At 37.3% G+C, this 115,343-nt stretch carries 96 protein-coding genes and 5 tRNA genes (1 of these 101 running past the window's edge); 83 read left to right on the top strand and 18 right to left on the bottom strand.

What is annotated here, in order from left to right:
* From ABD000_RS02020 to ABD000_RS01850, 35 genes are all read left to right on the top strand, one after another.
* Positions 1-1,020 carry the 3' portion of an ABC transporter ATP-binding protein gene (locus ABD000_RS02020; protein ID WP_343763165.1) on the top strand. It extends 270 nt beyond the left edge of the window, so 1,020 of the gene's 1,290 nt are visible here — the last part of the coding sequence; the start codon falls outside the window, past its left edge; its stop codon occupies positions 1,018-1,020.
* 12 nt (positions 1,021-1,032) lie between these two features.
* On the top strand, positions 1,033-1,869 hold the full coding sequence (locus tag ABD000_RS02015) for a sulfotransferase (protein ID WP_343763163.1): 837 nt from the start codon (positions 1,033-1,035) through the stop codon (positions 1,867-1,869).
* Positions 1,856-3,454, top strand: coding sequence for a hypothetical protein (locus ABD000_RS02010; RefSeq protein WP_343763161.1), 1,599 nt, complete (start codon positions 1,856-1,858; stop codon positions 3,452-3,454). The genes ABD000_RS02015 and ABD000_RS02010 overlap by 14 nt, the downstream gene beginning before the upstream one ends.
* A gap of 12 nt (positions 3,455-3,466) precedes the next feature.
* The gene (gene asnB / locus ABD000_RS02005; protein WP_343763158.1) at positions 3,467-5,248 is read left to right on the top strand and encodes an asparagine synthase (glutamine-hydrolyzing); all 1,782 of its coding nucleotides are present in this window, start codon (positions 3,467-3,469) and stop codon (positions 5,246-5,248) included.
* An 89-nt stretch (positions 5,249-5,337) separates the two neighbouring features.
* Positions 5,338-6,246, top strand: a complete 909-nt coding sequence (locus tag ABD000_RS02000) for a hypothetical protein (protein WP_343763155.1) — start codon at positions 5,338-5,340, stop codon at positions 6,244-6,246.
* Positions 6,239-7,024 carry an FkbM family methyltransferase gene (locus ABD000_RS01995; RefSeq protein WP_343763153.1) on the top strand — a complete coding sequence of 262 codons (786 nt, stop codon included), beginning with the start codon at positions 6,239-6,241 and terminating at the stop codon, positions 7,022-7,024. Before ABD000_RS02000 ends, ABD000_RS01995 begins: the two co-directional genes overlap by 8 nt.
* On the top strand, positions 7,025-7,978 hold the full coding sequence (locus tag ABD000_RS01990) for a hypothetical protein (protein WP_343763151.1): 954 nt from the start codon (positions 7,025-7,027) through the stop codon (positions 7,976-7,978).
* Between the two features lie 118 nt (positions 7,979-8,096).
* Positions 8,097-9,371 carry an ABC transporter ATP-binding protein gene (locus tag ABD000_RS01985; protein WP_343763149.1) on the top strand — a complete coding sequence of 425 codons (1,275 nt, stop codon included), beginning with the start codon at positions 8,097-8,099 and terminating at the stop codon, positions 9,369-9,371.
* Positions 9,371-9,997, top strand: coding sequence for a sulfotransferase (locus tag ABD000_RS01980; protein WP_343763147.1), 627 nt, complete (start codon positions 9,371-9,373; stop codon positions 9,995-9,997). The genes ABD000_RS01985 and ABD000_RS01980 overlap by 1 nt, the downstream gene beginning before the upstream one ends.
* A complete protein-coding gene (locus ABD000_RS01975; RefSeq protein ID WP_343763145.1) occupies positions 9,997-11,073 on the top strand; it encodes a DegT/DnrJ/EryC1/StrS family aminotransferase in 1,077 nt (358 codons plus the stop codon). The genes ABD000_RS01980 and ABD000_RS01975 overlap by 1 nt, the downstream gene beginning before the upstream one ends.
* A complete protein-coding gene (cysQ, locus tag ABD000_RS01970; protein WP_343763143.1) occupies positions 11,066-11,872 on the top strand; it encodes a 3'(2'),5'-bisphosphate nucleotidase CysQ in 807 nt (268 codons plus the stop codon). The genes ABD000_RS01975 and cysQ overlap by 8 nt, the downstream gene beginning before the upstream one ends.
* 215 nt (positions 11,873-12,087) lie before the next feature.
* Positions 12,088-12,546 carry a DUF2061 domain-containing protein gene (locus ABD000_RS01965; RefSeq protein WP_343763141.1) on the top strand — a complete coding sequence of 153 codons (459 nt, stop codon included), beginning with the start codon at positions 12,088-12,090 and terminating at the stop codon, positions 12,544-12,546.
* Positions 12,546-13,151: an adenylyl-sulfate kinase gene (cysC, locus tag ABD000_RS01960; protein WP_343763139.1), complete on the top strand. Its 606-nt coding sequence runs from the start codon at positions 12,546-12,548 to the stop codon at positions 13,149-13,151. The genes ABD000_RS01965 and cysC overlap by 1 nt, the downstream gene beginning before the upstream one ends.
* A complete protein-coding gene (gene cysD, locus ABD000_RS01955; protein ID WP_343763137.1) occupies positions 13,144-14,049 on the top strand; it encodes a sulfate adenylyltransferase subunit CysD in 906 nt (301 codons plus the stop codon). The genes cysC and cysD overlap by 8 nt, the downstream gene beginning before the upstream one ends.
* Before the next feature lie 90 nt (positions 14,050-14,139).
* Complete coding sequence (locus tag ABD000_RS01950) at positions 14,140-15,396, top strand: sulfate adenylyltransferase subunit 1 (RefSeq protein ID WP_343763134.1); 1,257 nt, start codon at positions 14,140-14,142, stop codon at positions 15,394-15,396.
* Positions 15,397-15,415: 19 nt separating this feature from the next.
* Entirely contained in the window at positions 15,416-16,138 is a 723-nt protein-coding gene (locus tag ABD000_RS01945; protein ID WP_343763132.1) for a WbqC family protein, read from the top strand.
* 6 nt (positions 16,139-16,144) lie between these two features.
* A complete protein-coding gene (locus tag ABD000_RS01940; protein WP_343763130.1) occupies positions 16,145-16,996 on the top strand; it encodes a sulfotransferase family protein in 852 nt (283 codons plus the stop codon).
* Positions 16,983-17,957: a glycosyltransferase family 2 protein gene (locus ABD000_RS01935; RefSeq protein ID WP_343763127.1), complete on the top strand. Its 975-nt coding sequence runs from the start codon at positions 16,983-16,985 to the stop codon at positions 17,955-17,957. The genes ABD000_RS01940 and ABD000_RS01935 overlap by 14 nt, the downstream gene beginning before the upstream one ends.
* A gap of 53 nt (positions 17,958-18,010) precedes the next feature.
* Complete coding sequence (locus tag ABD000_RS01930) at positions 18,011-19,078, top strand: glycosyltransferase family 2 protein (protein WP_343763125.1); 1,068 nt, start codon at positions 18,011-18,013, stop codon at positions 19,076-19,078.
* Between the two features lie 19 nt (positions 19,079-19,097).
* Positions 19,098-20,009 (top strand): glycosyltransferase family 2 protein, encoded by a 912-nt coding sequence (locus tag ABD000_RS01925; RefSeq protein WP_343763123.1) that lies wholly within the window; start codon positions 19,098-19,100, stop codon positions 20,007-20,009.
* A 7-nt stretch (positions 20,010-20,016) separates the two neighbouring features.
* On the top strand, positions 20,017-20,736 hold the full coding sequence (locus ABD000_RS01920; protein WP_343763121.1) for a sulfotransferase family 2 domain-containing protein: 720 nt from the start codon (positions 20,017-20,019) through the stop codon (positions 20,734-20,736).
* Complete coding sequence (locus ABD000_RS01915; protein WP_343763119.1) at positions 20,733-21,656, top strand: DUF6625 family protein; 924 nt, start codon at positions 20,733-20,735, stop codon at positions 21,654-21,656. The genes ABD000_RS01920 and ABD000_RS01915 overlap by 4 nt, the downstream gene beginning before the upstream one ends.
* A gap of 31 nt (positions 21,657-21,687) precedes the next feature.
* Complete coding sequence (locus ABD000_RS01910; RefSeq protein ID WP_343763117.1) at positions 21,688-22,803, top strand: polysaccharide pyruvyl transferase family protein; 1,116 nt, start codon at positions 21,688-21,690, stop codon at positions 22,801-22,803.
* Between the two features lies 1 nt (position 22,804).
* Entirely contained in the window at positions 22,805-23,938 is a 1,134-nt protein-coding gene (locus ABD000_RS01905; protein WP_343763115.1) for a glycosyltransferase family 4 protein, read from the top strand.
* Positions 23,939-24,156: 218 nt separating this feature from the next.
* Positions 24,157-25,086: a glycosyltransferase gene (locus ABD000_RS01900; RefSeq protein ID WP_343763113.1), complete on the top strand. Its 930-nt coding sequence runs from the start codon at positions 24,157-24,159 to the stop codon at positions 25,084-25,086.
* The gene (locus ABD000_RS01895) at positions 25,086-26,108 is read left to right on the top strand and encodes a glycosyltransferase family 4 protein (RefSeq protein WP_343763111.1); all 1,023 of its coding nucleotides are present in this window, start codon (positions 25,086-25,088) and stop codon (positions 26,106-26,108) included. The genes ABD000_RS01900 and ABD000_RS01895 overlap by 1 nt, the downstream gene beginning before the upstream one ends.
* 3 nt (positions 26,109-26,111) lie before the next feature.
* On the top strand, positions 26,112-27,290 hold the full coding sequence (locus tag ABD000_RS01890; RefSeq protein WP_343763109.1) for a glycosyltransferase family 4 protein: 1,179 nt from the start codon (positions 26,112-26,114) through the stop codon (positions 27,288-27,290).
* A gap of 145 nt (positions 27,291-27,435) precedes the next feature.
* Positions 27,436-28,605 carry a glycosyltransferase family 4 protein gene (locus tag ABD000_RS01885; RefSeq protein ID WP_343763105.1) on the top strand — a complete coding sequence of 390 codons (1,170 nt, stop codon included), beginning with the start codon at positions 27,436-27,438 and terminating at the stop codon, positions 28,603-28,605.
* A 5-nt stretch (positions 28,606-28,610) separates the two neighbouring features.
* Complete coding sequence (locus ABD000_RS01880) at positions 28,611-29,123, top strand: LbetaH domain-containing protein (RefSeq protein WP_343763103.1); 513 nt, start codon at positions 28,611-28,613, stop codon at positions 29,121-29,123.
* The gene (locus ABD000_RS01875; RefSeq protein WP_343763101.1) at positions 29,123-30,460 is read left to right on the top strand and encodes a glycosyltransferase family 2 protein; all 1,338 of its coding nucleotides are present in this window, start codon (positions 29,123-29,125) and stop codon (positions 30,458-30,460) included. Before ABD000_RS01880 ends, ABD000_RS01875 begins: the two co-directional genes overlap by 1 nt.
* 11 nt (positions 30,461-30,471) lie before the next feature.
* On the top strand, positions 30,472-31,497 hold the full coding sequence (locus ABD000_RS01870; protein ID WP_343763099.1) for a glycosyltransferase: 1,026 nt from the start codon (positions 30,472-30,474) through the stop codon (positions 31,495-31,497).
* Positions 31,498-31,506: 9 nt separating this feature from the next.
* Entirely contained in the window at positions 31,507-32,649 is a 1,143-nt protein-coding gene (locus ABD000_RS01865) for a glycosyltransferase (RefSeq protein ID WP_343763097.1), read from the top strand.
* Between the two features lie 22 nt (positions 32,650-32,671).
* Complete coding sequence (locus ABD000_RS01860; RefSeq protein ID WP_343763095.1) at positions 32,672-33,991, top strand: O-antigen ligase family protein; 1,320 nt, start codon at positions 32,672-32,674, stop codon at positions 33,989-33,991.
* On the top strand, positions 33,945-34,967 hold the full coding sequence (locus ABD000_RS01855; RefSeq protein ID WP_343763093.1) for a glycosyltransferase family 4 protein: 1,023 nt from the start codon (positions 33,945-33,947) through the stop codon (positions 34,965-34,967). Before ABD000_RS01860 ends, ABD000_RS01855 begins: the two co-directional genes overlap by 47 nt.
* A gap of 30 nt (positions 34,968-34,997) precedes the next feature.
* A complete protein-coding gene (locus tag ABD000_RS01850) occupies positions 34,998-36,389 on the top strand; it encodes a sugar transferase (protein ID WP_343763090.1) in 1,392 nt (463 codons plus the stop codon).
* 127 nt (positions 36,390-36,516) lie between these two features.
* Here ABD000_RS01850 and lnt read toward each other — a convergent pair whose 3' ends face one another.
* Both lnt and ABD000_RS01840 read right to left on the bottom strand, forming a co-directional pair.
* On the bottom strand, positions 36,517-38,118 hold the full coding sequence (gene lnt / locus ABD000_RS01845) for an apolipoprotein N-acyltransferase (protein WP_343763086.1): 1,602 nt from the start codon (positions 38,116-38,118) through the stop codon (positions 36,517-36,519).
* A 72-nt stretch (positions 38,119-38,190) separates the two neighbouring features.
* Positions 38,191-39,291: a putative type IX sorting system protein PorV2 gene (locus tag ABD000_RS01840; RefSeq protein WP_425545342.1), complete on the bottom strand. Its 1,101-nt coding sequence runs from the start codon at positions 39,289-39,291 to the stop codon at positions 38,191-38,193.
* 123 nt (positions 39,292-39,414) lie between these two features.
* Between ABD000_RS01840 and ABD000_RS01835 the strand changes: the two genes are divergently transcribed.
* Complete coding sequence (locus ABD000_RS01835; protein WP_343763083.1) at positions 39,415-40,164, top strand: CDP-alcohol phosphatidyltransferase family protein; 750 nt, start codon at positions 39,415-39,417, stop codon at positions 40,162-40,164.
* Here the strand turns inward: ABD000_RS01835 and lptB are convergent.
* The 4 genes from lptB to ABD000_RS01815 are packed head-to-tail and all read right to left on the bottom strand — an operon-like array spanning position 40,161 to position 43,128.
* Positions 40,161-40,904, bottom strand: a complete 744-nt coding sequence (gene lptB / locus ABD000_RS01830) for an LPS export ABC transporter ATP-binding protein (protein ID WP_343763080.1) — start codon at positions 40,902-40,904, stop codon at positions 40,161-40,163. The two genes, ABD000_RS01835 and lptB, sit on opposite strands and share 4 nt — an antisense overlap.
* 29 nt (positions 40,905-40,933) lie before the next feature.
* On the bottom strand, positions 40,934-41,296 hold the full coding sequence (locus tag ABD000_RS01825) for a carboxymuconolactone decarboxylase family protein (RefSeq protein WP_343763076.1): 363 nt from the start codon (positions 41,294-41,296) through the stop codon (positions 40,934-40,936).
* Positions 41,297-41,335: 39 nt separating this feature from the next.
* Positions 41,336-42,166 carry a twin-arginine translocase subunit TatC gene (tatC, locus tag ABD000_RS01820; RefSeq protein ID WP_343763072.1) on the bottom strand — a complete coding sequence of 277 codons (831 nt, stop codon included), beginning with the start codon at positions 42,164-42,166 and terminating at the stop codon, positions 41,336-41,338.
* Complete coding sequence (locus tag ABD000_RS01815) at positions 42,166-43,128, bottom strand: KpsF/GutQ family sugar-phosphate isomerase (RefSeq protein ID WP_343763069.1); 963 nt, start codon at positions 43,126-43,128, stop codon at positions 42,166-42,168. Before ABD000_RS01815 ends, tatC begins: the two co-directional genes overlap by 1 nt.
* A 90-nt stretch (positions 43,129-43,218) precedes the next feature.
* Between ABD000_RS01815 and recQ the strand changes: the two genes are divergently transcribed.
* Positions 43,219-45,411: a DNA helicase RecQ gene (recQ, locus tag ABD000_RS01810; RefSeq protein ID WP_343763065.1), complete on the top strand. Its 2,193-nt coding sequence runs from the start codon at positions 43,219-43,221 to the stop codon at positions 45,409-45,411.
* Positions 45,412-45,901: 490 nt separating this feature from the next.
* Positions 45,902-46,834: a peptidylprolyl isomerase gene (locus ABD000_RS01805; RefSeq protein WP_343763062.1), complete on the top strand. Its 933-nt coding sequence runs from the start codon at positions 45,902-45,904 to the stop codon at positions 46,832-46,834.
* A 117-nt stretch (positions 46,835-46,951) separates the two neighbouring features.
* On the opposite strand, the gene ABD000_RS01800 is transcribed toward ABD000_RS01805, so the two are convergent.
* Positions 46,952-47,935 (bottom strand): DUF1028 domain-containing protein, encoded by a 984-nt coding sequence (locus ABD000_RS01800; RefSeq protein WP_343763057.1) that lies wholly within the window; start codon positions 47,933-47,935, stop codon positions 46,952-46,954.
* Positions 47,936-47,945: 10 nt separating this feature from the next.
* Entirely contained in the window at positions 47,946-48,506 is a 561-nt protein-coding gene (locus ABD000_RS01795) for a thioredoxin family protein (protein WP_343763053.1), read from the bottom strand.
* A 68-nt stretch (positions 48,507-48,574) separates the two neighbouring features.
* Between ABD000_RS01795 and ABD000_RS01790 the strand changes: the two genes are divergently transcribed.
* Positions 48,575-48,907, top strand: coding sequence for a tRNA-binding protein (locus tag ABD000_RS01790; protein ID WP_343763049.1), 333 nt, complete (start codon positions 48,575-48,577; stop codon positions 48,905-48,907).
* A 2-nt stretch (positions 48,908-48,909) separates the two neighbouring features.
* On the opposite strand, the gene ABD000_RS01785 is transcribed toward ABD000_RS01790, so the two are convergent.
* From ABD000_RS01785 to ABD000_RS01775, 3 genes are all read right to left on the bottom strand, one after another.
* Positions 48,910-51,426, bottom strand: coding sequence for a M14 family zinc carboxypeptidase (locus ABD000_RS01785; protein ID WP_343763045.1), 2,517 nt, complete (start codon positions 51,424-51,426; stop codon positions 48,910-48,912).
* Between the two features lie 87 nt (positions 51,427-51,513).
* Positions 51,514-51,915 carry a PUR family DNA/RNA-binding protein gene (locus ABD000_RS01780; RefSeq protein WP_343763039.1) on the bottom strand — a complete coding sequence of 134 codons (402 nt, stop codon included), beginning with the start codon at positions 51,913-51,915 and terminating at the stop codon, positions 51,514-51,516.
* A 73-nt stretch (positions 51,916-51,988) separates the two neighbouring features.
* Complete coding sequence (locus tag ABD000_RS01775) at positions 51,989-53,746, bottom strand: ABC transporter ATP-binding protein (protein WP_343763033.1); 1,758 nt, start codon at positions 53,744-53,746, stop codon at positions 51,989-51,991.
* 108 nt (positions 53,747-53,854) lie between these two features.
* Between ABD000_RS01775 and ABD000_RS01770 the strand changes: the two genes are divergently transcribed.
* From ABD000_RS01770 to ABD000_RS01750, 5 genes are all read left to right on the top strand, one after another.
* Complete coding sequence (locus tag ABD000_RS01770) at positions 53,855-54,952, top strand: Leu/Phe/Val dehydrogenase (RefSeq protein WP_343763030.1); 1,098 nt, start codon at positions 53,855-53,857, stop codon at positions 54,950-54,952.
* Between the two features lie 69 nt (positions 54,953-55,021).
* Positions 55,022-55,966, top strand: a complete 945-nt coding sequence (locus ABD000_RS01765) for a transcription antitermination protein NusB (protein ID WP_343763023.1) — start codon at positions 55,022-55,024, stop codon at positions 55,964-55,966.
* A 47-nt stretch (positions 55,967-56,013) separates the two neighbouring features.
* The gene (locus ABD000_RS01760; protein ID WP_343763020.1) at positions 56,014-56,508 is read left to right on the top strand and encodes a DUF1573 domain-containing protein; all 495 of its coding nucleotides are present in this window, start codon (positions 56,014-56,016) and stop codon (positions 56,506-56,508) included.
* The gene (gene yajC, locus ABD000_RS01755; RefSeq protein WP_343763017.1) at positions 56,508-56,801 is read left to right on the top strand and encodes a preprotein translocase subunit YajC; all 294 of its coding nucleotides are present in this window, start codon (positions 56,508-56,510) and stop codon (positions 56,799-56,801) included. The genes ABD000_RS01760 and yajC overlap by 1 nt, the downstream gene beginning before the upstream one ends.
* A gap of 113 nt (positions 56,802-56,914) precedes the next feature.
* A complete protein-coding gene (locus tag ABD000_RS01750; RefSeq protein ID WP_343763014.1) occupies positions 56,915-58,201 on the top strand; it encodes an O-antigen translocase in 1,287 nt (428 codons plus the stop codon).
* Positions 58,202-58,306: 105 nt separating this feature from the next.
* Here the strand turns inward: ABD000_RS01750 and ABD000_RS01745 are convergent, their stop codons facing one another.
* Entirely contained in the window at positions 58,307-59,449 is a 1,143-nt protein-coding gene (locus ABD000_RS01745; RefSeq protein WP_343763012.1) for a glycosyltransferase family 4 protein, read from the bottom strand.
* Between the two features lie 18 nt (positions 59,450-59,467).
* On the opposite strand from ABD000_RS01745, the gene ABD000_RS01740 reads away from it, so the two are divergent.
* Both ABD000_RS01740 and ABD000_RS01735 read left to right on the top strand, forming a co-directional pair.
* Entirely contained in the window at positions 59,468-60,295 is an 828-nt protein-coding gene (locus tag ABD000_RS01740) for a glycosyltransferase family 2 protein (RefSeq protein ID WP_343763009.1), read from the top strand.
* Positions 60,292-60,702, top strand: coding sequence for a sugar 3,4-ketoisomerase (locus ABD000_RS01735; protein WP_343763006.1), 411 nt, complete (start codon positions 60,292-60,294; stop codon positions 60,700-60,702). The genes ABD000_RS01740 and ABD000_RS01735 overlap by 4 nt, the downstream gene beginning before the upstream one ends.
* Here the strand turns inward: ABD000_RS01735 and ABD000_RS01730 are convergent.
* Together ABD000_RS01730 and ABD000_RS01725 are read right to left on the bottom strand one after the other, a co-directional pair.
* Positions 60,688-61,629, bottom strand: coding sequence for a glycosyltransferase family 2 protein (locus ABD000_RS01730; protein ID WP_343763003.1), 942 nt, complete (start codon positions 61,627-61,629; stop codon positions 60,688-60,690). The genes ABD000_RS01735 and ABD000_RS01730 overlap by 15 nt on opposite strands.
* Positions 61,622-62,512 (bottom strand): glycosyltransferase family 2 protein, encoded by an 891-nt coding sequence (locus ABD000_RS01725; protein WP_343763000.1) that lies wholly within the window; start codon positions 62,510-62,512, stop codon positions 61,622-61,624. Before ABD000_RS01725 ends, ABD000_RS01730 begins: the two co-directional genes overlap by 8 nt.
* A 60-nt stretch (positions 62,513-62,572) precedes the next feature.
* On the opposite strand from ABD000_RS01725, the gene ABD000_RS01720 reads away from it, so the two are divergent.
* From ABD000_RS01720 to ABD000_RS01705, 4 genes are all read left to right on the top strand, one after another.
* Positions 62,573-63,406, top strand: coding sequence for a 2OG-Fe(II) oxygenase (locus ABD000_RS01720; protein ID WP_343762997.1), 834 nt, complete (start codon positions 62,573-62,575; stop codon positions 63,404-63,406).
* Between the two features lie 2 nt (positions 63,407-63,408).
* Positions 63,409-64,212 (top strand): methyltransferase domain-containing protein, encoded by an 804-nt coding sequence (locus tag ABD000_RS01715; protein ID WP_343762994.1) that lies wholly within the window; start codon positions 63,409-63,411, stop codon positions 64,210-64,212.
* A gap of 233 nt (positions 64,213-64,445) precedes the next feature.
* Positions 64,446-65,333 (top strand): hypothetical protein, encoded by an 888-nt coding sequence (locus ABD000_RS01710; RefSeq protein WP_343762991.1) that lies wholly within the window; start codon positions 64,446-64,448, stop codon positions 65,331-65,333.
* 3 nt (positions 65,334-65,336) lie between these two features.
* Positions 65,337-67,391 (top strand): S8 family serine peptidase, encoded by a 2,055-nt coding sequence (locus ABD000_RS01705; protein ID WP_343762988.1) that lies wholly within the window; start codon positions 65,337-65,339, stop codon positions 67,389-67,391.
* 49 nt (positions 67,392-67,440) lie between these two features.
* Here ABD000_RS01705 and ABD000_RS01700 read toward each other — a convergent pair whose 3' ends face one another.
* Entirely contained in the window at positions 67,441-68,124 is a 684-nt protein-coding gene (locus tag ABD000_RS01700) for a cell division ATP-binding protein FtsE (RefSeq protein ID WP_343762985.1), read from the bottom strand.
* A gap of 350 nt (positions 68,125-68,474) precedes the next feature.
* Here ABD000_RS01700 and ABD000_RS01695 point away from each other — a divergent pair, with 350 nt between their 5' ends.
* The 4 genes from ABD000_RS01695 (at position 68,475) to ABD000_RS01680 (ending at position 77,393) form a co-directional block, all read left to right on the top strand.
* Positions 68,475-71,486: a tetratricopeptide repeat protein gene (locus ABD000_RS01695; RefSeq protein WP_343762981.1), complete on the top strand. Its 3,012-nt coding sequence runs from the start codon at positions 68,475-68,477 to the stop codon at positions 71,484-71,486.
* 488 nt (positions 71,487-71,974) lie between these two features.
* On the top strand, positions 71,975-73,669 hold the full coding sequence (locus ABD000_RS01690; protein ID WP_343762978.1) for a hypothetical protein: 1,695 nt from the start codon (positions 71,975-71,977) through the stop codon (positions 73,667-73,669).
* A gap of 495 nt (positions 73,670-74,164) precedes the next feature.
* Positions 74,165-75,787, top strand: a complete 1,623-nt coding sequence (locus ABD000_RS01685; RefSeq protein WP_343762975.1) for an amidohydrolase — start codon at positions 74,165-74,167, stop codon at positions 75,785-75,787.
* Positions 75,788-75,854: 67 nt separating this feature from the next.
* Positions 75,855-77,393: a glycogen synthase gene (locus ABD000_RS01680; RefSeq protein ID WP_343762972.1), complete on the top strand. Its 1,539-nt coding sequence runs from the start codon at positions 75,855-75,857 to the stop codon at positions 77,391-77,393.
* A gap of 16 nt (positions 77,394-77,409) precedes the next feature.
* Here the strand turns inward: ABD000_RS01680 and ABD000_RS01675 are convergent, their stop codons facing one another.
* A complete protein-coding gene (locus ABD000_RS01675; protein WP_343762967.1) occupies positions 77,410-78,144 on the bottom strand; it encodes a class I SAM-dependent methyltransferase in 735 nt (244 codons plus the stop codon).
* Between the two features lie 20 nt (positions 78,145-78,164).
* Here ABD000_RS01675 and ABD000_RS01670 point away from each other — a divergent pair, with 20 nt between their 5' ends.
* The gene (locus ABD000_RS01670) at positions 78,165-78,662 is read left to right on the top strand and encodes a YkgJ family cysteine cluster protein (protein WP_343762964.1); all 498 of its coding nucleotides are present in this window, start codon (positions 78,165-78,167) and stop codon (positions 78,660-78,662) included.
* Between the two features lie 121 nt (positions 78,663-78,783).
* Here the strand turns inward: ABD000_RS01670 and ABD000_RS01665 are convergent, their stop codons facing one another.
* Complete coding sequence (locus ABD000_RS01665; RefSeq protein ID WP_343762961.1) at positions 78,784-80,139, bottom strand: exo-beta-N-acetylmuramidase NamZ family protein; 1,356 nt, start codon at positions 80,137-80,139, stop codon at positions 78,784-78,786.
* On the opposite strand from ABD000_RS01665, the gene ABD000_RS01660 reads away from it, so the two are divergent.
* The 27 genes from ABD000_RS01660 (at position 80,120) to ABD000_RS01530 (ending at position 106,661) form a co-directional block, all read left to right on the top strand.
* Positions 80,120-81,352 carry an ABC transporter permease gene (locus tag ABD000_RS01660; RefSeq protein WP_343763995.1) on the top strand — a complete coding sequence of 411 codons (1,233 nt, stop codon included), beginning with the start codon at positions 80,120-80,122 and terminating at the stop codon, positions 81,350-81,352. The genes ABD000_RS01665 and ABD000_RS01660 overlap by 20 nt on opposite strands.
* Positions 81,353-81,480: 128 nt before the next feature.
* Positions 81,481-82,464 (top strand): PLP-dependent cysteine synthase family protein, encoded by a 984-nt coding sequence (locus tag ABD000_RS01655; RefSeq protein ID WP_343762959.1) that lies wholly within the window; start codon positions 81,481-81,483, stop codon positions 82,462-82,464.
* A gap of 423 nt (positions 82,465-82,887) precedes the next feature.
* Complete coding sequence (locus tag ABD000_RS01650; protein ID WP_343762957.1) at positions 82,888-84,168, top strand: DUF2851 family protein; 1,281 nt, start codon at positions 82,888-82,890, stop codon at positions 84,166-84,168.
* A 23-nt stretch (positions 84,169-84,191) separates the two neighbouring features.
* Entirely contained in the window at positions 84,192-84,422 is a 231-nt protein-coding gene (locus ABD000_RS01645) for a PspC domain-containing protein (protein ID WP_343762955.1), read from the top strand.
* Positions 84,422-85,429, top strand: a complete 1,008-nt coding sequence (locus ABD000_RS01640; RefSeq protein ID WP_343762953.1) for a potassium channel family protein — start codon at positions 84,422-84,424, stop codon at positions 85,427-85,429. The genes ABD000_RS01645 and ABD000_RS01640 overlap by 1 nt, the downstream gene beginning before the upstream one ends.
* Positions 85,430-85,525: 96 nt before the next feature.
* Positions 85,526-87,220, top strand: a complete 1,695-nt coding sequence (locus ABD000_RS01635) for an alanine/glycine:cation symporter family protein (protein ID WP_343762951.1) — start codon at positions 85,526-85,528, stop codon at positions 87,218-87,220.
* A gap of 30 nt (positions 87,221-87,250) precedes the next feature.
* A complete protein-coding gene (locus ABD000_RS01630) occupies positions 87,251-88,126 on the top strand; it encodes a ComEA family DNA-binding protein (protein WP_343762949.1) in 876 nt (291 codons plus the stop codon).
* 101 nt (positions 88,127-88,227) lie between these two features.
* Positions 88,228-89,394 (top strand): acyl-CoA dehydrogenase family protein, encoded by a 1,167-nt coding sequence (locus tag ABD000_RS01625; RefSeq protein ID WP_343763993.1) that lies wholly within the window; start codon positions 88,228-88,230, stop codon positions 89,392-89,394.
* A 179-nt stretch (positions 89,395-89,573) separates the two neighbouring features.
* Positions 89,574-90,992 carry an alpha-amylase gene (locus ABD000_RS01620; protein WP_425545341.1) on the top strand — a complete coding sequence of 473 codons (1,419 nt, stop codon included), beginning with the start codon at positions 89,574-89,576 and terminating at the stop codon, positions 90,990-90,992.
* A 76-nt stretch (positions 90,993-91,068) separates the two neighbouring features.
* Complete coding sequence (gene rpsU, locus ABD000_RS01615; RefSeq protein ID WP_343762947.1) at positions 91,069-91,263, top strand: 30S ribosomal protein S21; 195 nt, start codon at positions 91,069-91,071, stop codon at positions 91,261-91,263.
* 70 nt (positions 91,264-91,333) lie between these two features.
* Complete coding sequence (locus ABD000_RS01610; RefSeq protein ID WP_343762945.1) at positions 91,334-92,221, top strand: tyrosine-type recombinase/integrase; 888 nt, start codon at positions 91,334-91,336, stop codon at positions 92,219-92,221.
* Between the two features lie 30 nt (positions 92,222-92,251).
* Entirely contained in the window at positions 92,252-92,554 is a 303-nt protein-coding gene (gene hpf / locus ABD000_RS01605) for a ribosome hibernation-promoting factor, HPF/YfiA family (protein WP_343762943.1), read from the top strand.
* Positions 92,555-92,652: 98 nt separating this feature from the next.
* Positions 92,653-92,726 (top strand) — tRNA-Thr (locus tag ABD000_RS01600).
* Between the two features lie 50 nt (positions 92,727-92,776).
* Positions 92,777-92,858, top strand: a tRNA-Tyr gene (locus ABD000_RS01595).
* Positions 92,859-92,940: 82 nt separating this feature from the next.
* Positions 92,941-93,013 (top strand) — tRNA-Gly (locus ABD000_RS01590).
* 177 nt (positions 93,014-93,190) lie between these two features.
* Positions 93,191-93,262: transfer RNA gene (locus ABD000_RS01585), tRNA-Thr, on the top strand.
* Between the two features lie 124 nt (positions 93,263-93,386).
* Positions 93,387-94,574: an elongation factor Tu gene (gene tuf / locus ABD000_RS01580; protein ID WP_343762941.1), complete on the top strand. Its 1,188-nt coding sequence runs from the start codon at positions 93,387-93,389 to the stop codon at positions 94,572-94,574.
* Positions 94,575-94,669: 95 nt separating this feature from the next.
* Positions 94,670-94,742 (top strand) — tRNA-Trp (locus ABD000_RS01575).
* Between the two features lie 204 nt (positions 94,743-94,946).
* Positions 94,947-95,144, top strand: coding sequence for a preprotein translocase subunit SecE (secE, locus tag ABD000_RS01570; protein WP_343762939.1), 198 nt, complete (start codon positions 94,947-94,949; stop codon positions 95,142-95,144).
* A 13-nt stretch (positions 95,145-95,157) separates the two neighbouring features.
* On the top strand, positions 95,158-95,709 hold the full coding sequence (gene nusG / locus ABD000_RS01565) for a transcription termination/antitermination protein NusG (protein ID WP_343763989.1): 552 nt from the start codon (positions 95,158-95,160) through the stop codon (positions 95,707-95,709).
* A gap of 81 nt (positions 95,710-95,790) precedes the next feature.
* Positions 95,791-96,231, top strand: a complete 441-nt coding sequence (rplK, locus tag ABD000_RS01560; protein WP_343762937.1) for a 50S ribosomal protein L11 — start codon at positions 95,791-95,793, stop codon at positions 96,229-96,231.
* Between the two features lie 21 nt (positions 96,232-96,252).
* On the top strand, positions 96,253-96,954 hold the full coding sequence (gene rplA / locus ABD000_RS01555) for a 50S ribosomal protein L1 (protein ID WP_343762934.1): 702 nt from the start codon (positions 96,253-96,255) through the stop codon (positions 96,952-96,954).
* 3 nt (positions 96,955-96,957) lie between these two features.
* Entirely contained in the window at positions 96,958-97,479 is a 522-nt protein-coding gene (gene rplJ, locus ABD000_RS01550; protein WP_343762930.1) for a 50S ribosomal protein L10, read from the top strand.
* A 51-nt stretch (positions 97,480-97,530) separates the two neighbouring features.
* Positions 97,531-97,908 (top strand): 50S ribosomal protein L7/L12, encoded by a 378-nt coding sequence (gene rplL / locus ABD000_RS01545; protein WP_343762927.1) that lies wholly within the window; start codon positions 97,531-97,533, stop codon positions 97,906-97,908.
* 182 nt (positions 97,909-98,090) lie between these two features.
* Positions 98,091-101,903 (top strand): DNA-directed RNA polymerase subunit beta, encoded by a 3,813-nt coding sequence (rpoB, locus tag ABD000_RS01540; RefSeq protein ID WP_343762925.1) that lies wholly within the window; start codon positions 98,091-98,093, stop codon positions 101,901-101,903.
* A gap of 72 nt (positions 101,904-101,975) precedes the next feature.
* Entirely contained in the window at positions 101,976-106,286 is a 4,311-nt protein-coding gene (rpoC, locus tag ABD000_RS01535; RefSeq protein ID WP_343762923.1) for a DNA-directed RNA polymerase subunit beta', read from the top strand.
* 57 nt (positions 106,287-106,343) lie between these two features.
* Complete coding sequence (locus tag ABD000_RS01530) at positions 106,344-106,661, top strand: DUF3467 domain-containing protein (RefSeq protein ID WP_343762921.1); 318 nt, start codon at positions 106,344-106,346, stop codon at positions 106,659-106,661.
* Between the two features lie 179 nt (positions 106,662-106,840).
* Here ABD000_RS01530 and ABD000_RS01525 read toward each other — a convergent pair whose 3' ends face one another.
* Positions 106,841-108,430 carry a peptide chain release factor 3 gene (locus ABD000_RS01525; RefSeq protein WP_343762919.1) on the bottom strand — a complete coding sequence of 530 codons (1,590 nt, stop codon included), beginning with the start codon at positions 108,428-108,430 and terminating at the stop codon, positions 106,841-106,843.
* 390 nt (positions 108,431-108,820) lie between these two features.
* Here ABD000_RS01525 and ABD000_RS01520 point away from each other — a divergent pair.
* The coding region (locus ABD000_RS01520) for a choice-of-anchor Q domain-containing protein (RefSeq protein ID WP_343762917.1) at positions 108,821-115,343 on the top strand (6,523 nt) is incomplete at its 3' end.

Below are 115,343 nucleotides of genomic sequence, written 5' to 3'. Positions count from 1 at the left end.
TTGCTAAAGATACTTTCCAGAGTGACAAGTCCAACTGAAGGTTTCGTTAAATGTGCCGGTAGAGTAGCCTCTTTGCTTGAGGTAGGTACGGGATTTCATAATGAGCTTACCGGGCGAGAAAATATATTCCTCAACGGGGCGATTTTGGGAATGACTAAGGCAGAAATAGAACTCAAATTAGACGAAATCATAGAATTTTCAGGATGTAAATTATACATTGATACTCCGGTAAAGCGATATTCTAGCGGGATGCGTGTAAGATTGGCTTTTGCTGTAGCAGCTCATTTAGAACCTGATATACTGATTATTGATGAGGTTTTAGCCGTTGGAGATGCAGAATTTCAAAAAAAAGCTATAGGAAAAATGCAGGACATCTCAAAGGGAGAGGGTAGAACTGTATTATTTGTAAGTCATAATATGGCAAGCGTAAAATCCCTTTGTACGCGTAGTATAGTTTTACGAAATGGTAAAGTTGCTTTTGAAGGCAATGTAGATGAAGGGGTTCATTTCTATCTATCAGATGGTAATAGTGGTGGATCAATGACCAACAGATTTTTCTCTGATGACCAGAATGCTAATACTGCGGAATTTTCGTTAAATAAAATGTATCTCACAGCAGAAGGAAAGGAGTTATCCGATCCCATTACACGTGAAGATAATATTTTAGTGACAACAATTATAGATAAAAAAGAACCTGGAGAAATCAATGTTATCGTTAGGATGAAAGATGACTCTGGTAATTATATATTTTCTACAAATCAATTTGATGATGCTCCACAAGAATGTGGGATACGGGAACAAACTTTACATCTGCCTAAATACTTTTTTAATGAGGGTACATTTTACTTTGACTTATTATTAACCAGAGGAAAAAATACGCTGTTTTTTGAACCAGATGTTCTTGAAATGGTTATGATACAAGAAAAAAGAAAACTAGGTGATTGGATGGGTAAGTCTAAAGGGATCTTAAAGCCAAAGTTCATTTGGGAAAAGAAAATATTAGAAAAAATTCCGGAATAAACCTTTTATTAAATGATTAACAAAATAGTTGGTAAACTAAGACAAGTTCTTTCAAGCACTACTCACAAGGAGGCGATAAATTTTGCGCTCATTTGCCATCAGCGTAGTGGCAGTAATATGTTAAGCAGTATTCTTAATCAACATCCTAAAGTTGATGTTTTTGGTCAGCTTTTTAAAGATGATGAGAATTTTCAAAAAAAAATAAATGCTATATCTCCCATACCATTCAAGGGTAACTTATTTGATGATGTTATTGAATCTAGAGAACGTTTTGATGAATTAGAAATTTCACCAGAGTTAAGAGAAGAACGCAACACCGATGAATTTCTAGATGTATTTTATAAAAATTACTGCCAAAAAACAGCTTTTACAAGACTGGGAATAAAATTTCATGGAGGAACACTTTATCAAGATGAATTAGAACGCAATTTTTTCAACGCAACGAGAAAAATTATTATACTACATCGCGAAAATCTATTGGCTGCGGCTATATCCTGGTATCAAGCAAGAGAATTGAATCAATGGATGAGACGATCAAATGAAAAAGTAGAAAAGCAGTCTATCTCGATGGATATAGATACCTTAAGCTGGTTTATAGAGAAAACAAAATCAGACGTGGCACTTTGGAAGTCTCTGGCAAAAAAAGATCAAAAAGATATTCTTGAGTTAACGTATGAAGAAATCACCCAATCATCATTCGATCTTAAACGTGTTTGGAATTATTTAGAGGTATCACCTTTAAATCAAAAAAAACCTCAAACCAAAAAGTTAATCAAAGATTATAGTCATATCCCAAATCTTGAAGAGATAAAAAATACCCTTGAGAATGACGAAAATGGCTACTTATAGCGATACAAGTTTAAGAAGCAGTCCCTATTCTTGGTTTAAAGGACTGGGGTTTCAGCTCTTGATTGTATTTTTAATCATTTTGTTTCAATATGCGCTTTATGCATTTTTTCAAATGCCGTTAAAAGAGTCTTATTATTCAAATTCATTTTTAGTTCTTCGTGTCAAAGAGTTCGGCTTAAAATACATTCTAGCTTTTGTACTTCTCTTTACGGGTGCGGTATACTTAGAATTTAGCTCATCAAAACCACGGGAGCACGTTGTTGGACTTTCCAGGTACATATATATAGCGGTAGTGGTAATTCAAACCTATACGATAGCAGTTATGGATTACAATCATTACTTCGATCAATGGTATATGATTGACAGAATCATACTGGTTCTACTAAGTATACTAGCTATTTGGAGGCCGGTATTGTTACCGTTCTATATTCTTCAACTGGTATTACTCACAAGTCAGTTAGAATTTCCAAATATCATTGGTTATGACTCAACTCATAAATCATTAGTCATTCCTTTATTACTGTGTTTTTGGTTGTTCGCCTCTTCTAAAAAAGTATTAACTTACAGGTTACCTTCTTATGTCTATACAATAATTGTGATCTCAATTATATGTACCTGGTATCTACAAGCGGGTATGGCAAAGTTTGAACTTAATTGGCAAAATGATAATGATTTGTATTATTTATTAGCCGCATCTCATGACGCCGGATGGCTTTATACGATACCTACCGAATCATTAATAGCATTAGGTGAATTGGTTACCAAAAATCATATCGTGATCCAATATTTAGGGCTTATCATAGAGTTAATCCTGCCATTGGTTATTTTTCTGAATCGTAGAATAGCGATCGTATGCTTTTTTGCATTTATTTGTTTTCATGGATTAGTTTTCGCTTTAAGCGGGATATTCTTTTGGCAATGGATGGTCATTGAGGGAATTATTATTTACGTACTAGTCAGTAATTCAGCCTTTGCAAAACAGTTTTTTCAACTAAAAAATGCAGTAACTTATTATTTTCTATTACTACTGATCCCCACGTTTGTTTATGTAATAAAACTCGCCTGGTTGGATTGCGGTTACTTAAATGCATATACGTTTTTCGTTAAAAACGCAGAAGGTGAAACAAAAAAATTGGACACCTCCTTCTTCGCTCCTTACGATGTCGGTTTTGCTAAAAATCGATTTACATACACTCTCGATGGAAATTTCATCTCAAATACACTAGGACAATGTAGAGATGCTGAGGTTATCAATATCATTAAAGCCTGGCAAAGCGAAGGAAATGAAAAAAGTACCGCGCAGATTATTGATTACAGAGATCAAAAAGGGCGAAAATATTTTAATGTAGATAAAGCGCAACGTTTTAATTACTTTTTAAAAGAGTTTACTACGAATAAGCTTAGGTATGATCCTAAATTTATAAGCAACGTTGATGTTCCTTTACACATGGCGCAAGGCGAGAATCAACAAAATATATCATTTGACAATGCGACAGAGCTTATGGTGCTTTATCAGGAGAAGGCAATACTTCCTAATTTTGAAGAATATATAGTGTCTTCAGACACGTTGCGCATAAAACTTTAAGACCGTAGGAGTATGTGTGGAATCATAGGACATTATTCAAGTAAAACTAAAATCGACGCAAGTGTTTTCAATCGTATGCGTGATACGATGACACATCGTGGACCAGATGGATGTGGTACAGAGGTGTTTGAAGATAGTCATTTAGCCTTTGGTCACCGCAGATTATCCATTATAGACTTGAGCGAAAAAGGACATCAACCCATGTCTAATGAAGATCAAACGGTATGGTTAACGTTCAATGGAGAAATTTATAATTTTCAGAAACTTAAAAAGGCATTAGAAACATCGCATACATTCTCCTCAGATTCAGATTCTGAAGTATTGATTCATGGATATGAAGAGTGGGGGTTTCAGGAATTGCTGCAAAAGCTAAAGGGGATGTTTTCGTTTGCACTATATGACCAAAAAAAGCACCAGATTTTTGCGGCAAGAGATCGTTTCGGTATAAAACCATTTCATTACTATAAAGATCAGGATCATTTTGTATTTTCTTCTGAAATCAAGGGAATAACCAGCGCACCTTTTATTTCTAAGGAAATTGATACTGATGCACTGGCCGATTATTTTACCTATAGTTACGTACCACACCCTAATACCATTTGGAAAGGAATAAAAAAATTAAAGCCTGCGCATTACTTAATTTTTGATCTTGTGTCCAATGAAATCGAACAAATGCAATATTGGGAGCTAAAGGTTAATAATGAAGTTCTGGATGAAGATATTGCTATTGAGCAAACAGATGTACTGTTGCGCCAAGCAGTAAAAGAACATATGGTAAGTGATGTTCCGGTAGGATTGTTTTTAAGCGGAGGGTACGATTCTTCAAGCGTATTAATGCACATGAAGGATGAGGCGCAAGAGGTAAATACATTTTCACTGGGGTTTAAGAATTCATCCAATAGCGAACATATACAGGCTAGAGCAATCGCGGAACATTTTGGAGTACAAAATCATCTCGAAATGTTGGGAGAAGAAGAAAATTTCATCGCATTTATTGATAATTTACTGGAATATTACGATGAGCCTTATGCAACGTCATCCATGATTCCCTATTTCCATATTTCTAGGTTAGCTGCTAAGAATGGAAAGGTAGCCCTGGCAGGCGATGGAGGAGATGAGGTATTTGCAGGGTATCGCTGGCATTATGAAATTGATGAATTTGAGAAATCCCGATCGTGGAAATACAGATTAAAACGTGTTATTAAAGGAGATCGTCAAAAAATCTTGATTGAAAAATATTATGCTGCGATGACCGGAGTATTTAAGCACATGATGCAGCATAAGGTGATTAATGAGAATTTGCTTACGAAAATGAAGAACCGAAAATTTTGGTACTACGATCAGTTTTATTCTGCCAAATTAGATGCCGTAAAGCAGTTTCAATGGTTGGATACAAAGACCTTTATGCTAGAATCTTGCCTGGTCCGTGCAGATCAAAGCAGCATGGCACATTCATTAGAGGTGCGTGTGCCATTTTTAGATCATGAATTGTTTGAATTTACATTTAATCTTAAACCCTCGGTATACTTAAAAAAAGGAATTAAAAAATTCCTCCTTTTTAAAAATCTTGAAAAGAGAATTCCAAAAGAAGTGTTGGATATGCCTAAACGGGGATTTAGCTGGCAACACTTAACAAAGCTAGAGACAAATTTTTACAGTGATCTCGTCAATCAAGGTCAACTTGTAAAACATGGAATTATAACAAAAAAAGTAGATTTTAAAAAAATGGGAGGAAGATTAGCATTTCATCTGCTCATCTTAGAACGATGGTTTAATAAACACAACCCGCTATAATCAAAAATCATAGTTTACATATTGCAAAGTATGATACGCTGTGGATTGTACGTAGTGCAGGTGAGCGAACCGCCAAACTTTGTGCGCATTTGATCAAAGAGTATTTTAATCCAGATCATCTGGTTACTATTGCAGAACGACCTTTTACAGCCGCAGTAAAAAAGAGTTTTTCGCTTGGCGCTGAAAGTGGTGTAAAGTGGACAATATGTATTGATGCAGACGTACTACTAGAAAAGGAAGGGATTCTTTCATTACTCGAATTTGCCGAAGATACTGATGAGCATATATTTTGTATTCAAGGACAGGTTTATGATAAGCTGATCCCGATAAAACGTGCTGCCGGTAATCATATCTATAGAAATTTACTAATGCTCAAAGCTTTGGAAGTTATTCCCGCAGATGTTACACTTAAACGACCCGAAAGTGAAACTACCCGTGCAATGAAAGCGCTTGGATATTTTACGTATCAAACAAATATTTTAGTTGGTATTCATGATTTTGAGCAGTTTCACAGCGATATTTTTAGAAAGTGTTTTATACATGTGAATAAACATGAGAAAGCACTGGTGCCCTTAATTATAGACCACTGGTACGCAAATCGTGCTGAAGATAATGACTTTGAGTCCGCATGGTTAGGGGGACTGGCAGGGAAGTCACATGAAGGTGATTTAATTATAGATCAAAATTTTCAACGAGAAGCAGCTCAAAAATTATTAAGCTTTAAAGCTATTCAGGAAAAGAAAGCCATTGATATAAGTGTATTTGAATCTCGGCAAGTAGAAATGATTATTAGAAGTTTTGAAATTGATTCTGCTATGCTTAAGTTAAAAAATCCAAGAGTAGAGCAAATTTATTTGAAAGATTTCCCATCCATTAAAAAAGTTAATAGTAGAGAGCGTATAGTAAACTTTATGAAGAGGGTTTTTGGAAAGATTTTAATTGTTCTGGGAAGAAAAATGATTAATTTACAACTTCGCTTAACGAATCCCAATGAATAAACCTACTTCAAAATTTACATCATATATACCAAATTTATTTTCGCATATTACGGTTTTTGGTAAGATTGCCGGGGCACGAATATTTTATGCAATGAAATCAGGAAATACAAAATCTATACGTGTTCCTGGATTTAAGTATCCTATCTCAATTAGGCCTAATTCAACAGATATACCCACATTTTACCAGATATTTTTTGAAAAGCAGTATGAGATTTCTCTTAACTATAAGCCGTTAACAATAATCGATGCTGGTGCGAATACCGGTTTTAGTGCAATATATCTGGCAAATAGATTTAAGAAAGCGCATATAGTAGCAGTTGAAGCTGAATATAACAACTATAATATGCTTAAGACTAATACAGCTTCTTATGAACAAATAAGTTGTCATCATAATGCTTTGGCATACCAAAGTAATAAAGAAATTGCAGTCATAGATAATGGGGCAGGAAGTTGGGGTTTCACAACTTTTTCAAAGCTTAAAAGTTCAAATAAAACTAAAAAAAATAACGTATACACCCTAAGTATTCCTGACATAATGGAAGAGTACGGATGGTCAACCATTGATGTGTTGAAATTAGATATTGAGGGAGCTGAAAAGGAACTTTTTGAAAAAGACTATTTTTTGTGGTTACCAAAAGTAAAATGTTTGGTGATAGAATTGCATGATCTCAAAAATCCGGGCACGTCGAAAATCTTTTTCAATGTGATTAGCTCTTATGATTTCTATTTCTATCCAAAAGGTGAAAATCTTGTGTTCATAAACAAAAAACTTGAATAAGTGATCACCTCTCAAAATATTTTATGGGTAATACGATCGGCCGGTGAACGAACGGTTGATGCATGTAAAGAGCTCATAGAAGCCAGTGTTCCGAGTGATCATGTGGTACTAATTAATGAAAGACCATTTAGTGCAGCTCTTAAAAAGAGTTTTCAGCTATGTACAGACAGTACTTTTGAGTGGTCAATTCATATTGATGCAGATGTTCTTATCTCTATGAAAGGATGCGAGGAACTAATCGCAAAAGTTAATCAGGTAGATACTACTGTATTTTCTGTACAGGGAGTGACTATTGATAAGTTCATACCTATTTATCGAACTGCAGGAAATGGTATGTATCGAAATAAGGTCTTAAAGCAGGCTTTATCTCTTATTCCTAATGACGGCGAGGCATTGCGACCTGAGGGAGAATTAATTGATCGCATGCTTAAAAAGGGGTATCAAAAACTACGCACCAATAATATTGTTGGTGTACATGATTATGAACAGTACTATCGTGATATATACCGTAAAGTTTTTCTGCACTCTAAAAAGCATTTGAATGTACTTGGAATGGCTAGTAATTACTGGTTAGATAATGCGACAATGGACCGGGACTACACGATAGCCTTGCTTGCCAGTCGTGTAGCAAAATACTATGAGGGACCACTATTCCTTACCCCGGGATTTCAAAAAGAAGAAATAGAAGTATTGTTTCATCTCAATGATATTCAGGAGAAAGGCCCACTTCCAAAAAACTCATTTTCCAAAAAAAATGTTTCAACAATTGTTGAGAATTTTACCGCTAATCAGGATCTTCAGCAAAAAAAATATCCCGAATACTATACTGCGGAGTTCTTGATGACATTAAAATCAGCGTCAACTCGTACACGTTCTGCGCTCCTAACATCCATAGGAAGTGAACTCAAACGATCAGGAAAAAAATTAATACATAAAGGTAAACTAGACAATTAAAAGGTCGCCAATATAAATAGCACTTTTTTGAATTAGTATACATCAAGGATACTAATTTGTCTATTCACGAACATTATTTTCAAGAACAAAAGTATATTTGCAAATTAGTAGTTAGGATATGGGAGAAACAATCTTAAAAGTTGATCAGTTATCAAAGCAATATCGTCTAGGGCAAGTAGGAACAGGCTCCTTGAATGATGATGTGAAACGTTTTGTATTTAAAGCGTTAGGTAAGGAAGATCCTTTTTCGAAAGTGGGGGCAGAGAATGACCGCAGTAAATCTGCAGATACTGATTATGTTTGGGCATTAAGAGATATTAATTTTGAAGTAAAAAAAGGCGAGGTACTAGGGATAATTGGACGTAATGGTGCAGGAAAATCGACATTGCTTAAAATACTTTCAAGAGTTACCGGCCCCACAGAAGGAACTGTAAAGTCAAGGGGGCGTATAGCGTCACTTTTAGAAGTAGGAACAGGATTTCATGAGGAACTCACCGGGAGAGAAAACATATTTCTAAATGGGGCTATTTTAGGAATGACAAAGCCAGAAATTGCTTCAAAACTTAACGAAATTATAGAATTCTCAGGATGTCAAATGTTTATTGATACTCCGGTCAAGCGTTATTCAAGCGGGATGAGGGTTCGCCTTGCTTTTGCAGTAGCGGCCCATCTAGAACCAGATATACTGGTAGTCGATGAAGTCTTGGCTGTTGGTGATGCCGAGTTTCAAAAGAAGGCCATCGGTAAAATGCAGGATATCTCTACCGGAGGTGGGCGTACCGTTCTTTTTGTAAGTCATAACATGGCTAGCGTTAAGAGTTTATGTACTCGTGCAATCGTACTTCATAACGGTACTACTGTTTTTGATGGAAACGTAGATCAGGCCGTCAATTACCATCTTAATGGCGGAAATGACACTTCCGGAATTACGAACTATGATTTTGCGCATAATCTATCTGCTAGTAATACGGATTTTGAGCTTAAACATTTTAAAGTTCAGGCAAGAAATAAAGATGTCGGAGATCCAATCAGCAGAGAAGATGATATTGTCTTTACCTGCTCTATGATAAAGAAAACCTCTGATAACATTAACATTGTCCTAAAATTTAAGGATGACAGTGGGAATTTTCTCTTTACGACAAACTTTAGAGAGATCAAAGAGCAAACCGGCCCTTTAGAAACAGAATTGGTTATTCCTAAACTATTTCTAAATGAGGAAACCTTCTACGTTGATTTCCTGCTCACTAATGGACGAAAATCTATTTTTAGTGAAAATGATATTGTTCAATTTGTAGTAATACAAGATTCAAGAGAATTGGGACAATGGATGGGGAAATCTCCCGGGCCTTTAAAACCCAGCTTCAATTGGAAATTAAAACAACTTTCTCAATAATGAAATGGTTCGCACAAAAAGAGAAAGTATTTTGCATTGGTAGGAATAAGACAGGAACGACCAGCCTTGAAGCAGCACTTAAGGATTTCAAATATAGAATGGGTGATCAAAAGCTGGGAGAGCGATTAGTAAATGAGTATGCTAACGGAAATTTCAAACCCGTTTTGAAGCTATGTAAAACTGCTGATGCTTTTCAAGATGCTCCTTTTTCATGGCCATATACTTGGCTGATTTTGTACCATTACTATCCTAATGCAAAATTTATTTTGACCGTTAGGGATGAAGAAAAATGGTATGAATCTGTGGTGTCTTTTCATTCTAAACAATTTAAAAATGCTCAAGGTCCGCTGACCAAGGAGGATATGAAAGAAGTGACCTATATTTACAAGGGTTGGTTGTGGGAGGCAAATCGTGCGATCTGGAAAACTCCAGAGGATGACATTTATAAGAAGGATATGCTGATTGCTAATTATAGAAGGCATAACGAAGACGTTCAGCATTTTTTTAGGGATAAGAATAATTTATTAGTCTTGGATGTATCAAAGGACGATGCTTACAGTAAGCTCTGTAGTTTTTTAGATAAACCTAAGTTACGAGATAAATTTCCTCATAAAAATGCTCGCTAATGATCAATGTAACCCAATCTTTTTTACCCCCGCAACAAGAATACCAGGCTATCTTGAAACGAGCATGGGATAATGCATGGCTTACCAACAGGGGAGAGCTTACAAAAGAACTAGAAGGGAAACTAAAAGAATACCTAAGTGTTAATCATATTTTGTTACTCACCAACGGGACACTTCCTATTCAAATTGCCATTAGAGGATTAGGATTAACCGGTGAGATAATTACCACTCCATTTAGTTATGTAGCTACAACTTCTTCTATCGTTTGGGAACACTGTACACCGGTTTTTGTTGACATTGATCCGGATTATCTTACGATTGATGAGACAAAAATTGAGGCAAAAATCACTTCTAATACTTCGGCGATTATGGCTACTCACGTTTTTGGAAACCCATGTCATGTTGAGGCCATTGAAGAAATTGCAAAAAAGCATAACCTCAAAGTTATTTACGATGCAGCGCATTGCTTTGGGGTAAGATATAAAGGAAACTCTATCTTTAATTATGGTGATGTGAGCACCTGTAGCTTTCATGCTACTAAACTCTTTCATACTGGTGAAGGGGGTGGATTGTTTTGTAACGATAAAGAACTTGAAGGGCATCTTTATTATCATCATAATTTTGGTCATATAGATCCATACACTTTTTATGGATTAGGTATAAATGCGAAGATAAGTGAACTACAAAGTGCTATGGGGCTAGCTGTTTTTCCTTATATGGATGAAATTATCGAAAACAGGACACGTTCTACAAAATTGTACACTAAAGAATTTGAAAACTCATCAATACGAACATTAAAAATCAGGGAAGGCACTACCTGGAATGCAGCTTACTATCCTGTAATTTTAAAAAATGAAGAAACTATGTTGCATTGCCTTAATGAATTACAAAAAAATAATATAAATCCACGGCGGTATTTTTATCCATCCCTCAATACATTAAAATACGTTAAATATCAATCTATGCCTGTTTCTGAAAATATTTCAAAACGAATTTTATGTCTTCCACTTTATTACGATCTGGAACCAGAGGTAGTGCATACTATTTCAACCCTACTTAAACATATTCATGAATAATAATATAAAAATAGCTATTCAAGCTTCACTCAAAGCTGGTGAGATCATCATGAACATCTATGAACGAGACTTTGAAGTAGAAACTAAAAAGGACAATTCGCCCCTCACTGAAGCTGATCAAAAAGCTAATGCAGCAATCATGTCTTTCTTAGAAAAAACTGATTATCCCATCATAAGTGAAGAAAACAAACAAATTGATTACGCTACAAGAAAACAATGGGATACCTGCTGGATTGTTGATCCTCTGGATGGAACCAAAGAATTTATTAAGCGTAACGGTGAATTTACAGTTAACATAGCACTAGTCAAAGATGGCCTGCCAAAACTGGGGGTGATTTATGTTCCTGCTACAAAAGAACTGTATTATGCAGATGTTGATCAGGAAGAAGCCTATCGGGTAAAACTATTAAAACATTCTACCTCTTTGAAAGATATCAATGAGTATAGAAGATCAATTAGGCCTGAAAGAATTGAGGATGTGACCTCTGTTAAGGTAGTAGGAAGCCGCTCTCATATGAGCCAGGCAACCTTAGATTACATGGAAAAACTTAAAGAGAGAGGAAAAGAAGTTGAAGTGGTGTCTAAAGGAAGTTCTTTAAAGTTTTGTCTAGTAGCTCAGGGCGATGCCAACATATATCCTCGATTTGCACCAACCATGGAGTGGGATACTGCCGCGGGGCAAGCTATTTGTAATGCTTTGGGTATAGATGTAATTTCTCAAGAAACTCAGCAGCCTATGTTATACAATAAAGAGAATTTATTGAACCCATGGTTTATCGTGGGTAACGTGCAGGTATAAGAAAAGAGAAAACAGAAGTGATTTAATCATACAAAAATGAGTTACACTTCTCAATGTGGTAATTCCTAAAACCAATAAGGTAAACCACCAATAAAAGCAATTACACATGGAGATGAAAGGAAGAATTACGAATCTCATCTTATAAACAAACAATTTTTTAAGTGAGAATCTTAAATTAATAAGATGACAATCCTCAAACTTTAATCTAGAATTCATTGGCAACCTACAAAAAAGAATCACACCTACGCAGTTTACTTAAAGGAATCTCCTGGCGTATAATTGCTACAACAGATACTATTTTAGTAGTTCTTTTGATTACCTGTTTATTTGGTCAATGCAGCATCCAAAGTGCCATAGCTATTGGAGCAGCAGAGTTTTTGATCAAACTGGCTGTGTATTACGTACATGAACGACTTTGGCAGGGAAGGTCAAATGCCCGTATAGTTTCAAAGCATGCAATTTTGTACAAAACACTTTCATGGCGTGCAGTAGCTACCACAATGACGTTTATTATCTCAGGAGCAGTATTAGAATCCTTTGATGAGATAGCAATGATCATTGCGGTGACTGAGTTATTTACTAAGTTTGCACTTTATTACGTACATGAGCGAATTTGGCTTACGCTTCCGTTAGGGAAAATAAGAAATTCGGTGTATAAATTTTTCGGCAGGTAATGCAAAGAAATATTGTTCAGCATCAATTTAAAGTTTCGCAACAAGATCGCGAAGATCTCAATGGGCATCCTGGAATGTTAATCTGGTTTACAGGACTTTCGGGATCAGGTAAATCTACGATTGCAAATATTGTGGAACAACGCCTGGTTTCAGAAAAAATACACACTTTCATTTTAGATGGAGATAATATTCGGCACGGATTAAATAAAGATCTTAGTTTTTCTCCCGCAGATCGAACCGAAAATATTCGTCGTATTGCAGAGGTGGGAAACCTCATGGTGGATGCAGGACTAATAACGTTAGCTGCATTTGTATCTCCTTATAAAAAAGACCGAGACGATATTAGGACTATTGTGGGAGACGAACGGTTTCTAGAAATTTATATTGATACACCGGTGGAAGAATGCGAACGCCGAGACACTAAAGGTTTGTACGAAAAAGCACGTAAGGGCGAGATTGAAAATATGACAGGTATTTCTGCACCATACGAAGCACCAGATAATCCTGATCTAACCATAAAAACCGAAACAGAGTCACCTGAGGAGTCTGCTGAAAAGGTCATGGTATTTATTTTACAGAAATTGAAGAAGACGAATCATGAGTAAATATTATTTAAACTATCTAGACGAATTAGAATCTGAGGCTATTTACGTCTTACGTGAAGTATGGGCGCAGTTTGAGAATCCGGTAATCCTATTTTCAGGCGGTAAAGACTCTATTTTAGTAACACATTTGGCAAAAAAGGCATTTTATCCGGCTAAGATTCCGTTTCCATTACTCCATGTGGACACCGGGCATAATTTTCCCGAAACGATCAACTTTAGGGATAAACTAGTGGATGAGTTAGGTGTTCAATTGTTGGTGGGATCAGTACAAAAATCCATTGACGAAGGTCGCGTGGCCGAAGAAAAGGGCAAAAATGCTACGCGTAACGCACTACAGATTACGACACTTTTGGATGCTATTGAAGATCATAAAGTAGATTGTGCGATCGGTGGAGGTCGTAGGGACGAAGAAAAGGCAAGAGCTAAGGAGCGTTTCTTTTCACATAGAGATGATTTTGGACAGTGGGATCCTAAAAATCAACGACCAGAATTATGGAATATCTTTAATGGTAAACATTTTGAAGGAGAGCATTTTAGAGCATTTCCGATTAGTAATTGGACAGAAATGGATGTGTGGAACTATATCAAACGTGAAGAGATCCAGATTCCCTCATTATATTTTGCTCATGAACGCGAATGCGTGTGGAGAAGTGATTCATGGATTCCAAACAGTGAATATTTAAAATTAGAAGATGGCGAAGAGATCGTTACTAAAAAGATCAGATTTAGAACCCTAGGTGATATTACAATAACCGGAGGAATGGAGTCAGATGCGGATACGTTAGAAAAAATCGCTAACGAAGTTTCAACAATGCGTAAAACAGAACGTGGTAATCGTACAGATGACAAGCGCTCAGAAAGTGCTATGGAAGATCGCAAAAAGCAGGGGTACTTCTAAATCACAAAATCAACATTAATTAATTCTCTTTTTGAGAGAGGATCGGGATGATACATTATTATCTCAATATCAATCCAGAACAAATAATACATGGAACTAAATAACAATCAATTATTGCGATTTACTACTGCAGGTAGTGTAGATGATGGTAAAAGTACACTTATAGGAAGGCTTTTATATGATTCAAAATCAATTTTTGAGGATCAGCTGGATGCTATTGAAGCCACGAGTAAACGAAAAGGGCACGAAGGAGTCGATTTGGCACTTTTTACTGATGGATTAAGGGATGAACGAGAACAGGGAATAACCATTGATGTTGCGTATAGATATTTTACGACACCTAAGCGTAAATTTATTATCGCAGATACTCCCGGGCATATTCAATATACCCGTAATATGGTCACAGGAGCCTCCACGGCCAATGCAGCTGTAATTCTAATTGATGCCCGTCATGGAGTTATAGAGCAAACCAAACGTCACTCATTTATCGCTTCGTTGTTAGCTATACCGCATATCATTGTGTGCATTAATAAAATGGATTTAGTAGACTACCAAGAAGAGGTTTATAATAACATTATTAGTCAGTTTGAAGAATTTTCTTCTAAGTTGATTATTAAAGACATTCGCTTTATTCCTATTAGTGCATTAGATGGAGACAATGTGGTTCACCGTTCAAAAAATATGGATTGGTATCAAGGTGCACCATTGTTGCATACCTTAGAAACGATGCATATTAGTAGTGATATAAACAAGATCGATGCACGTTTCCCAGTACAAACTGTATTGCGTCCTCAAAGCGAAGAACATCGTGACTACAGAGGATACGCAGGTCGTGTGGCAAGTGGGATATTTAGAGTAGGAGATGCAGTTACGGTACTACCATCAGGATTTACTTCAACGATTAAATCTTTAGATGTATATGGGGAATCTCTTGAAGAAGCCTATGGGCCTATGTCCATTTCTATGACATTAGAAGATGATATTGATGTAAGCAGAGGGGACATGATTGTTAAATCTAATAATCAACCAGAGGTGGGTCAGGATATTGACGCCATGTTGTGTTGGCTGGGAGATAAGCCTGCAAAACCCAGAGCGAAATACTTTATTCGTAACACGAGCAATGAGCAAAAAGCGATGATCAAAGAAGTGGTCTATAAAATAGATATTAACACATATGATAGAAATACCGAGGATAAGGAGTTGAGTATGAACGATATTACCAGGGTAAAACTAAGGACAACAAAGCCTTTGATGTATGATGAATATCGTCAAAATAGGATTACAGGTAGTCTTGTTTTGGTCGATGAGATGACCAATGAAACAGTCGCAGCAGGAATGATTGTGTAATTATAAGCATTAAAAGATCATGAAGCTGGCAATTATGCAGCCCTATTTTTTCCCTTATATAGGGTACTTTCAGCTAATTAAATCCACAGATAAATTTATTTTTTTAGATGATGCAGCTTTTATCAAAAAAGGCTGGATAAACAAAAACAGGTTTATAGTAAATAATAATCAGGATTATTTTTTCTCTGTTCCATTATCTAAACCAAGTCAAAACAAAAACTTAACAGAAATTGAGGTTAGTCAAACTGAGTTTGACCACTGGAAGATTAAATTTTTTAAAACACTTCAACAGCGCTATAACAATGCTCCATACTATGATGAGGTAATTAATTTAGTTCGTGCGGTTTTTAAAGATAAAGGTAATACAATTGGATCATTAGCGGCTACATCTGTTATACAAACGTGCGAATTTCTTGACATACCACATAATTTTTCATTTAGTTCATCTAAACATGGTAGAAACAACGATCTCAAGGGACAAACGCGCATTTTAGAGATATGTAAGGAAGAGGGTGCTAAATGCTATGTTAATATGATAGGGGGAAAATCGTTGTATGATTATCCTTACTTTGAGAAGGACAATGTACAACTAAGCTTTTTAAATCCTAAATTCATATCTTATAATCAGGATCGGCATGAATTTGTAGGAGGTCTTTCTATATTAGATGTATTGATGTATAACTCAGTAGAAAAAATTAAGACGATGCTAGAAAATTATACTCTTATTTCCAACGTTAATTAGATGGAGATGTGTCATCCATTATTTATTATTGGTAATCCAAGATCTGGAACTTCGCTCTTTAGATTGATGTTGACAAATCATAAGGATATTTGCGTTCCTCCAGAATGTGGCTACATCTTATGGTGGTACGACAAATACAAAGACTGGAATTTTAATCAGGAAAATGTAAAGAGCTTTATTATAGATCTGAGCACGTCAAAAAAAATAGAGACCTGGAAAATTGACTTTAATGATCTCAAAAAGTTCGTAATCACTAATGAACCAGCTACATACGCTGATTTATGTCTCGCAGTGATTGAATTTTATGCCATTAAAAATAATCAAAGAGGAATTTTTCTGGGAGACAAGAATAATTATTATATCAACCATTTGGCTCAGCTTAGCGAAATTTTTCCTTCAGCATATTTTTTAGGATTAATACGCGACGGGAGAGATGTCGCTTGTTCTTACAAAGCGATCAGAGAATTAAAAACTTCCTCCCCATACAAACCAAAACTTTCTGATCACATTGAAACGATTGCGAAAGAATGGGTAGAAAATAATACTCAAATGGCTGATCTTTTTGAAAAAGTTGATAAAGCTAGAATTTTCAGATATGAAGATGTAATTTCTAACCCTAAGAGTACGCTCACAGACATTTGTTCTTTTTTGGGAGTAGCATTTGATCAACACATGTTGGATTATTACAAAGACGATTCTACTAAGGAGCCTACTGCTACGCTTGATTGGAAAAAGAAAACGTTACAGGCTCCTGACTCAGATAACATAGGTAAATATTCTCATATATTAACACCCCTAGAGATAGAGCGTTTTGAGAATATCGCTGGTAACCTTCTTAAAGCGAATGGCTACCTCTAGTTCATCCCCGACAGTAAGTATACGCTTGATGACGTATATGCATGAAGAATTCATTGACAGTGCAATGGATGGGATAATGATGCAACAATATGATGGTCATATCGAAGTTGTTGTAGGGGACGACTTTTCCACTGATAATACCCTGAAAATCATCAAATCCTATGCTGATACAGATCGAATCAAAATCAAAATCTTAGAAAGGTCAAAAGGCGATGGGTATTGGCAAAAAAGACAGCAATTAGGAAGACTTTACAATTTTGCAAATATTATAGAAAACTGCACGGGTGACTACATTGCTTTATTAGACGGGGATGACTATTGGACAGATCCACTTAAACTGCAAAAACAGGTGGATTTCCTTAAAAAAAATACACATTTTGTGATCTCTGGTCATGATGCCTATGTTGTAGATGAGAATAATAATCAGATTGACTCTTTACGGATTAATGAGTCAAATGATGTTGATTATACTGAGCATCAGTTAAAATGTGGAGCTTTTCTATTGTCTTTGTCTATTGTTTATAGAAATGTGATTAAGACATTCCCAAAAGAGTTTTTTGAAGTAAATAATGGAGATACTTTTTTAATTGCTTTACTTGGAGAACATGGTAAGGGTAAGTTTTTGAGTACAATAAGACCGGCATCTTATCGTATACATAGTGAGAGTATCTGGAGTTCAAGAAGTGAGTTTGAGCGTCGTTACAATAGAATGATCCTATTTCATGGATTGTATTCATATTTTCATGCTCAAAAAGATCATGAAATGAGTATCTACTATAACAAACAGCTTGAAGATTTTCTTGTTAGTTTATTAAGTTACCCAAGGAATGATGAGAAATATGATAGAAAGAAATATATGCATGTTGCAAAAATTTATTTTAATCATCTCAAGCCCTACAGATCTTGGATTCTTTCTAAATATATGTTAAGAAACATAAGCTATTTTCTCATTAAAAGATAATTAAATTTGACGATGATTTTACGTGGTACGGTTATAATAGACCATCTTGAATTATGAAAAACGATGAGTTAAGCTTCAAGCAATTTAAACGTCAGTTTCAAAACGAAAAAATTGATATTGTAGGTGGAGAGTCTACAAACCGTCCCAAAGTATCAGTTTGTATTACTGCCTATAATCATGAAAAATATATTAAAGAGTGTTTGGATAGTGTTCTAAGGCAAAAGACTAATTTTCCGGTTGAAATATTAGTGGGCGAAGATAATTCAACTGACGCTACAAGAGCAATTTGCGAAAGTTACGCATTAAAATATCCTGAAAGAATCACTTTATTTTTACATCAAGACTCTAATAAAATATTAGTACGTAAAGCAGCAATAGGAAGATTCAATTTTGTTTATAATATATACCAGGCAAAAGGAGAATATATAGCATTAATAGATGGGGACGATTACTGGAAAGATCCACTTAAACTTCAGAAGCAAGCTGATTTTTTAGACGCCAATACATCTTACGTAGCATGTTGTCACAATGCAGTTATTATTAATTCTGAAGGGCGACAAATACATCAATCAAAGCTAAAATTAAAAGAAGATAGAGTCTACAGTGAGAAGGAACTTAGGCAAGGAGCTTTTTTGCTTACCTTAACGTTGATGTTTAGAAATAAAGTGAGAAGTTTTCCGAAGGAATTTTTTGAGGTATTCAATGGGGATACATTTCTAATCAGCTTGTTGGGAAGTCATGGTAAAGCAAAGTACCTTCATAACATGATACCAGATGCCTATCGTGAACACGAGGGTAGCATCTGGAGTTCTAAAAACCAATTTGAGCAACGCTACGTGAAATTACTTTTTGCGCGGATATTACATCAATATTACGAACGCATTAATGACTTAGACACCAGAGAGTATTATAAACATAGGATTGAATCTTTGGTTATGAATTTGATAAGTTACCCAAAATTAGGGAAGCAATATTCGCCAAAAAAGTTTAGAACGGTACTGAGTATATACCTGGCATATCAAAAACCGTATAAATCAAAACATCATGCAAAACATTTTTTAAAACATAGCTATTACTATATTTCCAGTCAATTATCTGGTCATAATAGCCCTACTGCTTAATATTATGAAGCATTATCCCATGGTTTCAATTATCATTCCTGCGTACAACAGAAGTCATATTATTGGAGATACGATTGCAAGTATTATCAATCAGTCCTATACGAACTGGGAATGTATTGTGGTCGATGATGGCAGTACAGATGACACATCAAATCTTCTAGAACGATTGATGAAAACAGAACGACGCCTTAGTTATTACAAAAGACCTTCACACATAAAAAAAGGAGCGAATGCCTGTAGAAACTATGGCTTAGAAATGAGCAAAGGAGATTACATCCAATGGTTTGATAGCGATGACTTAATGATGAAGGAGAAAATAGAGGTAAAAATAAGTCATGCACTAACCTATAAAGCAGACGTGATTAAAGATGCTCATAGCACGAATCCTGTAAAGATTTATCCAAAAGAGCACGTGACTTCTTTCACATCTTCAGATTTTTACATTGATTATATATTAGGGAAAAAGCCTATGATTACTAACGATGTAATGCTAAAACGCTCAGCCATTGGAGATCATAGATTTGATGAGAATATCCATAAAGCACAGGAATACGAATTTTTTGGCAGAGTTTTTTGTCAAAAACTCACGTATGTTTTTACAAATTTACCTTTGGCTGTATATAACACGACCAGCGATTCTATCTCCAATAAAACAGCTCAGATAAACAAAAAACAACAATTTTCACTGATTTATCTAAGCAAAAAATTAATGGAGACGCACAGCAACAATCCTTTGATCATAGCTAAAGCAAAACGTCAGGGAAGAAAGACGTATAAAAAACTAATGCTGCATGGAAAGGTTAACTGGATTTGTGAAGAATTATCATTTTTTAGAATTTGTCACAATAGGGATAGCGTAACTTTTTTAGGATACGCGTTATATAATTATATTACGAAAAAAGGATTTGACCGAATTAAGAAGGGTAGCTAAAACAGTCATGAAATCGTTGAAAAATAAAATTTATCATTTACTACCGGGTTCAATCAGGGAAGTTGTTCGAAAAAGACAGTCGATAGCCACGTATAATCCTGAACAATGGAAATCACCAGAATTCGTATCCTCAATAGGTGCATTAGATTACTATAAATGCATTTTCGTGCATATTCCTAAAAATGCAGGTTTATCAGTATGTTATACGTTATTTGGCAATACAGGGGGTAGTCATCGAAAACTCCAACATTACCAAGATATCTTTCCAAAAACAACATTTGAACGGTACTTTAAGTTTGCATTTGTACGAAATCCTTGGGATAGATTAGTGTCTACTTATTTTTTTTTAAAGGAAGGTGGTATTACTAAGAAAGATGCTCTTTGGGCTAGACAGCACTTGGGAAAATTTAATGATTTTGAGTCATTTGTAAAAGGATGGTTGACCGAAGAAAACATTTCAAGATCCCTGCATTTTCAACATCAACACGTCTTTTTGACAAAAAAGAATGGACAGCCGGGAATGGATTTCATCGGAAGATTAGAAAACATTGATGAGGATTTTAGTACTATTGCCAAACGTTTAGGAATTGAACGAACATTAAGGAAAAGAAACACTTCTTCCCGAAAAAAGGATTACCACTCCTATTATACGCAAGAAACTAAGGCGATTGTGGCACAAATTTACGCAAAAGATATTAGTATGTTCAACTACACATTTGAATCATGAAATCCATTATCTTAATTATTCCTTATTTTGGAAAATGGCCCGTATGGTTTGATGCATACTTAACGTCCATTTCTTATAATCAAACAATTCACTGGTTATGTCCTACAGATTGCGAAATTCCAGATGATTATCCAAAGAATATAACTTTCTTAAAAACTGACCTTAAAGAGTTAAATTTTCATATCAATCAAACTGTTGAAACAAAGGTTCCTTTAACCCCCAGAAAGTTTTGTGATTTAAAACCCGCCTACGGAGATATCTTTGGAGAGCATATAGACGGATATGATTTTTGGGGTTTCTGTGATATGGACGTTATATGGGGTGATATTCGCTCCTATATGACTGATGATTTGCTTGGACGCTATGATATTATATCAAGTAGAAAAGGAGCTATTTCAGGTCATTTTAATTTGTTTCGAAATTCTGTAGATATCAATACACTGTATAAGCTAGTAGACCACTATAAGGATCTATTTGAAAAGAAGAAGTTCATGTGGTTTGATGAACAAATTCTCACTCAATTCATTCAAAAAAAGATTTTAGATGAGGATTTTAAGTATAAAGTGTATTGGGAAAAACCTTTGTTAAATCATATCAATGGTACCGGTGCACAAGAATACGTATTAGACAGGTGGCTTTTTGATCAGGGTAAATTATATCAAGTAGACCTCCAACCTAAAAAAGAGCATATGTATCTTCACTTTATCAACTGGAAACAAACCATGACCAAGTGTGAGGTAAATTACAAAGAAAATCAAGCTGAATTTTACATCTCTTACAATGCTATTCATTTAAATGCCCACAAAAAAGAGGTCAAATTTATTAATAATATTAGGAATATCTTTGGTGGATATCATGCAAAACTTAGAAAGAATAGATATAAAAAACGCTTGAAAAACATTCTTAAAAAGCTCAATTAATTAAATAGTAAGACAAAATCCAGCTTTACATATGAGTATTAAGGGATATATTAAGGTTATTAAGGATGAAATAAGGATGTTACCAAGAGGCATTTCATTTCTATTGAATTCTAAAAAGAAAGCGATATATGTTGGATGTACTGATATGGATAATTTAGGTGATGAAGCAATCTATGATGCTATTGAATCTATGTTAAAGACTAAGATAGCATTGTACAAATTATCTTATAAGAAACCTTCTGCGGGTAAAATATTCAGGAAGTATTTTATTGAGAATCCCGATTATATAGTCTTAGGTGGAGGTACAATCATTAGAAAAGCAAAAAACGAAAGCTATTTAAAATTACTTTATCACTTCAAAGGCAGGTACCCAAATGCAAAAGTAATAACCTTGGGGCCAGGTGTAGCCGATCCTGAATTTGCAAATGAAATTGGATTTCCTATTGATATTCCCTCATGGAAAGAGATACTCAAAGATTCGCCTTTTATTTCAGTTAGGGGGATTTTATCAAAAAAAGAAATTCAATCATGGGGTATTTCTAATGTTGATATTCTACACGACCCTGGCGTTTATTATACTAGACAGAATTTAAAAAGAAAGAAAAAGAATAAAACCATAGGTATAAATTTTTGCAATATTGGAGATAGGATTCATGGGGCTGATAAAAGTGTAGTAGAAAAATTTGCCTTTAACTTTGTGCAACGTTTAATAAATGATAATTGGAACATATACTTATATCCTACTACTAAATCAGACCTTAATTACATGCTTAATACTATAAGTCTCAAGAAGTTTAGCGAACTTCGTTCTTATGAAAATTATGAGCGAATTTCAGAGGCTATAGACTTTCTTGAGGGATTAGATGTATTTGCCGGCCAGCGCTTGCATGCGATGATTTTTTCGGCAGCTGCACACACACCTTTTCATGCCTTTGAGTATGAACCAAAAACCAGTGACTTTTTAAATACGATTGGTTTTTATAATTATTCGACCAAAGTGAATCAGCTTGATGTTGAGAACATAATCCATAAAATAGATGGACTCTATGATAATTTGGATGATGAACAACTTAACTTATTTAATGCATTGACTTTAGCTAAAAAAGAACAAAGTGATTGTCTAACATCATTTCTAAACACAGTTTAATTTGACTATTTCTATTCTCCATCCCTTTACACCTCAAGCTGCCGGCGTAGTGGAAGAAAGTGTTGCTACCTACCACAGTCAGCCCCACTTAAAAGCTATGCAAAACTTGACTAAAGACAATAATTATACAGGTTCTATCGAGTATTTAACACCTCGATTATTCAAATATTCATTTGATTTTGATGGTATAACCTATCGTTTCTTTCCGGTAGATTTTACCTTAAACGGAGATCATAAAAAATGGAAGAAACAGGTGTCATCTTCCTGTTATCGATACTATAAAAAGAATCTTCCAGAGGTTACTATCATTAACATGTCTGGTCATTCAAGCCCATTTTCGCATCGATTGGGAAAGCTCATCCTGTCCAATCAAAAGAAGTACATCGCTATGTTAGGAGGACAACATTACACAGATAATGCCGACCAGCGAGAATTTTATACTAACGCAGCACATATCCTTGTGCACACCTATCTTCAAAAAGCAGATATGGAAAAACTAGATATGTTTAAAGGATTAGATATCAGGGTTTTTCCATTGGGAGTGGATACGAACGTTTTTTCGCCCTTAAAAAACGAGAATGAACATCCTAAATTGCTTTATGTAGGTCGGATTGTAGAGTGGAAAAGAATTCATATGGCCATAGAAGCGTTAAAATCATTAGTAGATGCAGGATTTAAAGATGCAGAATTAAATATAATTGGTCCCACCAGTTCGCCAGAGTATAAAAATGAACTGGAATGTCTTGTCAAAGAAAATTCACTTGAAAATCAGGTTCATTTTTTAGGTCATAAGGAGCATGATGAATTACCATACTATTTTCAAGAGGCAGATCTATTTACACTTCCCAGTGATAAAGAGACATTTGGTATGGTCATGATTGAAGCGATGGCCTGTGGAACACCGGTGGCTGGGATTAACTGTCCCGGTGGACCTGCAGATGTGATTACCGATCAAATAAATGGATTGCTTAGTTCTCCAGAGGAATACAGCAAGAAAATAGTGGCTTATTTTGAGAATAATGACAAGCAAAAGTTGATTTCGAAAGGGGCATTGCAAAAGGCCAGAGATGAATACAGTATAGCGGCTACCAGTAAGGTGCTTAGACGCTCTGTAGAAGATGCATTAAATGAATAATTGTCTTGGATAACAATAGCGCATTATATCATATAAATATATATACACCCCAGGAGCTTAATCATTCCTCTTATATTCAAACAGGTCTGTTTGGCCTTGAAAAAGGTGGTTTTATTACAACCTCAATTCACATGGATTTGCGCAAAAAACTGGGGACCTATAGAACTTCTCTCAATAATGGAAATAACTTAAACCAGCGGCCACATCCTAAGACATCATTGTATGAATTAAAACATCTACAAACTGGGAAGTGTGTCAAATTTGCAACAGATCTTTACGACTTTTCAGATAGTTTTTCTGCTTTTGCCCTAGAACATTGTGATATTATATTTAAACGAAATTTTGAACAAGCTCATGTAGACGAACTACCACAACAATATAGGCGAAAGATTAAAAAATTGGGCTTAACATTTGGCGTTCATTCTCATGAAAAATATGATCAAAGAAAATTTAAATGGGGGATGTATTTATCGAATTTAAATGTAAATCTCAAATTTGATCGTGAATTTGTTTCCCGTTTAGCAAGAACCGTTCGACTTCAAAAAAAGCATTGGGATTTTATCCAAAAGGGGCGTTATATAGAGCAATTTGAAACGTATCACCGTAGTAGTGAAAACACAATTATGTTTCAAACCAGATGCTTCCCTATTGATGAGCAAAAGGATGTTCAGGAAATCCATGAGCAACGATATCGAATTACTAAACTTTTACGTAAAACTTTTCCAGATAACTTCAAAGGTGGGTTTATACCTTCGCCTCTCGCTTTAAAGAAATTCCCTGATGCCATTTCTAATGTGCCTTCAGAACCCCTGGAATACATTGCTGCTTTAAAAAATGCTCGAATTGTTATTTATACCAGAGGATTAGCCAAATCACCCGCATGGAAAATGGCTGAATACTTATCGCAAGGAAAAGTCATTATTGCAGAACGTTTAACAGCAGAGCTTCCAGTACCTTTACAAAATGAAAAAGAAGTATTATTTTTTGATAGCGATGAAGAACTTATTCATCAAATTTATAGGGTTCTTAAAGATGAGCAATTAGCAGATGCATTGAGTAATAATGCCAGAATGTATTTTGAGAATTATATTCACCCAAAGAAAAGCGTTCGAAGAATCATAGATATCATGGAGAAAGATTTTTTGTAATGAGAAAGATTATTATTCCACATCGTTCTAAGCATCATGCGATAAACTCTGGTTACGCAAAACTACTGGATTACATATCAGATGTTGAGGTTCTCTCATTAGAATCAGGAATTCCATACAGATTTGCCAAAGCAATTAGTGATTTACATGCTCAAGAAGCAGGACTGTATGATTCTAATAGTTTCTTAAAAGACTGGAATCTCTATAGAATGCTAAGAAAGAATAATGAAAAGTATACTGTCGTACATTATTTAAATGCTGAACGCGATGTAAGGCACACGGTGAAAAGAAATGCTGGAAATACTGCAATTAAAGCGTGTGCTACATTTCATAAACCGCCAGATACCCTGCAAAATAGAATATCTAAAAAAACCTATCTCAAATCACTTGATGGGGCTATTGCAGTTGGGGTCAATCAAGTAGGATTTATTAAAGAATGGCTGGGATTAGATAAGGTTACTTATATACCTCATGGTGTGGAAACTGAATTCTTTATACCAGCCGATAACATGGCAAATAATCCTAGATTTCTATTCGTGGGTCAACATTTAAGAGATTTTAACTATTTAAACAAGGCTATCCCGATTTTAGCATCAAAAATTGCTGATTTACAATTCGATTGTATCGTTCATCCTGATTATGCGGGTAAAATACATCATCACAAGGCTGTAAACATACACAGTAATTTAGACGATTTACAGTTAAGATCTTTCTATCAAAAAGCCACATTGCTTTTTTTACCTTTACTAAATAGCACTGCATGCAATTCATTGCTGGAAGCCTTATCATGCGGCTTGCCAATCATTACGACTGATGTGGGCGGGAATCGTGAATATTTAGCAAAAACTCGAAATTTTTTAGCAAAAGCTGAAGAAAAGGACGCGATGATTGAAACTGCTGTTGAATGGAGTAAAAACGAAGAGTTACTCCAAAAAATTAGTAAACAAAATCGTAAGGCGTCAAAACAATATTCCTGGTCTAATATTGCCGATAGAATAGAGGAATTTTACAACACCTTATAAGTCGTGAACGAGAGAAAAAATATTATTCTTTTTGATGGTAGTTTTAAAACCACTGCTTTTATCAGGCGATTAACCCAAGCTCTCGTTAAGAAACATAATGTGTATATTTTAGGCTTCGATGAAACAGATCCTCAAAAAGTTTTAGGAGTCACCTATATTGGATTAGGAACCTCTAAAAAACCTCTTCTCTTAGTTCTTAAGAGTATTTATATAGCTATTAAGAGTTTAAATGTGGAGTATATCATTAAATTACCAGGTTTGATCGTCAACAAACGACTTTTTGAATTAAAAAAAAGAAATACTCTAATAGAAATAAAGAAAATTGGTCCTTCCCTTATTCATCTGCAGTGGCCTTCACTCATTCCATTATTTGAAGAGTTAATTGAGGAAAAGTCTACTAAAATTATCCTTAGTCTTAGGGGAACTCAGGTAAATGTAAAGCCCTTTATTGACGATAAGAATTATGCGTATTTAAAGGAATGGTTCCCAAAACTTGATGGTTTTCATGCTGTATCAAAATTAATTAATGCTAAGGCTAAAGAATTTTCTAAACATCATGGTGTAATAGATAAGGTCGTATACTCTGGTCTTGATTTGGATAAATTCGAATTCAATTCTAACGTTAAAGAGCATGAACAATTAAATATTATATCGGTTGGTCGTGTTCATTGGATAAAAGGATATAACTATGCCCTGGAAGCGTGTAAACTTTTAAAAGAGCTGGACATAGCTTTTCAATATAGATTGATTGGAGTAGAGGGAGATGAAGAACTGTTGTATTTAATTCATCATTTGGGTTTGCAAGAGCACGTATTGATTGAACCACTGCTTAAACAACATGAAGTAAAATCAAAAATAACTCAGGCCGATGTACTTTTACTTCCATCGATAGAAGAAGGAATAGCAAATGTGGTTTTAGAAGCTATGGCCTTAGGAACTCCCGTTATTAGTACCAATTGTGGAGGTATGGCTGAAGTGATTGATCATAATACATCAGGATGGCTTATACCTAAAAGAGATCCAAAGGCTATTGCGAATCAACTATCATTATTCAATATCATGACAGTAGATCACATCAAAGAAATAAAGAAAAATGCCAGAAAAAAAATAGAACAACAACATACTGAAGGTCATATGATATCTGGTATGCTAGAATTATATGGTAGTGTATTAGCCTCTTAATTCGGCACCTTGTCGCTTGCTTAAAAGTATGTGCTATACCTTAACCAATATTATATATTACTTTTAGTAGTGCTATTTACATCAGTATAATGTTGTTTATGAACCAATCCTATTATTTGTTAAACTGTAAAATACATTCACTATATTGAAAATAGGTCTTGTCTTAAGTAATCCTCCCGCATATTCTGAAACCTTTTTCAATGCAAAAATCAAAGGGCTTCAAGAACGTGGATTTTCTGTAACTTTATATGTAGACAGGCATGATAAAAAGTACAAACTATCGAACGTTAGATCAGCGCCATATGCCGGAAGGAATCTTGTTCGCTTAGCTTTTTCAGTTATCACAACGATAATTGCGTATACATTTTATACGTCACGTTTAGTTAAATTTTGGAAGCTGGAGCGAGATCGCGGATCAAAAGCTTCGCTGATCGTAAAAAAGATGTATTTATTCCAGCATGTATTGAAAGCAAAAGCTGACTGGCTGCACTTTGGTTTTGGTACCATGGCAGTAGGAAAAGAATACGTTGCTGAAGCGATTGATGCAAAAATGGCGGTTAGCCTAAGGGGATTTGATATTAATGTTTATCCATTAAAGCATACGAACATATATCATTTAATGTGGAGCCAATTAGATAAAGTGCATAGTATATCTAATGATCTTTTAGAGAAGGCTTACGCTTTGGGTCTACCAAAAAAGTGTCCGATTCAGATCATCACGCCGGCGATTAAAGTGTGTGAATCTATTGATACTAATATGGATTTTTCAAAGCCTGTTGAACTCTTAACTATTGCCAGACTGCATTATATTAAAAATATAGATATTCTCATTGAGGCTGCATATCAACTTAGGGAAAGTGGTTTTGATTTTGTGTGGAACGTCATAGGAAATGGAGACGAAAGGGATTGGGAGCGCTACTTATTTCACATTCATCAACGGAATCTGGAAAACCACGTTTTTTTATTAGGAAAGAAATCGCATAAGGACACTTTAATAAGACTTAAACAATGTGATATGTACGTACAGACCAGTTATACCGAAGGCTTTTGTAACGCACTGTTAGAGGCTCAGGGATATGGAAAGCTTTGTATATCATTTGATACCGGTGCGCTTAAGGAGAATATTCTAGAAGGAGAAACCGGCTGGGTGGTTAAAAATTATACTGCTGAAGATCTAAAGAATAAAATTATAGAAATTTATAACTTACCACAACACCATAAAGAGCGTGTTCTTGAAAATGCGAGGCAACGAGTAAAAGTGCACTTCAACTTAGAGAAACAAAAAGAAGAATTTGCTCATTTTTATCAAAATTAGTGCTAATGAAGCTTTTGATTGATTTTAAACGAATGCTTGGTAAAAGTAAGTGGAGAGTTTTTCACGTGCTTTTTAGTAGAGCATTTATAGGTGTTCTTCACTATAGACTTGAGCATAGCCTTTATTTAGTTTTCAAGCGGGCTTATCCAGTGATCAGATTCCTTTTGTTACCCGTTTTCTTTTTACTACAAGCATATTCGAATTGCGATATTCATTATAAAGCACAGATTGGAAAAGGAATACGCATTCACCATCCTTCATTAGGATTAGTGATAAATGGCATTTGTAAGATCGGGGACTATCCAATTTTTACAGGGGGAAATTGTCTCGGGCTGAATTCAAATAAACATGGTGATTTTACTATTGGAGACTTTTTAGAGATGGGAGCGAATGCTACTATCATAGGTCCATTAACTTTAGGCGATCATGTTGTTGTTGGAGCCTCTTCCTGTGTTACAAAATCCTATGATAGTGATTTAATTTTAGTAGGTTTGCCGGCTAAACCTATTTCTAGTTGATGCTATTTCATTTTTTAAAATACATTCAGCCCGTACATTACTTTAGAAAATGCCCGCTAGGTAAAAATTCTATATATCCTGATCCGTCGCATAATGTTGACTTTAATCAATACAATCTTAACAAAGAGAATAATCAGTGGTCAACCTTAGCTGCAAAAAGTCAGGATTTGTCGTGGCAGCTCTTACAAAGAGGTTTGATTAAGTATGATAAGACATTAGAACCTTCAACAGATGTAGGGCTTGCAGATCAATATAGGTTTATAAGGAGATACTTTAAATCTGTTTGGAGTTATTATTGCTTGTTGATAAGAATAGCTACGTTTAAAAATCCGTTTAGAGAAATTGAGGCGTTCAATACCTCAAGAAGTGTTCATAAAGTGAGCATGTATAAAAATCCAATACATGATGATGGATTTGAAACATTTAGGTCGTCATTAATCGAACGTAATCCTAAAATATCTGTTATTATTCCAACGCTTAACCGGTATGACTATTTGCTAAACGGATTGAAAGATTTAGAGCAACAGACCTATCGTAATTTTGATGTTTTTGTTGTGGATCAATCAGAGCCATTTGATGCTCAATTTTACGAACAGTTTAAACTCGATCTAAAGGTCTTACGTCAAGAAGAGAAAGCTTTGTGGCTAGCTAGAAATACAGCAATAAAAGCTTCTGATGCAGCATATTTTTTACTATACGATGACGACAGCAGTGTTGATGAAAACTGGATCAAAAATCATTTAAAGTGCCTTGATTTTTTTGATGCACAAATATCTTCTGGGGTATCAATCTCAACCATTGGGGATAACGTACCCGAAAATTATTCTTTCTTTAGAATAGCTGATCAGTTAGATACAGGAAATGTACTTATTCAAAAAAAGGTTTTTAAAGAGATAGGTCTTTTTGATCGACAATTTGAGAAACAACGAATGGGAGATGGTGAGTTTGGTATGCGCGCGTATTTAGCGGGTTTTAGGAATATTTCAAATCCTTTGGCAAGTAGAGTTCACTACAAAGCTTCATCTGGCGGGTTGAGGCAAATGGGAGCTTGGGATGCGTTTAAGTCGTCTAAAGTCTTTGACCCTAAGCCAATTCCCAGCGTTTTATATTATTATAGAAAATATTTTGGGAGAAAAGCAAGTATTTTAGCATTATTAAAATCACTGCCTTTTTCGATGATTCCATACCGCTTTAAAAAGAATAAACTACTTCTTTTGCCAGGAGTGCTAATCGCTCTGCTTCTTTTACCATTGTTATTATTTCAAGTTGGAAAGTCATGGCGCCTTTCTTCAATAAAATTAAAAGAAGGAGCCGATATAGAATCCTATGCAGGATGAATAGTAAAAAAATGAAAATACTTCAAGTCATTGACGATCTAAGTGTTGGAGGAGCAGAACGCGTCTTAGTAGATTTATCTAATTTACTCAACTATCATAATGAGGACGTACATATTCTGTGCATTTCAAATTATGGTGCTTTAAAAGACCTTTTGCACAAGAATATAGAAGTAACTCTGCTTGAGCGCAAATCAAAAATAGACCCTCATGCGATTAGAAAAGTGATTCGATTATTGAACCAATATGATATTATACATGTTCATATGCGTCATACCTATCGCTATGTTGCGATTATTGCAAAATTATCAGGGAACTTTTCAAAGCTGGTTTTTCATGATCATTACGGAAAAATAGATATAGATAAGAACATTCCTTTTGGTTTAGATTCATTTCTTAAACCTCGTAAATATATAGGAGTTTCTAAATCTCTAACCAATTGGGCGACAAAACATTTACGTATCCCTAAACAAAGTATTTTTCTGTTGCCAAACACTATTTTTCCAGATAATACATTTAAAAATATAAAAGGGACTGATTTTGTACAGGTAGGGAATATAAAGCGCGTAAAGAATCAATTATTTTCGCTGTCGTTAATAAAGCGATTAGAAAAAACAATTACTTTTTACGGTAAGGTTGTTGAACCAGAGTATTTCGATGAACTACAAGATTATGTACAACGTCATAATCTAAATGACAATGTTATCTTTATACATGATGAGGTAAATATTCAACGTATATTACCTAACTATTCGTTTGGACTGCAAACTGCACATTCTGAAAGCGGCCCCTTGGTTTTGATTGAATATATGAGCAAGGGTATTCCATTTTTGTCCAACTATACCGGTGAGGTTGCAACACTATTGAATAAGGTGGATCAAAGATTTATTATCGATAATTTTGATTTAGATCAATGGCAAAAAAGAATAGAAAAAATTCAGGCTGAAAATACCTCGGCTACATTGAAACAGATTTTTGATCAGTACTTTAGTGCTGAAAAATACTACGCCAAATGCATAAGAATTTATAATGAAAAGTAGATTTAAAAAATGAAAAAAAGAAAACTTCTCATTATATCTCATACAGAGCATTATCGCGATCATAATGGTATAATTGTAGGCTGGGGTCCAACAATAACCGAAATAAATTACCTCAAATCGCTATTTGATGTGATTTATCATGTAGGTACTTATCACGATACAACTCCTCCACCAAGTTCGATGCCTTACACTCATGAGGACATACATTTTATACCGATCACTCCTACCGGGGGAGATAAATGGTTTTCAAAACTTGATGTTATTTACCGCGCTCCTGCTACAATTAAATTGATTAATAAGTATGTTGAAAAAGTTGATATATGGCAGTTGCGTTGTCCTACAGGTATAGGCGTTTATTTAATTCCATATTTGACCCGCTTTATAAAAAAGCAAGGGTGGTATAAATATGCCGGAAACTGGAATCAGGAAAATCCACCTTTGGGGTATAAAATACAGCGAAGCTTGTTAAAAAAACAATCGCGTAAAGTTACCATCAATGGAGCCTGGCCAAATCAGCCGAAGCATTGTTATACCTTTGAAAACCCTTGTTTGATTGAAAAAGATAGGGAAGAGGGTAAACTAATATCTAAAAAAAAGAAATTTGAACGTCCATTTACGTATTGTTTTGTAGGAAGATTAGAAGATCCTAAAGGAGTACGAAGAATACTTGAGACTTTTCGTGAGCTAGAAGATAAATCAAGCGTTGATACGGTTCATTTCGTAGGAGATGGAGAACATAAAGAGGAATATATCCAATTATCAAAAAAAACCGGTGTCAATATGATTTTTCACGGGTTTCTGGGAGTAGAGGCGGTTTTTAACATTTATAAGAAATCTCATTTTTTTTTACTGCCCTCTACAGCCTCAGAGGGTTTTCCAAAGGTTATAGCAGAAGCAATGAATTTTGGTTGTATTCCCATAGTTTCAGATGTTTCAGCAATTCCTCAATATGTTATTAATCGGGTTAATGGCTTTTTGGTAACTCCTACAACAGCACATAAACTTAAAGAGATCATAGAAGTATTAAACACGTTGACACAAGATATGTTGACAAAAATGAGCCTACATGCGCATGAGAGTGCTGCAAAGTTTACTTATGAATATTATTTGGAGCATCTAAATAAAGATATTTTTCCAGATGCAAATCACTAAATTTTCATATGTTAAATTACTTATGCTACACGGTTTGATAGCCTTGTTGGTATCTATATATAGACCTGTTGCAATGATCTACGGGCTAGGTACTATGGCTTATTTCCTTTTTATCATCATCAAAAAGCAAAATAAAAATCATGAAGTATTAATAGCTGCTGCCTACATCACAGGAGCTGAAGTTTTTCTCAGGATGACCAAGGGTACGATCTCCTGGGAAATGTCAAAATACGCAGTGACTTTTTTCTTGTTTTTAGGATTGGTTTTTAAAGGCCCATCCAACAGAGCTTATCCTTATTGGCTTTATCTTTTTTTTCTAGTGCCGGGAATTCTTTTTTCTGCCATTAATTTGGATTATGAAACAAATGTTAGAAAAGCTATTATTTTCAATTTGATTGGCCCTATATGTCTAGGTTTTTCGGCACTATACTGTTTTTACACAAAGGTTACTTTGCTTCAAATCAAGAATATTCTTATCGCCCTATTAATGCCTATTGTAGCGACAACGGTTTATATTTATCTGTACAATCCAAGCCTTAAAGATGCAATAAGTGGTACAGCATCTAATGCGGCGGCATCTGGAGGCTTTGGACCTAATCAGGTATCTACTATTCTAGGCTTGGGCATGTTTATTTTACTGACTAGAGTATTCATTGTTAAAAACAAACTCATCAATATCATCGATTTAGCGTTGTTGGGATTGATGACTTTACGTGCCTTGGGCACCTTTTCAAGGGGAGGGGTATTTACTGGAGCCGTTTGCGCTGCTGCGTTCATCCTCATCTATTTTTCTATCTCCAGTGTTCGTGTTAAAGCATCAGTCATCCCTAAAATAGGTACTATTGTAGGAGCATTGATTGCAGTTTGGATTTTTGCTACAATTCAAACAGGCGGGTTAATTGTCAATCGATATACCAACAAAGATGCCGCTGGTCGTTTAAAAGAAGATATTACCACTGGGAGAGCAGAATTATTAAGCGCAGAATTAGATGGATTTAAAGAAAACCCAATAACTGGTATTGGGGTAGGAAAGGCAAAAGAATATAGAGATGAAAAAGGGGTAGAAGCTTTAGCAACACATAATGAATTAAGTAGATTATTATCAGAACATGGAATGTTTGGTTTATTTGCACTTGGAATTTTAATTATTGTTCCTGCTGTCTATTGGTTTAGAACGAAACGCAATCCGTATTTTTTTAGTTTTTTATTATTTTGGTTCCTTACCATTAATCATAGTTCCATGCGACTGGTAGCCCCCGCATTTATATATGGATTAGCATTATTATACGTAGTCAATGAAACCAAAAAATCTGGTATACATAGGGAACAACTTACTTCATAGTGCTGTAACAGTAACTACGATTAACTTATTGTCCAATCTTTTGAGAAAGGAAGGACACCAAGTTGTCATCTCATCAAGTGCCAAGGACAAGGGAATGCGCCTGGTAGAGATGGTAAAAACGGTCATTCAAAAAAGAAATTGGGCGAATGTAGTTCTAATCGATACCTATAGCACAGCAAACTTTTGGTACGCATATGTCATCGCAAAACTATGTAGACGTTTGGGTATTCCATACATTCCAATTTTACACGGGGGTAATCTACCTAATCGATTAGAACAAACTCCAAAGGCCGCCGAAGCTATATTTAAATATGCCTTCATAAATGTTGCACCATCAGGATATTTAAAGGAATCTTTCTTAAAAAATAAATTTTCGAACACAATATTAATTCCTAACACGATTGAAATAGATCGATACACATATACTCAAAGAGATATTAACACACCTAAACTATTGTGGGTTAGATCATTTGCTCAGCTTTATAACCCAATTCTTGCGCTCAAGACGTTAGAGCTTATATTAAACGATTATCCAAATGCCCAACTTTGCATGGTAGGACCAGATAAGGATGGATCTCAAAAAGAATGTTTCGCTTACGCGGAAGAAAAAAATCTCCCTGTTACATTTACCGGAAAATTAGAAAAGGAGGTATGGATCAAACTCGCCGAAGAATACAATATTTTTTTAAGCACAACGAACTTTGATAACACTCCCGTAAGTGTTATAGAAGCTATGGCGTTGGGACTTCCTGTTATTTCCACTAACGTTGGCGGAGTTCCTTTTCTAATTGATGACAACGTAGATGGCATGCTTGTTGAAAAAGATCGTCCTGATCAAATCAGGGATCGAGTTGAGCAATTAATGAATAATGAACAGCAAAGAAGGCTATTAGTTGAAAATGCCAGAAACAAAGTCGAAAAATTCGATTGGGCACATGTTAAGCATCAATGGAATGATCTCCTATCTTCAATTTAACTTATCTTTGCAGTGATTTAACTGTTTTGAATGAGTAAAACATCTACCTATCATTTTGAGATTTCAGAGCGCATTGTCTTACTTAGAATTTTCGACATCGTCTTTTCTTTAGGAACTCTTTTTCTTGTAGGGCAGATCTTTGATTTTGGTTATTTTTCAATTCGGGTTGACAGTTGGATTTGGTCAATAGTTTTGGCTATTTACCTAATTATCTTTGCCGAAATTTTTGAGTTGTATAATTTACAAAAGGCTAGTAAATTTTATAAAACCTTTCAAAATATAACGCTTGCCACTTCTATCACGGTTTTATTTTATATTCTAACGCCTTTTTATACTCCGCCATTACCAGAGAATCGCTTACAGATTATTTATTTCTTTCTATCGCTTCTTACTCCTTTGGCATTATGGCGCTACGCGTATGTCAAGTTTGTGGCTATTCAGCGCTTTAATAAGCGTATCCTCATTGTTGGAGATTCATTTGATGTAGACGATATCAAAGAACAGCTTGAAAAAGCAGACCCTAATTTAACATTAGTGGGATATGTAGATACCAATAAAAAAACGGCTAAGCCTAAGGATCACCATTTGATTGAGTTTAATGTATTAGATATTAGAAGATCTATTAATGAATTTGATATCAATGAAGTTGTAGTGACAAGTACACATGATGAAAATATCACTGCAGAGTTATACAGCGAACTTATCTATTTACTGGAAAATGGATTTCCTATCAAAGAGTACACTCAGGTATATGAAGAAATTACACATCGAATTCCGGTGCAGCATGTAGCCAAAGATTTTTATCGTTATTTCCCATTCAGCAGAAGCAATCAAAATAAACTCTATCTCTTTTTCCAGCGCTTATTTGATATTCTTTTTGCCGGTATTGGAGTATTAGTAGGTAGTCTTTTCTTGCCGTTTATATTAGTAGGAAACCTAGTTGGAAATCGTGGACCTCTATTCTATTCTCAAATGCGAGTTGGAAAAAACGGAAAAGTTTTTTACATCCTTAAGTTGCGATCCATGGTCACCAACGCCGAGTCTGGTGGAGCACAATGGGCCCAAAAAAATGATGCTAGAATTACTGTCTTTGGAAAACTACTGAGAAAATCGCGACTTGATGAACTCCCTCAATTCCTAAATATTTTAAAAGGGGATATGAGCCTCATAGGTCCTAGACCAGAGCGACCCGTTTTTGTAAGAGAATTATCGCGTAAAATCCCTTTCTATGAAACGCGTCATGTAATTAATCCGGGTCTTACAGGTTGGGCACAAGTAAATGCAAAATATGCCTCCAGTGAAGAGGATACGTTAGAGAAACTTCAATATGACTTGTATTATATAAAACACCGCAGCTTCTTTTTAGACATTCGTATCATACTTAGGACGTTAAGCACGGTGATCTTCTTTAGAGGACAATAGTTTATTTTCAACTTATGGTCAAAAGTCACATTTTTTTGAATATCGGTCTATTTGATTGGATAGATGAATCCGCTAAAGTTGTTCAAAGATAATAGATACGTAATTTCCCCTTCGGGGATTAGGGGGATCACTTCCGCTTCATTGTGTGCTTTTGCTTAATCATGGTAAATAAAAACAAAAACAACGCTAAAAATCGGGCTATTCTGGGTATATAATCTCCTAAGGTGACGTAAAGTGTTTCCTTATCATTGTAAGTAACTTTACCTTTTAAGGTTCCTTGTTGCTCATAGCCCAAAGAAGTGGTAATCTTTCCGGTTTCATCAATGAGCGCAGATATGCCGGTGTTGGCGCTGCGCACTACAGATCTTCGTGTTTCTATCGCACGTAATCTGGCGTAACTCAAATGTTGTTTATGTCCTTGCGTATTTCCCCACCAGGCATCATTCGTAATTATAGCTAAGACCTGAGCGCCGTTACGAACATACCCGGCCAGATAATCTCCAAAAACAGATTCATAGCATATGATTGGAGCAACTGCTACACCATTAGTCAATGAGAAAATCTCGCGATCTTCTTGAGTGGTCTTCATCATGACCGTTCCTCCCAGATCTAGCATCACATCACCTAAAATTGGTTTTAGTACAGATTGATATGGAAGGTTTTCTACTCCCACAACCAATTTGCTTTTATGGTAAACAGGAGTTTCAATCCTCTGATTATTTAGTAAAAAAGCTGAATTATACGTGTCAACCCATAAGTTTTCACGTACATAGTTGGAGGTGGGAAGTATGGTTTTTTCTGTAGAATGCTTGCGATAGAACTGTACTCCGGCGATATAATTTAGCTTCGGATGAGCCGATAAGAAATTTTTAGCACGTCTCTTTTCGGCAGAAAATTCAAAACGATCTAAATCTATTCCAAAACCTTCGGCGTAAACCGTTTCTGGTGCGACTAAAAGGTCTGTTCCCTGATCAATTTCTTCCGCGGCAAGCGAAAAAAGTAAATCACCAATGCGTTTATTTGTAGTAGTATACTTTTCGGTATATGGATTGATATTAGGCTGCAAGACCACTACATCAATGGTATCTTCACCATGCAAATACCTTTGCAGAACAAACTGAGAAACCCCAATAGGGATCAAAATAAGCAGGCCTGCTTTGAGTATTGCAGGGAAATAGTTGCGCTTTGTACCCTTTTGGAAAGCTAAAACTTCGTAGAATATGACCACATTTATGATCCATACCCATAATGCTCCTCCTGATGCTCCCGTATACTCGTACCATTGAATCCAGCCTGTATATTCAGAAAAGGCGTTGCCCAAATTCAGCCAAGGCCAGGCAAATTCCCATTCAAGGTGAAGGCGTTCAAAAACTAACCATAAGCTGACCAAGAAGATTGTACTCGTCCTAAAATTGGATCGCTTTGCAACCACATGATATAATACGAATACCAACGCCATTAAAAGCGAATTGACCAGCACGGCAAACACCATCCCAAAGACAGTTGAAAAGTATAACCAGTATGTAGCAATTAAATTCCATGTGAAAAAGGAGGTGTAGCCCAAAGCCAAAACTACTGATTTCCTAGGTTTGCTAACCTTAGTTCTATAGTTGTATTCTGCCCATAACAATGGGACAAAAGCAATAAATAACAAACCGGGAAAGCCATAGGTGGGCCAGCCAAGTGCGAGAAGAATTCCTGATACAACAGCCAGTAACCAGTTTTTCATGAACCTTGATCGTGTTTTGAAGTCGAAAATACTGATTTTAAATAGAAGAGAGGCTAACTAACGCTATAAAATTTACTTTCTAAAGGCGCTCCAGTCTAATTTTAATGAAAATACATTTGAATACAACGCGGCACTTTGATCACCAATATCAGTAAATGCATAGTCTACCTGTATACCTGCATATTTAAAACCGACTCCAAATCCAGGCTGAAAACTAATATCGTCTGATCCATCCAGTTGAAGCTCTTCCTGAAAATTCCCTAAACCTGCCCTCAAGAAGATCATGTCAATATAACCGGCTTGAAAGCCTAGTGCCGGTGTCATACTAACGGTAGATGTGGATATTATATCGTTCGTTTCGGCAAAGCGAACATTCAAATCAAGTGCGGTTTGAAATGTAAAATCGTAGCGATAGACAAAAGTTCGCGCAATACCTACTTGAAGTTTTGGGATCGTAATTTCTGTACTTTCTGGGACTTCTTGTTGAGTAGCTTCATCATTTTCATCTACCACGCCGTCATTATTAGAATCACCAATATCGTCAAAAATATCATCGTCTATACTCCAGGTATTTACTGTTGTAGTGATATCTCTAGCCATGACCCCAATATTCCATTTGCCTCTGTCAAACTGAACTCCTGCATCAAAACCAAATCCCCAGGCACTGGCAAAATCTCCTATAACACGTCTAATAACTTTAGCATTTACTCCAAAGCTAAAACCGTCTAGAGGTAATTTTCTGGCATATGATAGGGTAAAGGCCCAATCTGCTGTTGAGAATCGCGGTAACTGATCAAAAGGAGTAATGTTACCACCAGCGTCTATTAAGGCACGCGTATCTAAAATATCATCTACACCAAATCGTATTACACTTAGTCCAACTGCACTATTATTATCTAGCGGCATAGCTCCCGCGAGATAATCATATAAGGCAATGTTCGCAAAATAACTGGCGTGCATAAGCGAGAACTCATAATCCTCAAGATGGACTAAACCAGCTGGATTCCAATATCCTGCATTAACATCCTTAGAGGTGGCCGTAACCGCATTTGCCATTCCAAATGCAGCTGCATCAACGCCAATATTCAAAAATTCATTTGAGTATTTACGCACAGTTTGTGCAGTAATAGCATGGCCTGCCAAAAAAAGAAGTAAAGCGGGTAATATTCTCAATGAGACAATTTTTTGTAAATATCTTACTATTTTACGGTATTATTAACTTGAATGAACCTTAGTTATTGTTTGTTGATGTGCTTTAGTCGCATTAACTTTTATATTTTTACAAAAATCATACCTATGAGCTTAAAAAAACAAATTCCTAACATCATAACCCTGTTAAATTTACTGTGTGGATGTATTGGGGTACTTTTTGCCGTAGAGGGAAATTTGATTATGGCTGCAGTTTTTGTTGGTGGCGGAATTTTCTTTGATTTTTTTGATGGGCTGGCCGCCCGAAAACTGAACGTACAGAGCGAATTAGGATTACAATTAGACTCTCTAGCAGATATGGTAACCTCTGGTTTAGTTCCCGGTATAGCGATGTTTAAATTATTACAAAGATCATTTGGTAATACAGCTGAGGCTTCTTGGGATGGTGGTTTTTTTGAATTTGACTTTCATCCTGTGGCCTTAATAGGATTTGTGATTACGTTAGCCTCGGCATATCGCTTAGCTAATTTTAATGTGGATGACCGTCAAGATACCAGCTTTATAGGGTTGCCTACACCGGCTAATGCATTATTGGTATTGAGCATCCCTATGATCATCACTTACCAACAAAATCCACTAATCACACAGGTTCTTCTCAATCCTTACTTCTTGATTGGATTTAGTGTTCTTAGTGCTTATTTGCTCAATGCAGAGTTGCCGCTTTTTGCCTTGAAATTCAAGGACTGGTCTGTCAAAAAGAATGCTTTGAGGTATAGTTTTATTGCAATTTCGGCAATTTTGTTGGTACTTCTAAAATACTTAGCGTTGCCCGTTATTATGCTGCTCTATATTTTGTTGTCGTTGATTTTTAAAGAGCAAAGTCAGTCAGCTTCTTAATTAAAATCTAATTTCTTTTTTCGAAGTTCGAAATTTTGACCCAGGTATACCTTACGTACCATTTCGTCTGCAGCCAAATCTTCAGGAATACCGTGTTTTAGGATGCTTCCCTCAAACATGAGATAGGTGCGATCTGTAATGGCAAGAGTTTCCTGCACATTATGATCAGTGATTAATATTCCTATATTTTTATTTTTGAGTTGGGCTACAATACGTTGGATATCCTCTACCGCAACTGGATCAACTCCGGCAAAGGGTTCATCTAAGAGAATAAATTTAGGATCTGTAGCAAGTGCGCGAGCAATTTCAGTCCTGCGGCGTTCTCCTCCAGAAAGTAGATCGCCACGATTTGTACGAATATGATTTAAGCCAAATTCATCAATGAGCGATTCCATTTTAGCTTCGCGTTCTTGTTTATTAAGCGAGGTAAGCTCAAGAACACTCATGATATTGTCTTCAATACTCAGCTTCCGAAATACCGACGCTTCTTGTGCAAGATACCCAATCCCGTTTTGTGCGCGTTTGTACATGGGGAAACTGGTAATTTCGGTCTTGTCCAAATAAATTTTTCCGCCGTTAGGCTTAATTAAGCCCACAATCATATAAAAAGAGGTCGTTTTGCCTGCCCCATTAGGTCCCAGCAATCCCACGATTTCTCCTTGATTTACTTCAACAGAGATACCCTTTACCACTTTTCGGCCTTTATAGGATTTGATAAGATTATCTGCGCTTAATTTCATGACCTGTATTTACTGAAAGATAAATATACTCAATTCTCGTGCGTTTGATTGTGTGCCTCTAACTCTTCCCAATATTCAAAGGCTCTGCGTAAATGTGGGATGACGATAGAGCCGCCTATAAGCGTTCCAATACCAAGGGTCTCCATCACTTGTTCTTTACTCACCCCTTCTTTTTGACATCCTTCTAAGTGATACTTCACACAGTCATCACAACGCAATACAGTTGATGCCACAAGGCCTAACAGCTCTTTCGTTTTTTTATCTAGGGCACCTTCTGTAAACGCATTGGTATCAAGGTTAAAAAAGCGTTTGATGAGTTTATTATTTTCGGCTAACAATTTTTCGTTCATTTTAGAACGATAGGCGTTAAATTCTTCTACTGGATTACTCATGGGGATAGTACATTATGTTCAATAATTTGTAAGGGCTGATTAGGATTTTTTTGCTTTAGCTTCTCGTTTACGTTCATTTTTAACGACTCGCTTTGAAATGAAAATACTTACTTCATATAACACAAGAATAGGAATAGCTACTACAATTTGCGTGCCCACATCTGGCGGAGTGATAATAGCAGCTAACACCAGTACAATAACCAGGGCGAACTTGCGGTATTTCTTTAAATCTTCGGGCGTTACCAAACCAACCTTGGTAAGAAAGTAAATGATGATAGGTAGTTCAAAAATTATTCCGGAGGCAAGAACAGATGCTCGCACAAGCCCCACGTAACTGGATAGATCAAATTCATTGAGGACCATGTCACTTACTTGGTAGTTTCCGAAGAAATTAATGGACAAGGGTGTAATGATATAATAGCCAAAGGTCACTCCAATAAAAAATAGGAAAGAAGCGATAAAAATGAATCCACGGGCACTCTTACGCTCCGTGGGATACAACCCCGGCGCTATAAACTTCCATACTTCGTACAAAACATAGGGAAAAGCAATGATAAACCCCGCAGTAATACTGGTCCAGATATGAGCAGAAAACTGCCCAGACATGGTCCTACTTTGTATCGCAAATGGCAAATCCTGAAAACAAAAACTGTCATCTAACCCGATGACATTAGAGAGTCGGCAGAGTAAATCGTATGTTAAAAAGTCAGCTCTTTTGGGGCCAAGTAAAACAGTATCAAAAATAAACTTTTTGGCAATAAACGCACCTGTTGCGGCAATCATTATAGCGCCAACTGCGCGTATCAAATGCCATCTCAACACTTCAAGATGATCCAAAAAGGACATTTCATTTGGAGAAGTAGTGCTCATTAAATAATTCCTTCCTGGATGAGGTTATGTAAGTGGACTACACCAGTATAGTTGCCATCTTTTTGAGCTAATAATTGAGAAATATTGTTTTTTTCTAATGCTTCCATAGCATCTACAGCCATCGCATCATTATCTATTGTTTTAGGATTAGAACCCATAATGTCTTTTGCTTTAAGGGTCGTAAAATCATCAGTCTGAGTAAGCATGCGACGCAAATCACCATCTGTTATAATTCCTACGATTTTATCATCCTCAATCACGGCTGTTACCCCAAGTAAATTTTGGCTAATTTCAACAATGACATCTTTAATGTCAGCATCTGGTGTCACCCTTGGAGTATTATTTTTACGTGTAATATCGCTTACGCGCAAATAAAGCTTTTTCCCTAACGATCCGCCGGGATGGTATTTTGCAAAATCCTTACTTGAAAATCCTCTTAAATGTAACAGGCTTACGGCAAGAGCATCACCTATTACCAATTGAGCTGTGGTGCTCGTGGTGGGAGCAAGATTATTTGGGCAGGCCTCTTTTTCAATCGTAGAATTGAGCACGTAATCCGCCTGTTCTCCCAAAAAGGAAGAGGCATTTCCTGTGATCGCGATTAGTGTATTCTTAAATCCTTTAATAAGCGGAACTAATACTTTAATTTCTGGTGTATTACCACTTTTTGAAATGCAAATCACTACATCATCAGTTAAGATGTTCCCTAAATCACCATGGATAGCATCTGCGGCATGCATAAAAATTGCAGGTGTACCGGTAGAATTTAAGGTAGCTACAATTTTATTCGCAATAATCGCACTTTTACCAATTCCTGTTATCACAACGCGGCCTTTGCTGTGATAGATGGTTTGAACGGCGTCTGCAAAATCCTTGTCTACATATTCTTGCAATTTTGTAATCGCCCTGGCCTCATTGAGAATAGTTTCTTTTGCGACCGCAATAATATCAGATTGTTGCATTAAATTTTAGTTTGAATTTGCAGGAACTATATAATATAGTATCTTTAATAGTCGACAAAGTTAGTCAAAATTGTAATTTACAGAGATCACTTGAGCGAAATAGATTTACATCAGGAATTAAAAAAGTATTTTGGATTTAATGCCTTTAAAGGGCTTCAAGAAGAGGTCATAAAAAGTATACTCTCGGGTCATCACACCTTTGTAATTATGCCAACCGGCGGGGGTAAATCCCTGTGTTATCAGCTACCCGCCTTAATTCAAGAGGGAACGGCAATAGTTGTTTCTCCCTTAATTGCGTTAATGAAAAATCAAGTGGATGCTTTGCGTGGGATCTCCTCAGAACACGGTATAGCACACGTATTAAATTCTTCTCTCACAAAAGCAGAGGTAAAACAAGTCAAACTGGATATTGAGAACGGGATAACAAAATTATTGTACGTTGCCCCAGAATCCCTGACCAAAGAAGAAAATATTGATTTTTTGAAACGGCAAAAAATCTCGTTTCTTGCCATTGACGAAGCGCACTGTATTAGCGAATGGGGACACGATTTTAGACCAGAGTATCGCAATCTGCGTAAAATTATTGAGCGAATAGAAGATGATATTCCTATCATTGGTCTTACCGCGACGGCAACACCAAAGGTGCAAGAAGATATCATCAAAAACTTAGGGATTACAGGTGCTAATGTATTTAAAGCATCTTTTAACCGTCCCAATCTTTATTACGAAGTACGTCCTAAAACAGATAACGTCGATGCCGAAATCATCAAGTTCGTAAAGAAGCACGCAAATAAAAGCGGTATTATCTACTGTTTAAGCCGCAAACGGGTAGAGGCACTTTCTCAAACGCTGGAAGTAAATGGTATCAAAGCTGTTCCTTACCATGCAGGTTTAGATGCTAAAACCAGGATCAAACATCAGGATATGTTCTTGATGGAAGATTGTGATGTGGTTGTAGCAACAATTGCTTTTGGGATGGGAATCGATAAACCTGATGTGCGGTTTGTAATCCATTACGATATCCCTAAAAGTATTGAAAGTTATTATCAAGAAACCGGTAGAGCAGGTCGTGACGGTGGAGAGGGAATTTGTTTGGCTTTCTATTCCTATAAAGATATTGAAAAACTAGAAAAATTTATGAGTGGCAAGCCAGTTGCTGAGCAGGAAATTGGTCATGCACTCTTGCAAGAGATGGTCGCTTACGCGGAAACCTCTATGTCCCGTAGAAAATTTATTCTCCATTATTTTGGGGAGGAATTTGACGACAAAACGGGTGATGGTGCTGATATGGACGACAATATTCAAAATCCTAAGAAGAAACACGAAGCAACTGAAGAGGTCAAATTACTTATTCAAGCTATCAAAGCCACAAAAGAGCTTTACAAATCAAAAGATATTGTCAATACCTTGATAGGGAAGTCCAATGCATTGATCAAATCTCATAAAACAGATCAAAATCCCATCTTTGGAAAAGGAAAAGATAGGGATGCTAATTATTGGATGGCTCTGCTGAGACAAGTTTTGGTGGCTGGCTTACTGCGCAAGGATATTGAAACTTACGGAGTTGTAAAAGTTACTGATGCAGGTGATGCCTTTTTAGACGATCCATTTACATTTATGATGACAGAGGATCATGTATATGATTCTTCTAATCAAGGTGTACTTGTTCAAGAAAAAAGCCAGGGAGGTGGTGCAGACACTAAGTTACTCGGTATGCTTAAAGAATTGGTTAAGAAAGAAGGAAAGAAACACGGTGTACCACCTTACGTGGTGTTTCAGGAGCCCTCTCTTGAAGACATGGCGATAAAATATCCAATGACCGTAGATGAGTTAAGTACCGTTCATGGAGTTGGTGAAGGAAAAGCGAAAAAATACGGAAAACCTTTTATTGATCTTATTAACCGTTACGTTGAAGATAATGACATCGTGCGACCAGATGATTTAATTGTTAAGTCCACAGGAGCAAATAGTAGCCTTAAGCTTTATTTAATTCAAAATGTAGATCGAAAATTACCTCTTCCAGATATTGCTTCCTCAAAGGGTTTGGAGATGCCAGATTTAATCAAGGAGATGGAAGCCATCGTATATAGTGGCACTAAGCTCAACATCTCCTACTGGATTGATGAGATGTTAGACGAGGAGCAACAAGAAGAGATTCATGAATATTTTCTTGAGGCCGAAACCGATAAAATTGAGGATGCGATGGAGGAATTTGATGGAGACTATGATGACGAAGAACTGCGACTTTACCGCATAAAGTTCATCAGTGAAGTCGCTAATTGAGTAGAGAACCTATTTTGCCAGCGGCAAAATAGTGTGAATCACTCATGCCGCCGCAAGGCGGTATCTCAGAGAGCCAAATCTCTGAGGAGATTAGTGCGAAAAATTTGTCTTGAGCCTTCCTGATCGGCAGACAGGCCTGCCGAAAGGCTTATGCTGGCGACTGCGTACCGCCGAAGCCCATGCGAAGGAGTAAGACCATTATCTAAGAGAATCATCCCAAAAAATCTTGAGCTTGTTGAAAGATGGGATCTTATCTAGTAAACCTTAGATTTTGAAAAGAACCACTTTGGCTGAGAGCAAAAGAATGTAGAATCTATCTTGAGCCCGAAATAAAAGGATGACCATTTATAACTATCTTGGATTAGTTAGCACGGATTTGTAATCCGTAAAAATAATATGACATTAATGTAATTTACATAATATCTAACATCTTCGATTTCATTACCTCCATTCAAAAAAGTATCTTTGCCGCTCATTAAAAAATAGAAGCATGCAAGACGGACTTTACGCCAAATTCAACACCTCAAAAGGAGAAATACTAGTACAATTAGAACATGAAAAAACTCCGGGAACAGTGGGTAATTTTGTCGCATTGGCAGAAGGAAATCAAAAAAATACGGCAAAAGAAGAGGGAACACCTTATTATAACGGGCTTAAGTTTCACCGGGTAATTCCTGATTTTATGATTCAGGGAGGATGTCCACAGGGTACCGGAACCGGAAATCCGGGATATCAATTTGATGATGAAATTCATCCTGAGTTAAAACACGATCGCCCGGGGATTCTATCCATGGCCAACGCAGGGCCTGGTACTAATGGGAGTCAGTTTTTCATCACCCACGTGGCTACACCTTGGTTGGACGGAAAGCACACTGTTTTTGGTCACGTAGTTGAAGGTCAGGACGTGGTTGATGCAATAGCGCAGGACGACGAATTGAAATCAGTTGAGATTATTCGTGAAGGCAATAAGGCTGAAAATTTTGAAGCTTTAAAAGCATTTCAATCTATGGATGATGAACGTGAAAAACGCATGGCAGTAGCTAAAGCTGCCTCTGAAGCTGCTTTAGAAAAGCTGGCAGCAGGATTTGATAAAACAGATAGCGGTCTTAGATACAAGATTATCAATAAAGGATCTGGTGCACAGGCAGAAAAAGGTAAAACGGTATCGGTACATTACAAAGGACAATTGACCGATGGAACTGTGTTTGATTCCAGCTACAAACGTAATCAGCCCATTGAGTTTCCTATAGGTGTGGGACAAGTGATTCCCGGATGGGATGAAGGTATCCAGCTTTTGCAAGTAGGGGATAAGGCCAGGATGGTAATCCCATCAGATCTAGCGTATGGAAGTCAAGGTGCTGGCGGAGTAATACCACCTAATGCAACCTTAGTATTCGATGTTGAGTTAATGGAGGTGAAATAAAAAGTTTTACCTTCGATTTTCATCCAAGTAGAATTTAAAGAAAAAGCGAAATCTAAGAAGTAAGGTTCTTACTGTACTTTCTGGATTTCGCTTTATACTTTCATAACATGGTTAGAACTACTTTTTCATAAATCTAATGTGTTCATTTTTACTCTTGTCACTTATTAACTTCAGGAAGTACATCCCACTATTTAAAAAATCTACATTTAAGGATAATCTGTTTTTGGGGGCATTAAATTTTTGTTGTAAAACAATTTTTCCGTTCATATCAAAGATGGTAAAACCATTAAAAACACGTTGACCTGAGTTAACAGACAACTCACTTTGTACGGGATTAGACGAAAGGATTGTTTTTGTAAGTTTATTATCTTCAAGGGATAAAGTTTGGTCGTACGCATCTTGCAGAACATCAATAGGCTCAAATATCTCTGTCGTAATCCAAACGTTTAAATCTAGAGATAAATTACCATAAGAGCTATCCTGATCAGAAGGATCTGCTACGCGTATAAATGCAGAAGCTGAGCTTATCCCAGCGTCCAAACAGCGAACATCAGCACCCGGTCGTTTTGCCCCTTGCATAGCAGCTATTAATTTATCAGCAAGCGTACCATCGGCTGCCAAAAAGGCGGTTTCCATATCAGTCACTACATCTTGAGAGATAAGAATGTTTCCCGCAATCGCATAATTAGGACCGGTAATATGGAGAAACTCTTCAGAGCAGTTCACTCCTGTAAATGCGGCACTTCGTGGATTACTATCGTTCAAATCAACGATATTGTACTGTCTGGTAGAGGGATTCCCCTGCACATCATTAGCAATGAGCCAATCTATGATTTCTTGAGGTGAATCTCCCATTTCCATGCGTGTTCTGGCATTATTTTGATTAGCGGGGATATAAAATGATTGTGTATGTATGGCACCAATGCCTAAAACGATATCACTAATCGCCAGGGCTCCATCTTCTTGCCCTAAACAAGTTGCCCCCGCGCTACCAATTTCACCCGTATCTGGATCGACAGCCACGATAGAGAATGTGTGTTGAGCATGTATAGAGCACGTAATACTTAAAATTGCGATAGTATTGAATAATGTATTTTTCATCATAAAAGTTTTAGTCCTCTTTCCATTTAATATTACATCCAATACTGGGTTTTTGAATGGAGTTTTGAGGTCGGTTATTTAAAATATTGTCAAGGGCTTCTCTAAGGTGTCTTCCGGTGACCGGGATACCATTGCCCGGTCGAGAATCATCTAATTGACCACGATAAACTAGGTTTAAATCAGCATCAAATACATAAAAATCCGGAGTGCACGCAGCGTCATACGATTTTGCAACTTGTTGAGTCTCGTCATATAAATAAGGAAATGTAAAATCGTGATCTTGTGCATTTTTATACATTAATGCGGGATGATCTTCAGGATAATTGAGCACATCATTGCTGGAGATTGCAGCAAATCCAAATCCAATAACGCGATAGTCGTTTGCTAATCGTACTATCTCTTCATTTACATGCTTCACAAAGGGGCAATGATTGCAGATAAACATGAGCACAGTGCCTTTTTCACCTTGAATATCCTTAAGAGAAACCATATGGTTTGTAATCGTATCTAATAAGGTAAACGCAGGGGCCTTAGTGCCTAAAGGGATCATGTTGGATTCTGTTCGTGCCATTTGCTAAAAATATGTGATATTAAATTAGTTGAAATTACGCTAAATTAGTTACACCTAAGATAAACTATATGACAATTACCTGGGCCGATTTTGAAAAAATAGAGATTAGAGTGGGAACTATTATTGCAGTTGAGCAATTTCCCAAAGCACGAAATCCTTCTTTCAAATTAAGCATAGACTTTGGAGAAGAAATTGGTATAAAGAAATCCTCTGCTCAAATTACTGCTCTCTACTCACCTGATGCACTTATAGGTACACAGATTGCTGCGGTAATAAACTTTCCTCCTAAGCAAATTGCCAATTTTATGAGTGAATGTCTTGTACTTGGTGCGGTTCAAGGAAAAGAGGTTACACTGATCACATTAGATAAGCCTTCAAAAAACGGTTTGCGTATTAGTTGACACTACATTTTATCCCCAAAGAAAATAGCGTTCATCAAGAGTTTATTCGTACCGTACCAAAAAGCTCTAAAATTAGTGTTATCTGTAAATAAAATTACCTCACCGCGTCCTTTAGACTGGTGCACAAAAGGTCTGGTCTCTTTTAAAGCTTCAAGATTTATATCGCTTATATAACCACTTAACAATGGGTCTTTAGTGTATTTTATTGGATTCTTATAGCTGGTAGAATCAGATTCGACAAACAAAGTCGTATTTCTAAATAGGGGTAACTCATCATTTTTGTATCCAAAGGCAATAGGATGGGAGCGATCTAAGTTCGTGTTGAAAATAGCGCCACCAATCACTTGAGCACCATTAAAGTTACGTGCTTGTTCGAACGTGACATTTTTAGCAGGATTTTTAGTTTTTTTGGTCGAAATAGACAAAAACTTATTCTTTTTAAACCAATTGGCAACATTTTTATAACCAATCAATGTACCTCCATTTTTAGTCCACGCAGTTAGTTTTTCTACAGCTTTATCATCAAATGGATTCCCCCATGTGGCTGGAATGATCAAATCGGTATATTTGCTCAGATCATAACGACTCATATTTTTCACATCTAATTTCGTAATCATCATGTCATAACGCTGATCAAATAAATGCCAAATTTCTCCGGCATCGTAGGGATTAATGCCGCTACCTACAAACATGGCGACCTTTTGCTTTTTTATAGCTCTAAATTGATTACTTCCAAGGTCGATGCCTTTGGTCAATCCGGTTGATACGGGGTTAAAAGTTACCCCAGATTCTTTACTGATTTCATTTAATTTTTCTGCAAGTTTCTCTGGTGATAATTCTTGATTTTGCACAGGAATGAAAATAGTCCCGTAATCATAATAGCTTCCCTTGAGTTCAAACGGCTGCATTCCCACTTTAGCTCTTAATTTTGCATTTAATACTAAGTTAAGGGCTTTTGGGGTGTAGTACTCATGCCATTCCATAACGTATCCATAATTACTCTTTGTAATGGCTTTCGCCGAAGGTTTTTCTAACGATTCAATCTTAGTTCCCGCATTAGCTAAGGATGCATTTTCAGCATAGTCAAGATTGAAGGCAAGCGGAAAAGTCCATGCTGATATATCGTAAAACAAACTATCCTGAAAAGTGGTTCGTTTTTCAAACATCCCTTTAAGCAATCTGTGTTGGCGTTGATTTTTTGGAACGACGTAACTATAACCGGGGCGATATTTCTTACCATTGAGATCAAACTCTTGTTTTACCTGATGCACATCAATCTTATGGCGTTTCAGGATTTCTGCCAAATGATAGGCCGAAGCAGCATCTTTTTCGTTTCCAAAAACATATGCCCCTTTTTCGGCCGTCTTTCTGGCTTCTATATAAAAATCGCGTTGATAATCCAGGATTTGTTTTCTCATGTTCACCGCGGCTTCAAGTGTTGATAAGGCAGCAGTAAATTGATTTCTTATGGTAAATGGAAAAGTTAGAAGGCCGTTTTCGGTTTCTTGTGCATGACCTCTGGAACTGGCTTGTTCAAACAAGATGCCAATGCTTCCGTTAATATCTGGAAACGTAGAACCTTTACCGTAATAAAAATCATCGAAGCTTTCTTCAGTATAATACAATGAACCTATGTTATCAAGAGCTTTAGCGTGAAAATTTGCAATTTCTTTGGTGAGCTGTTGATTCATTTTAGGGGTGAGAGGATGTGTACGAGATTGGATTCCAGGCTGAAAGAAAAATGTGGCGTTGCTGCCCATTTCATGATGATCAGTCAAAATATTGGGGTACCAATCGTGAAATGTCTTAATTCGCGCTCTTGATTCTGGTAATTGAACCGGAAGCCAGTCGCGATTCATATCAAACCAGTAGTGGTTTGTTCGTCCACCGGGCCAAACTTCACTGTATTCCCGATCTTGAGGATCTGGATTTATATGCTCACTTTTATTTGTATTAGCCCAGTACGCAAAACGCTGTAACCCATCTGGATTAAACGAAGGGTCAAAAAGGATAACGGTATTGTTCAACAAATCATTGATTTTTTCTCCTTGAGCTGCCGCTAAATAGTAGGCTGCGACTAAAGCTGCATTTGACCCGCTTGGTTCATTCCCGTGGATAGAAAAACCCTGATAAACTACTATTGGCATTGATGAGGTAATCGCCCCGTTTGATTCTGGCATAGTTAGGGTTACGTGATCTTTTTTAATTTGATCAATTTTGCTATGATTGTTTGAAGATGTAATAGTTAGTAGAAGAATAGGTCGATCTTCAAAGGTTTCTCCACGGTTTTCTAGGGTAACTCGGTTTGAAGCCTTGGCCAGCGCCTTCATATATTCAACCAGTTTGTCATGTGTTACGTGCCATTCTCCCGGAGTAAACCCTATGATTTCTTGGGGTGTTGGGATGGATGGATCATACATTACATCTTGAGGTAAGTAGTACGAAAGAGAAACGTCATTTTGTGCAAACGTTGCTGAAAAAAAGGCTAAAAGAACAAATAGAGTAAGTGTATTGCGCATGGATCAAATTGATTTGAGAACAAGATATAAAAAATCCCCTTTAGCATGAGCAAAAGGGGATTTCAATTTGTATTAAATCAGACTGTTTTAGATGTCGTCAAAATCTACATCAGTAAAACGACTTTGAGCAGGCTCAGTATCGTTTGAAGCTGCTGTTTGGGCTACGGGAACTTCGGCTTCGTCAGCAGGTTTTTTAAAGTCTCTTTGGTGACGATCACTAATGACTTCCTGTCCCTTTTGATCTACAATGAATCCAGTGACTTCATCTAAGATTTCTTTAAAGCCATCAAAGTCTTCTTTATAAAGGTAAATTTTATGTTTTTTGTAGAAATAAGAACCATCGTCATTGGTGAATTTCTTACTTTCAGTAATGGTTAAATAGTAATCATCCGCTTTAGTAGAGCGTACATCAAAAAAATAGGTTCTTCTACCTGCTCGTAAAACTTTTGAAAAAATTTCTTCATTATCCTTCATGTCATGCTCACTCATACTAAATGTTTTTCTTATTAATTGTTAGTTTCAAGTCAAAAATCATAAAAAAATTAACATACACCAAAAAAAATCAACTTTCTTTTTCACTTAGTTGTTTTTCATAAAGTTCCCTATAATATCCGTGCTTGGTAATAAGTTGATCGTGAGACCCTTGCTGAATAATTTCCCCATCTTCTAAAACAATAATTTTATCAGCATTTTTTACTGAAGATATACGATGACTAACAATAAGCGTCGTTTTTTTATGGCTTATTTGGTAAAGGTTAGATAGAATCTCTTCTTCTGTTTCAGTATCGACAGCAGAGAGACAATCGTCAAATAAGAGAATTTGTGGGTCCTTGATGATGGCTCTGGCAATTGAAACGCGCTGTTTTTGTCCGCCAGATAACGTGATGCCGCGTTCTCCTAATACGGTTTCATATCTCTTTGAAAAATTGATGATATTGTCGTGCACTGCAGCTTTTTTAGCAGCAACGATGATTTCGTCATCTGTGGCATCTTCTTTACCAAATTTGATGTTATTTTTAATTGAGTCACTAAAGAGAAAAGCATCCTGCGGGACGTACCCGGTAGCATTGCGTAGTGACGTTAAGTTAAGTGAAGTGATCGGTTGATCATCAATAGTAATTCGGCCTTTTTCAACATCATACAAACGACCGATAAGTTCTAAAACGGTAGATTTTCCAGACCCTGTTTTCCCAATAATCGCGAGAGTTTCTCCTTGATCAACTTCAAAGCTAACTCCTTTTAAAGCGGTAATGTTAGTGTCTTCGTAAGTAAATGAGACATTGTCAAAAATAATTTTTCCAGTCACTGGTGTCTCTTCCGACGTATGATTTTTAATTTGTGGTTCTTGGTTTAAAAATTCATTGATACGCTTTTGAGAAGCTTCGGCTCTTTGAACAATTGAAGTAACCCATCCTACAGTAGCAACAGGCCAGGTAAGCATGCCTACATACAACATAAACTCAATGATGGTTCCAATACTTTCAATTTCACCTTGTATAAATCTTCTTCCGCCTATATAAATCACTAACGTACTACTTACACCAATTAATAAGATCATTAATGGGAAAAAGAATGCTTGAACCTTAACAAGTTCAATATTTTTTTCTTTACTGCTGTTTGCAAGGTCAGTGAAATTTTTATTGGTATTCTGTTCCAGTCTATAAGATTTAATCACAGCAATTCCACTAAAACTCTCTTGAGTAAAAGTGTTGAGTTGAGATAAATACTCTTGAACAATTGTACTACGCTTATGAATTGCTTTGCTGAGCTTGTAAATCGCAAAAGAAAGAAACGGCAATGGCGCTACGACATAGAGTGTTAAGATTGGAGCCTGAGAGATCATGTAACCTATTACAACAATAAATAGCGTTAATGTAGTAACGCTATACATTAACGCGGGACCAGCGTACATTCTTACCTGAGAAACATCTTCACTGATGCGATTCATTAAATCGCCTGTTCGATTTTTCTTATAAAAATTCAACGAAAGGTTTTGATATTGCTGGTAGACCTCATTTTTTAAGTCGTATTCAATACGTCTTGAAACTACAATAAATGTTTGACGCATCAAAAAAGTAAAAAATGCCGCTAGTAGTGTAGTTCCAATAATAAGTAAGATGTTTATTAAAAGTTCTTCCTTTATCTGGCTTAGGTTAGAAACCTCATCACTTATATACCGTTCAATTATATCTGTTGAGTCACCAATAAGTCGGGGAGTATATAGTGCAAATATTCTCGCAGCAATGGTAATAAGAAGACCTAAAAGCAGTCGCCCTCTATATTTGATAAAATATTTGTTAATATGTTGAAGTTCTTTCATTCCTTAAGGCTAAATCTCTTAAAATTTTAAAAATTATTCAACATTAACAAGTCGGGATAATTAGTGATAAGAATTATAGCTAATTTTGCAATTCAAAAATATTTAAGCATGACTGCAGACGTCTTAAACGCGAGTGAATTAAAAAAAGCTGATCCTGTATTTGGTCAACTTTCTTTTGATGATCATGAACAAATTGTATTCTGTCAAGACAAAGATACAGGTTTAAAAGCAATCATTGGTATTCATGATACAACTTTAGGTCCAGCGCTGGGAGGTACTAGGATGTGGTCATATCAAAGTGAATGGGAAGCTGTTAATGATGTGTTACGCCTTTCAAGAGGGATGACATTTAAAAGCGCCGTAGCAGGATTGAATTTAGGGGGAGGGAAAGCCGTTATTATAGGTAATGCAGCCACTCAAAAATCCCCAGAACTCCTCACAAAATTTGGAGAATTCGTTCATTCCCTTAGTGGAAGATATATCACAGCAGAGGATGTTGGGATGAAGACAGAGGATATGGATCTCATTAGAGAGGTCACTCCTTACGTTACAGGAATTTCTGAAGATAAAGGTGGAGCCGGTAATCCATCGCCTATAACAGCTTATGGCGTATTTATGGGGATGAAGGCAGCAGCACATTTTAAATTTGGTGATGATAATCTGGAGGGTAAGAAAGTGTTAGTTCAAGGCATAGGCCACGTAGGAGAGGTGCTTGTAGAACATATAAGCAATGAAGGTGGAATCGTGTATATCTCTGACATCAATCAAGATCGCTTGGAAGAGATTTCACAAAAATACGGTGCGACCATCTATGATGGAGGTGATATTTATAGCGCTGATGTAGATATTTATGCTCCCTGCGCATTAGGAGCTACAGTGAATGATTTAACGATTGATAAAATTAAGGCCAAAGTAATTGCCGGTGCCGCTAACAATCAATTAGCTGATGAAATCATACATGGCGAAAAGTTAATGCAACGCGGTATTGTTTATGCACCAGATTTTCTTATCAATGCAGGAGGCATTATTAATGTGTATGCAGAGTTAGAAGGTTACGATAAAAAAGAAATCATTCGAAAAACAGAAAACATCTACAATACAACGCTTCAAATTTTAGCAACCGCTCAAGAAACTGGAGTGACTACCCATGAAGCAGCGCTTAAAATAGCAAGAGACAAAATTGCTGCTAGAAAATTAGGTGAGTAGTACAATATAATTTTATTTTTGCATGGCGAAGAATTTCTTCGCCATTTTTAATTCAATACGTTCTTTATCATGCTTACAAGAAGACATATTCGCGTTAAGGTCATGCAATCCATGTACGCCATGGAAAAGTCTGGAAATGATAATTATAAGACCGAAGAAAAATTTCTTTTAAAAAGCATGCATGAGATGTATGATCTTTTTCTAATGCAACTTTCGCTTTTTGTAGAGTTGAAAGAAAAAGAAGAGGATTATCTTGAAAAGTTAAGCCAAAAGCATTTAGCTACAGCTGAAGATAAAGATCCCAACCGAAAATTTGCTAATAACGCTTTATTGTCTTTGCTGTCAAATAGCAAAACACTCAAAAAAACCATTGAATCCAGAAAGCTTAACTTTTGGTCTCAAAATGAAGAATATATCAGTATTGTTTGGAATGCTGTAAGAATTAGTTCACATTTTGAAGCCTATACGTCTTCTAAAGACACCTCTCTGGCCGAAGATCGTAATTTCATCATTTCTATATTTAAAGAGGTAATTGCTCCAAATGAAAAGTTATATGAATTTATCGAAGATTACAAACTTACCTGGATAGATGATCTCCCAATTGTAAATACGGTCATTCTTAAATTTCTTCAAAATGTAAAGCTTAGCGGTGCTAACGAAATAGCAATCCCGACCTTATTCAAAAATGAAGATGATAAAGAATTCGCGCTAACACTATTTGAGCAAGCACTTTTTAATAGTGAAGAATACGAAAATGAAATCGAAGGCAAAACACCTAATTGGGATAAAGAACGTATTGCTCATCTTGATGCCATTTTGATTAAATTAGCAATTTGTGAGTTACTTACATTCTCCTCTATACCGGTAAAAGTTACCATCAACGAATACTTAGAAATCGCTAAAGAATACAGCACCCCTAAGAGCAGTATTTTTATTAATGGTGTAATCGATAAATTGTCCAAGGAATTTTCAAAAAAAGGGAAGTTAAATAAAATAGGGCGCGGACTTCAATAAAGCAGATTTTTATTATTTTTGCAATTCATTAAAATGTCTAAACTATTATGAAGAAAGGATTTTTAGCATTACTAGCTGTTGTCACAATAGGTTTCACAGCTTGTAAAGAAAATGCTGCCGAAAAGGTAAAAGCAGAAAATGTAGAAGTCGCAGCAGAGCGTGATGCTCAAAAGGGTAATTTTCCTGAAGTTACATTTGAAGAAACAGAATTTGACTTTGGTAACATTCAAAAAAACGAAGTTGTAGAGCACACCTTTAAATTTACCAATACAGGTAATGCGCCATTGATTATTACTAACGCAAGAAGTAGCTGTGGATGTACCGTCCCTGTGATAGAAAAAAACAAGCCCATTGCTCCCGGCGCAACCAGTGAGATGGTAGTGAAGTACAATGGTTCAGGAAAAAACCAAATTGTGAAAACCGTAACCATTACGGCAAATACTGAAAAAGGACGCGAAACTGTAAAAATTAAAGCTTTTGTAGAAGTTCCTGAAGGGGAAGCTGTAACTCCAGCTATAACGTCTAAAGCTGCCACCAAGTAATGGATCAAATAGGAAGTTTTGCACCAATCATTTTGATGTTTGTGGTGATGTATTTTTTTATCATCAGACCTCAAATGAACAGGCAAAAGAAGGAAAAACAATTTTCGTCGGCACTAAAAAAGGGTGATCGGGTGATTACAAAAAGTGGTCTTCATGGTAAGATCATTGATTTTAGTGAAAAACTGGATGCAGTTGTTTTAGAAACAGGGGCAGGAAAGATTACGTTCGATCGTTCTGCAATTTCGTTAGAAATGAGCAAAAAATTACAACCCTCCACTACCGATAAGAAATAAGCGATTTTATAATCTTTATAAAGACCCTTTGCTAAACTTAGCAAAGGGTTTTTCTTTTATAATAACTCGAGATCAAAAAAACATATCTTTGAGCATATCCATCTTCAAGAACATTGAATAGAATTTTACAGCGCATACGATCCAATGTACTTCTTAAAGTTACTTCGGTTAATTCGTTAAGTGTAGGGATTAAGATTATAACAGGATTCGTTGTTTCTAAAGCACTCGCCATTTACGTACGTCCCGAGGGTATGGCACTCATTGGAAATCTTAGGGACTTAATAACCATGATCCAGTCCTTTTCATTATTAGGGATTAAAAATGGCGTTATAAAGTATGTTGCAGAATATAAGAAAAAGCCAATAGAGCTGCGTGAAGTGCTCTCTACTTCAATTATTATTGGGATTAGTTCTTCATTATTGTTAAGTGTTGGTATTGTACTTAGCGCTGGTTTTTTAAGCGATTATTTATTTTCATCACAAGCGTATAAAACAGCCATACGAGTGTTAGGCATTTGTATTCCCGGTTATGCCGCAGTACTACTTCTACTGGACATTATCAATGGCTTTAGCGATGTCAAACGGTTTGTACTCATTAATATATTAGGTAATCTCTTTGGATTTGCGCTTACCTTCTATTTAATTGTAGCGTTTCAATTGCAGGGAGCGATTTATGGATTGATTTTATCGCCAATTCTTTTACTTATCGTGACTGCCATTTTATTTAAACAGGGTAGAGCATTGAATCAAGTTTCTATTCTTCACGCTTCAATGAAAATGATAAAGAATCTGGGCTCTTACAGCCTTATGGCTTTATTATCTTCACTTGTGCTACCCTTTATCTATATCGCTATTCGTACGATGATTATAGATCGTATAGGGCAGGATGCAGCAGGATATTGGACCAGCATGAATAGGTTGGCATCCTACTATTTTATGTTTATTAGTAGTTTATTGACCTTACATGTGTTGCCCAAGCTTTCAGGTATTCATACCGCAAGAGAATTTAGAAGAGAAATTTTTCATTTCTATAAAACCATATTGCCATTTGTAGCGATCGGGATGGTGCTAATTTATATCACTCGTGATTTCATCGTTCAATTGGTATTTACCCAAGAATTTTTACCTATGACTACATTATTTAAATGGCAATTGGCGGGAGACTTTCTCAAAATCATGGGGATAGTGGTAGCCCATCAATTTCTAGCCAAAAATATGTTGAAGCACTTTATCGTCACTGAGATCTTATCTATCACAGTTTTGGGTATTAGTTCTTATGTGCTTGTGTCCTTATATGGTGTTGAAGGCGCTACCATGGCACATGCGTTTACTTATGCCATTTATCTCATAGTGATATGGAGTATTTTTAGAAAGCAACTGTTCTTTTCATTAAAAACGTAAAGAGAGAAGAGTTTTTCTTCTTAAGAAGGGAGTATCGTAATATTGCAATATTACGATGATATCAATAGAAAAGAAGCTTCGGGTGGTTTGTATTCTACAGTAGGTTTATTTTTGATGCGATAGATAAAGTTGTTCAAATTGACTTGCAACGGTAATATAGTGATGATGCTCTTCAATAAATTTTCGGGCATTCTGACCAATTTGAGTGATTGACTCAGGGTGTTCGATTAAATCAGATAATTTAGTGACTAGATAATCTACATTTGGGAGACTATTGATTGCTACGGTCTCCTTTAATGCATAATGTTCAACAAATTCTTTTTCGGCACCCGTAAAAACCACCTTACCCTGCGCCATGGCTTCTAAGGCGTTGAATCCTTGGTCATAAGCGTAAACATTATCGAGCAGAATATGTGCATTTCGGTAAATTTGAATGTATTCATCATACGGAATACTTTCTGTAATCGTGACCGAAACTTTTTCGGGATATTTATCCTGAATAATTTTCAAGGCTTTTACAAAAAAATGAATTCCCTTTTTTACGGCAGACATTCGGTTAATCCCCAAGAATAGTTCAATTTTTCCGCTTTGATAATACGAAGGTGTAAAGCGATCTATATTGATGGGATTTGGAATAAAATGGGTCTTAGGATGATGTTGCAACGGAATGAGATAATCAAGGTCAGAAGGAATCAATGCTAATGCTTGTTCTTCCACAAAAGTGTAAAAATTTAGATAATCCTCTTTAGTATAGGCTAAGGTAAAAGCATACTGCTTTGTGCTGACTTCCTGATTTCTTAGCGGTTCCAATAAATCGTACGTGAATTTTTGATCCAGATAGTATTGAACTATAGGAGTTTCTTCTCCACAAACCGAAAGAAAAAAAGTAGCATTATGTTTTTTTAAAGCTAAAATAAATCTCCTCTGAAGCCATAAATGTGTGCCTATTGCATTAGAATTGATCAATTGAACCACATCAAAGCCTTTCAATTTTTTTAACTGAAGCCCAAATCTAATCCCACGTTCAGTTTTACCCAGATCAATCCCAGTGACCCGGAAGAGTAGGTTCTTGAATTTTCGAATCACCCAGAAGCGTTCAACTAAAGTAGCCTTGAAATTTAGATCTACAGGATAATTCTTAAAATTATCTCCCGTAGCAATGATGGTAACCTCATGCCCTAAGTGGTGTAGCCCTTCTTTAAGAGAATTATGCAGTCGACTGTATTCGCCTACGAGTAAAATCTTCAAATGATTACCTTTGACTTAATGAAAAACGAAGGTAGCAATAAATCCTTGAGCTTAGAAATCCTGATTGCCACGATGAATCGAGATTCGCTGGATTTTCTGGATGATATGTTTCCGCATCATTCATTAGATCAGCTCAACCTGCTTATCGTTAATCAAACTACCCCAGAGATTCATCTTACTTCTAGTCGTGACAATATCAGGGTGATCAACTCTTTGGAAAAAGGACTATCCAAAAGCCGAAACCTTGCGTTAATACATGCTAAAGGGGATGTGGTTTTATTTGCAGATGATGATCTAAGCTATGTTAAAGACTTTAAAACGATCGTACTGGAGTCGTATAAAAATAACCCTAAAACTGCCTTTGTTACTTTTAAACATAAGACCTTTAAAGGAGAGTTCATAAAAACATATCCAACTCACAATAGGAAACATACATTAACAACCATAGAATCAATAAGTTCTAGAGAAATATCCTGTAGATTAGATCGAATCAAAAAGCAAGATTTACTATTTAATGAATATTTTGGTTTAGGAAGCACTTTTGAGACGGGAGAAGAATATCTATTCGTTTGTAATTTAGTACAAAAGGGTTATCAGGGATATTTTTGTAACAAGGTAATTGTACTACATCCCGCACATAGCTCAGGGATGGAAATGGGATCAGATCGAGTGGTTTATGGAAAGTCTGCGCTTAAATATTTGAGGTACAAAGATTGGACGTACTTTTGGATATTGAAGTATGTATTTTTTTTAGTTCGCAATAAGTATATTAAGGTGAATGAGTTTAGACCAAAATTAACTATTGGAATGAAAGGAATAAAAGACGTCAAAAACATAACCTCATGAAAGATACCACTATAGACGATATATCACTTATTTCCATACCTAAAATAAAAGAGGTGCGCGGTAATTTAGGAGTGATTGAAGGTGACGTGATTCCATTTGAGATCAAGCGAGTGTATTATTTGTATGATGTTCCCAGCGATGCTCAGCGGGGTGGTCATGCACATAAAGAGTTATACCAGTTTTTGATTCCGCTAAGCGGAAGCTTCGATATTAAATTACATGATGGTATTAATAAAAAAACAATTCATTTGAACAAACCCGATAAAGGCTTACTATTAGTTCCCGGTATTTGGCGAGAAATGGATAACTTTTCTTCGGGAGCTGTTTGTTTGGTCCTGGCTAGTCAAAAGTTTAATGAAGCGGATTATATTCGTGATTTTAAAACGTTTAAATCATTTAAACGATGAAAATCGCCATCCCTGGCGATCAAGAAATTCCTTAGTGCGTTTTGATATTTTGAGTAACGAAAGCGGTAATCTCAATAAAAAACGTTGTTTTCTTGTTAGATTCTTTGGGTCTATTTGTTTTTGTATCGCTTTTGCCTGCGCGTACTGATGATTTAGTCTGCCTAAAATCACCAATGAAAAACGATTTAAATCCATAAACTTTTTAAGGGCTGGATTTCGTTCTTCTTCTTGTTTAAATTTAGACGCAATTAATTTATCCTTGAGCGTATTGGTAGTATTAAAGAGGCTGTTTTCAATAAAACGAATCCGTGCTCCTATTTTTTGGTCAAATATGATTGATGTTTGTAGTCCTATTCTTATCCACAGATCGGTATCCTGGCCACTTTTAATCCCTTCATCATATCCACCTAATTGGAGTAAGAAATCCTTTTGAATCACTGTACTACTACTCGTAAGGATAGTATTTTGGTAGCTGGATTCAAAATAATTTAGCGTAAGTAGACGATCTTGAGAAGGGGGAAAAGAATAGGAATACTTAAAGATTTTTTCGTCTTTAATTTTCTCAGCAGCCATAGCGAATACTGGATTATTTGGATATTTCGAAATGGCCAGATGGATCTCCTCCAAGAAAAAAGGTTTATAGAGATCATCTCCATCCAACAGCGCGATATAATTCCCTTTGGCATAATATACTCCAACATTTCTTGATGCCCCTGCACCTAGATTTGTCTCATTATAAATGGGAGTTATCGCATCAGTTTGATATGACTTAATAATATTCCTACTGTTATCTGTTGAATAATCATCTACGATAATTAATTCAAAATCAGTAAAGGTTTGGTCCAATACACTTTGAATGGTTTCTTTGATATAGTCTTCTTTATTATATACCGTAATAACAACAGAAAAAAACGGAGACTTATCCATGTTGCTTTAGTTGAGCATAGTGATACAATTTAAGAACATCCAGTTTAACTACATTGGCGTTTTGTATAACCCCTACTTCAAAACTTTTTTTTAATGCTTTCATAATCATCATAAAAGGAACAATCATGCCGGTTCTTATTAGCTTAAGATAGGTACGTTGCACCGGTCTAAAATTGTTAGGTAGCAGGTGTTCTTTTTCTGCGAGAATAGTAGTTTCAATGGATGCTAAGGATTTTTTAAAGAATACGTCGTTTTGTTCAAGTCCCAAATGAATTACCGGATTATCAATATGAATGACCTTAGCTTTTTTCTGCTTAAGCTGAAAAGAAAAAACATTATCCATTCCGTATGCCGTAGAATCTAATACACCAGAGAGTTCTAAAAAGAGTGATTTTTTAATCAGAAAGCCCATGGATATGATAGATTGATACGGATCATTTTTTCTGGTCTGAAGCTGTTGCACTTCTTTTTTTATTCCGTACTTCCATCGCAGTAATTCCTCATCTTTAGGAGGCGTTTGATGATACGCTACTCCGCCATATACAAGATCTACATTAGGTGTAATAGCTTGAAGGTAATTCTTCAAGAAATCATTATTTCCTGGCATTACATCGGCATCTAAAAACAGGAGATAATCAGCTGTGCTTAATTGGGCAAGATATGTACGTGTTTTTGTTCTGCCAAGATTTTCTTCCAGTTGGATATACTTTATGCGAAGTTTTTCTGCAGTTTTTCTATTAGCTTGTCTGATCTCAAGGTTAGTTGAAGCATCATCTGCTATGATGAACTCACAGGCTATATGCTTGGACACGATTTGGCGCTGTAGTTCAGTAACGAGTTCTGTGATCTGTTTGTTGTATACCGGAATCAAAATTGAAATCATGCCACCAAATATCGGCTAAAATAGAACAAAATAGTATCTTGCTTACTCAGTGTGTATTCTATGTCCTATAAGAGAGAAGATATTGCAACGTTTATTCTTGAAAAACTAAAACAACATCGCGAAGTTCTTGAAAAGCAATTTTTAGAGTCTGGTGAACAGATTGGTTTTTTCTACGTAGACGATCTACTCCCAGCTGAATTGGTGCGTGAAATTTATACGAAATTTCCCGATCCCGGTATGCTTACGTTAAAGAAGAGTATTCGAGAATTTAAACACGTTACGGCTCAGATGGATCAGTATCATCCATTGCTGGAAGAAACCTTATATGCATTTCAAGATAAACGTATTGTAGATGCGATAAGTGAGATCTGTCATATTAATCAATTAGAGCCGGATCATCAATTGTATGCCGGTGGAATCTCTATGATGAGTAAAGATCATTTTTTAAATCCACACTTAGATAATTCGCACGATAAAGAACGTAACCGATGGCGGGTATTAAATTTGCTGTATTATGTTACACAAGACTGGGAAGAAAGCTATGGTGGTAACTTAGAAGTCTGGCCACAGGGCGTGGAAGAAGCTCCAATAACAATCGTCTCAAAATTTAATCGACTGGCCGTAATGGCAACACATCAGGACTCATGGCATTCTGTAAGCCGAGTTAGTGTTGATAAAACCAGGTGCTGTATCTCAAATTACTATTTTTCCAATGATCCATTAAGGGAAAGTGATCGCTTTCACGTGACTAGTTTTAGAGGTCGACCTGGCGAAAAGTTTAAAGATGCTATTTTAACCCTAGATGCCAAAGCAAGAATGTTGGTGCGTAAATTCTTTAAAAAGGGCATTGTAGAGAATAAGCATGTGTATAAGAAAGATGATTTCAATAATTAAATATGATTAGTAGAGGGAACATTTCATCATTTATCAGAAACTTAGGAATGCTGGAATTTGCAGATCGAACACGTTTTGAGTTAGAAAAATTGCGTTATGATAAGGAAAATAGACGGTTTAAAGAAGAAAATCCGCACATCCCCTTACCGCCTGATTACTTAATGTATGAATCGTTTGGCATGTCCTACCGATCCTATTTTATGAGTGGACGTGAGAATGCAAAATTTCTAAAGCATCATTTTTCAAAATTTATTGATTTGAATAATAAAAATATCCTGGATTGGGGCTGTGGACCTGCTCGAATTATTCGGCATATGCCAAAGATCGTAAATAATGGTTGTTCGTTTTATGGAACCGACTATAATGAAAAATCAATCGCATGGAATAAAAAGAATATTGATGATGTCGAATTTAACCTAAATACCTTAGCAGCAAAGCTGCCCTATGAGAACGGTTCAATGGATATTATATACGGCTTATCCATTTTCACTCATTTATCTGAAGAAATGCACTTCGAATGGCTTTATGAACTAAAAAGAATTTTACGGCCGGGCGGTATTCTTTTGATCTCTGTACAAGGAGATAATTTTCTCAATAAGCTCACAATGAAAGAGAAAAAGATTTATCAAAATGGAGAACTTGTTGTGAGGGGGAACGTAAAAGAAGGACATCGCACATACTCCGCATTTCAGCCTAAAACATTTATGCGCGAAATGTTTGAGGGTCTAGAAATATTACAACATCATATTAGACCTATTCAAGGGGGTTGGATTCCTCAAGATATTTGGATTGTTAGGAAAAATTAATTTTTCCTTTGCACCACCTCAAATACGCTCCGCCATTCACAATCTAAAGTTTTAAAGCACTGTGCAACATTACAATAACTATGATATTTTTAATATCTGTTAATATTTTATGTTAATAAAATATTAGTTTAACGTTACTAAAACATTATGAATATGGATTTCGGGTCTTTTTGACGATAAAAAATGTATATTATAGGGAAATCTAAATCAAACAACTTATAAAAACTATTAACATGAAAAATTTTCATCTACTTTTTATGCTCATGTGCTTTATGAGCACATCTGCTCAGCTATCGCAAAATAATACATTTCCGAATAATGGAAATGTAGGAATTGGTACTTTATCTCCTAATTTTAAGCTTGATGTTCGAGGTGATATTTTTTCACAGGAACTTCAAATAGATCCGGTGATAACAAATGGTTGGTTCATTAAATTTGGACCATTGACCAGTGGTCAACAGGGTAATCGATTATTTAACTTTGGATTGTCAAGTGAATCCTCAAGTTTTGCTTATAGGGACAAAAATGACATAGTAAGATATACCTACACAGCAACCACAGATTCTGACAATACATATATATACCTAAAAGACAAAAATAATCTAGAATTTTTTAAGTTGTCCAATACAAATTCTGAAGCATTTATTCACATGCCAAAAAGCAACTCTAAAATTGTAATTGGAGGATTTGGAGATTATCTAGATAATGAGGGTCATAAGTTTATCGTTAAAAGTGGAAGTGCAAAAATTGAAGGTAATATACTAACTAATGCTAATTTAGGTATAGGTACAGATTCATTTATCGATGGCTCTGACACGTATCGATTGTCTGTTGAAGGTAAAGTAAGAGCTCACGGAGTAAAAGTATATACCACATGGGCTGATTTTGTATTTGAAGAAGATTATAACCTACCATCTTTACAATCCGTTGAGGCTTTTATTAAGGAACATGGCCATCTAGAGAACATCCCAAGTGCCAAAGAAGTAGAGATTAGCGGTATAGAACTTGGTGAAATGAACAAATTACTATTGCAAAAAATTGAGGAGTTAACTTTATACTTAATACAACAAGACAAAGAAATAACACGATTAAAAACTGAAATGAAAACCCTCAAGCATTAGACCATGAAAAATTTATTTATAATATTTTTTGTGATGTATTGCTCTTTGAGTTTTTCGCAAAAAATATACAAATACTATATATACACATCTGATTACAATTCTGTTCCAGAATTTGTTAAAGAAAACGGGTTCTATTATTATGATGGTGCTAATTCGAGAGAAAAAGGCTTTTATGATCAATTCACTATTTTAGAATTTGATCAAGCATTTCCAAATGTTCCACATCAACATATAGCGAATGTTTTATATGTGGAGACACTTGATGGCGGCTTCATAAAGGATTTGATAAAAAATTACCCTTCCATTTATTTAAAATTCGATGATCTTACAGAAGAAGAAATTGAATATTTAAGCTTTTATCCTAATGATTATGGAACAACGAGTCCAATCCCAAATCAGGGAGCAGCGGTAGATCGACGAGAATTGGATTATATGGGTGTACCGGAAGCTTGGGACATTACAACAGGAAATTCAAACATTAAAATAGGTATTTCTGATAGACCAGTAAATGACGTTGATGCAGATTTCTTAGGAAAAGTAAGTTTTACAAATGGCTACAGCTATGATCCAAACAATAATGGCATAATTTACGGTCATGGAACTGGTGTAGCGGCATTAGCAATTGCTCAAGGAAATAATGCTCATGGATCGGTGGGAATTTGCTATGATTGTGATGTCGTATCCGGGCCGAGTGGATATTCTAAATTATACGAAATGGCTCAATTGGGTGCTAAAGTCATAAATATGAGCTGGGGTACACAAAGTAATGATCCTACACAATATTATTCTCAAGTAAGGCAGGATTTAATTAATTCAATTACTGATGACTTTGGCGTTGTATTCGTTGCAGCAGCTGGTAATCAAACATCTTTTTCATCGCCTGAGAGTTATCATTCCACAGGACCACCAGGCGACACCACAGACGATGCTGATCCAGATCATCCTTTTGGTACACTTTATTATTATCCTGCAATGTATGACAATGTTATTTCTGTAAGTAGTGTATACAAAAAATATCCCGGATTAAATCCAGAAAATTTTTGTTGTACTAACCCGCAGGGGATAATGATATGGTTAAGACCAGAGGATTCTGCATCGTCAAGTGTTAATGGAAATGACATAAATAACCCAATAGCCTTAACACATAGTGGTTATTTCACTGATCAAGGAGATCCGTATCCAACGAACACTAATGGTCTACTCTACATGCTCACACTCAATGAAGGTGTCGATTTATTAGCACCAGGTCAAGAAATTCTTGATTATTTCGCATTAATATCAGGAAATGAAGGTGGAATTTATAACGGAGGAACTTCATTTTCCGCTCCGTTTGTTGCTGGTACTATTGGATTAATGTTATCAGTAGATGATTGTTTAAATCCGAATGAAGTAGAAAGTATTCTAAAACTATCTTCGAAAGATATTGAGCATGCAAGCTTTCATTTTAATACACCTTTTTATGGAAAAATTGGAACTGGTAAATTAGAAGTAGGAAAATCTGTACTACTAACAGATGAACTCAATAGAGCCGATGGACAAGCACTTGTAGAAGATCATATTTTTTACAGATATGATTTCTCTTTAAACAAGATAATGAATAATTTGACCTTGAACAATGTAGCATTTATAGAGGATGCTAGTGTTTCATTTACATCAAAAAATAGTATTTACTTAGGTGAAGGAACCATTCTTTCTCCCAACTCAACGACCGAAATAGTTTTAAACATTGATGAAAATATAACAAATACATGTATACCTACGTCATCAAAAATAACCTTAAATGAAAAAGTAGATTCGAAACAAGTCTTAGCAGACTTCAAACTTTTTCCAACAATAGTAAAAAGTGAACTTAAAGTAGAGAAAAGACGAAAGGTAGGGGCTAAAATAAATTCTATAATTATCTATAATGTTTTTGGAGCTAAAGTTTATAGAAAAGATAATTTGGATGATTATGACGTAACAGTCAAATCTCTAAATCTTTCTAAAGGTATTTACATACTAAATGCACTTAATGAAAATAGTGATGTTATCTTCCAAGAAAAATTTTTGAAAGAATAATTTTTTATAGATAGATCTAGTTAAAGGGAATACGCGAGTATTCCCTTTTCTAATTCTTCCGTTGCACCACCTCAAACACGCGTTGCCCGTCACACTTTAAGGTTTTTGAAGGATATTTAAGCAGTAAGGCATAATCATGGGTGGCCATCAAAATAGTATTCCCATTTTTATTGATGTCCTGCAAGACTTCCATGACTTCAACTGAGGTTTGTGGATCGAGATTCCCCGTAGGTTCATCGGCTAAAATAAGTTCAGGATCATTTAGTAATGCCCGGGCAATCGCAACACGTTGCTGCTCCCCACCACTCAGTTGATAGGGGAATTTAAATCCTTTGGTTTTCATGCCTACTTTATCCAGCACCTCTTCAATTTTACTGTCCATGGCTTTTTTGTCCTTCCAGCCGGTGGCTTTTAAAACAAATCTTAGATTATCTTGAATCGTACGATCATTCAACAGTTTAAAGTCCTGAAAAACGATACCTAGCTTTCTACGTAGCTGCGGAATCTGTTTTTCTTTCAGCTTTCGTAAATCAAAATCAACGATGGAACCTTCGCCTTCGGTCAACGGAATATCACCATAAAGCGTCTTCATAAAGCTACTCTTTCCGGTTCCGGTTTTTCCGATAAGGTATACAAAATCGCCACGGTCGACATTGACATCCACTTCAGACAGGATTAAGCTATCCCTCTGGTAAATAGCAGCATTTTTAAGGCTTAAGATGGTTTGCGACACATTTTTGATTTTAGGTAATACGTACTAATCAGATCATCCAAACACTTACCTTCCCTTTGGGAAGGTCGGAATTTTGAAAAAATTCCGGGATGGGATAGGGGTTAAAGATAATCGAATAAGCATAAACTCAAAAACGCAAAATCCGTATAAAAGTTTTACCCTCCTAAAAATTTCAACGGGTACTAATTCACCTTCCCTTTGGGAAGGTTGGAATTTCGTAGAAATTCCGGGATGGGCTAAAAATTCCGGGATGAGACGGGATGGGTTTAAAATTTCGGGATGGACCAAAACAATGAAAAAATAAATCACACGTTAATCAGTATAATTCATCCTTCAATCAAAATCCTACTATGCCCACACGAATTGGATTATTTTTCATTTTTGCCATTTGTCTAGCTAACACGCTTCCGGCGCAGCAAAGTGCTACCTATAAAAGCGAACTTGCTCTCTTACACCAAGCTAAAGAGCTATATGATAATGGACAGTATGAAGCTGCCCGACAGCAATTCAATGATTTAAACCAAGTTCAAACTTCTTCCGCTACAAAAGAAACTGTGGCGTACTACCTGGCTAGTATTGCGATTCGTCAAAATCAACCTTCCGCAGAAAAACAAATGCAAGCTTTTATTGAAGCATATCCTGCCGGAGTTTATAAAAATGAAGCCATCAATTCCACCGCGAACTATTATTTTACGTATGGTAAATACCCTCAGGCAGGTCGATGGTACGAACGGGTAGACGTGAATAGTCTGGATAAGACTAAGCGCGCCGAATATAATTTTAACAATGGCTATATCGCCTACCGATCCAATGACAATGAGTCCGCTGAGGAATTCTTCAACAAAGTGCCTCAAAACAGTCCTAAGTACGATCAGACCAATTATTATAAAGGCTATATCGCCTATGAAAATAAGGACTACGATAAAGCGAACCGAATTTTTGAACAGGTCAAGCAAGCACCCACTCAAACCGATTCTAACGTAGCCTATGCTCAAAGCGACATGAATTTTAAGCAGGGGAATTTTGAAGAAGCCATTAGATTAGGCAAGCAACAATTAGCCACGGCGAATCCAAAAGAAGCCTCGCAACTCAACAAAATTATAGGGGAAAGTTATTTTAATTTGGGTCAGTATGAAGAGGCTATTCCCTATTTATCTGCGTATAAGGGATATCGCGGTAAATGGACCAATACCGACTATTACCTACTGGGCTATGCATATTACAAAGGAGGAGAGCTTAGCAGCGCAATTTCAGAATTCAATAAAATTGTTGGTGGCGAAGATGAGGTTGCTCAAAATGCCTATTACCATTTAGCCGAAGCTTATCTGCAAGACAATAAAAAGAAAGAAGCGCTCAATGCCTTCAAAAATGCTTCAGAAATGGATTTTTCTGCTCAAATTAAAGAGGATGCTTTTTACAACTACGCCAAACTAAGTTATGAGATTGGCAACAGCTATACCAGTCCGCCACAGGTGATTTCAGCCTTTCTTTCCACCTATCCAAATCATCCTAAGACGGAAGAACTCAAAGCTCTTTTGATCGATTCGTACATCACCTCAAAAAATTATGAAGCCGCACTGGATCTCTTAGCGCAAAGCACTGCGCAAGAGGATAAAAAAATCTACCAGGAGGTCGCCTTCTTACAAGGATTAGAAGAATATACCAACGAGAATTATGCAGACGCTATCATTAGTTTTGATAAGGCCATCGCCCAACCTGTGGATAAGGTGATACGCTTGCGCTCTTTATATTGGAAAGGTCAAAGCGAGTACGAATTACAACGATACCAGGATGCCCTGCTAACCCTAAAAGAGCTGGATGAGGATTCAGATGCGCCCAAAATTTCCGAATATGACCTGATCAAGTATGACTTAGGATATACCTATTTTAACCTAAAGCAATACGCCCAATCTGCTCCCTATTTTAAGGCGTTCGCCGAAAATGATCCACAAAACACTAAAAAGGCCGATGCATTGACCCGCCTGGGAGATGCCTACTTTGTGACCAGCAGCTATTGGCCTGCGATCGAAGCCTACAATCAAGCCGTTAACGCAAGGGGACCCGAAAGAGATTACGCGGCATTTCAAAAAGCGCTGAGCTATGGTTTTATTAACCGGGCCAGCTCTAAAATTGATGAACTCAATGCTTTTTTATCGGGCTACCCCTCTTCGCCCTATCAGGATGAGGCGCTCTACGAATTAGGCAATACCTATGTCGCTCAAAATAATAATGCTAAAGCTTTATTGAGTTACGATCAATTGATTAGTGATTATCCGCGGAGTGAATATAAAGCCAAGGCCTTACTCAAGCAAGGATTGATTTATTACAACACGGATCAATCCAATGAAGCCCTGCAAAAATTTAAACGTGTTGCCGCAGATTTTCCGAGTACTTCAGAGGCTTCGCAGGCGGTTCAAACTGCCCGACTCATTTATATTGATTTGGGAAAAACAGATCAGTACGCCCGTTGGGTCAAAACACTGGATTATGTGGATGCCAAAGATGCCGATATTGAAAACACGGTATACGCTTCCGCGGAAAAAAAGTACCAAGAGAACAATACGAACGAAGCCGTGAGAGGATTTGATAATTACCTCAAACAATTCCCGAATGGTATTTATGCGCTAAAAAGTCATTTTTACCTGGGACAAGTATTAGTCCGTGATGGGAATGACGCCAGAGCGATTCCGCATTTCACCTATGTACTTAGCAAAGAGCAGAATGAATTTACAGAACCCGCTTTGGCGATACTATCAGAAGTGTATCTGGAGCAGAAAAAATACGCTGAAGCTATTCCGCTTCTCAAACGCTTAGAAACCGAAGCATCAAATGCGGCCAATACAGAATTTGCTGTGACAAACCTTATGAAGGCTTATTTAGAAACCGGAGCAATCGACCAGGCAAGCTCCTATGCCAAAAATGTAGTAAAGAATAACCCCACTACGCGTGTAAAACAAGATGCTCAGGTAATTTTGGCACGTTCTGCCATGCAACAAGGTGATTTGAATATGGCACAACAATATTATGCTGAAGTCGCAACGTTTGCAAAAGGCAGACTGGCGGCGGAGGCCTTATATTATAAGGCGTATTTTCAATATAAGGAAGGTAAATTTAAAGCCTCAAATACCACCGCTCAGCAGTTAGCGGCAGATTATTCATCATATAAGGAGTTCGCGGCAAAAGGGTTGGTGGTTATGGCAAAGAATTACGATGCGCTTGGCGATGCCTTTCAAGCCACCTATATTTTAGAATCGGTAATTAAAAATTTTTCAACGTTTCCTGATATTGTTCAAAATGCATGGCAGGAGCTCAATCGTATCAAAGCTAAAGAAGCTAAAACCAATGCTTCCATTAAAGAGTAAAATCCCTTGGACAAGGGGGAACTCATGAAACAGCAGGGATTTTCGTTAATCAAAGAATCTCAATCACATCAATCACAACACCAATGAATATAATTTCAGCCTTATTAAAAAAAGCACACTACAATTTTCCCTTTAAAATTCCCCCTTTGAAGGTACATGCTGAGCCAAGTCGAAGCAGGGCCAGGGGGATGTTCTCTTTGAAGAGTCTGTCCCCAAATGTATTAGCGAGGGTGAGGCTTTTTGAGAAAAGTGTGCTTAACCCAGCGAGAATTATTCCCCCTTTGAAGGGGGTTAGGGGGATGTTACACGACCTTCGGAATATTGAAATATTCTCAAACCAATTTCATAAAAAGACAACAGAACAATTTTCAAGCGCAACGAAAATTATTCTCCTTTTGAAGGGGGCAAGGGATATATTCTTTTTCGAGAGCTTTTCTCCAAAAATAATGGTAAGGCTGAGGGGTATATATCTTTTTGTTTTATTTCTAATGAGTTGCTTTTCTGTCATCGCCCAAGAAAAAGAAAAACCCATCGAATCTGAAACTGTGGTGATCGTAAAACCTTATTCGCCCACTGCAAAAGCCTCTAGAAAAATTAAGAGTGAGCCTCAATTACAGGATTCGGCAGTAGTACAAAAACGTAAGTTGAACTATAGCATTAACTCAGTCCCGGTCGCATCTACTTTTTCACCCATACAAGGTCAAGCCAATCCATTAAAAAAAGAACGTAGACCTTCAGTGTACAACAGTTATATCAAAGGAGGTTTTGGGAATTACCTCAATGTGTTGGGAGAATTGTATACCAGCATTGAACTGGATAAGCAAAGCAATCTTGTGGGTAATGTACAGCACTTTTCTTCTCAGGGAGGGATTGATGATATCGTGCTGGATAACGATTTTTCAACGACTGCGTTGGACTTAAATTACCTTAAAAAAACCAAGAATTTTGAATGGAAGATTAATCTTCTTGGTGATAGAAATGCCTTGAACTGGTACGGTGCACCAGATGGATTTCAAGAAGAATCACTTAATGATGGATTGGATTTCAAACAAATTTATTCTGGTGCAGGGGTGGGTGCTAGCGTCTCCTTTTATGAAAGTGCGTTTAAGAGCATGGAGTTGAGTTTTGTACGGTTTTGGGATGAGTACAACTCCACAGAAAATCGCTTTCAGCTTTCCCCACGGCTACTCTTTGATATAGGTGAGGAGCAATTTGAGGTCACCGCAGCATTGGATTATCTTGGCGGAGAATTCACGCAGAATTTTGATAACGAAATTGATTTAGAGTACCATAACCTCATTGCAGGGGTTACGCCTGTATTCAAATTTGGATCAGAACATTTTGGGATCGATATCGGCGGCACGGTGACCACTTGGTATGACATTGAGAATGACGAAACAGAGCTTTTTGTATATCCTAAGCTCTATGCCGCTTACGCAGTTGAGGGTGACGTGATCATTCCATTTATAGGTGCAGATGGCGGACTAGAACAAAACACCTACCGTAACTTTGTATCAGGAAATCCATTTGTTTCTCCTACGTTATTTATTGCACCCACCAATACGCTATATCACGTTTTTGGCGGAATCAAAGGTAATATTGCATCCAATGTGACCTATCAACTACAAGCGGGATACAAAGACCAGGAGAATGCTGCTTTTTTTGCACGCAATCGGCCCTTTCAATTAATTAGCGCTATTGATGAGCCGTATCAGTATGACAACAGTTTTGAGGTGCTATATGATGATATGCAGACCATCCAAGTGTCGGGAAATGTATCGGCAGAAATTAATGAGGATTTTGACCTTTCTTTTTATGCTTCTTACGCTAATTACGAAACAGAAAACCTCCCCGAAGTCTATAACCTCCCTGCAGTAGAAGCATCTTTTGTGGGAACCTATGATTTCACCAAGCAATTAAGTCTTGGCGCAGAAGTCTTTTTTGTAGGAGAGCGTAAAGCGGCAACCTATTCCTTCCCGGCAGATGCTCCTATCTTAGGGTCAACCACCTTGGATGCTTTTGTAGATTTTAATATCAACGCAACCTATCAGATTACGAATCAATTTTCAGTCTTTTTGAATGGAAACAATCTGTTGGGAAGCTACGATCGCTGGATTAATTACCCAACCCAAGGGATTCAAGTTATGGGCGGGCTTTCGTATCAGTTTAATTTAGGGAAATAATAAAGTATTGATTTACATACCTGCGTTCTTGTGTCGCCGAAGCATTGGCTTAAATGTATGGCAAGCATCTCTTATCATGAAGACTCCTGCCTTGGTAGGAGTGACAATCTATTACAAAAATACCATCTATTTGTCATACCTGCGTTCTGGTGTCGCCAAAGCTTCTCGGCCTTCGCAGCTATGCTACTATGGCGAAGTAGGCTAGCGTAGTAGTAAGGCAGGTATCTCCTTCCAGAAATACATTCGCCTATGATTGGATGATCACGCAACCTAAGTCTCTAATGTTGGATTAATCAAACCTATAAGGTTGGTAAAACCTTACAGGTTAAATACGATTATTTTCGAGTTAAGTGGGTATTAGGTTTGATCATTATTCCCCTCATATTTCAATTAATTTAAAATACCTTCAAACTATTCAAAACCTGTACAGATAAAAGTACCCCCCTTTGGGGGTTAGGGGGATAAAATACTATCTTCGTCTCAAAACAACATCATATGCGTAATTATTCCCTTCTTCTCGTCGTATTGCTTTGTTTCGCTTGCGCGGAAGAGAAAGAAACCGTTGATCTTTTAATCATCAATGCTAACATCTACACCGTTAATCAAAATTTTGATACTGCCGAGGCCATGGCCATTTCTGATGGAAAAATAATCGCTACAGGCACAACAAAAGATATTCAAGAAAAGTACACCTCTCTTAAGGTCATCAATACTAAAGGAATGACCATTTTTCCAGGCCTTATCGATGCGCATTGTCACTTTTACAATTTAGGCGTGCAACAACAAGCAGTTGATCTGGTAGGAACCAAAAGCTTTGATGAGGTGGTGCAACGCATCGTAGATTTTCAAAAAAAGAAAAACGTTGAATTTATTACCGGAAGAGGTTGGGATCAAAACGATTGGCAAGAGAAGAGCTTCCCGGTTAAAGATACCCTTGATCAGCTTTTTCCTAATACACCCCTCGCCATTACGCGCATCGATGGACACGCCATGTTAGTGAATCAAAAGGCGCTGGATATGGCCAAGATTACGACAGCAACTACATTTACAGGGGGAGATATTGAGCAAAAGAATGGAAAACTCACCGGGATCATTGTGGATAAACCTATGGGATTGATAAGAAACGTCATACCGGCATTGTCTAAAGAGCAATCCATTGCAGCACTCCTGGATGCTCAGGAGATTTGCACCAACTATGGTTTGACCACAGTAGATGATGCGGGATTATCGCGTGATGTCGTAGCACTCATTGATAGCTTACAACAAAACGGTGCGCTTAAAACCCGTATGTATGCGATGATGAGCAACACTCCTACAAATTTGGATTATTACCTGGATAAAGGCATCATAAAAACAGATCGGCTTAATATCAGGTCGTTTAAAGCCTATGCAGATGGCGCATTAGGATCACGCGGAGCGGTATTGAAAGAACCCTATAGTGATAAAGAAAATCATTTTGGCGCCATGGTGATTGGCGTAAATGAGTTTAAAGATCAGGCAAAGCGTATTGCCGCGTCCCAGTATCAATTAAATACGCATGCGATTGGGGATTCTGCCAATGCTGTGGTATTGCGTACCTATGCTAAACTATTGGATAATACGAAAGATCGAAGATGGCGCGTGGAGCATGCACAGATTGTAGCTGAAGAAGATTTTAAGTATTACAATGAAAACATCATTACGTCGATTCAACCCACGCACGCCACAAGTGATATGTACTGGGCAGAGAATCGTGTGGGTAAAGAACGCATGCCTGGTGCCTATGCGTATCAGCGATTATTAAAACAATCTGGCAGAGTTGCCTTGGGGACAGATTTTCCGGTGGAGCAGGTGAGTCCGTTTCTAACCTTTTATGCTGCAGTTGCACGTAAAGACTTAGAAGACTATCCCAAAGAGGGTTTTCAAATGCAGGATGCGCTAAGCCGAGAAGACGCCTTGCGTGGTATGACCATTTGGGCGGCATACAGCAACTTTGAAGAAGATGAAAAGGGGAGTTTAGAACCCGGTAAATTTGCAGACTTCATCGTATTGGATCAAGATATTATGAAGGTAGATATTAAACAAGTTCCAAAAACAAAAGTCTTACACACCTTTATCAATGGTGAACAGCTAAAATAACATTGATTTAGTAAGCGTCTTTAGGTGAATTTCTTTAGGATTCTTATTTTAGGAAAAATAATTTGCTATGACGTCTGCTAAAAATATACTCTTTCTCTCTGCTGAAAATGATGCAATTCCAGACTGTAAAGCAGGTGGGATGGCAGATGTGGTTCGGGATGTTCCACGGCACATCGCTAAAGGGGGAGATCAGGTGGCTGTAATGACTCCGGCGTACGGCAGACTGCATGAACATGGCACTAAAGTAGGTGAGTTGAATTTCATCTACAGAGGTCAGCGTGAAATGGCTGAATTATATACCGTCCCGGGAAAGAAAGACGTCAGCGGGCTTACTCATTATGTCATTCATCATCCCTGGATTGCTTCAGGAAATATTGCACACATCTATCAAGATGATGTAGACCAGCCTTTTTATACCGATGCCAATACATTCTCTCTATTTTGTATCGCTTCCGCGGAAGCGATTAAACAAGGATTCTTCGGGAAATTAGATATTATTCATTTGCATGATTGGCATACAACTCTATTGTTGTTTTTAAAAAGAGAACACCCGGAATATGCTGCGCTTAAGAAAATCAAATTCGTTTTTTCTATTCATAATCTCTCCATACAGGGCATTAGGCCCTTTGAACATAATCATTCGTCTCTTACAGCGTTTTATCCCACGGTGGAGTACGGTCAAAAGGGCTATCGCGATGAGCGATACGCGGACTGTATAAATCTTATGGCCTTGGGTGTTCGGTACGCAGATAAAGTTCATACGGTTTCTCCTTCGTACAAAGAAAATATCCTCATCCCCAGTGATCCACCCCGCTTTATTGGTGGTGAGGGCTTAGAAAAAGACCTACAACAAGCTGAAGCTGATCATCGACTTTTTGGGATTCTCAATGGCGTGAATTATACCAACTTTAGAAAACCAAAAAAGGGTAAGGTTTATGAAAACTCATTACGTGCAATATTTCAATGGTTACAAGATCCAAAAAAGTCGTACAAAGCTGAATTTCTTGCAGAAATGGGAAACAAAATATTGGAGCTTCAAAAAAATAAACCTGCCTTTATCTGTACCAGCATTGCTCGTTTGACGCCGCAGAAATTTTATTTTTTTAAAGAAGATCCTTCCTTGCTCACCGCCATGGCCGATAAATTAAGAGAGGTGAATGGCGTATTTATGTTACTGGGTACGGGCGATCCTGCTTATGAAGAGTTATTTAGAGAATACGGCAAAGACCGTAAAACCTTTATATTCATCAACGGTCAGTCTGAAGATTTGATCGATTCTCTGTATCTGGATGCTGATTTGTATTTGATGCCAAGTCTATTTGAACCCTGCGGAATCAGTCAAATGCTTGCTATGCGAAATGGCGTTCCTTGTTTAGTCCATCGAACAGGAGGCTTAATTGATACCGTACAGCATGGTGAAAACGGTTTTAGTTTTGGCGGGTCTGGCTATGAAGAAGCGAAAGAAGATTTTAAAGTCAAATTTAATGAGACGGTTGATCTCTTTTTCAACAATAAAGAGGAGTGGAAGCGCATTAAGAAAAATGCGAAAAATCAGCGTTTTGATTGGGAGTCTAGCGTAAAGAAATACTACGAATTGCTTTATTAAACAACATGTTATAGTACTAATCCCCACTTTGGGGGGTATGGGGAGATAACGTTAACCTCGCCAAATAATCAAAGTGGGCTCCTTCTTGCACCAGCTCACAATTAAACCCAAAAGTGTTTGCTAGATCCTCAAGACTAGCATAATCTAGATACAGCCAATCAAACCAGTCGGTTTGAAGGTGTTTGTATTTCATGCGGTAGGTTAATTCACCGTAGTATCCCTGTGAAGCATCAATCCATATTCCACCATCTTCATTTTCATCAAAGAGATACCTTAAATCAGAGGAGTCTATGAGAACCTGCCCGGCAGGAGAAAGAAGCCTCTTGAGTTGCGTAAAAAAAGCTTCAGCATACGCCAGGTTTTTCATGATTCCGGTACCATTCATTAACATCAAAATGGTATCGCATGGAGCTGATTCAAGATCATAGAAGTCGATAACACGTGCTTGTTTAATTCCGCGAAGACGGCATACTTCCACTGCTCCTGGCGATGTGTCAATGGCGGTGACGTTTAAATTCTTTTCTGTGGCAAGATAGTGTGCGTGACTTCCGGCACCACACCCTACATCCAGTGTTTCGCCCTTTGCTAACTCAAGTGCTTTTTGTTCTAGGATAGGCATTTCTCTAAACGATCGGAATAAATATTCTACCGGGATGACATCATCATCAAAATCAGGAGATTGCACTGTAATATTTTCCTCATGTTGATTAGCCAAATAATCAAGCATGGCTTGTCCCAATACATCACTCATAATTCACTAATTTTGCACCTATGAAAGAGAAGCTTGAGCATTTACCCAAGTTGGCCAAAGATAAGCATCCCGAAAACAAAAAGTTCTTTGCCCGGCTCAAGAAACGCACCCCCAAAGATTTAGACAGGGTCATGGAAGAACTTCATGAAGAAGAGTTCCAACAAACCGATTGCATGACCTGCGCGAATTGCTGTAAAACTACGGGGCCTTTGTTTACACCAACTGATATCAAACGAATTTCTAAGTCGTTTAGAATGAAGCCTTCGGCCTTAGTGGATGAATATTTACAGCTAGATGAAGACAATGACTACATTTTACAGTCAGTTCCCTGTACCTTTTTAGCAGCAGACAACTCCTGTTTGATTTATGACATTCGGCCCAAGGCCTGCACCGAATTCCCTCATACCGACCGCAAAAAATTTCAGCAGATCAGCCACCTGACCTTAAAGAATGTCGCTGTATGCCCGGCAGCGTTTAATATTGTGGAGAAGATGAAGGAGAGGTATGCCAAGATTTGAGTGTTTAGCTATTAGCTATTAGCATTGAGTTATTAGCTATTAGTTATAAGCATTTAGCTAGTGATTTTATAACCTCTAATATTGTCACCCTGAGCATGTCGAAGGGCTGGCCTCTATAAACTTAATACAATAAGTATTTTTCTCTGGTCTTTTCAAACTCTTGCAATCCTTGGAACCAGGTTTTTCTAATTTCTCTAGTAGTATAGCCCTGTTCTATTTGCTGCTGAAGGGTTTTAGTTCCGGCTAGTTTGGTAAAAAAGTCATTAAAGAACTCTTTTTTGTCAGCGGTGTGATTATAGGCGTCAATCAGATATTCCAGGTTGAGTAAACTAAGGCGTTCTTTAGGCATCAACTGTTTTCCATAACAAAGCGTTGCTTTGTGTTTTGGATGAGCCGCACCTTCATTAGGTTGAGGTGTGTAGGTGTAGGTAAATTTTTTGGGATTCAAAAAAGGTGATCCAAAGACTTGAAACTGTTGTGCTGTTCCGCGACCGGCATTGATGTTTGTTCCTTCAAAGAAGCATACACTTGGGTATAAAGAAATAGCCTGATCGTTAGGCAAATTGGGCGATGGCTTGATGGGGAGTGAATAGCGGCTTTTTCGGTCATACGTAGGCATTTTGATGAGATGCAATTTGGCTTGAACACCATTTTTTAACCATTTTTCGCCATTGATTAGTTGCGCGTATTCTGCAATAGTCATTCCGTGTACCACAGGGATAGGATGCATGCCTACAAAGCTTTTGTATTCTTTTTCTAAGATGGGTCCGTCGATGTAGTGACCATTGGGATTGGGTCGATCTAATACGATTAGCGGGATATTATTTTCGGCGCAAGCCTCCATCACATAATGTAACGAAGAAATATAGGTGTAGAAACGGGCACCCACATCCTGAATATCAAAAATCACTACGTCAATATTTTGGAGCATGGCTGGGCTTGGTTTTTTATTTTTTCCGTACAACGAAATAATAGGCAGACCGGTTTTTTTATCGATGCCATCCTTGACCACTTCGCCTGCATCGGCTTTCCCTCTAAAACCATGCTCTGGGGCAAAGACTTTTTTGACTTTGACTCCGCAAGAGAGTAATGAATCTACTAAGTGCGTATGCTTCGGGATAACGACTTCTTCAACAGCATTAATTATTTCTACAGGATTGCCTTGAGCATCTATCTTAATTTTATTTTGCTGCTGTTTTTCGGTATGAAAAATCACCGAAGTCTGATTCGCCACCACGCCAACCCGTTTTCCCTCCAGCAAGTGCAGATATTCTTCTAATTGATGTGCACCCATTCGTTGATGTGGGTTGGAACTTGGTTCTCCATCAAAAAAAGTTGTGTCAAAAAAAACCTGAACATTTTGATCCTGCAGCTCTTGCGCATTTGAAGACCCAAAAAAGATTAAAGCCACAAATAAAATGGTATTTTTGAACGGTTGTAATAATACCCATGCAGGAGTGAATCTACCTTTATTCATAGCAAAACGATTAATTGGTGCCAAACGGCATAAAAGTAGTATTTCAGCGCCGATAATGAAAATTGCCATGGTTGCGATTGCAGTTGGGGTGATCATGATGATTATTACGATTTCTTCGGTTAAGGCATTGCAGATGAAAGTCCGCGATAAAATTACTGCTTTCAACGGGCATGTGCTCATTGATAACTATGACAATAATAGTTCCAAAATTTCTTTGGTGCCTGTGGATAAGAATCAGGAGTTCTACCCTGACTTTTTTCAAGTCGAAGAGGTGGAGCACATCCAAGCCGTGGCAACCAAGTACGGAATTATTCGAACCGAAACTGATTTTGAAGGAATTATAGTCAAGGGAGTAGGTGAAGAGTATGCCTGGAAATACTTTGAAGAATATCTGATTCAAGGTCGATTACCCGACTTTACCGGAAGCTTGAATACTGAGATTTTACTCTCAGAATATTTAGCGGATCGTCTGGGATTTGAAGTAGGAGATACCGTTGTTACTCACTTTATCAAAGAAGATAAACAAACTACCTTGCTGCGTCCTTTTAAGGTGGTGGGGACCTATAACAGCGGCTTTCAGGAATTTGATCAAACCTATTTGTTTGCCGATATTCGGCATATTCAGCGTTTAAACAAATGGAACGAGAATGAGATCGGTCATTTTGAGGTATTTGTTTCAGATTTTGATGATATAGATCGGGTTGGAGCTCAAATCTATGAAGAAGTGGGCTCTTTATTAGATGCACGAACAATCAAAACAGAATTTGGGGCAGATTTTGAGTGGCTGGCATTGCTTGATTTTAATATCGTCTTGATCATTGGGATCATGATTATCATTGCGGCTATCAATATGATTACTGCCTTGTTAGTATTGATCTTAGAACGCGCGCAAATGATCGGGATGCTAAAAGCCATGGGTAGTTCTGACTGGAGCATACGCAAAGTGTTTTTATACAATGCTTCGTATTTAATGCTGGTGGGACTTTTTTTTGGGAATTTGATCGGAATTGGGATGCTGCTTATTCAAAAGTATTTTAATGTGATTCCCTTGGATCCAAAAACCTATTTTGTGACAGAAGCGCCGGTTTATCTGAACTGGAAATACATCACCGCCATTAATTTAAGTACCTTACTACTTTGCTTACTCATTTTGATCATTCCCTCCTTTATTATCACACGTATTTCACCCGCAAAGGTGATTAAGTTTGAGTGATGCAATTTTTTAAGTTCGCCTAGTTCTTACTTATTTCTTTCACCGCATGACGGAAATCAAATTTTAGCCCATTGATCATTTTTGATTGGGCATTTATTTCAGCTACCTTTGTTTTTCAATATTTATACATGAATTACGCTAATAATATTCTTGAAACTATTGGGAATACTCCCTTAGTGAAACTCAACCATATAACAAAAGATTTACCCTGCACAGTCTTGGCCAAATACGAAACTTTTAATCCGGGCAACTCGGTAAAAGATCGTATGGCATTACAAATGATTGAAGATGCCGAAGCTGATGGCAGACTCAAACCCGGCGGTACCATTATTGAAGGAACCAGCGGGAATACCGGGATGGGATTAGCCCTTGCTGCGATCATCAAAGGCTACAAAATGATTTGTGTGATTAGCGATAAGCAAAGTCAGGAGAAGATTGACATTCTGCGTGCCGTGGGGAGTGAGGTGCATGTGTGCCCAACAGATGTGGCACCAGATGATCCGCGTTCGTACTATTCGGTTTCAAAAAGTTTATCGACAGAAATCCCGAACAGCTGGTACGTAAACCAGTACGATAACCCTTCCAATTGTAAAGCGCATTTTCAGTCTACCGGACCTGAAATTTGGGATCAAACCGATGGAAAGGTTACTCATTTTGTAGTGGGTGTAGGTACAGGCGGAACCATATCTGGAGTAGGAAGCTTTTTAAAGCTGAAGAATCCAAACGTAAAAGTTTGGGGAATTGATACCTATGGATCTGTCTTTAAAAAATACCATGAAACCGGAATCTTTGACGAAAACGAAATCTATCCTTATGTAACAGAAGGGATAGGCGAGGATATTTTACCGCTAAATGTGCGTTTTGAAATCATTGATGGATTTACCAAAGTAACAGATAAAGACGCTGCCGTCTATACCCGAAAGTTAGCTAAAAAAGAAGGCATGTTTTTAGGGAACTCTGCCGGAGCAGCCATCAAGGGCTTGTTACAACTTAAAGCGCATTTTGGACCAGATGATGTGGTGGTGGTTTTGTTTCACGATCACGGGAGTCGCTATGTAGGTAAAATGTATAATGATGAGTGGATGGCTAAGATGGGCTGGCTTGATGAGTAGGTATTAGGTTGTAGGAATGAGCTGGTGAGTTGATGAGCTATTGAGTCTGTAAGTCTGTGAGTGGTGAGTTTGTGAGTTTGTGAGCGTTGAGTTTTTCTGGTTTATCTGTAATTTTTAATTTGTATCGTATTTTCGTTCTACGTTCTACGTTCTACGTTCTACGTTCTACGTTCTACGTTCTACCTTTGCGTCTTGGCGTCTTTGCGAGATAATTTAAGGTATTAGGTAATAGGTATTAGGTATTAGGGATGAGCTAGTGAGTTATGAGTCTGTGAGTGGTGAGTTTTTCTGATTTACATCGCATGTTGAATTTGTATCGTATTTTCATTCTATGTTCTATGTTCTATGTTCTATGTTCTACTTTAGCGTTTTTGCGCAATAGTATAATAACCCAATAACAAATAACTCAATAACCAGATTCCCATGAAAGAGGATTATCTTCACTACCTCTGGAAATATAAAAAGTTCGCTTTCGCGGAAGCAAAAACTACTGCAGGAGAAGAAATTACACTGGTCAAAACCGGAGAGCATAATCAGCATTCAGGTCCGGACTTTTTCGCAGCTCAACTGAAAATTGGAGACCAAAACTGGGCAGGTAACGTTGAGATTCATCTTAAATCCAGTGATTGGTATGTTCATGGTCATGAAAGCGATCCAGCTTATGACAATGTTATCCTGCATGTAGTTTGGGAACATGATGTTGAGGTGTTTAGAAAAGACAATACCGTCATTCCTACGCTTAATATTTCAACATATGTAAATAAGGATGAGCTAAAAAAATACCAGCATCTCATTCAACGCAAAGGAGCATGGATCAATTGCGAAAAGGATTTTTCATCCATCGATGGTTTTGAACTTGCCTTGTGGTTAGAGCGCGTATTCACAGAACGACTGCAAGATAAAACTAAGGTAATTGATACGCTGTTAGATCAATATAACAACGATTGGGAAGCAGTTTTGTTTATGCTTTTGTCCAAAAGCATGGGGCTGAACGTGAATGGTGAAGCCTTTTTGAATATGGCGCAACACATTCCGTTTAATGTCATTCGAAGAGTAAGAACTGACCAGCAGGATCTTGAAGCACTATTCTTCGGGATGACGGGAATGCTTGATGAGATCGGTGATGTTCCTTACGGCGCGGAGCTAAAAAAGCGGTTTGAGTACCTCGCACATAAGTTTCAGTTGAAACCTAATTGTGGCATGGAGGCGAAGTTTTTCCGTTTACGACCAGATAATTTCCCCACGATTCGTTTAGCTCAACTTGCGGCAGTATATTCTAAGCATGCAGATTTATTTTCAGGATTAATTTCGGCGAAGACTAAAAAAGAGGGTTATGATTATCTTGAAGAGATCGATATTTCTCCCTTTTGGAAAACCCATTATACCTTTAGTAAAGAAGGAACACCACGAAAGAAAAAGTTAACGAAGTCATTTATGGATTTACTACTCATAAATGCTGTAGTTCCTATTCAATTTAGCTATGCAGTGTATAAAGGGCGTGATCACAGTGAATTATTTCGCTTGGTTCGAGAGGTTGCTCCAGAGAAAAATAGTATTTCAAAAGGGTTTAATGCATTACGCGAAAATTGTGTGAAAAGTGCATTAGAATCTCAGGCTGTTATACAATTAAAAAGGGAATACTGTGACAAAAATCGTTGTTTACGTTGTGCGATAGGAATTAAACTCATTTCACAAGAATCATAAAAGATTAATTGTTAATTTGCGGTATGCGAAGCTTAATTCGATCAACACGGCATTTTTTTGAGCGCAGGGGATTTTACGTGAGTTCTCGACTGGCAGATAGACTGGGTATGCGCGCAAAAAGTGTTCGCCTTTTTTTTATTTATGTCTCGTTTGCGACTTTTGGGTTAGGGTTTGGATTATATCTTACCTTGGCATTTTGGCTTCGTCTTAAAGATTTGATTTATGCTAAACGATCATCTGTATTTGATTTGTAATGTTTGGACTAATTAAATCTCGTATTTATGTAGCTATACTACTCATGATTGCCATTTTAATATATGGCACGGTAGGGTATAAGATTATTATGGAGTTTAGTTGGATAGACTCCATTTATATGACGGTGATAACTATAAGCACCGTTGGTTTTAGAGAAGTGGGTCGGCTCTCAGATCTGGCAAAGCTTTTTACCGTAACTTTAATTGTATCGAGTGTAGTAATTTTAGGGTATGCTGTTAAAGTAATCAGTGAATATTTTATTAGTCAAAATTCTGTTGAACGTCTTAAAAAGAAACAATTGAAACATAAAATAAATCAGCTTAAGCAGCATGTCATTGTATGTGGCTATGGTAGAAACGGAAAACAAGCAGTGCAAAAACTAAAAGCCTACGGCAAATCCTTTGTTATTATAGAAAGGGACGAAGAAGTGATTGAGCGAAATCAAAATGAAGGCCTACTTTTTGTTAAGGGAAATGCAAATGAGGATGAGATTTTAGAGGAAGCTGGAATTTTAGAGGCAGGAACCTTAATTTCTGCATTGCCTAAGGATGCAGATAATTTATTCGTTGTTCTATCTGCACGTCAATTAAATAAAGACTTGCAAATTATTAGTAGAGCATCTGAAGATACTAGTTATAAGAAAATCAAATTAGCCGGTGCAGATAATGTGATCATGCCAGACCGCATTGGTGGAGATCATATGGCTTCTTTAGTGGTAGTACCAGATTTAGTGGAGTTTTTGGACAATATCCAGTTGAGTGATTCTGAAAATGTCAACGTGCAAGAAATTCCTTTTGAGAACGTGTGCAAAGACGAAGTAGAGCGTACCATCCGTGAAATTGATGTGCGTCGTAATACAGGTTGTACGATCATAGGCTACAAAACACCAGACGGCAGGTATAAGGTTAATCCAGAAGCAGATTTATTAATTGAAAAAGGATCAAAGCTTATCGTTATTGGGACTCCCCATCAAATAAAGAATCTCAATGAGTATTACAGTGACTAAAAGTTACCTTAACAATTTTATAACAAATTGCTTGAATAAGCTGTAATTTTTTCACATCTTGCTCCGTCAAGAAAAATCATCCATAATATAGCTACAATGAGAAAAATCAAGTTCGCACTATTAGCGACACTACTTCCACTTTTCACTTTTGCACAGGAAACCGAAGAAATTGGATTGGATCAACAGATCGATCAGGCGTTTCAGCCCGTAGCAGATTTCTTTTCTGGATTGATCTTTTTTGAAATTATGGGCACACCATTTGTCCTTATACTTTTAGTGGGTAGTGCAGCATTTTTTACCATCTATTTTGGTTTTCCAAACATTAGATATTTTGGTAAAGCGATCAATACGGTTCGCGGTAAATACGAAGACATTGAGAAGTACGGAGCAAAAGAACTTTACGGAGAAGGAGGTATCGCCCAAGGTCAGGATATGACCAAGGTGGATAGTCTTGATAAACACTTAGAGACGATTGATGAGTTAGCGGTAGACGGTGATATTGTAGACACGATACGAGATGAAAGTTCTGATGGAGAGGTTTCCCACTTTCAAGCACTGGCAACAGCTGTTTCTGGGACAGTAGGAAATGGGAATATTGCTGGTGTAGCCTTGGCAATTGCATTAGGAGGTCCCGGGGCGACATTTTGGATGATCATATGTGGATTGCTGGGAATGAGCACGAAATTTGTGGAATGTACCTTGGGGGTTCAATATAGAGATGTGGGTCCAGATGGAACAGTGTATGGTGGTCCAATGTATTATATCAGTAAAGGACTTGGAGAACGAGGATTTAAAACATTTGGTAAAATAGCTGCGGCGATTTTTGCTATTTTTTGTATCGGAGGTTCCTTTGGCGGGGGTAATGCCGCACAAAGTAATCAGGCAACTATTGTAATCAAAGAACTATTTAACTGGGAAAGTACCGCTGCAGGAGCTATCGTTGGTATTGTACTGGCAGTATTAGTCGGTATTATTATCATTGGAGGAATTAAGAGAATTGCACAGGTTACTGAAAAAGTTGTTCCGTTTATGGCGTTACTGTATATATTATGCTGTTTATACATTATCTTAAGTAATTTCACCTTTATCGACGATGCCGTTGGATTAATTATTACAGAAGCATTTAATCCTAAGGCAATTGGCGTAGGCGGAGTTATTGGAGTGCTGCTGGTAGGATTTAAGCGAGCAGCGTTCTCAAATGAAGCAGGAGCAGGTTCTGCATCTATTGCTCACTCTGCTGTAAAAACCAAGTACTCTGCTTCTGAAGGTCTCGTGGCACTATTAGAACCATTTATCGATACGGTAGTCATTTGTACAATGACGGCCTTAGTGATTATTATTTTTAATTTTGGTGGGTTCTTTGAATACGGTGGTGATGGAACAGGTGTAGTGATGATTGATGGTTTGCCTTATGAGGGAGCAGGGATTACTTCAATCGCTTTTGCAGAGTACATTCCCTATTCCAAGGTATTTTTAACGATCGCAGTAGTCTTATTTGCTGTGTCCACTATGATTTCTTGGTCCTATTATGGATTGCAATCCTGGAAATTTTTGTTTGGTAGAGGAAAAGCCGCAGATTTAACCTATAAATTTTTATTCTTAGCTTTTGTTGTGATTGGAGCAGCAGCGAGTATGAATTCAATTTGGGCATTTTCTGACGCGATGATTTTCGCGATGGTATTTCCAAACATGATTGGATTATATTTCTTGTTTCCTGTTGTCAAAAAACAGCTTAAGCGTTATTTGGATGCAATCAAATTGAAAGTAACATCTATTGACGAAAATGCGTAAATTGCATTGATGATCACTTAAGTCATCATCATGAAAAACATAAAATCCCATTTTAGTTTTGACTTTGGTCAGCGAAATGGGATTTTTTTATTGGTACTGCTGATCATCGTTGTTCAGTTGGTTTACTTTTTCTATCCATTCGCTTCCGCGGAAGAAAACAAATCTCAGTTTTCTCAAGAAGATATCGAACAATTTAAAGTACTCATTGACTCGTTAGAGCAGCAAAAAATTGAAGATCACAAGCCGAAACAATTTCCCTTTAATCCCAATTACATCACAGATTATAAAGGCTATACGCTGGGGATGAGTGTGGCAGAGATTGATCGGCTGCATGCGTACAGGGATTCCGGTAAATGGGTAAATTCAAAGCAAGACTTTCAACGCGTGACCCAAGTTTCAGACTCGTTGCTCAATACCTTTGCACATCTTTTTAAGTTTCCAGACTGGGTGACAAATCCTTCGGCTTCATCTAATACATTTAAAAGGCGAACGCTCAGCTATAACCAAAAACAGGACTTGAATAAAGCTTCAGCTAGTGATCTGGAAAAAGTCGTTGGCATAGGTCCCTATTTTGCCGGTAGAATTATTGCCTACCGTGAGGAACTCGGCGGCTTTTCAGCGCCAGATCAATTAAAAGATATAGAGCGTCTAGATCCACAAGTCATTACAAAACTCTTGGAAACTTTTGCGATCAAAACCCCAAAGAAAATTGATAAACAAAACCTTAATATTCTAGGAGTTCCAGACTTGATAAAAATCCCCGGGATGGACTATGAAACGGCACGCATAATTGTGAACTATAGAAAAGAAGTCAGAGTCATTCAGTCTTTTGAGGAATTAAAAAAAATAGAGGACTTTCCTGTTGAAAAATTAGATAGAATTAAATTATATTTACAGTTGAATTGAGATTTCATAATCAAATGCGATTTTTTTGAGAATTATGGAATTTGTAACTGCTGTATAATCAGCAATAGCATTTTAAAACTATGATGACAACAGAATTGGAAATGCCGACCGGATATTTCGCAGAGGAACACGAATTATTTCGTAAAAGTCTACAGGATTTTTTGCAAAAAGAGGTCGTTCCTCATATTGACAAGTGGGAAAAATCTGGCACCATAGAGCGTTTTATTTGGGAGAAGTTTGGTGAGATGGGATTTTTTGGGATCAACTATCCCGAAGAATATGGTGGACTGGATTTAGACTTATTCTACACCGTCATCTTTTTAGAAGAGCTTCAAAAAATAAATTCGGGTGGATTTGCTGCTGCAATGTGGGCGCATGCCTACTTAGCGATGACACATTTAAATGCTGAAGGCAGCGAAGAAATCAAACATAAATACCTTGCTAAGAGTATCACCGGTGAGATGATAGGCTGCTTATGTATCACAGAACCCTTTGGTGGATCTGATGTTGCAGGCATGAGAACTACCGCTGTTAAGGATGGTGATGAGTGGGTGATCAATGGTTCAAAAACATTTATTACAAACGGTGTTTATTCAGACTATCTGGTCGTTTCAGCTAAGACATCTCCTAAAGATCGCAACAAGGGAATTAGTATTTTCTTAATTGATCGTGATACTCCAGGTATATCAGCAACAAAATTAGACAAGCTAGGTTGGAGAGCATCAGACACCGCAGAGATCGCCTTTGATGAGGTCAGAATTCCGGCAGATCATTTAATGGGTGAAGAGAATAAAGGATTTAATTACCTCATGCAACATTTAGCATTGGAGCGATTGATCATGGGGGTGAATGCTCATGCACGTGCAGAATATGCGCTAGATTACGCTTTAGGATATATGCATGATCGAATGGCGTTTGGTAAACGTTTAAATGAATTTCAGGCATTACGACATAAGATCGCAGATATTGCCAGTGAGATTGAAATGTGTAAAACCTTTAATTATGCCATTACAAAGCGGTTAGATAATAATGAATATGTGGTGAAAGAAGCTACTATGTCAAAGTTGTTATCGACTAAAATGGCAGATCAGGCGATTTACGATTGCCTACAATTTCTGGGAGGTTATGGCTATGTCGAAGAGTATCCACTAGCCAGAATGCTTCGCGATAGCAGACTTGGTCCTATAGGTGGAGGAACTTCTGAGATACTTCGGGAAATAATTGCGAAGATGGTGATCGATAAGAAAGAGTATAAGCCGGCGACTTAGTTTTTTTGTTCGTATTGAATTAATCAAAAGTCAATTTCTATATAAATTCTAAAAATTTGGTTTCAATCATTTAAAGCCTGTTCCAATAAATCTTATTAACACGAAAACGTTTGAGTGAAAATTCAAACGTTTTCGTATGTTATATTTTCATAATTTCACAAGTATCTAACCAAATAATTATGAAAATGATAAATTTTAAACATTTTTTCTACGTTATCTCTGTTTTGTTCGTTTTTGTTTCCTGTGACAAGGATAGTCTTACAGAAGAACTTCTTGACAACCAAAAAAACGAACTTCTTCAAGAATCTCAACTTCTCGACGATGAAACTACCAGTAGGGCAGGGCTCAAACCTATAGGCTCTGGTGTAATGATGCAAGCTTTTTACTGGGATGTGCCAGGTGGGGGTAATTGGTGGAATACGGTACGAGGCAAGGTGCAGTCTTGGAGTAACGCAGGGATAGACGCAATTTGGCTTCCACCTGCAAGCAAGGCGCAAAATGGTCCCTTTTCTATGGGTTACGATCCGTTTGACTTTTATGACTTTGGCGAGTTTAACCAAATGGGAAGCACAGAGACTCGTTTTGGTTCCCGTACAGAACTAGTTAGCCTTATAGACAGAGCTCACAATTACGGTTTGAGCGTCATCGCAGATATCGTATTGAATCACAACAGTGGGGGAGATTCAGAATACAATGTTTTCACAAATAGCAATACCTATACTGATTATCAACCTATGTCAAATAAATTTGATCGATCTCAGTATGATTTTCACCCTAATGATTATCACTCGAATGATTCTGGGGCATTTGGAGGATTTCCAGATCTATGTCACCACAAGTCCTACGTACAAGATTGGTTGTGGAAACGCTCAAATTCAGTAGCTAAATACTACAAAAATACCATGAAATTTGACGGATGGCGCTTTGATTACGTAAAAGGTTTTGAGCCTTGGGTAGCCAAAGAATTTAGAAATAGTGCAGGTGGATTTGGAGTAGGAGAATACTGGGATGGTAATGTGAATACTTTAAAATGGTGGACAGATAATGCACAAATGTCTGCGTTTGACTTTGCATGCTATTACAAAATGAAAGATGCATTTGTTGGTGGTAATCTTAATGCACTTAATGGTGATATGCTCTGGAAAAGAAATGCATCTCGTGCGGTTACCTTTGTTGCCAACCACGATACAGATGAGATCTACACCAATAAATTACTCGCTTATGCCTACATTTTAACACATGAGGGTTATCCCGCAATTTTCTATCGTGATTATGAAGAGTGGTTAAATAAGAATAAGATGAATAATCTTATATGGATTCATAATAACCTTGCAGGAGGGAATACGACAAATTTATGGACAGATAACGATGAGTATATCGCGAAGCGCAATGGAGGCGGTGGTAAACCAGGTCTAATTGTTTACATTAATAATTCTAACTCTTGGAAAGAACGTTGGATACAAACTAATTGGTCTAGCCAACAGATTAAAGATTATACCGGTAATTCAAGCTGGCAGCCAACGACTCAAAGCGGGCAATGGGTAAAGATTCAAGCCCCGCCAAAGAGCTATTCGGTATGGTCATTAAAATTTTATTAATCAAACTGAATTAAAATTAATCTAACTCAAAGTTTTATTATATATTTGCCGCTCATTTGAAAGGAGGTGTTAGTCTATGTTAATTATACCAGTAAAAGACGGAGAAAATATTGATAGAGCGCTAAAGCGTTATAAGCGAAAGTTTGACAAAACCGGGACGATGCGTCAGCTACGTTCACGTCAACACTTTACAAAACCTTCAGTTGAGCGAAGAGCTACTGTTCAAAAGGCCGCTTATATTCAGCACTTGAGAGATCAGGAAGAGTTCTAGAACTTTTCTTTGCAAACATATTACTGTTGGTTTACTTAGTTTGTTAACTTTGTGGACTAACAGTTTTTTTATGCCTGTTTCTTCCTTCCTTGATTACCTTCAGCTAGAAAAAAATTACTCTGTTCATACTATTTCTGCGTATAAAAGGGATTTAGAAGAATTTTTGGTTTTTATTTCTTCGGAATATGACCAAAAAGACATCAGCACAGCACATTATACTCAAATTAGAAACTGGATTGTACATTTGGTCGATCTAGGCATTTCTAACCGAAGCATTAACCGCAAAATATCATCCCTTAAGTCCTATTATAAATTTTTGCTCAAGATAGAGGCTATCGAAGCTTCCCCACTTCGCAAGCATCAGTCCCTTAAAATTCCTAAACAAGTACAGGTGCCTTTTTCAGAAAAGGAGATTACTGCAGCATTAGATTCGTTTGATACCACAGATTTTGAAGGTATTAGAAATAAGCTTATTGTAGAATTGTTTTACAGTACAGGGATAAGAAGAGCAGAGTTAATCAATATTAAGCTAAGTGATGTTGATCTTTCTAATCATATGCTCAAAGTATTGGGAAAGCGAAACAAGGAGCGGTATATACCATTATTGCCCATGGTTATAAAAACCTGTACGAAGTATATTAGTAGTAGAAATACCGTTGATAGTACAAATAATAGTTATTTGTTTTTAACCAAAAAGGGACTTAAAATTTATGAAACACTTGTTTATCGCATCATAAATAATTACTTTAGTTTGGTATCTAGTAAGGTAAAGAAGAGTCCTCATATTTTGAGACACTCATTTGCCACACATCTTTTAAATGAGGGAGCGAATTTAAATGCGGTGAAAGAGTTGTTGGGGCATTCAAGTCTAGCTTCAACACAAGTATATACTCACAACAGCATAGCGCAATTATCACAAGTGTATAAAGATGCGCATCCTCGCAACAAAAAGAAATAGATATCACGTCTAACCTAAATCAATATGCGTATGAAAGTGAATGTGCAGTCTGTAAATTTTACAGTAGATCAAAAACTAGTCAACTTTATCCACAAAAAGTTAAGTAAGTTAGAGCAGTATTACGATAAGATTATTTATGCTGATGTTTTTCTTAAAGTGCAAAGCACAAGTAATCCTGAAAATAAGATAACCGAGATTTTACTCAGTATTCCAAAGAGTGAAACCATTATTAAGAAGAAATCAAAGACGTTTGAGGCAGGGATTGATGAGTGCATAAGTTCACTCTCCAGGCAGCTTTCCAAACGCAAACAAAAGCAAACTTTTTATGCATAAATATTTTTTGCATAAAAGTTTTGTGTAAGAAATAAACTTTATATATTTGCAGTCCGTTAGAAATAGCGGACTTTTTTATGCTCAAAAAGCACTAAAAAGCCGATGTAGCTCAGCTGGCTAGAGCAGCTGATTTGTAATCAGCAGGTCGTGGGTTCGAGTCCCTCCATCGGCTCTTAAAAAAGTAAAAAGTTCTATAAAATACTGATGTAAGACGAATTTGAGGGGGAGATACTCAAGCGGCCAACGAGGACGGACTGTAACTCCGTTGTTTTTAACTTCGCAGGTTCGAATCCTGCTCTCCCCACTTTTAATTTCCGCGAAAGCGGAAAGCAAAAGAAAAATTGAAATATTGAATACCATTAATTAAGAATAACTTAATTATAAATGCGGGAGTAGCTCAGTTGGTAGAGCGTCAGCCTTCCAAGCTGAATGTCGCCAGTTCGAACCTGGTCTCCCGCTCTAAAAAGTTCTTTATGTATTGAATGATTGTTTAATGACATCATTCATATAGAAGAAAAAGAGTAAGGTGAGAAGCCTGTTCCGAATTTATTTCGGGAAACCTGATCTCCCGCTCTAAGAAAACAGAGTAATCTGTTTTTGTTTTCCTTTCGTTTAAAGGAAGCATTAATCCTAACGGCCGACGTAGCTCAGGGGTAGAGCGCTTCCTTGGTAAGGAAGAGGTCACGAGTTCAATTCTCGTCGTTGGCTCTATTGGATAAATAGAGAATGAGTCGCAGAAAATTTACAAAAAAATGTAAACCTTCTGTTGGCTTTTAGGTATTGTATATTTTTTGAAACAACTATTATAAACTAGGATTAATAATCATTCATTATGGCAAAGGAAACTTACGATCGTTCCAAACCCCACGTTAACATCGGTACTATCGGTCACGTGGATCACGGAAAGACAACCCTTACAGCTGCGATCACTAAAGTTTTAGCTGACGCAGGTTTTTCAGAAGCTTCTGCTTTTGATCAAATTGACAACGCTCCAGAAGAAAAAGAGCGTGGTATTACAATTAACTCTTCTCACGTTGAGTACGCAACTGCAAACCGTCACTACGCGCACGTTGACTGTCCAGGTCACGCCGATTACGTAAAGAACATGGTTACAGGTGCTGCACAGATGGATGGTGCTATCTTAGTTGTTGCAGCTACTGATGGTCCAATGCCACAAACTCGTGAGCACATCCTTTTAGGACGCCAGGTTGGTATTCCTAGAATTGTTGTATTCATGAATAAAGTGGATATGGTGGATGATGAGGAGCTTTTAGAGCTTGTTGAAATGGAAATCAGAGATCTATTATCTTTCTATGAGTATGATGGTGATAACGGACCTGTAGTTCAAGGTTCTGCTCTTGGTGCACTTAATGGTGAGCAAAAATGGGTAGATACTGTAATTAAATTAATGGAAGAGGTTGATTCTTGGATTGAGCTTCCAAAGCGCGATGTTGAGAAAGATTTCTTAATGCCTATTGAAGATGTATTCTCAATTACTGGTCGTGGTACTGTTGCTACCGGTCGTATTGAAACTGGTATTATCAACTCTGGTGATCCTGTAGAGATCATCGGTATGGGTGCTGGTAAATTGACATCTACTGTTACAGGTATTGAGATGTTCCGTCAGATCCTTGATAGAGGTGAAGCTGGAGATAACGCAGGTATCCTTTTAAGAGGTATTGAGAAAACTCAAATCTCTAGAGGTATGGTTATCGCTAAGCCAGGAAGTGTTACTCCACACCACAAATTCAAAGCTGAGGTGTATATCCTTAAGAAAGAAGAAGGTGGGCGTCACACTCCATTCCATAACAACTACCGTCCACAGTTTTACGTGCGTACAACTGATGTAACAGGAACAATTAGTCTTCCTGATGGCGTTGAAATGGTAATGCCTGGAGATAACTTAACAATCAACGTTGAGCTTATCGCACCAATTGCACTTAATATTGGATTGCGTTTTGCTATCCGTGAAGGTGGTAGAACTGTAGGTGCAGGTCAGGTTACTGAGATTACAGAATAATATACTTATATAGTATTGATAAGAAAAGGTGTCCGCCATATGGCGGACGCCTTGACTTATGTTAACGGGGGTTTTATTGAAGTGAATTCCCTTAGACGGGTTTAGCTCAGTTGGTAGAGCACTGGTCTCCAAAACCAGGTGTCGGGAGTTCGAGTCTCTCAACCCGTGCAAAGCAAAGGATTGTGAGATAAAAAGCCTGCCTTGAGTGCAGTCGAAAGGAGTCTCTCAACCCTTGCAAAGCAAAGAATTGGGAAGCAAGTCCCGAAGTATTGGGATATGCTTTAAGATTATATACTGAGTGTGCTTAAATTAATTAGGTTAATCTCATAGTATTACGATAAAATAGAAAGTAGAATTTCTGATTAAAACAAAATGGCTGGAATTACAACATACGTACAAGAATCATACAATGAGTTAAAGAATCATGTAACATGGCCAACATTTGCAGAGGCACAACGTCTATCTGTAGTGGTGCTTTTGTTTTCTGTGATATTTTCATTAGCTATTTGGGGTGTTGACACTGTGTTTAGTAATGTTATTGAGCAGTACTTTAAGTGGGTTAAATCATAAACGTTCCTAGGTGATGGTAGAAGAGAATACAAAAAAATGGTACGTTGTTCGGTCTGTAAGTGGGCAAGAGAATAAGATTAAGGACTATATCGAACGTGAGATTTCTCACCATGGTTTAGAAGATAATATCGATCAAATTCTTGTACCTACTGAAAAGGTAATACAAATTAGAAACGGAAAGAAGATTCATAAAGAACGTGTTTACTTTCCGGGGTATATTATGATTCAAGCCAATCTTGAAGGAGAGGTTCCTCATATTATCAAAGGAATCAATGGGGTGATTGGTTTTCTAGGAGAAACAAAAGGAGGAGATCCTGTGCCACTTAGAAGAACAGAAGTAAACCGAATGTTAGGTAAAGTAGATGAATTGTCTATTAAAGAGGACAGTATTGCTATACCATATACAATTGGTGAAACCGTAAAAGTGATTGATGGGCCATTTAATGGATTCAACGGTACGGTTGAGAAAGTGAATGAAGAAAAACGCAAGCTTGAAGTGATGGTAAAAATTTTCGGAAGAAAAACGCCATTAGAGCTTAGTTACATGCAAGTAGAAAAAGTTTAATAAGTAGACTGTTACGCTATATATATCGGATTGATTTTATTGCTTCCACTGTAAAATCCTTCCACCTTAAAAATTAGAAAAATGGCAAAAGAAGTAGGTAAGGTTGTAAAACTACAAGTAAGAGGAGGGGCAGCAAACCCGTCTCCACCTGTAGGTCCGGCTTTAGGTGCTGCTGGTGTTAATATCATGGAGTTCTGTAAGCAGTTTAACGCGAGGACTCAAGATAAAGCTGGTAAAGTTTTACCGGTTGTAATTACAGTATATAAAGACAAATCTTTTGATTTTGTAATTAAAACACCACCCGCAGCGGTACAGATTTTAGAAGCTACCAAAACGAAAAAAGGTTCTGGTGAACCAAACCGTAAAAAAGTAGCTACAATTTCTTGGGACCAAGTAAGAACAATCGCTGAAGATAAGATGCAGGACTTAAATGCCTTTACGGTAGAATCTGCTATGAGAATGGTTGCAGGAACTGCACGTTCTATGGGAGTTAACGTAAAAGGTGGTCAAGCACCTGCGTAATTCAAAAAAAAGAATTTAGAAATGGCAAAATTAACTAAAAAGCAAAAAGAGACACACGCAAAGGTGGACAATACCAAGTCGTATACCGTTGCTGAAGCTTCTGCTTTGATTAAGGAGATTTCTAAGGCAAACTTTGACCCTTCAGTTGATCTTGCAGTACGTTTGAATGTTGATCCGCGTAAAGCAGATCAAATGGTAAGAGGAGTAGTTTCTCTACCACACGGTACTGGTAAAGATGTAAAAGTATTAGCACTTGTTACTCCAGATAAGGAAGACGAGGCTAAGGAAGCTGGAGCTGATTACGTTGGCTTAGATGAATACCTTGATAAAATAAAAGGCGGTTGGACAGATGTTGATGTGATCATCACCATGCCAAGCGTAATGGGTAAATTAGGCCCGCTAGGACGTATTTTAGGTCCACGTGGATTAATGCCTAACCCCAAGACAGGAACAGTTACTATGGATGTTGCTAAAGCAGTAACAGATGTTAAGGCTGGTAAAATTGACTTTAAAGTAGATAAGACGGGTATTGTACATGCCGCTGTTGGAAAAGCATCTTTTGATGCTGATAAAATTGCAGGTAACGCAAGAGAGCTTATTACTACGCTGGTAAAGCTTAAGCCGCAAACTTCAAAAGGGGTTTACATCAAGAGCATTTACATGTCAAGCACCATGAGCCCAAGTATTGAAATAGACACTAAAAATTTTGCAGTAAACCCATAAGTTATGACTAGAGAAGAAAAAGCTAGAGTAATAGAAGACTTAACTGCAACATTAAAAGATACAGATGCAATTTACCTTGCAGATATATCTGGTCTAGATGCTGGAACTACATCTAACTTACGTCGTGCTTGTTTTAAAGCAAACGTAAAGATGTCTGTAGTTAAAAATACCTTGCTTGAAAAAGCGATGGAAAGTTCAGACAAAGATTTTGGAGAACTTCCTACGGTATTAAAAGGAAACACCTCTTTAATGATCTCAGAAACCGGTAATGCACCGGCGAAAGTGATCAAAGAATTTAGAAAAAAATCCGAACGTCCTATTTTAAAAGGAGCTTACATTGAAGAAGCTTTATTTTACGGGGATGATTCTCTTGAAACATTGGCCAGCCTTAAATCTAAGGATGAGCTTGTTGGAGATATCATTGGATTATTACAATCTCCTGCTAAAAACGTTATCAGCGCCCTTAAATCAGGTGGCGGAACGCTTGCAGGAATTCTTAAAACACTTTCTGAAAAGGAAGGATAAATTAGTACGCACTCAATTATTTATATTACAATTTTATTAAAACGATAGAAAATGGCAGATTTAAAAGATTTTGCAGAACAATTAGTTAACCTTACGGTTAAAGAAGTTAGCGAATTAGCTGACATCTTAAAAGATGAATATGGTATCGAACCTGCTGCTGCAGCTGTAGCTGTAGCTGGTGGTGGAGCTGCTGGTGGTGGCGAAGCTGCAGAGGAGCAATCAGAATTTGATGTAATCCTTAAAGCAGCTGGTGCTTCTAAATTAGCAGTTGTTAAACTTGTGAAAGAATTGACAGGTTTAGGTCTTAAAGATGCTAAAGAATTAGTTGATGGTGCTCCTAACCCAGTAAAAGAAGGAGTTGCTAAAGACGAAGCTGAAGCACTTAAAGCACAATTAGAAGAAGCAGGAGCAGAGGTTGAGCTTAAGTAAGCTTAACACCTGTATACAGTAAGGTTTAGACCTCAGGATTAAACGCCTTGAGGTCTAGACCATTTTGCGTATATACGCATACCCCTTAAAGGTGCTTTAAAAAGTACTCTTTTGATAGAAGTTCTATTTCAATTAAAGCCTATCATGACAGGTCATGATAGCAACATAAATTTCGACGATCGATGTTAGATATGCAAAAAGAACGTTTCAATTTCTCTTCAGTCCAAAATAAACCAGACTATCCGGATTTTCTTGATATCCAAATCAAGTCATTCCAGGATTTTTTCCAGTTAGAAACTAAAACTGATGAGAGAAACCAAGAAGGATTGTACAACACCTTCATGGAAAATTTCCCGATTACAGATACACGTAATCAATTTGTCCTAGAGTTTTTAGACTATTTTGTTGATCCACCACGTTACAGCATTCAAGAATGTATTGAGCGAGGTTTGACCTACAGCGTTCCATTAAAAGCGCGTCTTAAACTGTACTGTACAGACCCAGAACACGAAGATTTTGAAACCATCGTACAAGATGTGTACCTTGGTGTGATTCCATATATGACTCCAAGTGGTACATTTTGTATCAATGGAGCAGAGCGTGTCGTAGTTTCTCAATTACACCGTTCACCAGGGGTATTCTTTGGTCAGTCATTTCACGCGAATGGAACCAAATTATATTCTGCCAGAGTAATTCCATTTAAAGGATCATGGATTGAATTCGCGACAGACATCAATAATGTGATGTATGCCTATATCGATCGTAAAAAGAAATTACCGGTTACAACACTTTTCCGTGCAATTGGATTTGAGCGCGATAAAGATATTTTAGAGATTTTTGACCTTGCGGAAGAAATCAAAGTTTCTAAAACCGGCTTAAAGAAATACTTAGGTAGAAAACTTGCCGCACGTGTGCTAAATACGTGGTATGAAGATTTTGTAGATGAAGATACTGGTGAGGTAGTTTCTATTGAGCGTAATGAAATTGTATTAGATCGGGATACTGTGCTTGAAAAAGAGCATATTGAAGAAATTCTTGAAACAGGAACAAAAACAATCCTGCTTCATAAAGAAGATAACTCTTCAGGTGACTATGCGATTATTCATAATACTCTACAAAAAGATCCAACGAATTCAGAAAAAGAAGCTGTTGAGCATATCTATCGTCAATTGCGTAATGCTGAACCGCCAGATGAGGAAACTGCAAGAGGTATTATTGATAAATTATTCTTCTCTGATCAACGCTACAATTTAGGTGAAGTTGGTCGTTATAGAATGAATAAAAAATTAGGTCTTGATATTGCTATGGACAAGCAAGTGCTTACCAAAGAAGATATCATTACCATCATTAAGTATCTTATTGAGCTTATCAATTCTAAAGCAGAAATTGATGATATTGATCACTTATCTAACCGTCGTGTTAGAACAGTAGGTGAGCAATTATCACAGCAGTTTGGAGTTGGATTAGCGCGTATGGCCAGAACAATTCGTGAGCGTATGAATGTACGTGATAACGAGGTGTTCACACCAATAGATTTGATCAATGCAAAGACCTTGTCTTCGGTTATCAATTCCTTCTTTGGAACAAACCAGCTTTCTCAATTTATGGATCAAACCAATCCATTAGCAGAGATCACACACAAGCGTAGACTTTCCGCTTTAGGACCTGGTGGACTTTCACGAGAAAGAGCAGGATTTGAGGTACGAGATGTTCATTTTACGCACTACGGTAGACTTTGTCCTATTGAAACGCCTGAAGGTCCAAACATTGGACTAATCTCTTCTTTAGCAGTATACGCTAAGGTAAATAGTATGGGCTTCATTGAGACGCCTTACCGTCATGTAAAAGATGGTAAATTAGATACAGATACTCCTCCGGTATATCTATCGGCAGAAGAAGAAGAAGAGCAATTAATCGCTCAGGCGAATATTCCGTTAGGAAAAAACAATAAAATTGATACGGAACGTGTAATTGCACGTATGGAAGGGGACTTCCCGGTTGTTGAGCCAAGTACGGTAAGTTATGCAGACGTTGCGCCTAATCAGATTGCGTCAATTTCAGCATCACTTATTCCATTTTTAGAGCATGATGATGCAAACCGTGCGTTGATGGGATCAAACATGATGCGCCAGGCGGTACCTTTATTACGTACAGACTCTCCAATTGTAGGAACAGGTCTTGAGCGTCAAGTAGCTTCAGACTCAAGAGTACTTATAAATGCCGAAGGACCTGGAGTAGTAGAATATGTAGATTCTCAAAAGGTAACAATCAAGTATGATCGTAGCGATGATGATCGATTAGTGTCGTTTGATGATGACTCTAAAACATATAATCTTATAAAATTCAGAAAAACAAATCAGGGAACTTCGATCAACCTGAAACCAATTGTAAATGTTGGAGATCGAGTTGAGAAGAACCAGGTGCTTTGTGAGGGATATGCTACCCAAAAAGGTGAACTTGCTTTAGGTAGAAATATGAAAGTTGCCTTTATGCCTTGGAAGGGATATAACTTTGAGGATGCGATTGTGATTTCTGAAAAAGTGGTGCGTGAAGACGTATTTACATCTATTCACATTGATGAATACTCCCTTGAGGTAAGAGATACTAAATTAGGTAATGAGGAATTGACGAATGACATTCCTAACGTTTCTGAAGAGGCTACAAAAGATCTGGATGAACATGGAATGATTCGTATTGGTGCCGAAGTTAATCCAGGAGATATATTAATTGGAAAAATTACTCCAAAAGGAGAAAGTGATCCAACTCCTGAAGAAAAACTACTTCGTGCTATATTTGGTGATAAAGCAGGCGATGTGAAAGATGCATCTTTGAAAGCCTCACCATCACTTAACGGTGTGGTAATTGATAAAAAACTTTTTGCCAGAGCAATCAAAGATAAGCGCAAAAGAGCTCAGGATAAAGAGGATATCGCACGATTAGAGTCAGAATATGTAGCGAAATTTACCGAATTGAAAGATCGATTAGTTGAAAAACTTTTTGCGATTGTTAGCGGTAAAACATCACAGGGAGTTCAAAATGATTTAGGTGAAGATGTTCTTCCAAAAGGGAAGAAATTTACCCTTAAGATGTTGAATTCTGTAGATGACTACGCTCACTTGACTAATGGTAAATGGACTACTGATGAAGCTACAAATAAAATGGTAGCAGATCTGTTGCACAATTATAAGATTAAGGAGAATGATCTTCAAGGTAATCTAAGAAGGGAGAAATTTACGATCTCTGTTGGAGATGAGCTCCCTGCTGGTATTCTTAAACTTGCTAAAGTGTATATCGCTAAAAAGCGTAAACTTAAAGTAGGGGACAAAATGGCGGGACGCCACGGAAACAAAGGTATAGTTGCCCGTATCGTTCGTCAAGAAGATATGCCATTCTTAGAAGATGGAACTCCTGTTGATATCGTACTTAATCCACTTGGTGTACCATCTCGGATGAACATTGGACAGATTTATGAAACCGTATTAGGTTGGGCCGGTCAAAAACTAGGAACTAAATATGCGACACCAATTTTTGATGGTGCATCCATTGATGAAATCAATAAATTGACTGATGAAGCCGGTATCCCACAATATGGACATACTTATCTGTATGATGGAGGAACGGGAGAGCGTTTCCACCAACCTGCAACAGTAGGTGTGATATATATGCTTAAGCTAGGTCATATGGTAGATGATAAGATGCACGCGCGTTCTATTGGACCATACTCTTTGATTACGCAACAACCTTTAGGTGGTAAAGCACAGTTTGGAGGTCAACGTTTTGGAGAGATGGAGGTTTGGGCACTAGAGGCCTATGGAGCATCAGCAACATTGCGTGAGATTCTTACGGTAAAATCAGATGATGTAATTGGTAGAGCTAAGACCTATGAATCAATCGTAAAAGGTGAGCCAATGCCAGAACCTGGATTACCAGAATCATTCAACGTATTGATGCATGAACTTAAAGGTCTAGGCCTAGATTTGAGATTAGAAGAATAAATTCAGCGTATAGTCTACCTTCGTAGCATTTAACTGCGACTGTAGACTACCACTGATAACTGAATAAAAGACATGGCGAGAAATAATAATAAAAACGAAGTAAAGAAATTTAATAAAATTTCTATTGGACTGGCTTCTCCAGAGTCGATTCTTGCAGAATCAAGAGGGGAAGTTTTAAAGCCTGAAACAATAAACTATCGTACACACAAGCCAGAACGTGACGGGTTATTCTGTGAGCGTATCTTTGGTCCTGTAAAGGATTATGAGTGTGCTTGTGGCAAGTATAAGCGTATTCGTTACAAAGGAATCGTGTGTGATCGATGTGGGGTAGAGGTAACAGAAAAGAAAGTACGTCGGGATCGTGTTGGACATATTAATCTTGTGGTTCCTGTAGCGCACATCTGGTACTTTAGATCTTTACCTAACAAATTAGGATACTTATTAGGTCTTCCTTCTAAAAAGCTTGATATGATTATCTACTACGAACGTTACGTAGTGATTCAGCCGGGTATTGCGAAGAATGAAGAAGGAGAGCCCGTGAAGGAAATGGATTTCTTGACTGAAGAGGAATATTTAAATATATTAGATAGTCTTCCGCAAGAAAATCTTTACCTAGATGATTCTGATCCAAATAAATTCATCGCTAAGATGGGTGCGGATTGTTTGATCGAATTACTGAAGCGTTTAGACTTAGATAGTCTTTCGTATGATTTAAGACATAAAGCAAATAACGAAACCAGTAAACAGCGTAAGACAGAAGCATTAAAACGTCTGCAGGTGGTTGAAGCACTTCGTGATGCAAATAAAAATAGAGAGAACAACCCTGAGTGGATGATCATGAAAGTGGTTCCCGTAATTCCGCCAGAGTTACGTCCATTAGTGCCGCTTGATGGAGGTCGTTTTGCGACTTCAGATTTAAATGATTTATACCGTAGAGTAATTATACGTAACAATCGTTTAAAGCGTTTGATTGAAATCAAGGCGCCAGAGGTGATTTTACGTAATGAAAAGCGTATGCTTCAGGAGTCTGTGGATTCTTTGTTTGACAACACCCGTAAATCTTCGGCTGTAAAAACAGAATCTAACAGACCTCTTAAATCACTTTCAGATTCATTAAAAGGGAAACAAGGTCGTTTCCGTCAAAACTTATTAGGAAAGCGTGTGGATTATTCGGCACGTTCAGTTATTGTTGTAGGACCAGAATTGAAATTGTTTGAGTGTGGTCTTCCTAAAAACATGGCAGCAGAGCTATATAAGCCCTTTGTCATAAGAAAACTTATTGAGCGTGGTATTGTTAAGACTGTAAAATCTGCTAAGAAAATCATAGACCGTAGAGAGCCTGTGGTTTGGGATATCTTAGAGAACGTAATTAAAGGTCACCCGGTATTGTTAAACCGTGCACCAACGCTTCACCGTTTAGGGATACAAGCGTTTCAGCCGAAACTTATTGAAGGTAAAGCGATTCAATTACATCCATTGGTATGTACTGCATTTAATGCGGATTTTGATGGGGATCAAATGGCGGTTCACTTACCATTAGGACCAGAGGCAATATTAGAGTCTCAGTTATTAATGCTGGCTTCTCATAATATTCTTAATCCTGCCAATGGATCACCGGTAACGGTGCCATCTCAGGATATGGTACTTGGATTATACTACATGACTAAAGAGCGCTCTTCTACTAAAGAAGTGCCAATTCTAGGAGAAGGTCTTACCTTTTATAGTCCAGAAGAAGTGGTTATCGCCTACAATGAGCAGCGCGTTGATCTTAATGCTAAGATCAAGTGTAGAACCATGGACTTTAATGAAGAAGGAGAGCTTACGCGTCAAATCATTGATACTACAGTAGGTCGTGTTTTACTAAATGAAATCGTACCTGAAAAAGCCGGATTCGTCAATCAGGTATTGACTAAAAAATCGTTACGTGATATCATTGGTGATATTTTAAAAGTAACCGATGTTCCTACAACGGCAGACTTTTTAGATAAGATGAAAACCTACGGATATCAGTTTGCTTTCCAAGGTGGTTTGTCCTTTAGTTTAGGAGATATTATTATCCCTAAAGAAAAACAAGATTTGATTGATGAGGCCAATGAAAAAGTAGACGGCATCACCGGAAACTATAACATGGGGCTTATTACAAATAATGAGCGTTATAATCAGGTGATTGATATTTGGACTTCGACCAATGCAGAGTTGACAGAATTGTCAATGAAGCGTATTAGAGAAGATCAGCAAGGCTTTAATTCAGTATTTATGATGCTTGACTCTGGTGCAAGGGGTTCTAAAGAACAGATTCGCCAGTTAACCGGTATGCGTGGATTGATGGCTAAGCCTAAAAAATCAAACTCTGGTGGAGGTGAAATTATTGAGAATCCTATTCTTTCTAACTTTAAAGAAGGACTTTCAATTCTCGAATATTTTATTTCTACACACGGTGCGCGTAAAGGACTTGCAGATACGGCGTTAAAAACGGCAGATGCAGGATATTTAACTCGTCGTTTAGTTGATGTCTCTCAAGATGTCATAGTAATCGATGAAGATTGTGATACGTTACGTGGTATTGAAGTATCACCGCTTAAAAAGAATGAAGAAGTCGTTGAAACTCTTGGTGAACGAGTAGTTGGCCGCGTGGCATTGAATGATGTGATCGCTCCCAGAACCGAAGAGGTAATTGTGCATGCAGGTGAAGAAATTACAGATGTTCAGGCAGCTAAAATCAATGCTTCAGTGATAGAAAGTATTGAAGTTCGTTCTCCATTAACCTGTGAGGCTAAGAAAGGTATTTGTGTTAAATGCTACGGAAGAAACCTTGCTACCGGTAAAACGGTACAGCGAGGTGAAGCGGTAGGGGTTGTTGCTGCTCAATCAATTGGTGAGCCGGGAACACAGTTAACCTTACGTACTTTCCACGTAGGTGGTATTGCCGGAAACATTTCTGAAGAGAACAAACTTATCTCAAAATTTGACGGTATCGTTGAGATTGAAGATTTAAGAACGGTGAAGGGAGAAGATACAGATGGGAATGCGGCAGATATCGTTATTTCTAGAACGTCTGAAGCTAAAATTGTCGATAAAAAGACCGGAATTGTGTTGAGTACCAATGTTATTCCTTACGGTTCACAGATTTTCGTAAAACCTGGCGATAAGGTGAAAAATGGTGAAGTGATTTGCCAGTGGGATCCTTACAACGGGGTTATTATTTCAGAATTTGCCGGTAAGGTGAAGTATGAAAATATTGAACAGGGAGTTACCTTCCAGGTTGAAATCGATGAACAAACCGGTTTCCAGGAGAAAGTAATTTCTGAAACCAGAGACAAGAAGAAAATACCTACACTGCTTATTTTAGGAAAGGGAGATGAAGTAATTCGCTCATATAACCTTCCTGTAGGTGCACATATTATGGTAGATGATGGCGACAAAATCAAAATCGGAAAAATCTTAGTGAAGATTCCACGTAAATCTGCCAAAGCAGGGGATATTACTGGAGGTTTGCCGCGTGTAACTGAATTATTTGAAGCACGTAATCCTTCTAATCCAGCGGTAGTAAGTGAGATCGATGGTGTAGTATCTTTTGGTAAAATTAAACGAGGTAACCGTGAGATCATCGTAGAATCTAAATTGGGAGAAGTTAAGAAGTACTTGGTTAAACTTTCTAATCAAATTCTTGTCCAAGAAAATGATTATGTAAGAGCAGGTATGCCTTTATCTGATGGTGCAGTTACGCCTAATGATATCTTAAACATCAAAGGACCAAGTGCTGTACAGCAGTACTTAGTAAATGAGGTGCAAGAGGTATATCGTTTACAAGGAGTGAAGATCAACGATAAGCATTTTGAGGTTGTCGTGAGACAAATGATGAGAAAAGTGAATATTCAGGATCCTGGAGATACTATTTTCTTAGAAAACCAATTGGTTCACAAGTCAGATTTCATTCAAGAAAATGATGAAATTTTCGGTAAAAAAGTGATTGAGGATGCTGGAGACAGTGAAAACTTGAAAGCTGGTCAAATCGTAACGGCACGTGAGCTTAGAGATGAAAATTCAATTTTACGTAGAGAAGATAAAAACCTTGCAACCGCAAGAGATGTACGACCTGCAACGGCTAAACCGGTATTACAGGGAATTACAAGAGCTTCATTACAAACTAAATCCTTTATATCTGCGGCTTCTTTCCAGGAAACTACTAAGGTATTAAATGAGGCTGCGGTGAGTGGTAAGATTGACAATCTTGAAGGTCTTAAAGAGAATGTTATTGTAGGGCATAAAATCCCAGCAGGAACGGGTATGAGAAACTTTGAAAACATCATTGTAGGCTCAAAACAGGAGTATGATGAGATGCTTGAGCATCACAAACAGCAAGAAGTAAACTACTCTTCTTAATTAAATATGTACAAAATCCCATCTCATAGATGGGATTTTGTTTTTAAATTATAATCTATGGCAGAAAAAGATAAAAAAGGAAAGCAAGGTCAAATCAATATAGAATTAGATCAAGCAATTGCAGAGGGAACCTACAGCAACTTAGCAATAATTAATCACTCTGTATCAGAGTTTGTGGTGGATTTTGTCAACATCATGCCTGGTGTACCCAAGAATAAAGTGAAATCCAGAATTATTCTTACTCCGCAACATGCAAAGCGTTTATTAAAAGCATTGGCAGATAATGTAAAGAAATTCGAAAATGCGCACGGCGAAATTAAAGACTACGAACGTCCTCCAATTCCATTAAATTTTGGTCCTACGGGACAAGCCTAAGACGATGCAACATAGAATAGATTTAAACTATAATCCGAATGTATTAATATAGCTTTCTATTATAAGAAAAAATAAAACCGCTCAAAATAATCTCTCTTGAGCGGTTTTTACTTTTTTTGCATGCACGTCATTACCATTTGCTTAGAAAAGGCGTAATAAAGGCTTAAAATTGATTTTTGCTATTTATATTCTGACGTAAGATGAAATTTTATAGACGGATATTTTTGCTGTGTCATCTGTAATGTAAATGGCGAATCAGCTAAGAAAACCAGTTGTCCTTTTTTATCTTTTGCCAAAAATTTATTTTTTACCCGTTTAAAATCTTTGAACTCTTCACTTTTAGGATTTTCAGGTTCAATCCAACAGGCTTTATGTACATTAAGGTTTTCATACGTACATTTGGCACCGTATTCATGTTCTAAACGGTATTGAATAACTTCATATTGGAGTGCTCCTACAGTACCTATAACTTTTCTTCCGTTTAATTCCAACGTAAATAATTGTGCTACACCTTCATCCATTAATTGATCAATCCCCTTATTCAACTGCTTGGATTTCATTGGGTCAGCATTATTAATGTATCTAAAATGCTCTGGTGAAAAACTGGGTATTCCTTTAAAATGTATTGCCTCTCCTTGTGTTAAGGTGTCTCCAATTTTAAAATTACCTGTATCGTGAAGACCCACAATATCTCCGGGATAAGACGTATCTACGATCTGTTTTTTTTCAGCAAAAAAAGCATTCGGACTACTAAATTTTAACTTTTTATCATGCCGCACATGTAAGTAGGGTACATTACGTTCAAATTTGCCTGAAACAATTTTAATGAAGGCAAGCCGATCTCTGTGTTTGGGATCCATGTTGGCATGTATCTTAAATACAAAACCACTAAAGTCTTTCTCATCGGGTTGTATGACACGTTCTGCACTTTGCTTAGGTCGAGGCGTTGGAGCTATTTTGACAAAGCAATCCAATAATTCCCGAACACCAAAATTGTTTAAAGCAGAGCCAAAAAATACAGGTTGTAGTGTTCCATCAAGGTATTCCTGTTGATTGAATTCTGGGTATATTCCCTGAACAAGTTCTATGTTCTCTCTTAATTGATCTGCAGTTTCTGTCCCTATTAACTCATCCAAAGATTTGTTAGATAGGTCTGAAATTTCTATAGTTTCTTCAATATTTTTTCTGCTATCTCCACTAAAGAGATTGACATTTTTTTCCCAAAGATTATAGATTCCTTTAAAGTCGTATCCCATACCAATAGGAAAGCTCAAAGGGGTGACGCGCAGATTTAGTTTCTGCTCTACTTCATCTAGAAGGTCAAAAGCGTCCTTACCTTCACGATCTAGTTTGTTGATAAACACGATCATAGGTATATTGCGCATGCGACAAACTTCTACTAGTTTTTCAGTTTGTTCTTCAACTCCTTTAGCCACATCGATCACTACAATCACACTATCTACAGCCGTGAGCGTTCTAAATGTATCCTCAGCAAAATCTTTGTGACCGGGTGTGTCAAGTATATTGATCTTAGTGCCTTCATATTCAAAAGCTAAAACAGATGTCGCCACAGAAATACCTCTCTGCCGTTCTATCTCCATAAAATCACTAGTTGCTCCCTTTTTAATTTTATTGGATTTGACGGCTCCTGCTTCTTGAATTGCTCCACCAAATAGAAGTAATTTTTCTGTCAGAGTTGTTTTTCCGGCATCCGGGTGAGAGATAATTCCAAAGGTTCTTCTTCGGGCAATTTCCTGAGTGAAGTTCATAATTATTGTTCCGTTAGGAGAAAAAATAAAGATGCAAATTTACAATTTAATGTGTTTTGATAGCAGTTATCTTATCAAGAAAACCAAGCTTAGAATTTCTACGTATGTATTTGGTATAAAGTTTGAAAACAACGATTTTGAATAGGATTAGTTTTGTTCAACTTCCTGTTTTTCTGTTAACAAGATTTTTAACAACTTGAACAAATAAGGAAACACTAACCTATGTATTATAGTATATTTAGGTAGATTTACGTCATAAAATTGCCCTTTATCGAGAACAGTTAAAATCAGTATAAATTTTATGAGTTGCTTTGCACTTCAAGTTGTAAATTTGAACTTGAAATAGGCTGATTTCGTTGGCGTTTCGCATTTTAAAAACATTGTCCTTTTATGGGAAAAACTACATTTGGATTATATATTTCTAATTTTTTTGGACTTATAAGAAGTACTCATGTCCTTGTATTGCTTCTTTTATCATCTCTAAGTTACTCAGCTACGTTTACGGTAACTAATACAAATGACGCTGGTCCCGGTTCTTTGAGAGATGCTATTAATCAAGCGAACGCAAATCCAGGTCTGGATATCATCGAATTTGATCTTTCTTTAGCGGGTCAAACTATTTTCTTAACTTCTGGTGTAATTACGGTTACAGATGATACTGTAATTAATGGGAATGACGTTCAAAGCATCATTTTAGATGGAGGATGGGATGGTATAAATAATAGTAACGTCGGAAGCCGAATTTTTATAACAGATTTAGGCAACACACCTCAAACAATTACTTTCAATTTTTTAACGTTCCAAAACGGTAACGCTGGCACTCAAGATGGTGGCGCAGATCCGGGTAATCCAGGATCAAACGGTGGGGCTATTTATGCAGAATACACAACATTCAATATTAATTTTTGTACGTTTAGAAATAACACGGGGAATGACGGTGGTGCTATTGAGGCTGAAGCTTCTAATTTCACGGTAACTTCTTCAACGTTTAATAATAATACAGCGCGGGATGATGGTGGTGCTTTTGATGTCGGTGCTTCGTCAACATTAGCCCTAGAAAATTGTACGTTTGCTTTTAATGAAACAGGTACTGGTGGTGCGGGGAATACTAATAATACTGGTGGTGTTTGCCGAATAGACGGGGATGCTACATTTGATCACTGTACATTTGCATATAATATTTCTCAAAGTATTGGAGCAATTCAGCAATCTGTTGGAGGAACGACAATAATTAGAAATTCACTCATTGTAGATAATGTAGATCGCAGTGGTAACGCCTCTAATTGCGGAGGCTCTGGAACCATAGTTGATGATGGAGGTAACTGGACCACCACTCCAGATGCTTGTGTTGGTTCTATGAATCAAGATAGCAATGCCAATATACGTTTGTCGACAATACTTACTAATAATGGTGGTCCTACACAAACGCTATCACTTCCCTGTAATTCTTCGGTACTTGATGCATTAACTGGTTCAACCTGCGGATCATCTGTAGGAGGCGTGGATCAAAGAGGAATAATACGAGGTTTTCTTTTAGAAAATTGTGAGCCAGGAGCCTTTGAAGTCTATAACTGCTTTATAGATAATGATTCAGATGGTGTTTTGGATATGGTAGATCTGGATGATGATAATGATGGTATTTTAGATACAGATGAAAATACTATTGGTGTAGACCCCAGTGGCGACAACGATAATGATGGTATTCCTAACTATTACGATGCTGATGATCAGGGGAATGGACTACCTTCAACTTGTACCGATGCAGATTCAGATGGTGTTTGTGATACGATATCTCCGGTTTTTGATAGTAATGGCGATAATATACCAGATCACTTTTCATTAGATAGCGACGGTGACGGTTGTAGTGATGCGAATGAGGCTTATGGTGATCCCAATGCAGATGGTGGTGATAGTGGTGTTTTTGGCATCGATCCCGCTACGGTCAATACAGATGGGACCGTTGTTGGAGCTTCTTATCCCGGTACTAATACGAATGTGACAACAAATTCTGCTGCAAATGTTTGTTCGTTTGAAGCAGATATTTCTATCGTCAAATCACTGGATAGCTTTATTGATAATGATGGGAGCGGGGATATAAGTCCTGGAGATTTCGTGACTTTTGCCATAACTGTAACGAATGATGGACCAGATGATGCATTTTTCTTGGAATTTACCGATACCTTTCCCGATGGATATGCTGGAATCACAGCGGTCAATCTGGGAGGGACAGTATCTGGTAATACGATTACATGGTCAAATCTTGCACTAGGCTCAGGCGGATCAGGTGATTTACTCTATACAGCAACCATAACTGCGACAGGGAACTATACCAATATAGCAGAATTACAGAGTAGTGCGGCTAATGATCCTGATAGTACACCTGGAAATGGCGATCCTACTGAAGATGATTATAGTAGCTTCACACTAACAGTGAATCCCGTAAGTGATTTAAGTCTTTCTAAAAATGGTGTAATAACCGTTGATGCAGATGGAAATGGCGGGATTAGTAATGGGGATACCATTGTTTTTGAAATTACTGTATTTAATGCCGGTCCAAATGATGCAACCGGTGTTGCAGTTGGTGACAATTTTCCAGATGGATACATCAATCCTGTAAATATAAGTAACGGCGGGGGAGCCGCTGGTAGTACTGTGATTTGGGGAGGTTTAACCATACCTGCGGGAGGTAATATAGTCTTGACATTTGAAGCCACCGCAACAGCAAGTGGCAATTATGAGAATTTTGCCGAAGTCGCGCTAAGCGATAATTTCGATCCAGATAGTAATCCAGATCCATCACCAGATACAGATCCACCTTCTCAAGATGATGAATCCAGTTTCACACCGGTTATTGTTCCAATTTCTGACCTTTCATTAGCAAAAACTGGAGTTTTAATAACTGATAATGACGGAACGGGAAACATAACAGCAGGAGATGTTGTTGAATTTACCATTACACTAGCCAATGCAGGGCCAGATTCTGCGACAGGGGTTCAGGTAACAGATACGTTTCCAGATGGATATACTGCGATAAGTTTCATAAATCCTACCGCTACAGTTGTTGCTAATGACATTATTTGGAATAGTCTTTCAGTTCCTTCGGGCGGGACTATTACATTGACCTACAGAGCGACTATTGCCCCCACAGGAAATTATACCAATGTGGCCGAGGTCACAGCCAGTGACAGTTTTGATCCTGATAGTCCACAAAATAATAATGTGTTAGCCGAAGATGATCAGGTAGAATTCACACCTACGGTTATTGATGTAAGTGATCTTCAAGTTTCAAAAACTTCTTTTCTTTCTCTTGATAATGACGGAAGCGGAAGCATATCTGCCGGTGATATTGTAACGTTCACAGTATCAATAGGAAATGTAGGTCCCAACGTGGCTACAAATGTAAGTCTAGGTGATACTGTACCAGATGGTTACACTAATATTACAGCGATCTCAAATGCCGGGACAGAGACAGGAAACCTCGTAACGTGGACTAATTTGACCATCCCCGTAGGAACCACACTAAGTCTAACATATGAAGCAGAAGTAACAGCTACAGGAAATTATACAAATTTCGCCGAAATTACGGCAGCTCCTCTTGATCCCGATTCCACACCAGATCCAACTCCAGATTCAGATGCTCCTGTTGAAGATGATGAAGCAAGCACCACTCCTGTTGTGGAACCGGTTAGTGATGTTGAAATAACAAAAGCATTAGACTCATTTAATGATCTCGACGGCAGTGGAAGTATTACTAGTGGTGATATTGTTACGTATACCATTACTGTAGTAAACAATGGACCAAATGTTGCCACCAGTATCATTGTTCAAGATACATATCCCACAGAAATTGTTTCTTTCACCGCACTGGGAGGAGGAACAGATAATGGCACTACAATCGCATGGACGATTTCCAGTTTAGGTGTTGGTTCCACTACAGTGTTAAGTTACTCTGCAGAGGTAGGTGTATCAGGAAACTACACCAATTTTGCTGAAGTAACCTTTGCAGATAACTTTGATCCTGATAGCTCACCAGATATTTCACCAGATACAGATGCTCCTTTAGAAGATGATGAGTCAAGTGTGTCCATAGTAGTGGAGAGCTTGAGTGATTTAAGCCTTGCTAAATCAGTAAATAATACGACACCATTAATCGGTGATACCATCATCTTTACGATACAAGTCACTAATGATGGGCCTAATGATTTACCTGCCGGAGCACAGGTAAGGGATAATTTACCAAGTGGATACACTTATGTTAGTGATGATTCTGGAGGAGCATATAATGCTGGTTCTGGGATATGGACTTTGCCGTCTATCCCTGGTGATGGTTCGTCTGTAAATCTTCAGATTACAGTTACAGTAGATGCATCAGGATTATATACAAATGAGGCTCAAATTGTTTCAAGTCCAAATAATGATCCCGATTCTACACCAAATAATAATATTTCTGGTGAGGATGATCAGGATGATGTAACACCTATCATTGATACAGATTTTGATGGAGATGGAATAGGAGATAGTACAGATTTGGATGACGACAACGACGGAATTCCTGATATTGTGGAGAATCCATGTCGCGCGGCTTTCGATTTCACGACATCTTCACAGGGATGGTATACGATTAATAATAATAATAATGGTGCGGTATTTTCAAATCCTTCATCCAATTCTACCGATGGTGTTACAGCAAATGTTGGTTGTCTAATAAGTGTCACTGGTGCTGCTAATGCAAATATTGCAGGCGCAAGCCCTTCAGGAACAAATTATTTAGTGGATGCAGATCCCATTGGGGGAACAACCTATGTGAGGAGTCCCAATTTTGGTGGTGTTGATTTTAGTTCTAATATAGGCGGAACATTTACGTGGGATTATTATAATTATCGCGTTGGTTTTACCGGCAATCCGGGATGGTTCAGTGGCGGATTAAATATATTTTTCTATGACACCAATGGTAATTTTGTAACTGCAAATCAGGCTGTATCAGCAGCTGATTTGGCAAATTTTGAAAACGGTTTTTGGAATAGCTATTCATTAAACATTGATGATGCTACATTTTCAGGAACACTTGCTGATTTGACGAATGTATTATCTGATTTACAATACATTAGTTTACAGGTTGAGTATATCAACGGGGGTAACACAGGGAATTGTGCAGATGTTGAATATTACGCTGTAGATAATATTCAATTTTCTGGAAATTTATTGTGTGACAATGACACTGATAATGATGGTATACCAGATTTTCAGGATTTGGATAGTGATAACGATGGTATATACGACGCAGTTGAAGCAGGTCATGGAGCGTCCCAGACTAATGGTATAGTAGACGGTGCTGTTGGAGCTAATGGTTTGCCAGATGCGGTAGAAACTACCGTGGATAGTGGTTTGATCGACTATTTTGTAGCAGATACTGACACAAATGGTGATCCGGATTATTTAGATCTGGACAGTGATGATGATGGTTGTAGTGATGCGAATGAGGCATACGTTAGTCCGGTAGCCGATGGCGGAGATGGCGGAGAATTCGGTACGGGTTCACCGCCGCCCACTAATCCTGACGGTACCGTTATTGGAGCTTCATATCCTGGAACCAATGTGGCTACAATAACAAGCGCCATTACGACTGCTTGTGATCCTTTTTCAGACTTAGAAGTTAATAAAACAGGTCCTGCTAGTGCAGAGATTGGTGATAACATAACATTTACGATCACCGTAACTAACGCAGGTCCCGAGGATCTGCCTTTATTCACCGCTGAACTAACCGATATTTTGCCTTCGGGATATACATTCGTTAATGCAGTTCCTAGCGGCGGAACATATGATAGCGGGACAGGTGTTTGGTCATTACCGGCAATAGCTTCGGGAGATTTTGCAGAATTAGATATTACTGCAACCATAAACTTTTTTGGGGATTATACTAATGTCGCTGAGATCACTTCAAGCACTTTCTTCGATCCCGATTCAACTCCAGATAATGATGATATTACTGAAGATGATCAGGATGATTTTACGCCCTCAATTTTTTCAGACTTTGATAATGATGGAGTAAATGATGACGTAGACGTCGATGATGACAATGATGGAATTTTAGATACGGTAGAATGTGGTGAGGCAGAAATATGGGAAACTGGAGGTAGTACTTCAGGCACAGGAAATCAAACAGCACTTTTAAATTCAAACGTTGGGGCTACTAGTGTAACCATCTCAACGACAGGAGGATTATTTGATGCAAATGGAAATAATGACTACATAGAATTCAACGAACGTGCTGCTAATAATGGAACGTTTACAGTAAGTTTTGCAGATCCTGTAACCAATCTCAAATTCTATATTCGCGATTTTGGTCGTAGATCATCTTCAACTGCTCGTCTGGGTAATTTTAGTGTTACCTTAAATAACGGTACAGTCATCAACAATGTCAACTTTGATGTATTAGCAACGACGGAAGATTTTGCAGGTGCAGGAGGTGGTAATACTGAAATAGTAGAGAAGTTTCAGCTAAGCGGGATAAATTATATTCAGGATCCAACGACTAATGGCGGTGATAACGAAGCTTACGGCTTACTTGATTTCCCTGCATTTCAAAACATCACAGATTCTGATCTTGCCGTTTCATCATTGACATTTGAATTTTCAGGAGGAGACGGTGAGAATGTGGCACAATTTGGAATCAAGGCGGCTGTTGCGGTAGATACAGATGGTGATGGTATTTTAGATTGTTTTGATTTGGATAGCGATAATGATGGATGTAGTGATGCTAATGAGGCGTATAATGATCCCAATGCAGATGGAGGCGATGGAGGTGCTTACGGCACAGGCAATCCACCTGCAACCAATGCAGATGGTAGTGTAGTCGCAGCGAGTTATCCTGGAACGAATAGTACGGTTACTGATGCTTCTATATCTACTGCAT

The organism is Gangjinia marincola, from assembly GCF_039523415.1.
Classification (GTDB): Bacteria; Bacteroidota; Bacteroidia; order Flavobacteriales; family Flavobacteriaceae; genus Gangjinia; species Gangjinia marincola.
Note: the sequence above shows the minus strand (reverse complement) of the source record. Positions and strands in the feature narration are given on the sequence as shown.

Bases quoted from the DNA above. Each gene is read 5' to 3' on its own strand.
- ABD000_RS01865 (WP_343763097.1), top strand. From the start codon at position 31,507: ATGAAAAAAAGAAAACTTCTCATTATATCTCATACAGAGCATTATCGC.
- ABD000_RS01720 (WP_343762997.1), top strand. From the start codon at position 62,573: ATGTCCTATAAGAGAGAAGATATTGCAACGTTTATTCTTGAAAAACTA.
- hpf (WP_343762943.1), top strand. From the start codon at position 92,252: ATGAAAGTGAATGTGCAGTCTGTAAATTTTACAGTAGATCAAAAACTA.
- rpoC (WP_343762923.1), top strand. From the start codon at position 101,976: ATGGCGAGAAATAATAATAAAAACGAAGTAAAGAAATTTAATAAAATT.
- ABD000_RS01860 (WP_343763095.1), top strand. From the start codon at position 32,672: ATGCTACACGGTTTGATAGCCTTGTTGGTATCTATATATAGACCTGTT.
- ABD000_RS01930 (WP_343763125.1), top strand. From the start codon at position 18,011: ATGAAAAACGATGAGTTAAGCTTCAAGCAATTTAAACGTCAGTTTCAA.
- ABD000_RS01630 (WP_343762949.1), top strand. From the start codon at position 87,251: ATGAAAAACATAAAATCCCATTTTAGTTTTGACTTTGGTCAGCGAAAT.
- ABD000_RS01525 (WP_343762919.1), bottom strand. From the start codon at position 108,430: ATGAACTTCACTCAGGAAATTGCCCGAAGAAGAACCTTTGGAATTATC.
- lnt (WP_343763086.1), bottom strand. From the start codon at position 38,118: ATGAAAAACTGGTTACTGGCTGTTGTATCAGGAATTCTTCTCGCACTT.
- rpsU (WP_343762947.1), top strand. From the start codon at position 91,069: ATGTTAATTATACCAGTAAAAGACGGAGAAAATATTGATAGAGCGCTA.
- ABD000_RS01765 (WP_343763023.1), top strand. From the start codon at position 55,022: ATGCTTACAAGAAGACATATTCGCGTTAAGGTCATGCAATCCATGTAC.
- ABD000_RS01635 (WP_343762951.1), top strand. From the start codon at position 85,526: ATGAGAAAAATCAAGTTCGCACTATTAGCGACACTACTTCCACTTTTC.
- rplJ (WP_343762930.1), top strand. From the start codon at position 96,958: ATGACTAGAGAAGAAAAAGCTAGAGTAATAGAAGACTTAACTGCAACA.
- ABD000_RS01980 (WP_343763147.1), top strand. From the start codon at position 9,371: ATGAAATGGTTCGCACAAAAAGAGAAAGTATTTTGCATTGGTAGGAAT.
- ABD000_RS01825 (WP_343763076.1), bottom strand. From the start codon at position 41,296: ATGAGTAATCCAGTAGAAGAATTTAACGCCTATCGTTCTAAAATGAAC.
- rpoB (WP_343762925.1), top strand. From the start codon at position 98,091: ATGTTAGATATGCAAAAAGAACGTTTCAATTTCTCTTCAGTCCAAAAT.
- ABD000_RS01610 (WP_343762945.1), top strand. From the start codon at position 91,334: ATGCCTGTTTCTTCCTTCCTTGATTACCTTCAGCTAGAAAAAAATTAC.
- tatC (WP_343763072.1), bottom strand. From the start codon at position 42,166: ATGAGCACTACTTCTCCAAATGAAATGTCCTTTTTGGATCATCTTGAA.
- ABD000_RS01685 (WP_343762975.1), top strand. From the start codon at position 74,165: ATGCGTAATTATTCCCTTCTTCTCGTCGTATTGCTTTGTTTCGCTTGC.
- ABD000_RS01680 (WP_343762972.1), top strand. From the start codon at position 75,855: ATGACGTCTGCTAAAAATATACTCTTTCTCTCTGCTGAAAATGATGCA.
- ABD000_RS01695 (WP_343762981.1), top strand. From the start codon at position 68,475: ATGCCCACACGAATTGGATTATTTTTCATTTTTGCCATTTGTCTAGCT.
- cysC (WP_343763139.1), top strand. From the start codon at position 12,546: ATGCAAAGAAATATTGTTCAGCATCAATTTAAAGTTTCGCAACAAGAT.
- ABD000_RS01920 (WP_343763121.1), top strand. From the start codon at position 20,017: ATGAAATCGTTGAAAAATAAAATTTATCATTTACTACCGGGTTCAATC.
- ABD000_RS02010 (WP_343763161.1), top strand. From the start codon at position 1,856: ATGGCTACTTATAGCGATACAAGTTTAAGAAGCAGTCCCTATTCTTGG.
- ABD000_RS01785 (WP_343763045.1), bottom strand. From the start codon at position 51,426: ATGCGCAATACACTTACTCTATTTGTTCTTTTAGCCTTTTTTTCAGCA.
- nusG (WP_343763989.1), top strand. From the start codon at position 95,158: ATGGTAGAAGAGAATACAAAAAAATGGTACGTTGTTCGGTCTGTAAGT.
- ABD000_RS01855 (WP_343763093.1), top strand. From the start codon at position 33,945: ATGAAACCAAAAAATCTGGTATACATAGGGAACAACTTACTTCATAGT.
- rplA (WP_343762934.1), top strand. From the start codon at position 96,253: ATGGCAAAATTAACTAAAAAGCAAAAAGAGACACACGCAAAGGTGGAC.
- ABD000_RS01940 (WP_343763130.1), top strand. From the start codon at position 16,145: ATGTGTCATCCATTATTTATTATTGGTAATCCAAGATCTGGAACTTCG.
- ABD000_RS01985 (WP_343763149.1), top strand. From the start codon at position 8,097: ATGGGAGAAACAATCTTAAAAGTTGATCAGTTATCAAAGCAATATCGT.
- ABD000_RS01895 (WP_343763111.1), top strand. From the start codon at position 25,086: ATGAGAAAGATTATTATTCCACATCGTTCTAAGCATCATGCGATAAAC.
- cysD (WP_343763137.1), top strand. From the start codon at position 13,144: ATGAGTAAATATTATTTAAACTATCTAGACGAATTAGAATCTGAGGCT.
- ABD000_RS01805 (WP_343763062.1), top strand. From the start codon at position 45,902: ATGCAAGACGGACTTTACGCCAAATTCAACACCTCAAAAGGAGAAATA.
- ABD000_RS01690 (WP_343762978.1), top strand. From the start codon at position 71,975: ATGAGTTGCTTTTCTGTCATCGCCCAAGAAAAAGAAAAACCCATCGAA.
- ABD000_RS01760 (WP_343763020.1), top strand. From the start codon at position 56,014: ATGAAGAAAGGATTTTTAGCATTACTAGCTGTTGTCACAATAGGTTTC.
- ABD000_RS01775 (WP_343763033.1), bottom strand. From the start codon at position 53,746: ATGAAAGAACTTCAACATATTAACAAATATTTTATCAAATATAGAGGG.
- ABD000_RS01790 (WP_343763049.1), top strand. From the start codon at position 48,575: ATGACAATTACCTGGGCCGATTTTGAAAAAATAGAGATTAGAGTGGGA.
- tuf (WP_343762941.1), top strand. From the start codon at position 93,387: ATGGCAAAGGAAACTTACGATCGTTCCAAACCCCACGTTAACATCGGT.
- ABD000_RS01800 (WP_343763057.1), bottom strand. From the start codon at position 47,935: ATGAAAAATACATTATTCAATACTATCGCAATTTTAAGTATTACGTGC.
- ABD000_RS01530 (WP_343762921.1), top strand. From the start codon at position 106,344: ATGGCAGAAAAAGATAAAAAAGGAAAGCAAGGTCAAATCAATATAGAA.
- ABD000_RS01705 (WP_343762988.1), top strand. From the start codon at position 65,337: ATGAAAAATTTATTTATAATATTTTTTGTGATGTATTGCTCTTTGAGT.
- ABD000_RS01770 (WP_343763030.1), top strand. From the start codon at position 53,855: ATGACTGCAGACGTCTTAAACGCGAGTGAATTAAAAAAAGCTGATCCT.
- ABD000_RS01740 (WP_343763009.1), top strand. From the start codon at position 59,468: ATGAAAAACGAAGGTAGCAATAAATCCTTGAGCTTAGAAATCCTGATT.
- ABD000_RS01915 (WP_343763119.1), top strand. From the start codon at position 20,733: ATGAAATCCATTATCTTAATTATTCCTTATTTTGGAAAATGGCCCGTA.
- ABD000_RS01950 (WP_343763134.1), top strand. From the start codon at position 14,140: ATGGAACTAAATAACAATCAATTATTGCGATTTACTACTGCAGGTAGT.
- ABD000_RS01655 (WP_343762959.1), top strand. From the start codon at position 81,481: ATGAATTACGCTAATAATATTCTTGAAACTATTGGGAATACTCCCTTA.
- secE (WP_343762939.1), top strand. From the start codon at position 94,947: ATGGCTGGAATTACAACATACGTACAAGAATCATACAATGAGTTAAAG.
- ABD000_RS01880 (WP_343763103.1), top strand. From the start codon at position 28,611: ATGAAGCTTTTGATTGATTTTAAACGAATGCTTGGTAAAAGTAAGTGG.
- rplL (WP_343762927.1), top strand. From the start codon at position 97,531: ATGGCAGATTTAAAAGATTTTGCAGAACAATTAGTTAACCTTACGGTT.
- ABD000_RS01995 (WP_343763153.1), top strand. From the start codon at position 6,239: ATGAATAAACCTACTTCAAAATTTACATCATATATACCAAATTTATTT.
- yajC (WP_343763017.1), top strand. From the start codon at position 56,508: ATGGATCAAATAGGAAGTTTTGCACCAATCATTTTGATGTTTGTGGTG.
- ABD000_RS01835 (WP_343763083.1), top strand. From the start codon at position 39,415: ATGAGCTTAAAAAAACAAATTCCTAACATCATAACCCTGTTAAATTTA.
- ABD000_RS01710 (WP_343762991.1), top strand. From the start codon at position 64,446: ATGAAAAATTTTCATCTACTTTTTATGCTCATGTGCTTTATGAGCACA.
- cysQ (WP_343763143.1), top strand. From the start codon at position 11,066: ATGAATAATAATATAAAAATAGCTATTCAAGCTTCACTCAAAGCTGGT.
- ABD000_RS01675 (WP_343762967.1), bottom strand. From the start codon at position 78,144: ATGAGTGATGTATTGGGACAAGCCATGCTTGATTATTTGGCTAATCAA.
- ABD000_RS02015 (WP_343763163.1), top strand. From the start codon at position 1,033: ATGATTAACAAAATAGTTGGTAAACTAAGACAAGTTCTTTCAAGCACT.
- ABD000_RS01665 (WP_343762961.1), bottom strand. From the start codon at position 80,139: ATGAATAAAGGTAGATTCACTCCTGCATGGGTATTATTACAACCGTTC.
- ABD000_RS01645 (WP_343762955.1), top strand. From the start codon at position 84,192: ATGCGAAGCTTAATTCGATCAACACGGCATTTTTTTGAGCGCAGGGGA.
- ABD000_RS01815 (WP_343763069.1), bottom strand. From the start codon at position 43,128: ATGCAACAATCTGATATTATTGCGGTCGCAAAAGAAACTATTCTCAAT.
- ABD000_RS01620 (WP_425545341.1), top strand. From the start codon at position 89,574: ATGAAAATGATAAATTTTAAACATTTTTTCTACGTTATCTCTGTTTTG.
- ABD000_RS01925 (WP_343763123.1), top strand. From the start codon at position 19,098: ATGGTTTCAATTATCATTCCTGCGTACAACAGAAGTCATATTATTGGA.
- ABD000_RS01875 (WP_343763101.1), top strand. From the start codon at position 29,123: ATGCTATTTCATTTTTTAAAATACATTCAGCCCGTACATTACTTTAGA.
- ABD000_RS01935 (WP_343763127.1), top strand. From the start codon at position 16,983: ATGGCTACCTCTAGTTCATCCCCGACAGTAAGTATACGCTTGATGACG.
- ABD000_RS01730 (WP_343763003.1), bottom strand. From the start codon at position 61,629: ATGGATAAGTCTCCGTTTTTTTCTGTTGTTATTACGGTATATAATAAA.
- ABD000_RS01625 (WP_343763993.1), top strand. From the start codon at position 88,228: ATGCCGACCGGATATTTCGCAGAGGAACACGAATTATTTCGTAAAAGT.
- ABD000_RS01850 (WP_343763090.1), top strand. From the start codon at position 34,998: ATGAGTAAAACATCTACCTATCATTTTGAGATTTCAGAGCGCATTGTC.
- ABD000_RS01640 (WP_343762953.1), top strand. From the start codon at position 84,422: ATGTTTGGACTAATTAAATCTCGTATTTATGTAGCTATACTACTCATG.
- ABD000_RS01650 (WP_343762957.1), top strand. From the start codon at position 82,888: ATGAAAGAGGATTATCTTCACTACCTCTGGAAATATAAAAAGTTCGCT.
- ABD000_RS01780 (WP_343763039.1), bottom strand. From the start codon at position 51,915: ATGAGTGAGCATGACATGAAGGATAATGAAGAAATTTTTTCAAAAGTT.
- ABD000_RS01975 (WP_343763145.1), top strand. From the start codon at position 9,997: ATGATCAATGTAACCCAATCTTTTTTACCCCCGCAACAAGAATACCAG.
- ABD000_RS01910 (WP_343763117.1), top strand. From the start codon at position 21,688: ATGAGTATTAAGGGATATATTAAGGTTATTAAGGATGAAATAAGGATG.
- ABD000_RS01945 (WP_343763132.1), top strand. From the start codon at position 15,416: ATGAAGCTGGCAATTATGCAGCCCTATTTTTTCCCTTATATAGGGTAC.
- asnB (WP_343763158.1), top strand. From the start codon at position 3,467: ATGTGTGGAATCATAGGACATTATTCAAGTAAAACTAAAATCGACGCA.
- ABD000_RS01870 (WP_343763099.1), top strand. From the start codon at position 30,472: ATGAAAATACTTCAAGTCATTGACGATCTAAGTGTTGGAGGAGCAGAA.
- ABD000_RS01670 (WP_343762964.1), top strand. From the start codon at position 78,165: ATGAAAGAGAAGCTTGAGCATTTACCCAAGTTGGCCAAAGATAAGCAT.
- lptB (WP_343763080.1), bottom strand. From the start codon at position 40,904: ATGAAATTAAGCGCAGATAATCTTATCAAATCCTATAAAGGCCGAAAA.
- rplK (WP_343762937.1), top strand. From the start codon at position 95,791: ATGGCAAAAGAAGTAGGTAAGGTTGTAAAACTACAAGTAAGAGGAGGG.
- ABD000_RS01735 (WP_343763006.1), top strand. From the start codon at position 60,292: ATGAAAGATACCACTATAGACGATATATCACTTATTTCCATACCTAAA.
- ABD000_RS01725 (WP_343763000.1), bottom strand. From the start codon at position 62,512: ATGATTTCAATTTTGATTCCGGTATACAACAAACAGATCACAGAACTC.
- ABD000_RS01715 (WP_343762994.1), top strand. From the start codon at position 63,409: ATGATTAGTAGAGGGAACATTTCATCATTTATCAGAAACTTAGGAATG.
- ABD000_RS01795 (WP_343763053.1), bottom strand. From the start codon at position 48,506: ATGGCACGAACAGAATCCAACATGATCCCTTTAGGCACTAAGGCCCCT.